At 70.3% G+C, this 110,897-nt stretch carries 101 protein-coding genes (2 of these 101 only partly in view); 55 read left to right on the forward strand and 46 right to left on the reverse strand.

Annotated features, from left to right (window positions below):
• The 3 genes from EOD42_RS11030 to EOD42_RS11040 all read right to left on the reverse strand — a co-directional run.
• A protein-coding gene (locus EOD42_RS11030) for a GNAT family N-acetyltransferase (protein ID WP_127787575.1) crosses the window boundary here: on the reverse strand, window positions 1-458 show its 5' portion. 64 nt of this gene lie to the left of the window's left edge; 458 of the gene's 522 nt are visible here — the first part of the coding sequence; its start codon is at window positions 456-458; the stop codon falls past the left edge of the window.
• A complete protein-coding gene (locus EOD42_RS11035) occupies window positions 455-1,648 on the reverse strand; it encodes an amidase (protein WP_240655120.1) in 1,194 nt (397 codons plus the stop codon). Before EOD42_RS11035 ends, EOD42_RS11030 begins: the two co-directional genes overlap by 4 nt.
• A gap of 84 nt (window positions 1,649-1,732) precedes the next feature.
• Window positions 1,733-3,124 (reverse strand): esterase-like activity of phytase family protein, encoded by a 1,392-nt coding sequence (locus EOD42_RS11040; protein ID WP_127787577.1) that lies wholly within the window; start codon window positions 3,122-3,124, stop codon window positions 1,733-1,735.
• A 205-nt stretch (window positions 3,125-3,329) separates the two neighbouring features.
• On the opposite strand from EOD42_RS11040, the gene EOD42_RS11045 reads away from it, so the two are divergent.
• On the forward strand, window positions 3,330-4,937 hold the full coding sequence (locus EOD42_RS11045) for an ABC transporter substrate-binding protein (protein ID WP_206020319.1): 1,608 nt from the start codon (window positions 3,330-3,332) through the stop codon (window positions 4,935-4,937).
• 110 nt (window positions 4,938-5,047) lie between these two features.
• Here the strand turns inward: EOD42_RS11045 and EOD42_RS11050 are convergent, their stop codons facing one another.
• Together EOD42_RS11050 and EOD42_RS11055 are read right to left on the reverse strand one after the other, a co-directional pair.
• Entirely contained in the window at window positions 5,048-5,968 is a 921-nt protein-coding gene (locus tag EOD42_RS11050) for a tripartite tricarboxylate transporter substrate binding protein (protein ID WP_164867884.1), read from the reverse strand.
• 191 nt (window positions 5,969-6,159) lie between these two features.
• Window positions 6,160-6,828, reverse strand: coding sequence for an alpha/beta hydrolase (locus tag EOD42_RS11055; RefSeq protein ID WP_127787579.1), 669 nt, complete (start codon window positions 6,826-6,828; stop codon window positions 6,160-6,162).
• Window positions 6,829-7,160: 332 nt separating this feature from the next.
• Here EOD42_RS11055 and EOD42_RS11060 point away from each other — a divergent pair, with 332 nt between their 5' ends.
• From EOD42_RS11060 to EOD42_RS11070, 3 genes are read left to right on the forward strand one after another with little or no spacing between them, the layout of a single operon-like run.
• Window positions 7,161-7,685, forward strand: coding sequence for an Rrf2 family transcriptional regulator (locus tag EOD42_RS11060; protein ID WP_206020320.1), 525 nt, complete (start codon window positions 7,161-7,163; stop codon window positions 7,683-7,685).
• A 6-nt stretch (window positions 7,686-7,691) separates the two neighbouring features.
• Window positions 7,692-8,747 (forward strand): cysteine desulfurase family protein, encoded by a 1,056-nt coding sequence (locus tag EOD42_RS11065; protein WP_127787581.1) that lies wholly within the window; start codon window positions 7,692-7,694, stop codon window positions 8,745-8,747.
• A 57-nt stretch (window positions 8,748-8,804) separates the two neighbouring features.
• A complete protein-coding gene (locus tag EOD42_RS11070) occupies window positions 8,805-10,325 on the forward strand; it encodes a tannase/feruloyl esterase family alpha/beta hydrolase (RefSeq protein WP_206020321.1) in 1,521 nt (506 codons plus the stop codon).
• A gap of 7 nt (window positions 10,326-10,332) precedes the next feature.
• On the opposite strand, the gene EOD42_RS11075 is transcribed toward EOD42_RS11070, so the two are convergent.
• Window positions 10,333-12,327, reverse strand: coding sequence for a TonB-dependent receptor (locus EOD42_RS11075; protein WP_127787582.1), 1,995 nt, complete (start codon window positions 12,325-12,327; stop codon window positions 10,333-10,335).
• On the reverse strand, window positions 12,324-12,614 hold the full coding sequence (locus tag EOD42_RS11080; protein ID WP_127787583.1) for a DUF1330 domain-containing protein: 291 nt from the start codon (window positions 12,612-12,614) through the stop codon (window positions 12,324-12,326). Before EOD42_RS11080 ends, EOD42_RS11075 begins: the two co-directional genes overlap by 4 nt.
• 110 nt (window positions 12,615-12,724) lie before the next feature.
• Here EOD42_RS11080 and EOD42_RS11085 point away from each other — a divergent pair, with 110 nt between their 5' ends.
• Window positions 12,725-13,498 carry a GntR family transcriptional regulator gene (locus EOD42_RS11085; RefSeq protein WP_164867885.1) on the forward strand — a complete coding sequence of 258 codons (774 nt, stop codon included), beginning with the start codon at window positions 12,725-12,727 and terminating at the stop codon, window positions 13,496-13,498.
• Here the strand turns inward: EOD42_RS11085 and EOD42_RS11090 are convergent.
• The gene (locus EOD42_RS11090; RefSeq protein WP_127787585.1) at window positions 13,495-14,499 is read right to left on the reverse strand and encodes a DUF2891 domain-containing protein; all 1,005 of its coding nucleotides are present in this window, start codon (window positions 14,497-14,499) and stop codon (window positions 13,495-13,497) included. The genes EOD42_RS11085 and EOD42_RS11090 overlap by 4 nt on opposite strands.
• A gap of 246 nt (window positions 14,500-14,745) precedes the next feature.
• Between EOD42_RS11090 and EOD42_RS11095 the strand changes: the two genes are divergently transcribed.
• The 6 genes from EOD42_RS11095 to EOD42_RS11120 all read left to right on the forward strand — a co-directional run bounded on the left by EOD42_RS11095 (window position 14,746) and on the right by EOD42_RS11120 (window position 21,270).
• A complete protein-coding gene (locus tag EOD42_RS11095; protein WP_127787586.1) occupies window positions 14,746-16,338 on the forward strand; it encodes an ABC transporter substrate-binding protein in 1,593 nt (530 codons plus the stop codon).
• A gap of 10 nt (window positions 16,339-16,348) precedes the next feature.
• Window positions 16,349-17,296 (forward strand): ABC transporter permease, encoded by a 948-nt coding sequence (locus EOD42_RS11100; RefSeq protein WP_127787587.1) that lies wholly within the window; start codon window positions 16,349-16,351, stop codon window positions 17,294-17,296.
• Window positions 17,297-17,306: 10 nt separating this feature from the next.
• Window positions 17,307-18,206, forward strand: a complete 900-nt coding sequence (locus tag EOD42_RS11105; protein ID WP_127787588.1) for an ABC transporter permease — start codon at window positions 17,307-17,309, stop codon at window positions 18,204-18,206.
• Window positions 18,207-18,515: 309 nt separating this feature from the next.
• The gene (locus EOD42_RS11110) at window positions 18,516-19,589 is read left to right on the forward strand and encodes an ABC transporter ATP-binding protein (RefSeq protein ID WP_127787589.1); all 1,074 of its coding nucleotides are present in this window, start codon (window positions 18,516-18,518) and stop codon (window positions 19,587-19,589) included.
• Window positions 19,586-20,566: an ABC transporter ATP-binding protein gene (locus EOD42_RS11115; protein WP_127787590.1), complete on the forward strand. Its 981-nt coding sequence runs from the start codon at window positions 19,586-19,588 to the stop codon at window positions 20,564-20,566. Before EOD42_RS11110 ends, EOD42_RS11115 begins: the two co-directional genes overlap by 4 nt.
• A complete protein-coding gene (locus tag EOD42_RS11120; protein ID WP_164867886.1) occupies window positions 20,566-21,270 on the forward strand; it encodes an isochorismatase family protein in 705 nt (234 codons plus the stop codon). Before EOD42_RS11115 ends, EOD42_RS11120 begins: the two co-directional genes overlap by 1 nt.
• Before the next feature lie 175 nt (window positions 21,271-21,445).
• Here EOD42_RS11120 and EOD42_RS11125 read toward each other — a convergent pair whose 3' ends face one another.
• From EOD42_RS11125 to EOD42_RS11150, 6 genes are all read right to left on the reverse strand, one after another.
• Window positions 21,446-23,059 carry an ABC transporter substrate-binding protein gene (locus EOD42_RS11125; RefSeq protein ID WP_240655122.1) on the reverse strand — a complete coding sequence of 538 codons (1,614 nt, stop codon included), beginning with the start codon at window positions 23,057-23,059 and terminating at the stop codon, window positions 21,446-21,448.
• 109 nt (window positions 23,060-23,168) lie between these two features.
• Window positions 23,169-24,281 (reverse strand): LLM class flavin-dependent oxidoreductase, encoded by a 1,113-nt coding sequence (locus EOD42_RS11130; RefSeq protein ID WP_206020322.1) that lies wholly within the window; start codon window positions 24,279-24,281, stop codon window positions 23,169-23,171.
• The gene (locus tag EOD42_RS11135; RefSeq protein WP_127787593.1) at window positions 24,278-25,663 is read right to left on the reverse strand and encodes an amidase; all 1,386 of its coding nucleotides are present in this window, start codon (window positions 25,661-25,663) and stop codon (window positions 24,278-24,280) included. Before EOD42_RS11135 ends, EOD42_RS11130 begins: the two co-directional genes overlap by 4 nt.
• Window positions 25,660-26,493, reverse strand: coding sequence for a polysaccharide deacetylase family protein (locus EOD42_RS11140; RefSeq protein ID WP_127787594.1), 834 nt, complete (start codon window positions 26,491-26,493; stop codon window positions 25,660-25,662). The genes EOD42_RS11135 and EOD42_RS11140 overlap by 4 nt, the downstream gene beginning before the upstream one ends.
• Complete coding sequence (locus EOD42_RS11145) at window positions 26,490-27,278, reverse strand: SDR family NAD(P)-dependent oxidoreductase (protein WP_240655138.1); 789 nt, start codon at window positions 27,276-27,278, stop codon at window positions 26,490-26,492. Before EOD42_RS11145 ends, EOD42_RS11140 begins: the two co-directional genes overlap by 4 nt.
• A complete protein-coding gene (locus EOD42_RS11150) occupies window positions 27,262-28,020 on the reverse strand; it encodes an SDR family NAD(P)-dependent oxidoreductase (protein WP_127787596.1) in 759 nt (252 codons plus the stop codon). The genes EOD42_RS11145 and EOD42_RS11150 overlap by 17 nt, the downstream gene beginning before the upstream one ends.
• Window positions 28,021-28,131: 111 nt before the next feature.
• Here EOD42_RS11150 and EOD42_RS11155 point away from each other — a divergent pair, with 111 nt between their 5' ends.
• The gene (locus EOD42_RS11155; RefSeq protein ID WP_127787597.1) at window positions 28,132-28,929 is read left to right on the forward strand and encodes an IclR family transcriptional regulator; all 798 of its coding nucleotides are present in this window, start codon (window positions 28,132-28,134) and stop codon (window positions 28,927-28,929) included.
• A gap of 57 nt (window positions 28,930-28,986) precedes the next feature.
• Complete coding sequence (locus EOD42_RS11160) at window positions 28,987-30,324, forward strand: MFS transporter (protein ID WP_127787598.1); 1,338 nt, start codon at window positions 28,987-28,989, stop codon at window positions 30,322-30,324.
• A gap of 8 nt (window positions 30,325-30,332) precedes the next feature.
• Here the strand turns inward: EOD42_RS11160 and EOD42_RS11165 are convergent, their stop codons facing one another.
• A complete protein-coding gene (locus tag EOD42_RS11165) occupies window positions 30,333-31,280 on the reverse strand; it encodes a cupin domain-containing protein (protein ID WP_127787599.1) in 948 nt (315 codons plus the stop codon).
• 73 nt (window positions 31,281-31,353) lie between these two features.
• Here EOD42_RS11165 and EOD42_RS11170 point away from each other — a divergent pair, with 73 nt between their 5' ends.
• From EOD42_RS11170 to EOD42_RS11190, 5 genes are all read left to right on the forward strand, one after another.
• A complete protein-coding gene (locus EOD42_RS11170; RefSeq protein WP_127787600.1) occupies window positions 31,354-32,106 on the forward strand; it encodes an IclR family transcriptional regulator in 753 nt (250 codons plus the stop codon).
• Between the two features lie 43 nt (window positions 32,107-32,149).
• Complete coding sequence (locus EOD42_RS11175) at window positions 32,150-32,836, forward strand: molybdate ABC transporter substrate-binding protein (RefSeq protein ID WP_127787601.1); 687 nt, start codon at window positions 32,150-32,152, stop codon at window positions 32,834-32,836.
• A gap of 115 nt (window positions 32,837-32,951) precedes the next feature.
• Complete coding sequence (locus tag EOD42_RS11180) at window positions 32,952-33,491, forward strand: papain-like cysteine protease family protein (RefSeq protein ID WP_127787602.1); 540 nt, start codon at window positions 32,952-32,954, stop codon at window positions 33,489-33,491.
• Between the two features lie 126 nt (window positions 33,492-33,617).
• Entirely contained in the window at window positions 33,618-35,210 is a 1,593-nt protein-coding gene (locus EOD42_RS11185) for an ABC transporter substrate-binding protein (protein ID WP_127787603.1), read from the forward strand.
• A gap of 76 nt (window positions 35,211-35,286) precedes the next feature.
• The gene (locus EOD42_RS11190; RefSeq protein WP_127787604.1) at window positions 35,287-36,891 is read left to right on the forward strand and encodes a zinc-binding metallopeptidase family protein; all 1,605 of its coding nucleotides are present in this window, start codon (window positions 35,287-35,289) and stop codon (window positions 36,889-36,891) included.
• A gap of 51 nt (window positions 36,892-36,942) precedes the next feature.
• Here the strand turns inward: EOD42_RS11190 and EOD42_RS11195 are convergent, their stop codons facing one another.
• Complete coding sequence (locus tag EOD42_RS11195; protein ID WP_127787605.1) at window positions 36,943-37,383, reverse strand: MarR family winged helix-turn-helix transcriptional regulator; 441 nt, start codon at window positions 37,381-37,383, stop codon at window positions 36,943-36,945.
• A gap of 78 nt (window positions 37,384-37,461) precedes the next feature.
• Here EOD42_RS11195 and panE point away from each other — a divergent pair, with 78 nt between their 5' ends.
• Window positions 37,462-38,388, forward strand: coding sequence for a 2-dehydropantoate 2-reductase (gene panE, locus EOD42_RS11200; protein WP_127787606.1), 927 nt, complete (start codon window positions 37,462-37,464; stop codon window positions 38,386-38,388).
• A 4-nt stretch (window positions 38,389-38,392) separates the two neighbouring features.
• On the opposite strand, the gene EOD42_RS11205 is transcribed toward panE, so the two are convergent.
• Both EOD42_RS11205 and EOD42_RS11210 read right to left on the reverse strand, forming a co-directional pair.
• Window positions 38,393-39,925, reverse strand: a complete 1,533-nt coding sequence (locus tag EOD42_RS11205) for a GGDEF domain-containing protein (RefSeq protein ID WP_164867887.1) — start codon at window positions 39,923-39,925, stop codon at window positions 38,393-38,395.
• A gap of 180 nt (window positions 39,926-40,105) precedes the next feature.
• Window positions 40,106-40,675 (reverse strand): TetR/AcrR family transcriptional regulator, encoded by a 570-nt coding sequence (locus EOD42_RS11210; protein ID WP_127787608.1) that lies wholly within the window; start codon window positions 40,673-40,675, stop codon window positions 40,106-40,108.
• An 88-nt stretch (window positions 40,676-40,763) separates the two neighbouring features.
• Between EOD42_RS11210 and EOD42_RS11215 the strand changes: the two genes are divergently transcribed.
• The gene (locus EOD42_RS11215; protein WP_127787609.1) at window positions 40,764-41,930 is read left to right on the forward strand and encodes an acetyl-CoA C-acyltransferase; all 1,167 of its coding nucleotides are present in this window, start codon (window positions 40,764-40,766) and stop codon (window positions 41,928-41,930) included.
• Complete coding sequence (locus EOD42_RS11220) at window positions 41,931-43,208, forward strand: MFS transporter (RefSeq protein ID WP_127787610.1); 1,278 nt, start codon at window positions 41,931-41,933, stop codon at window positions 43,206-43,208.
• On the opposite strand, the gene EOD42_RS25910 is transcribed toward EOD42_RS11220, so the two are convergent.
• Window positions 43,209-43,979 (reverse strand): hypothetical protein, encoded by a 771-nt coding sequence (locus EOD42_RS25910; protein WP_206020323.1) that lies wholly within the window; start codon window positions 43,977-43,979, stop codon window positions 43,209-43,211.
• Between the two features lie 45 nt (window positions 43,980-44,024).
• On the opposite strand from EOD42_RS25910, the gene dapF reads away from it, so the two are divergent.
• The 3 genes from dapF (at window position 44,025) to ftsY (ending at window position 47,287) form a co-directional block, all read left to right on the forward strand.
• On the forward strand, window positions 44,025-44,852 hold the full coding sequence (gene dapF, locus EOD42_RS11230; RefSeq protein WP_127787611.1) for a diaminopimelate epimerase: 828 nt from the start codon (window positions 44,025-44,027) through the stop codon (window positions 44,850-44,852).
• Window positions 44,845-46,044, forward strand: a complete 1,200-nt coding sequence (locus EOD42_RS11235) for a radical SAM protein (protein ID WP_127787612.1) — start codon at window positions 44,845-44,847, stop codon at window positions 46,042-46,044. The genes dapF and EOD42_RS11235 overlap by 8 nt, the downstream gene beginning before the upstream one ends.
• A 310-nt stretch (window positions 46,045-46,354) precedes the next feature.
• The gene (gene ftsY / locus EOD42_RS11240) at window positions 46,355-47,287 is read left to right on the forward strand and encodes a signal recognition particle-docking protein FtsY (RefSeq protein ID WP_240655139.1); all 933 of its coding nucleotides are present in this window, start codon (window positions 46,355-46,357) and stop codon (window positions 47,285-47,287) included.
• 102 nt (window positions 47,288-47,389) lie between these two features.
• On the opposite strand, the gene EOD42_RS11245 is transcribed toward ftsY, so the two are convergent.
• The 10 genes from EOD42_RS11245 to EOD42_RS11295 all read right to left on the reverse strand — a co-directional run bounded on the left by EOD42_RS11245 (window position 47,390) and on the right by EOD42_RS11295 (window position 56,705).
• Window positions 47,390-48,616, reverse strand: a complete 1,227-nt coding sequence (locus tag EOD42_RS11245) for a formate dehydrogenase subunit gamma (RefSeq protein ID WP_240655124.1) — start codon at window positions 48,614-48,616, stop codon at window positions 47,390-47,392.
• The gene (gene fdh3B, locus EOD42_RS11250) at window positions 48,616-49,212 is read right to left on the reverse strand and encodes a formate dehydrogenase FDH3 subunit beta (protein ID WP_127787613.1); all 597 of its coding nucleotides are present in this window, start codon (window positions 49,210-49,212) and stop codon (window positions 48,616-48,618) included. Before fdh3B ends, EOD42_RS11245 begins: the two co-directional genes overlap by 1 nt.
• A 12-nt stretch (window positions 49,213-49,224) precedes the next feature.
• Complete coding sequence (locus EOD42_RS11255; protein WP_127787614.1) at window positions 49,225-52,170, reverse strand: formate dehydrogenase subunit alpha; 2,946 nt, start codon at window positions 52,168-52,170, stop codon at window positions 49,225-49,227.
• Window positions 52,171-52,182: 12 nt separating this feature from the next.
• A complete protein-coding gene (locus EOD42_RS11260) occupies window positions 52,183-52,404 on the reverse strand; it encodes a twin-arginine translocation signal domain-containing protein (protein ID WP_127787615.1) in 222 nt (73 codons plus the stop codon).
• A 1-nt stretch (window position 52,405) separates the two neighbouring features.
• The gene (locus EOD42_RS11265) at window positions 52,406-53,218 is read right to left on the reverse strand and encodes a molecular chaperone TorD family protein (RefSeq protein ID WP_206020324.1); all 813 of its coding nucleotides are present in this window, start codon (window positions 53,216-53,218) and stop codon (window positions 52,406-52,408) included.
• A 114-nt stretch (window positions 53,219-53,332) separates the two neighbouring features.
• Window positions 53,333-54,004 carry a DUF3306 domain-containing protein gene (locus EOD42_RS26165; RefSeq protein WP_206020325.1) on the reverse strand — a complete coding sequence of 224 codons (672 nt, stop codon included), beginning with the start codon at window positions 54,002-54,004 and terminating at the stop codon, window positions 53,333-53,335.
• Window positions 53,997-54,506 (reverse strand): DUF3305 domain-containing protein, encoded by a 510-nt coding sequence (locus EOD42_RS11280; RefSeq protein WP_127787617.1) that lies wholly within the window; start codon window positions 54,504-54,506, stop codon window positions 53,997-53,999. The genes EOD42_RS26165 and EOD42_RS11280 overlap by 8 nt, the downstream gene beginning before the upstream one ends.
• Window positions 54,503-55,525 (reverse strand): DUF6352 family protein, encoded by a 1,023-nt coding sequence (locus tag EOD42_RS11285; protein WP_127787618.1) that lies wholly within the window; start codon window positions 55,523-55,525, stop codon window positions 54,503-54,505. Before EOD42_RS11285 ends, EOD42_RS11280 begins: the two co-directional genes overlap by 4 nt.
• Entirely contained in the window at window positions 55,522-56,034 is a 513-nt protein-coding gene (locus tag EOD42_RS11290; RefSeq protein WP_127787619.1) for a DUF6505 family protein, read from the reverse strand. The genes EOD42_RS11285 and EOD42_RS11290 overlap by 4 nt, the downstream gene beginning before the upstream one ends.
• Window positions 56,031-56,705 (reverse strand): biotin/lipoate--protein ligase family protein, encoded by a 675-nt coding sequence (locus EOD42_RS11295; RefSeq protein WP_127787620.1) that lies wholly within the window; start codon window positions 56,703-56,705, stop codon window positions 56,031-56,033. The genes EOD42_RS11290 and EOD42_RS11295 overlap by 4 nt, the downstream gene beginning before the upstream one ends.
• A gap of 61 nt (window positions 56,706-56,766) precedes the next feature.
• On the opposite strand from EOD42_RS11295, the gene EOD42_RS11300 reads away from it, so the two are divergent.
• The 3 genes from EOD42_RS11300 to EOD42_RS11310 all read left to right on the forward strand — a co-directional run bounded on the left by EOD42_RS11300 (window position 56,767) and on the right by EOD42_RS11310 (window position 60,807).
• Window positions 56,767-58,767 carry a 4Fe-4S dicluster domain-containing protein gene (locus tag EOD42_RS11300; protein WP_206020326.1) on the forward strand — a complete coding sequence of 667 codons (2,001 nt, stop codon included), beginning with the start codon at window positions 56,767-56,769 and terminating at the stop codon, window positions 58,765-58,767.
• Window positions 58,767-59,801: a S1C family serine protease gene (locus EOD42_RS11305; protein WP_127787621.1), complete on the forward strand. Its 1,035-nt coding sequence runs from the start codon at window positions 58,767-58,769 to the stop codon at window positions 59,799-59,801. Before EOD42_RS11300 ends, EOD42_RS11305 begins: the two co-directional genes overlap by 1 nt.
• Before the next feature lie 76 nt (window positions 59,802-59,877).
• Window positions 59,878-60,807 carry a WcbI family polysaccharide biosynthesis putative acetyltransferase gene (locus EOD42_RS11310; protein WP_127787622.1) on the forward strand — a complete coding sequence of 310 codons (930 nt, stop codon included), beginning with the start codon at window positions 59,878-59,880 and terminating at the stop codon, window positions 60,805-60,807.
• Here the strand turns inward: EOD42_RS11310 and hrpB are convergent.
• From hrpB to EOD42_RS11325, 3 genes are read right to left on the reverse strand one after another with little or no spacing between them, the layout of a single operon-like run.
• Window positions 60,804-63,293 carry an ATP-dependent helicase HrpB gene (hrpB, locus tag EOD42_RS11315; RefSeq protein WP_127787623.1) on the reverse strand — a complete coding sequence of 830 codons (2,490 nt, stop codon included), beginning with the start codon at window positions 63,291-63,293 and terminating at the stop codon, window positions 60,804-60,806. The genes EOD42_RS11310 and hrpB overlap by 4 nt on opposite strands.
• A gap of 18 nt (window positions 63,294-63,311) precedes the next feature.
• Entirely contained in the window at window positions 63,312-63,971 is a 660-nt protein-coding gene (locus tag EOD42_RS11320; protein WP_127787624.1) for a GNAT family N-acetyltransferase, read from the reverse strand.
• Window positions 63,968-64,438 carry a MarR family winged helix-turn-helix transcriptional regulator gene (locus EOD42_RS11325; protein ID WP_127787625.1) on the reverse strand — a complete coding sequence of 157 codons (471 nt, stop codon included), beginning with the start codon at window positions 64,436-64,438 and terminating at the stop codon, window positions 63,968-63,970. Before EOD42_RS11325 ends, EOD42_RS11320 begins: the two co-directional genes overlap by 4 nt.
• A gap of 149 nt (window positions 64,439-64,587) precedes the next feature.
• On the opposite strand from EOD42_RS11325, the gene EOD42_RS11330 reads away from it, so the two are divergent.
• The 4 genes from EOD42_RS11330 to EOD42_RS11345 all read left to right on the forward strand — a co-directional run bounded on the left by EOD42_RS11330 (window position 64,588) and on the right by EOD42_RS11345 (window position 67,436).
• Window positions 64,588-64,902, forward strand: coding sequence for a DMT family transporter (locus EOD42_RS11330; RefSeq protein ID WP_127787626.1), 315 nt, complete (start codon window positions 64,588-64,590; stop codon window positions 64,900-64,902).
• Window positions 64,903-64,923: 21 nt separating this feature from the next.
• On the forward strand, window positions 64,924-65,145 hold the full coding sequence (locus EOD42_RS11335; RefSeq protein WP_127787627.1) for a hypothetical protein: 222 nt from the start codon (window positions 64,924-64,926) through the stop codon (window positions 65,143-65,145).
• 70 nt (window positions 65,146-65,215) lie between these two features.
• Complete coding sequence (locus EOD42_RS11340) at window positions 65,216-65,923, forward strand: SH3 domain-containing protein (RefSeq protein WP_127787628.1); 708 nt, start codon at window positions 65,216-65,218, stop codon at window positions 65,921-65,923.
• Window positions 65,924-65,966: 43 nt separating this feature from the next.
• Window positions 65,967-67,436: an amidase gene (locus EOD42_RS11345; RefSeq protein WP_127787629.1), complete on the forward strand. Its 1,470-nt coding sequence runs from the start codon at window positions 65,967-65,969 to the stop codon at window positions 67,434-67,436.
• On the opposite strand, the gene motA is transcribed toward EOD42_RS11345, so the two are convergent.
• Together motA and EOD42_RS11355 are read right to left on the reverse strand one after the other, a co-directional pair.
• Window positions 67,424-68,290 (reverse strand): flagellar motor stator protein MotA, encoded by an 867-nt coding sequence (motA, locus tag EOD42_RS11350; protein ID WP_127787630.1) that lies wholly within the window; start codon window positions 68,288-68,290, stop codon window positions 67,424-67,426. The two genes, EOD42_RS11345 and motA, sit on opposite strands and share 13 nt — an antisense overlap.
• Complete coding sequence (locus tag EOD42_RS11355) at window positions 68,287-69,336, reverse strand: flagellar motor protein MotB (protein ID WP_127787631.1); 1,050 nt, start codon at window positions 69,334-69,336, stop codon at window positions 68,287-68,289. The genes motA and EOD42_RS11355 overlap by 4 nt, the downstream gene beginning before the upstream one ends.
• 277 nt (window positions 69,337-69,613) lie before the next feature.
• Between EOD42_RS11355 and atpH the strand changes: the two genes are divergently transcribed.
• The 15 genes from atpH to EOD42_RS11430 all read left to right on the forward strand — a co-directional run bounded on the left by atpH (window position 69,614) and on the right by EOD42_RS11430 (window position 88,639).
• On the forward strand, window positions 69,614-70,204 hold the full coding sequence (gene atpH / locus EOD42_RS11360; RefSeq protein ID WP_127787632.1) for an ATP synthase F1 subunit delta: 591 nt from the start codon (window positions 69,614-69,616) through the stop codon (window positions 70,202-70,204).
• A complete protein-coding gene (gene atpA, locus EOD42_RS11365; RefSeq protein WP_127787633.1) occupies window positions 70,204-71,742 on the forward strand; it encodes a F0F1 ATP synthase subunit alpha in 1,539 nt (512 codons plus the stop codon). Before atpH ends, atpA begins: the two co-directional genes overlap by 1 nt.
• Window positions 71,743-71,751: 9 nt before the next feature.
• On the forward strand, window positions 71,752-72,621 hold the full coding sequence (locus EOD42_RS11370; RefSeq protein ID WP_127787634.1) for a F0F1 ATP synthase subunit gamma: 870 nt from the start codon (window positions 71,752-71,754) through the stop codon (window positions 72,619-72,621).
• Window positions 72,622-72,633: 12 nt separating this feature from the next.
• Window positions 72,634-74,064 carry a F0F1 ATP synthase subunit beta gene (gene atpD, locus EOD42_RS11375; RefSeq protein WP_127787635.1) on the forward strand — a complete coding sequence of 477 codons (1,431 nt, stop codon included), beginning with the start codon at window positions 72,634-72,636 and terminating at the stop codon, window positions 74,062-74,064.
• Between the two features lie 4 nt (window positions 74,065-74,068).
• Window positions 74,069-74,482, forward strand: a complete 414-nt coding sequence (gene atpC, locus EOD42_RS11380; protein ID WP_127787636.1) for an ATP synthase F1 subunit epsilon — start codon at window positions 74,069-74,071, stop codon at window positions 74,480-74,482.
• Between the two features lie 98 nt (window positions 74,483-74,580).
• A complete protein-coding gene (locus EOD42_RS11385; protein WP_127787637.1) occupies window positions 74,581-75,417 on the forward strand; it encodes a ferritin-like domain-containing protein in 837 nt (278 codons plus the stop codon).
• Window positions 75,414-76,514, forward strand: a complete 1,101-nt coding sequence (locus EOD42_RS11390) for an endo-1,4-beta-xylanase (protein ID WP_240655125.1) — start codon at window positions 75,414-75,416, stop codon at window positions 76,512-76,514. Before EOD42_RS11385 ends, EOD42_RS11390 begins: the two co-directional genes overlap by 4 nt.
• Window positions 76,515-76,616: 102 nt before the next feature.
• The gene (locus EOD42_RS11395) at window positions 76,617-77,585 is read left to right on the forward strand and encodes a Bug family tripartite tricarboxylate transporter substrate binding protein (RefSeq protein WP_127787639.1); all 969 of its coding nucleotides are present in this window, start codon (window positions 76,617-76,619) and stop codon (window positions 77,583-77,585) included.
• Window positions 77,586-77,683: 98 nt separating this feature from the next.
• Window positions 77,684-79,027 (forward strand): MFS transporter, encoded by a 1,344-nt coding sequence (locus tag EOD42_RS11400; RefSeq protein ID WP_127787640.1) that lies wholly within the window; start codon window positions 77,684-77,686, stop codon window positions 79,025-79,027.
• Between the two features lie 31 nt (window positions 79,028-79,058).
• On the forward strand, window positions 79,059-81,422 hold the full coding sequence (locus tag EOD42_RS11405) for a glycosyltransferase (RefSeq protein ID WP_127787641.1): 2,364 nt from the start codon (window positions 79,059-79,061) through the stop codon (window positions 81,420-81,422).
• 50 nt (window positions 81,423-81,472) lie between these two features.
• Window positions 81,473-82,894, forward strand: coding sequence for an FAD-binding oxidoreductase (locus tag EOD42_RS11410; protein WP_127787642.1), 1,422 nt, complete (start codon window positions 81,473-81,475; stop codon window positions 82,892-82,894).
• A 65-nt stretch (window positions 82,895-82,959) separates the two neighbouring features.
• A complete protein-coding gene (locus tag EOD42_RS11415) occupies window positions 82,960-83,550 on the forward strand; it encodes a trypsin-like peptidase domain-containing protein (protein ID WP_127787643.1) in 591 nt (196 codons plus the stop codon).
• A gap of 278 nt (window positions 83,551-83,828) precedes the next feature.
• Window positions 83,829-84,986: an LPS export ABC transporter permease LptF gene (gene lptF / locus EOD42_RS11420; RefSeq protein WP_127787644.1), complete on the forward strand. Its 1,158-nt coding sequence runs from the start codon at window positions 83,829-83,831 to the stop codon at window positions 84,984-84,986.
• Window positions 84,983-86,107: an LPS export ABC transporter permease LptG gene (gene lptG, locus EOD42_RS11425; protein WP_127787645.1), complete on the forward strand. Its 1,125-nt coding sequence runs from the start codon at window positions 84,983-84,985 to the stop codon at window positions 86,105-86,107. Before lptF ends, lptG begins: the two co-directional genes overlap by 4 nt.
• A gap of 9 nt (window positions 86,108-86,116) precedes the next feature.
• Window positions 86,117-88,639: an LPS-assembly protein LptD gene (locus EOD42_RS11430; RefSeq protein WP_240655126.1), complete on the forward strand. Its 2,523-nt coding sequence runs from the start codon at window positions 86,117-86,119 to the stop codon at window positions 88,637-88,639.
• 45 nt (window positions 88,640-88,684) lie between these two features.
• On the opposite strand, the gene EOD42_RS26505 is transcribed toward EOD42_RS11430, so the two are convergent.
• Window positions 88,685-90,259 carry a hypothetical protein gene (locus EOD42_RS26505; RefSeq protein ID WP_127787646.1) on the reverse strand — a complete coding sequence of 525 codons (1,575 nt, stop codon included), beginning with the start codon at window positions 90,257-90,259 and terminating at the stop codon, window positions 88,685-88,687.
• A gap of 85 nt (window positions 90,260-90,344) precedes the next feature.
• Between EOD42_RS26505 and EOD42_RS11440 the strand changes: the two genes are divergently transcribed.
• The 6 genes from EOD42_RS11440 (at window position 90,345) to EOD42_RS11465 (ending at window position 95,294) form a co-directional block, all read left to right on the forward strand.
• Window positions 90,345-91,040, forward strand: a complete 696-nt coding sequence (locus EOD42_RS11440) for a vWA domain-containing protein (protein ID WP_127787647.1) — start codon at window positions 90,345-90,347, stop codon at window positions 91,038-91,040.
• Window positions 91,040-91,711, forward strand: coding sequence for a J domain-containing protein (locus EOD42_RS11445; RefSeq protein ID WP_127787648.1), 672 nt, complete (start codon window positions 91,040-91,042; stop codon window positions 91,709-91,711). Before EOD42_RS11440 ends, EOD42_RS11445 begins: the two co-directional genes overlap by 1 nt.
• A 61-nt stretch (window positions 91,712-91,772) precedes the next feature.
• Window positions 91,773-92,642, forward strand: a complete 870-nt coding sequence (gene galU, locus EOD42_RS11450; protein ID WP_127787649.1) for a UTP--glucose-1-phosphate uridylyltransferase GalU — start codon at window positions 91,773-91,775, stop codon at window positions 92,640-92,642.
• A gap of 68 nt (window positions 92,643-92,710) precedes the next feature.
• A complete protein-coding gene (gene pgmG / locus EOD42_RS11455; RefSeq protein ID WP_127787650.1) occupies window positions 92,711-94,120 on the forward strand; it encodes a phosphoglucomutase/phosphomannomutase PgmG in 1,410 nt (469 codons plus the stop codon).
• A 110-nt stretch (window positions 94,121-94,230) separates the two neighbouring features.
• Complete coding sequence (locus tag EOD42_RS11460; RefSeq protein ID WP_127787651.1) at window positions 94,231-94,953, forward strand: M35 family metallo-endopeptidase; 723 nt, start codon at window positions 94,231-94,233, stop codon at window positions 94,951-94,953.
• Window positions 94,950-95,294 carry a gamma-glutamylcyclotransferase family protein gene (locus EOD42_RS11465; protein ID WP_164867888.1) on the forward strand — a complete coding sequence of 115 codons (345 nt, stop codon included), beginning with the start codon at window positions 94,950-94,952 and terminating at the stop codon, window positions 95,292-95,294. Before EOD42_RS11460 ends, EOD42_RS11465 begins: the two co-directional genes overlap by 4 nt.
• 24 nt (window positions 95,295-95,318) lie before the next feature.
• Here the strand turns inward: EOD42_RS11465 and EOD42_RS11470 are convergent, their stop codons facing one another.
• From EOD42_RS11470 to EOD42_RS11505, 8 genes are all read right to left on the reverse strand, one after another.
• On the reverse strand, window positions 95,319-96,515 hold the full coding sequence (locus tag EOD42_RS11470) for a hydroxysqualene dehydroxylase (RefSeq protein ID WP_127787653.1): 1,197 nt from the start codon (window positions 96,513-96,515) through the stop codon (window positions 95,319-95,321).
• On the reverse strand, window positions 96,512-98,146 hold the full coding sequence (locus tag EOD42_RS11475; RefSeq protein WP_127787654.1) for a squalene/phytoene synthase family protein: 1,635 nt from the start codon (window positions 98,144-98,146) through the stop codon (window positions 96,512-96,514). The genes EOD42_RS11470 and EOD42_RS11475 overlap by 4 nt, the downstream gene beginning before the upstream one ends.
• Window positions 98,143-99,222 carry a glycosyltransferase family A protein gene (locus tag EOD42_RS11480; protein WP_127787655.1) on the reverse strand — a complete coding sequence of 360 codons (1,080 nt, stop codon included), beginning with the start codon at window positions 99,220-99,222 and terminating at the stop codon, window positions 98,143-98,145. The genes EOD42_RS11475 and EOD42_RS11480 overlap by 4 nt, the downstream gene beginning before the upstream one ends.
• Window positions 99,222-100,007 carry a lysophospholipid acyltransferase family protein gene (locus tag EOD42_RS11485; protein WP_127787656.1) on the reverse strand — a complete coding sequence of 262 codons (786 nt, stop codon included), beginning with the start codon at window positions 100,005-100,007 and terminating at the stop codon, window positions 99,222-99,224. The genes EOD42_RS11480 and EOD42_RS11485 overlap by 1 nt, the downstream gene beginning before the upstream one ends.
• Window positions 100,004-101,575 carry a phytoene desaturase family protein gene (locus tag EOD42_RS11490; protein ID WP_127787657.1) on the reverse strand — a complete coding sequence of 524 codons (1,572 nt, stop codon included), beginning with the start codon at window positions 101,573-101,575 and terminating at the stop codon, window positions 100,004-100,006. The genes EOD42_RS11485 and EOD42_RS11490 overlap by 4 nt, the downstream gene beginning before the upstream one ends.
• A gap of 20 nt (window positions 101,576-101,595) precedes the next feature.
• Window positions 101,596-103,155: a phytoene desaturase family protein gene (gene crtI, locus EOD42_RS11495; RefSeq protein WP_127787658.1), complete on the reverse strand. Its 1,560-nt coding sequence runs from the start codon at window positions 103,153-103,155 to the stop codon at window positions 101,596-101,598.
• A gap of 91 nt (window positions 103,156-103,246) precedes the next feature.
• The gene (locus EOD42_RS11500) at window positions 103,247-104,824 is read right to left on the reverse strand and encodes an acyl-CoA dehydrogenase (RefSeq protein ID WP_164867889.1); all 1,578 of its coding nucleotides are present in this window, start codon (window positions 104,822-104,824) and stop codon (window positions 103,247-103,249) included.
• Between the two features lie 11 nt (window positions 104,825-104,835).
• Window positions 104,836-105,972 (reverse strand): FAD-dependent oxidoreductase, encoded by a 1,137-nt coding sequence (locus tag EOD42_RS11505; RefSeq protein WP_164867890.1) that lies wholly within the window; start codon window positions 105,970-105,972, stop codon window positions 104,836-104,838.
• A 63-nt stretch (window positions 105,973-106,035) separates the two neighbouring features.
• Here EOD42_RS11505 and EOD42_RS25915 point away from each other — a divergent pair, with 63 nt between their 5' ends.
• Both EOD42_RS25915 and EOD42_RS11515 read left to right on the forward strand, forming a co-directional pair.
• The gene (locus EOD42_RS25915; protein ID WP_164867891.1) at window positions 106,036-106,764 is read left to right on the forward strand and encodes a maleate cis-trans isomerase family protein; all 729 of its coding nucleotides are present in this window, start codon (window positions 106,036-106,038) and stop codon (window positions 106,762-106,764) included.
• Between the two features lie 115 nt (window positions 106,765-106,879).
• Entirely contained in the window at window positions 106,880-107,548 is a 669-nt protein-coding gene (locus EOD42_RS11515) for a GntR family transcriptional regulator (protein WP_127787662.1), read from the forward strand.
• Window positions 107,549-107,584: 36 nt separating this feature from the next.
• On the opposite strand, the gene EOD42_RS11520 is transcribed toward EOD42_RS11515, so the two are convergent.
• On the reverse strand, window positions 107,585-109,168 hold the full coding sequence (locus EOD42_RS11520; RefSeq protein ID WP_127787663.1) for an ABC transporter substrate-binding protein: 1,584 nt from the start codon (window positions 109,166-109,168) through the stop codon (window positions 107,585-107,587).
• Between the two features lie 113 nt (window positions 109,169-109,281).
• On the reverse strand, window positions 109,282-109,779 hold the full coding sequence (locus tag EOD42_RS11525) for a DUF2244 domain-containing protein (protein ID WP_127787664.1): 498 nt from the start codon (window positions 109,777-109,779) through the stop codon (window positions 109,282-109,284).
• Window positions 109,780-109,873: 94 nt separating this feature from the next.
• On the opposite strand from EOD42_RS11525, the gene nth reads away from it, so the two are divergent.
• Window positions 109,874-110,521 (forward strand): endonuclease III, encoded by a 648-nt coding sequence (gene nth, locus EOD42_RS11530; RefSeq protein WP_127787803.1) that lies wholly within the window; start codon window positions 109,874-109,876, stop codon window positions 110,519-110,521.
• On the opposite strand, the gene EOD42_RS11535 is transcribed toward nth, so the two are convergent.
• Window positions 110,509-110,897: the 3' portion of a hypothetical protein gene (locus EOD42_RS11535; protein ID WP_127787665.1), read on the reverse strand. 43 nt of this gene lie beyond the right edge of the window; the window shows 389 of its 432 coding nt (coding positions 44-432); its start codon lies beyond the right edge, outside the window; its stop codon occupies window positions 110,509-110,511. The genes nth and EOD42_RS11535 overlap by 13 nt on opposite strands.

Raw genomic sequence — 110,897 nt, forward strand, 5'->3', positions numbered from 1 at the left:
CGGTTGAACTTCATGCCCACCGCGCGCAGCACGCCCACCTGGCGGAAGCCCAGCGACAGGTGCAGGCCGATGGACCCCACATTCTCACTGTCGCCGATCACGGCGATCATCTGCCGGAAGCCCTGGAGGGCGGCGCGCTCCAGCAACGCCGCCACCAGCGCCTTGCCCACGCCCTGGCCGCGCACGTCGTCGCGGACATAGATGCTGTCCTCGGCCGCGAAGCGATAGGCGCTGCGGTCGCGGTACTGGGCGTAATAGCCATAGCCCGCGATGTTGCCGAATTCGTCCTCGGCCACCAGCCAGGCGCTGCCGGCCTGCTGCACCTTGGTCATGCGCCCCGCGAGCTCCGAGGCGGTGGGTGCCTCCTCCTCGAAGGTGCCGGTGCCCTTGGCGACATGATGGGCATAGATGGCGGCGATGGAGGGGATGTCGGACGGGACGGCATCACGGATCTTCACAGGCCAAGCTCCTCGGCGACCTTCACGGCAAGACGCATCAGCATACGGTCCCGCCCGGCGGCCGCCACCAGGGAAAAGCCGACGGGCGCGCCGTTGACCACGGCGGCGGGGATCGAGACCTCCGCCAGCCCGCCCAGGCCCGAGATCGCCGTGGCGCCCATGGTCTGCTCGCGCACGGCGTTCTGCTCCGCCTGGTCGGCCATCAGCCTGGGCGCCGGCACCGGGGATGTGGGATAGGCCAGCACGGCGCCGCCCTGAAGCAGGCTGCGCATCCGGTGCTGGAAGCGGCGGCGGAATACGCGGCCGGCCGCGGCCTTCTCGGCGGGCATGGTGCGTGCGCCTTCGAAGCGTTCACCCACGCCGGGGCCGAACTGCGGCTGTGTGCGGGTGACCCACCCGCCCAGCGTGGCCCAGGCCTCCTCCGCCTGCATGCAGCGGAAATTCTCGTACAGGGTATGCAGGCCTTCGGGCGCCAGCTCCATCCGCATGGCGGTGCCCATGACGCGCTGCGTCGCCTCCAGCGCGGGCAGCATGGCGCGTGCCACGGCCGGGTCGCAGTTGATCCAGACTTCCTCGGGCTTCAGCAGCGGGCCGGCGGGCAGGCAGTCGGGGCCGCCCGGCTCGAAGGGCAGCAGCTGCTCGCCCACCAGCAGCAGGGTGCGCGCATCGGCCGCGAACCAGCCCGGCGTGTCGAAGCTGGGGCCGAGCGCGCAGGTGCCGGCCAGGGTGATGGCACCCCAGCTCGGGCGGATGCCGAACACGCCGCAGTAGCTGGCCGGGATGCGCACGGAACCGCCGGTGTCGCTGCCCATGGCGAAATCGACCAGCCCTGCCGCCACCGCCGCGGCGCTGCCGCAGGAGGAACCGCCGGGAAAACGGTCCGGCGCCTTGGGGTTGGTGGGCGTGCCGTGCCAGACATTCTCGCCCGTCAGCCCATAGGCGAGCTCGACCGTCTTGGTCTTGCCGGCCAGCGTGGCGCCGGCCTCCAGCAGGGTGGTGACGATGGGGGAGGTGCCTGCCGCGACCCCATGGGTGCGGGCCCACTCGGGATGGCCATAGCTGGTGACGTGCCCGGCCACGTCATAAAGATCCTTCACCGCGAAGGTGAGGCCGGCGAGGGGGCCGCTCTCTGCCCCCTTCACCATTGCCCTGGGCCCCGGAATGAAGGGACTCGTGGCGTCGTCGCTCATCTTGTCCATCTCGCTGGGGTCCTCATGCCGATCGTAACGACCGGCATGTTAGACCGAGCGGACAGCTTGGGAAGCCGCCCCGCCTCAGCGGGCGCGAAGAAGTTCCGGCACCGAAAGCAGCAGGAACTCATTGTCGTCCGCGCGGAACACGTGGCGGCCGGCCGAGAAGGGCAGGTTGTTGTCGTTGCCGACGATGATGTGCTCGGCATCGACCATGGCCACGTTCTCGATGGTGAAGAACGGGAAGGTCAGGCGGCCGGCCGGGGCGTTGGCCGGCAGGTCGCCACGCTGGCGGGCCAGGTTCTCGGGGTCCTGGATGTTCATCAGGTCGATGTGGGCGATCTTGCGCACATAGCCCTCGGCATCGGCCGCGCCCAGGTCGATCAGGTAGATGCGCTTGAAGCGGGCGGGGTTCACGAAGCAGGGGTTCTGCTCGCTGGGCTGCTGGCCCTGGGCGCAGGCGCGGCCCGGGTCGCCCTGGCCGTCGTCACGCTCGATGACCAGCGCGCGGCGGTCGTCGATCATGTTGAAGTCGCCGATGGCGGTGGCACCCTGCTCCAGGCGATAGCGCAGGTGGCGGCCGGTCCAGCGGCCGCCCGGCACGTCGAACTCGATCATGCGGATGAAGCGGCCCTCGGCGTCGGCGGTGCCGGGGTTGAACAGGGGCTGTTCCAGCAGCGCCCACAGGCGGTTGCCGTCCGGGGTCTGGGCCATGCCCTCGTAGCCGCCCGAGCGGCGGGCGCGGAAGCGGTTGGTGGCCGCGGGCGTGGCGGGCAGGGCGTGGGCGGGGTTGTCCGGGCCCTGGATGACCTCATCGCCCAGGCGCGTCTCGATCAGGCGGATCACCCGGCCTTCGCGGCTGACATGCACCAGGAAGGGGCCGAACTCCTCACCCAGCATGAAGCTGCCGTCGGCCAGGGGCTGGATGCTCTCCAGGTCCAGGTCGGCGCCCGTCAGGTAGCGGCGCTCGGTGCCCTCGGTGACGATGCGGAAGGGCAGGCGGCGATCCGGGTCGGAGACGAACACCGTCTCCAGCATCTCGATGCGGCCGGTCTGCCAGTCGGGGCGGAAGCGGTGCAGCATCAGCATCGCGTCGGAGGAGTTGCGCGCCGCGCCGAAGCCGTTGTCGGACAGCGACCACCAGGTGCCGGCCGCGCCGCGCACCGGCGCGATGCCCGAGAAGCCCTGGACCGGCTGGCCGATGAAGGGCAGCGACAGGCCGGTGTTGCGGTTGCCATAGGCCGGGCCGGTGTTGCCGGGGATGCTGCCGATCGCGTCGGTGCGCAGGTTGCCCGCACCCGTGAAGCGGCCGGAGACGAGGAAGTCACGCGGGGCGTCGGAGGGCGGCAGGATGAAGGTGGCGGCCGGCAGGATGGCGTGGCCCGCGAGCCGGGCGGGCATCTGCTGGTCGGCGCGGGCGGGACCGGCGGCGGTGATGGCGAGGGCCGCGACGGCGGCGAGCAATGAGGCGCGCATGAGTTGGCTCCGAAATGACTGAGCGCGCATTACCGATCCGTCATGACGACTGCTTGTCGGATCGATGACGGTTCGATGGATCGGGCAACCTGTGCCCGGGGCTTGGGCAGGCGCGGTGCGGCGGGCGCCGATTCCCGGCCTTGGTGCGTTGCGGCCGGGCAGGGCTTCGCGCGAGCCTCCGGACCCGGAAGTGGAGACATACCGGATGAACCGCCGTGACATGCTGATGGGGGGCGCCGCTCTCGCTGCCGCCCCGCTCGCCCAGGCCGCTGCCCAGCCCGCCGCCGCCGCGAATACGCTGCGCGTGGCCATGACCGTGGCCGACATCCCGCTGATCACGGGCCAGCCGAGCCAGGGCGCGGAGGGCAACCGCTTCGGCGGCATCACCGTCTATGATCCGCTGATCTCGTGGGACCTGGCGCATTCCGACCGCGCCGCCGCGCTGAAGCCCGGCCTGGCCGAGGCCTGGTCGGTGGCCGATGACGGCAAGACCTGGACCTTCCGCCTGCGTTCCGGCGTGCGCTTCCATGACGGCAGCCTGTTCGACGCCGAATCGGTCGCCTTCAACCTGGGCAAGCTGCTGGACCGTGACGCGCCGCAGTTCGACCGCATGCAGTCCGCCCAGGGCAGCCTGTACACCAGCAACATCGCCCGCTGGCGGGTGAAGGATGCCTCGACCATCGAGATCGAGACCAAGACGGTGGATGCCGTCTTCCCCTATCTGATGGTGAACGTGTTCATGTCCTCTCCCGCGCGCTGGCGTGAGCTGGGGCAGAACTGGGAACGCGTGGCGACCCAGCCCAGCGGCACCGGCCCCTATGTGGTCGAGCGCGTGGTGGCGCGTGAGAGGCTGGAGGCGCGCCGCTTCGCCGACCATTGGAACGAGGCCCGCCGTGCGAAGCATGAGCGCCTGTCGCTGATCCCGATGCCGGATGCGCTGACGCGCGTGGCGGCCCTGCTGTCCGGCCAGGTCGATTTCGTGGAGGCCCCGCCGCCCGACGCCGTGCCGCGCCTGCGCGCCGCCGGCCATCAGGTGGTGACCAACGCCTATCCGCATATCTGGTGCCACCAGCTGTCCATGCTGCCGGACAGCCCGTTCCGCGACGTGCGGGTGCGCCAGGCCGCGAACCTGGCGATCAACCGCCCGGCCATGGTGCAGATGCTGGGCGGGCTGGCCATCGCCGCCAAGGGCATGGTGAACGAGAACCACCCCTGGTTCGGCGCGCCCAACTTCAAGATCGAATACGATCCGGACAAGGCCAAGCGCCTGCTGGCCGAGGCCGGCTATGGCCCGCGCAACCCGGTGCGGACCAAGTTCATCATCGCGCCCTCGGGCTCCGGCCAGATGCAGCCGCTGCCGATGAACGAGGCGATCCAGCAGGATTTCCGCGCCGTCGGCATCGAGCTGGAGTTCGAGGTGATGGATTGGGAGGCACTGCGCGCCCGCCGCCGTGCCTCGGCCGAGGCGCCGGAGAACCGCGGCATGCACGGCATCAACAATTCCTGGGGTTTCTGGGACCCGGATATCGGCCTGCTGGGCCCGGCCTATGGCCGCGGCCGCGTGGTGGGCGGCTTCAACTGGGGCAACTACCAGGACCCGGTGGCCGACGACCTGTGCGAGGCCGCGCGCCGCACCTTCGACGTGAACGCGCAGAACGCCATCCTGGCGCAGCTGCACAGCCGGCTGGTGGACCAGGCCATGTGGCTGTGGGTGGTGCATGACGTGAACCCGCGCGGGCTGGCGCGGCGGGTGCGGAACTTCACCCAGGCGCAGAGCTGGTACCAGGATCTGACGCCGATAACCTTGTCCTAGCCCTCAAACGCCGGGCGGCGGCGTCCGCCGCCTTGGCTTACGGCGCGCGGCTGGTTCGCCCGGCCGCGCTGCCTGATGGGCGCCGCCGGCCGCTGTGCGGCCGGGAGGGGTCATTCGAGGCGGATGTTGGCGGCGCGGACCAGCTCGGCCCATTTCGCCAGCTCCGTGCCGATCCAGCCCCGGAAATGCTCGGGTGAGCTTTCCGCCGGGTCGCAGCAGACCTCGGCCATGCGGGCGCGCATGTCGGGGCGGCGCAGCGCCTCGCTTACCAGCGTCGCCATGCGGTCCACGATCTCACGCGGGGTGCCGGCAGGGGCCACCAGCCCGTTGATGGTGCCGGCATCCACGCCGTTCAGCCCCAGCTCCGCGAAGGTCGGCACATTGGGCATGGAGGGCGTGCGTTGAGCCCCGGTGATGGCCAGGCCGATCACCTGCCCGGTCTCCATCAGCGGGCGCGCCTGGATATAGGCGATGAAGGCCGAGTTCACCTCGCCGCCCACCACCGCGTTGATCGGCAGCGCGCCGCCGCGATACGACACATGCAGCAGCGGGGTGCCCAGCGCGATGGCCAACTGCTCACCCGCCACATGCACCGCCGTGCCCACCCCGGCGCTGGCATAGGAGAACTGGCCCGGCCGGGCGCGGACATAGGCGCGCAGCTCATCGGCCGTGCGCACCGGGGTGCGCGGGTTGATCATCATCACCAGCGGTGCGGTGGCCACCAGCGCGATGGGCGCGAAATCCCGCTGCGTGTCATAGGGCAGCTGCATCAGCGACGGGTTCACCAGGAAGGCCAGGTCGATCATGCCGATCGTCAGGCCATCCGGCGCGGCGCGGGCCACGGCCTCCGTCCCGATCACGCTGTTGCCGCCGGGGCGGTTCTCCACCACCACCGGCTGGCCCAGCCCTTCGGCCAAATGCGGCGCGACCAGCCGCGACAGCACATCCGTCACGCCGCCGGGCGCGTAGGGCACCAGCAGCCGGACCGTGCCGCGCGCGCGGGTCTGCGCCTCGGCCTGTGGGGACATCATCAGCGCGCATGCGCACGCCAGCAGCGAGGCAACAAGCCTGGCACCCATCCTGAACACCCTCCGTCAGGCCCCCTTTTCGGCGGGGCCATATGCATTGCGTGCCATGAGATCACGGCGGCCGGCGGGGTGACAGGCACAAAAAAACCGCCGGGGCTGCCCCCGGCGGTTTTGTGATCGGCCGTCAGGCCGGATCAGTCGGCGGCGAGCGCCATGCGCGAACCGCCCATGATGGTCTGCACGTGGTCCTGCGCCATGTTGGTCACGTTCTCCACCTGCTCCGGCGTGTAGACATGGCCGGCGCCGGCGATGGTGCGGTAGTCGATGGAGACACCCTTCTGGGTGTTCAGCTTCTCGACCAGCTTGCCGACGGAGCTGACGGGCACCAGCTCGTCATCCTCGCCATGCACCATCAGGCCGCCGCAGGGGCAGGGGGCCAGGAAGCCGAAATCATAGTGGCTGGCGGGCGGCGAGATGCAGATGAAGCCGCCCATTTCCGGCCGGCGCATCAGCAGCTGCATGCCCACATAGGCACCGAAGGAGTAGCCGGCGACCCACAGCATGCTGGCGGCCGGGTTGACGGCCTGCAGGAAGTCCAGCGCGGCGGCGGCGTCGCTGATCTCACCGATGCCGCCGTCGTAGCGGCCCTGGGACTTGCCGACGCCGCGGAAATTGAAGCGCAGGACGGAAAAGCCCATTTCCTGGTAGCGGGTGAACAGGCTGTGGATCACGCGGTTGTTCATCGTCCCGCCATGCAGCGGGTGGGGATGCAACAACAGGGCGACGGGCGCGTTGGGACGTTTAGCGTGGTGATAGCGGCCTTCGAGGCGGCCATCGGGGCCGGCGAACATCACTTCAGGCATCGTACCCTGGCATCCATTTTCTGGGGCGGAGCGAACCGGAACGAAAAGCACCGTCGCGGACCGGAGGGTCGCGTTGCGGAACACTTCTCTCTCTCGGCCCGCTTGCGCCGCATGCGGGTGGGCACCATCCATGCGCCCTCTTGCGGGGGCGGTCATGAGACATCCTGTCCGTCCTCGCGCGATTGACGCGGCGGAAACGTGAACATAGCCTCCGCAAAGCAGAGCGCGGTGGGCCTAGCTGGCAGGATGGCTTTGGCGGTGTCCGTTCCAAAGCTGAGCTTATGATAGTGTGTCTGGCTCGCGTTTTCTAATGGATTCAGCCTAGGTCGCGCATGGCTGGGTTCCGTTCGGCGCATGCCGCTGCTGAATTCTGGAAGGATGGGGTTTTGCGGATCTCTACCCGTGGGCGCTACGCTGTCATGGCTCTGGTCGAACTCGCCTCGCGTGAGGCTGCCGCTCCGGCCCCGCCGGCCGGGCGCCGGAAGCCCCCTGTGTCGCTCGCCGAGATCGCGGCCTCCCGCCTGCTGTCCCTCGCTTATCTGGAGCAGCTGTTCGGCCCGCTGCGCCGTGCCGGCATCGTCACCTCCACCCGTGGTCCGGGCGGGGGCTACCGCCTGGTGAACCCGCCCGAGCAGATCACCATCGCCACCATCATCGACGCGGTGGAGGAGCCCTTCCTGACCCGCGACGAGCCCGCCTCGGAACGACAGGTGGCGGAGGCCGCGGACCGGCTGTGGCAGGAGCTGGACCGCCACGTCCAGCATTTCCTGGAAAGCGTGAGCCTGGCCGATGTGCTGCATGGCAGGGTGGGCATGGCCCGGCTGGCGCGCGGCAGGGAACTTCCCGTCATCTGCTAGGCCGCGATGCTGTACCTTGACGCCAACGCCACCGAATCACCCCGCCCCGCCGCGACGGAGGCCGCGATCGCGGCCATGCGCGCGGCGGGCAACCCTTCCTCCGTGCATGCCGCCGGCCGCGCCGCCCGCCGCATCCTTGAGGACGCGCGTGAGGCCGTGGCCCGCGCCTTCGGCGGCCGCCCGGCCGATACGGTGCTGACGGCCGGCGGCACGGAGGCCGATACGCTGGCCCTGCGCGGGCTTGCCGCCGGGCGCCGCATCCTGGCCGGCGCCACGGAGCACCCGGCCGTGCGCGCCATTCCCCACACCGAAATCCCGGTGCTGCCCGACGGCAGGCTGGATCTGGCGGCGCTTGAGGCCCTGCTGGCCGGGGGCGATCCGGCGCTGGTCGCGGTCATGGCCGCCAATAACGAGACGGGCGTGATCCATCCGCTGGAGGATGCGGCCGCCCTGTGCCGTGCCCATGGGGCACTGCTGCATGTGGACGCGGTGCAGGCGGCCGGGCGCATCGCCATCCCGCCCGTGTGGGACAGCCTGGCGGTTTCCGGCCACAAGCTGGGCGCGCCGATGGGGGCGGGGGCGCTGCTGCTGCGCACAGGGCTGCAGCCCGCGCCCATCATCACCGGCGGCGGCCAGGAGCGCGGCCGGCGCGGCGGCACGGAGCCCTTGCCGGCCATCGCCGGCATGGGGGTGGCGGCGGGGCTGGCCGTGCCCGATGCGCGCATCGGCGCCCTGCGCGACGCCATGGAGGCCGGCCTGCCCGAGGGCGCCCTTGTCGTCGGCCGCGCGGCCCCGCGCCTGCCCAACACCAGCTGCATCGTGCTGCCCGGCATTTCCGCCGAGCGGCAGCTGCTGGTGCTGGACCAGGCGGGCATCTGCGTCTCCTCCGGTTCCGCCTGTTCCTCGGGCAAGGTCGCGCGGTCGCATGTGCTGCTGGCCATGGGGCTGGGCGAGCAGGCCGGCCAGGCCATCCGCGTTTCCCTGCCCTGGGACGCGCCGGAGGACAGCGCCGAGCGCTTCCTCGAGGCCTATCACGCGATGGTGCTGCGGCTGCGTCGATAGAGATTGCCTCCCGTGCCGCATCCTGGCCAGGATGCGGAAAAATGACGGGAGGAACCCATGTTCACCAGGATATTCCTGGCGGCTGCGCTGTGGTGCATGGCCGGCGCCGCGCATGCTCAAAGCACAACCGACTGCGCGGCCCTGGCCGGCATGGCCATCCCCGACACCAACCTGCTCTCGGCCACGCTGGTGCCGGAACGCGACGGGCTGCCCGCGCATTGCCGGGTGCTGGGCTATGTCCGCCCCGCCATCAATTTCGAGATCCGCCTGCCCACCACGGGCTGGAACGGCAAGTTCTACATGGTGGGTTGCGGCGGCTTCTGCGGCCAGGTGCTGTCGGAGCGCCCGAACTTCACCAATGCCATGAACTATGGCCTGCGCCGCGGCTATGCCGCCGCCACCACCGATGCGGGCCATTGGGGCACCGGCAGCACCGATGCACGCTGGGCCTGGAACAACCGGCAGGGTGAGATCGACTGGGGCACCCGCGCCATCCCGGAGGTGACGCGCGTCTCGCGTGCCGTCATCGCCGCCTTCTACACGCGCGGGGCGGAGCGTTCCTATTTCGCCGGCTGTTCCACCGGCGGGCGGCAGGCGCTGATGCAGGCGCAGCGCTTCCCGGATGATTTCGACGGCATCATCGCGGGCTCCCCCGCGCTCGACTACACGGGGCTGGTGGCCACCTTCCTGGCCTGGACCACCCAGGCCAACACGGATGCGCAGGGCCGCCCCATCCTGACCCATGCCCGCGTGCCGCTGATCAGCCGCGCCGTGACCGAGGCCTGCGACGCCACCGATGGGCTGCGCGACGGCATGGTCTCCAACCCGCGCGCCTGCCAGTTCGACCCCGCGACGCTGCAATGCCCGGCAGGTAGCAGCGGGGAGCAATGCCTCAGCCCCGCCGAGGTGGGCGTGCTGCGCGCCTGGTATCGCGGCCCGCGCAACGCGGCGGGCCAGCAGCTGTATCCGGGCGGCATTCCCATGGGGTCCGAGGCGTTCTGGCCCGTGTGGCTGACCGGTTCCGCCACGGCGCCCGCGGTTAACCCGCTGTTTGCGTTGAATTTCCTGCGCTACATGGCCTTCCAGGAGGACCCGGGAGAGAATTACCAGGTCAGCCAGTTCGACATGGAGCGCGACCCGGCCCGGCTGGCCTTCATGGGCGCGCTGTACAACGCCACCTCCACCGATCTGTCGCGCTTCCGCGCCCGCAACGCGCGCCTCATCGTCTATCACGGCTGGGCCGATGCGATCGTTACGCCGGAACGCACGGTGGACTGGTTCGAGGCCGCCACCCGCGCGGCCGGCGGGCGCGAGCAGATGGACCAGTTCGCCCGGCTGTTCATGATCCCGGGCTTCGACCATTGCGGCCTCTCGCCGGCCGGCCCCGGCATCAGCGAGACGGGCTTCGACCCGCTGACCGCGCTGGAGAACTGGGTGGAGCGCGGCCAGCCGCCTGCCTCCATCCCGACGACGCGCCAGGCGGAGCCCCGGTTCAGCCGCCCCGTCTGCCCCTGGCCGCAGCAGGCCCGCCATCAGGGCGGCGATGCGGCGGTGGCGGAAAGCTTCGCCTGCCGGTGAGGGCGCCCTACAGCGGCACCGTTACAGTCAGGCGCAGCGAGAGTGGCTCCGCCGGGTGCAGATGCCGCCCGGCCACACCTCCTGTCGGCTCCCCCGGCAGGCGTGACGTGTAGAAATACTCGATCTGGCTGCCGCGCGCGTTCAGCAGGTTCAGCCCATCCAACTGCGCCCGCACGCCATTGCCGAACGCGTATCCCACCCGCCCGTTCACCAGGGTCGTCGCACGCGACCGGGTGGAATTGTCCTCGACCAGCGGGCGCTCGCCGAAATGGCGCAGCCGGGCACCGGCGAACCAGCCCTGCTCGCGGCCCAGGCGGATACCGGCGGTGGCGATCAGCGCCGGCGCGCCGGGGATGCGGTTGCCCGCCGGGTCGGTGTCGGTGAAACGCGCCTGGGTGGCGGCGATCTCGCCGTCCAGCGCCAGCCAGGGCGTGGGCTGCCATCGCGCGGTGGCCTCGACGCCCAGGCGGCGGCTGGGCCGGCCGGCCTCGGTGGTGCCGGCGTCGCCCACGAACAGGATCTCGGAGCCCAGCGTCAGCAGGAAGCCCGAGAGGGTCAGTTCCAGCCCCTCGGCGGGGCGGCTGCGCAGGCCGATCTCGACACCCCGGGCGCGCACCAGCACGGGCACCCGCGACATCGGGCTGATGCGGTCGCCGGGGGCCACAATGATGGTGGCGCCGCGCAGGTCGTTGCTGTGAAAGCCGGTGCCGGCCTGGGCGAAGAACTCGGTGCGCAGGAACGGACCTAACACCAGCCCCAGCTTCGGGCTCAGCATCGCCTGCTGCGCCGTGCCGGAATTGGCGGCCAGGTCGCTGCGCACGCGCCCGCCGGTCACGTCGCCGCGCAGCCCGGCCGTGAGGCGCAGCCAGGGCAGGGCGGTCAGCGTCGCATCGGCCCAGAGGCCTGCCGTGCCCTCCCGCACCCGGTCCGCCCGCACGGTCGACAGCCAGGCGCGTTCCTGCGTGCGGAACAGCCCCAGCGCGATGTCGTCATAGCGCCCCTGGATTCCCGCCCGCAGCGTCAGCGGCAGGCCGGCCAGCGTCGTCGGCAGGCTGTGCCGCGCATCGAAACCCATGACCCAGCGCCGGTCGGATTGCCGGAACTGGTCCCCGCGCTCCGGGTCGTCCAGCGCATAGGTGAAGTTGTTCCACAGGTTCAGCCGGGAATGGATGGCATAGGCCGAGACGGCGGTGGTGCCCCATTCCCCACTCCGCGCCCAGCGCGCCGACAGCGAGTAGCGCTGCGCATTGCCGCCGTCGCTGGGGTCCAGCGTGCCGTAGCGGCCGATGGCGGCGCGCTCCGGTATCTGGTCGGTCGAGGTCCAGCGCCCGGCATAGGCCATGGCCGTGACGGTCAGCCCGTCATCCTCCGTGCCCCGGCTGTAGCGCAACAGGGCGTTCAGGCGGTGCAGATGCTCGCCGCGCTGCCAGGGGCCCTGGTTGCCCGCGGCCTCGACCATCCCCAGCAGGTTGCCTTCGCCCAGGCGCATGCTGCCGCCCGCCACACCCCGCCAATAGCCGTAACTGCCATAGCTGGCCTGCGCGAAGGGGCGCAGCGTGTCGGCCAGGCCCAGGCGCAGCGCGCCGGCGGTGGCGAAATCCCCGTGCTCGGCCGCGAAGGGGCCCTTGCGCACCGACAGCCCGGCCAGCGCCTCCGGGATCAGGAAGTTCAGGTCGGCATAGCCCTGGCCATGGCCGTGGGTGGGCATGTTCACCGGCATGCCGTCCACGCTGATCGCCAGATCCGTGCCGTGGTCCAGGTTGAAGCCGCGCAGGAAATACTGGTTCGCCTTCCCCTCGCCGCTGTGCTGCGTGACGATCAGGCCGGGGGCTGCCTCCAGCAGCTCCCCTACCCGTGCGACGGGGCGTGCCAGCAATTCGTCCCTCTCCACCTCGCGCTCGGTGGCCGAGAGGGGCGGTGCGGCGACGACGTCCAGCGCCGGCAGCTCCTGCGCCAGCGCCGGCAGGGGCAGCAGCAGTAGCAGCGTGGCGGCCAGCCTCACGCCAGGCCCTGCACCGCGATCAGCCGGGAACGGGCGCTGGCCTGGCGTGCCGCGATCAGCGGGGCGTAGTCAGGTGAGGCGAACAGCGCGCGGATCGCCTCCATGTCCGGGAACTCGATCACGATCATGTCCCGCGAGGCCCAGTCGCCCTCCAGCGTCAGCGGGGCCTTGTCGATGGCGATGGTCCGGCCGCCGAAGCGGCGCACCACCTCCAGCGCCGGGGCGCGATAGGCGGCGAATCCCGCCTCGTCATGGATGTCGATGTCGCCGATCAGATAGGCTGGCATGGTGCTTGTCCTCCCCGCAGCGATCCTGGCCGGGATGGGGCGGCGCGCCAATGGCTTGTGTGCCTGTACGGACGACCTGTATGAAACCCATACAGGGAAAGCCACGCACCATGCCTCAAGACGATACCGGCGCGCCGATCGACGCCGCCAGCCTGCTGGCGGCGCAGCCGCGCTATGCGGCGGTGGCGACCGCCCTTGCCTCCGAGATCCTGGAGGGGCGGCGCCCCGTGGGCACGCTGCTGCCCAGCGAGCAGGAGCTGTGCGCGCAGTTCGGCGTCAGCCGCTCCACCGTGCGCCAGGCGCTGCGGCGGCTCTCCGACCTGGGGCTGGTGGCCAGCGCCCAGGGGGTGGGCACCCGCGTCATCGCCGACCAGCCGCGCGGCAAATATGTGCTGGCCGTGCGCAGCGCGACGGATGTGATGGGCTATGAGGGCCCGGTGCGGCTGGACATCCGGGGGCGCCAGCGCATCGTGGCCGACGCCGCTTTGGCCAACCGGCTGAACTGCCCGGCGGGCACGGCCTTCATCCATGTGCATGGCGTGCGCCGCGGTGCCGATACCGGAGAGGCGATCTCGGTCTGTGATCTCTATATCGCCTCGGCCTTCACCGAGATCGCGATGTCGGACGATCTGGCGGCCACCCCGGCCTATCGGCTGATCGCGCAGCGCCACGGCATTCCGGTGGCCGCCGTGCACCAGGACATGGGCGCCATCTCCCTCGACTCGGCCCAGGCCCAGGCGCTGGGTGTCGCGGCCCATGCGCCAGGCCTGTTCATCCGCCGCCAGTTCCTGGCCCAGGGCGGGCAGCTGCTGGAGGCGACGACGAACATCCACGCCTCCTCCGAGCACTTCATGTATTCGCTGCGTCTGGGCGGGGAAAGCTAGGCCTCATCCAGCGCCAGGGCGGCGAAGCTGGCCAGCCAGTGCTCGCCCATATAGTCGCCGTCCAGATGCGGCAGGGCGGCGGCCAGGTGGCGGGCGGCCGCCTGTTCCATCAGCGCGCGCCGGGCATCCTGGGCGGGCAGGGCCCCGGCCAGCCCCCGGAAGCACCAAGCGCGACTCAATGCCAGCCCGTCCAGATGCGCGATCTTGCCGTCGCTGCGGTCGCTCACCTGGGGCGGGGCGAACAGGTTGGCGGGGCGGGCCTGCGCCAGATGGGGCAGGAAGGCGTCGAACCAGGGCAGGAATTCACGCGAGGGCAGCAGGCGGCGCATCGCCTCCGCCTCGATCAGCGCGGATGACAGGAAATCATCGCCGCTGGGCTCGCCCCAGGCGGGGCAGTCGCGGTCGGCGCCGTACCAGCGCCGCGCGGTGGACCGCAGCAGCGCGAGGAGGGAGGCATCGTCGCTCGCCTCCGCATGGTCGGCGGCCATGCGCAGGCCGAAGGCCGTGTTGAAATGCGTGCCGACCCGCACCGGATAGGTCGCGATCGGCAGGAAGTCCCGGAAGCGCCGGGTGAAGGCGCCGGCGAAGGGTGTCAGCGCGACGGACCAGCGGCGGTCGGGCAGGGCGGCCAGCTCGGTGGCCAGCTTCAGCGCCCAGGCCCAGCCATAGGGCCGCTTGAAGCCGCGGGCCGAGGGGCGCGCCAGATAGGCGCATTCGCCGGCCACTTTCGCGGGGGTGAACTGCCGGTCGAACAGCGCCGCTATCCGCCCGGAAACCGGCAGGCCCGGATGGCGCCGCAGCACCCGCGCCAGCAGCCAGTGGCTGTGCAGACAGGAGTGCCAGTCATAGCTGCCGTAGAAGATGGGGTGCAGCTGCCGTGGCGTGCGGGCGTCCTCGTCACGTTCCAGCGTGTGGTCGGGCTTGTTGGGATATTCGCGCTCGACATGGCCCAGGGCGATGTCCGCGAAGCGCGTGGCGAGGTCGGGTGTGAACTCGGTCATGCCGCATCATGGGCTCATCGGGGCGATCAGACCATGCCGGGGCGGTTTGCACAGTAATTGGACAGCGCGCCGGTATACTTGGCTTAAGTGCCTGAAAGTGAGTGCAAATGCCTGCATTTTGACCTTGCTGCGGCTTTCCCGCCCCGCCTAGCCTTGCCGTAACGCACCGCAACATGGGGCGGTGGGGATGCTGATCACGAGTTCACGTTTGCCGGCGGCCCTCGCGCCGACCGCACGGGAGATGACATGACGACGAGACGCCTTGCCACCCTGGCCGCGGGCTTCGCCCTGCTCGCCACCCTCGCCGCCCCGCCCGCCCGGGCGCAGGAAACCGTGCTGCGCGTCGCCATGACCGCCGGCGACATCCCGCTGACCGCCGGCATCCCCGACCAGGGCTTCGAGGGCTGGCGCTTCGTCGGCTACAATCTGTACGACGCGCTGGTTTCCTGGGATCTGTCGCGCGGCGACGTCGCGGCCGACATCAAGCCCGGCCTGGCCGAGCGTTGGGAGATCGACCCCAACAACAACCGCCGCTGGCTGTTCCATATCCGCCGCGGCGTGAAGTTCCATGATGGCTCGCCGCTGACCGCCGCCGACATCGTGTGGAACTTCCACCGCTTCACGCTGGAAAGCGCGCCGCAGTTCAACGCCCGCCAGTTCGCCTTCGCCCGCGCCTATCTGGGCAATTACGAGAGCATCGAGCAGGTCGACGAATTCACGGTGGCCATCACCACCAAGCAGCCGGACAGCCTGCTGCCCTACAACATGTCGTTCCTGATGATGGTCAGCCCCCGCCGTTCGGCCGAGGTGAACAACGACGCCGACGCCTTCGCCCGCAACCCGTCCGGCACCGGCCCCTATCGCTTCTCCCGCATGGTGCCCGGTGAGCGCCTGGAGCTGGTGCGCAACGCCGAATACTGGGACGAGGCCCGCCGCCCGCGTCACGACCGCCTGGTGCTGCTGCCGATGCCCGAGGCATCGACCCGCACCGCCGCCCTGCTCTCGGGCCAGGTGGACTGGATCGAGGCGCCGGCCCCGGACGCGATCCCCCGCCTGCGTTCGTCGCGCATGCAGATCGTGACCGCGCCCTACCCGCATAACTGGTCCTATCAGCTGAACTTCGTGGACGGGCCCTTCAGCGACGTGCGTGTCCGCCGCGCCGCCAACCACGCGCTGAACCGCGCCGATTTCCGCGAGCTGCTGGGCGGTGTCGCCATCGAGAGCTTCGCGACCCTGCCGCCCTCCACCCCCTATTACGGCAACCCGGTCCGCTACGAGTACGACCCGGCCCGCGCCCGCGCACTGCTGCGCGAAGCCGGCTGCCTGCCCTGCCGCGTGACGCTGGCCATCTCCACCTCGGGCTCCGGCCAGATGCAGCCGCTGCCGATGAATGAGCTGGTGAAGGCGCAGATGGAGGCCGCCGGCTTCCAGGTCACGCTGCAGACCATGGACTGGAACGCGCTGCTGCAGATGGGCCGCGAGGGGCGTGAGCGCCACCAGGGCGTGAACGGCATCAACATCAGCCGATCCCTGCAGGACCCGTTCAACGGCATGTTCCGCTTCGTGTGGTCGCGCCAGGCGGCACCCGCCGGTTCCAACTGGGGCCACTATCGCAGCCCGGAGATGGACGCGCTGATCGACCGCGCGCTCTCCACCTTCGACCCGGCCGCCCGCCTCGCGATCCTGCGCCAGGTGCATGAGAAGATGAGCGAGGACGCCGTGATGCTGTGGGTGGTGCATGACCTGAACCCGCGCGCCATGTCGCCCCGCGTCCGTGGCTTCGTGCAGGCGCAGAGCTGGTTCCAGGACCTGACGCCCATCACGATCGCGCCCCGCTGAGGCAACGCCCATGTTCGGCTACGTCATCCGCCGCCTGATCGCCGCCATCCCCATCGCGCTGGGGGTTTCCATGGTGTGCTTCGCCCTGGTGTTCCTCGCACCGGGCGACCCCGTGCAGACCCTGCTGCCGCCCGATGCGGATGCCGAGACCGTGGCGCGCCTGAAGGCGCTCTACGGCCTCGACCGGCCGATCGTCGTTCAGTATTTCGACTGGCTGTGGCGCGTGGCCGGGGGCGATTTCGGCCGCTCCATCGCGAATGGGCGGCCCGTTATCGAGGAAATCCAGCGCTCGCTGGGCAACACGGTGCTGCTGGCCGGGCTTTCCGTGCTCATCGCCTTCAGCATCGCCTTCGTCCTGGGGGTGATCGCCGGGCGCAAGTCCGGCACCTGGCTCGACCGTCTCGTGACCGGGGTCGCCGTGCTCGGCGTCTCCATCCCCAACTACTGGCTGGCGATCGTGCTGGTCATCATCTTCTCGGTCGAGATGATGATCCTGCCTTCCTCGGGCACGGCGGGCGATACCTTCGACCCCACCAGCTGGGACCATATCCGCTACCTGATCCTGCCGGTCATCACGCTGTCCATGATCCCGGTCGGCATCATCGCGCGCACCACGCGCTCGGCCGTTTCCGAGGTGATGAACCAGGAGTTCGTGGTCACGCTGCGCGCCAACGGCCTGCCGGAATGGCGGGTGCTGAAGCACGCGATCAAGAACGCGCTGCCGCCGGTCCTCGCGGTGATGGGCCTGCAGTTCGGCACGCTGATGGGCGGCTCGATCCTGGTCGAGACGGTCTATGCCTGGCCCGGCAGCGGATACCTGCTCAGCAAGGCGATCCTGACCCGCGACGTGCCGGTGCTGCAGGGCACGATCCTCGTGCTCGCGATGATCTTCGTGGTGACCAACCTCGCCGTGGACCTGTTCCAGTCCACGCTCGACCCGCGCATCCGTCGCGGCTGAAAGGGGCAGCATGTCTTCCGCTGTGAGCGCCACCCCCACCGACCCCACCGAGATGGCGCTGCCCAGGCAGCGCGGCTATTGGGGCACGGTCGGCTACCGGCTGCGCTACGACTACATCACGCTGTTCTTCCTGGCGGTGCTGGTGCTGATCATCCTGTCCGCGGTGTTCGCGCCGTGGCTCGCACCCTTCGACCCCTATCGCGAGAGCATCATCCGCCGGCTGAAGCCGCTGGGCTATATGGACCAGTACTGGCTGGGCACGGATGAGCTGGGCCGCGACATGCTCTCGCGCCTGCTCTATGGCGGGCGCATCACCCTGACCATGGGCATCGTGCCCGTCATCATCGCGACCCTGGTGGGCGGGATGCTCGGCATCGTCGCGGGCTTCGCCGGCGGCGTGGTGAACATGGTCATCATGCGCGTGATGGACGTGTTCTACGCCTTCCCCTCCGTCCTACTGGCGGTCGCCATCTCGGGCGCGATGGGCGGCGGTGCCGTGAACGGCATGATCGCGCTCTCCCTCGTGTTCATCCCGCCGCTGTGCCGCGTGGCCGAAACCGCCACGACCCAGGTGCGCAACCTGGACTTCGTGGACGCCGCCCGCGCCACCGGCGCACCCCTGCGCAAGGTGCTGTGGCACCATGTCATCGGCAATGTGCTGGGGCCGATCCTGATCTATGCCTCCAGCCTGGTGTCGGTGGCGATCATCCTGGCCTCGGGCCTGTCCTTCCTGGGCCTCGGCGTGAAGCCACCCGACCCGGACTGGGGCCTGATGCTGAACGCGCTGCGCCAGTCCATCTACGTCTCACCCCTGGTCTGCGCGATGCCCGGCATCGCCATCCTGATCACCTCGATCAGCATGAACCTGGTCAGCGACGGCCTACGCGCCGCCATGGATGTCAGGGCGTGAGAGAGGGTAGGGCGCAGCGGGGGTTTCACCCCCGGACCCCCACCAAGGGCTCTGCCCTTGGAACCCGCCAAGGGCCGAAGGGCCCTTGTATCCCGGGAGCCGAAAGGTTGCGGAGGGGGCGGCAAGCGGCCGCTGATCCGGCGCGCCTTCGGTGCCCCCTCCGCAACCTTTCGGACAACTCAAGGGGGTCCAGGGGCCACAGGCTCCTGGCGGGGGTGCCGGGGGCAGAGCCCCTGGCTGGGGGTTCGGGGGCGAAGCCCCTGATCCGCCCTACCCACCGTCGTGCCCCCACCCAGACGGAGCAGGCCCATGGCCATGACTGATTTCGCGGTGGCTGTGGACGACGCGCGCGATCGCGGCGGCCCGGCGCAGCCGTTGCTGACCGTGAACGGGCTGAAGAAGCACTTCCCGATCAAGGGCGGCATATTGGGCCGCACCGTGGCGCATGTGCGCGCGGTGGACGGCATTTCCTTCACTGTGCGCAAGGGCGAGACCCTGGGGATCGTGGGTGAATCGGGCTGCGGCAAATCCACTGTCGCCAGGCTGCTGATGCGCCTGATCCGCCCTGATTCCGGCGAGCAGATCTTCGATGGCGACCCGGTGGGCGCGCCCCGCGGCATCACGGTGGCGGAGATGCGCCGCCAGGTGCAGATGGTGTTCCAGGACAGCTCATCCTCGCTGAATCCGCGCATGCCGGTGCAGAACTCCATTGCCTTCGGTCCGATGGCCTTCGGCGAGAAGCAGGCCGATGCGATCGCGATGGCGCGGGAACTGCTGGTGAAGGTGGGGCTCAACCCCGCTTTGTTCGGCGGGCGCTACCCGCATGAACTGTCGGGCGGGCAGAAGCAGCGCATCAACATCGCCCGCGCGCTGGCCATGAAGCCGCGCATGGTGATCCTGGACGAAGCGGTCTCCGCGCTCGACAAATCGGTCGAGGCGCAGGTGCTGAACCTGCTGCAGACGCTGAAGCGCGACCTGAACCTGACCTACATCTTCATCAGCCACGACCTGGGCGTGGTGCGCTGGATCAGTGACCGCGTGATGGTGATGTATCTGGGCGAGGTGGTGGAGATCGGCCCGGCCGATGAGATCTACCGCAACCCCAAGCACCCCTACACGCGGGCCCTGCTGGACAGCAAGCCGGCCATGGACCCCGACCATAGGCGTGAGGAAGCGCCCGTGAGCGGCGACCCGCCGAACCCCATCAACCCGCCCAGCGGCTGCCGTTTCCACACCCGCTGCCCGTTTGCCGAGGCGGTCTGCTCGGCGAAATCCCCCGCGATCGGGATGGTGGAGCCGCATATGCATGTCGCGGCCTGCCACATGCAGGATCTGTCTTCCGGCCACACCAAGGCGGGCATGGTCCTGGAGGGAACGCATTGAGCACCAACCTCGTCGAGGTCGAGGACCTCTCGGTCAATTTCGTCACGCGTGAGAGCAATGTGCGCGCGGTGAACGGCGTTAGCTTCACCATGGCCCCGGGTGAGGTCATGTGCATGCTGGGCGAAAGCGGTTCCGGCAAATCCGTGACCATGCGCGCGCTGATGCGGCTGCTGCCGCCCAAGCGCAGCGTCATCACGGGCAAGATCCGCGTGGCGGGCCAGGATGTGCTGGCCATGGATGAGAAGGCCCTGCGCCGGATGCGCGGCTCCACCGTCTCCATGATCTTCCAGGAGCCGATGACCGCCTTCGATCCCGTCGCGCGCGTGGGTGACCAGATCGCGGAGGTGGTGGCGCTGCATCGCGGCGTTTCCCACAAGGAGGGGCGGCAGCGCGCGCTGGACCTGTTCGACCTGGTGCGCATCCCCTCTGCCCAGCGGCGGCTCGATGCCTATCCGCATGAGCTGTCGGGCGGCCTGCGCCAGCGCGCGATGATCGCGCTGGCGCTGTCCTGCGAGCCCAAGCTGCTGCTGGCCGACGAGCCGACCACCGCGCTCGATGCCACGGTGCAGATCCAGGTGCTGATCCTGCTGCGGCGGTTGCAGCAGGAGCTCGGCATGTCCGTCATCTTCGTCACCCATGACCTGGGCGTGGCGGCCGAGATCGCGGACCGGGTGGCCGTGATGTATGCCGGCCGGGTGGTGGAGACGGGCACGGTGCGCGACGTGCTGCGCAACCCGCAGCATCCCTATACGGCGGGGCTTCTGGCCTCCACCGTGCATGACCAGCCGCGCGACCAGGAGCTGAAGACCATCCCCGGCGCGCCGCCGGACATGCGCCGCCTGCCGCCCGGCTGCAGCTTCGCGCCGCGCTGCCCGAAGATGATCGCGGAATGCAATGCCGGCAGCCCGCCGCCGGTCAGCCCCGCGCCGGGGCGCATCGTGCGCTGCATCCGCACCGACGCGCCGGCCTTCGCGTGATGCGGCACGTCATCGACATCCCACCCGAGATCGTCGCCCGTGTGGTGAAGCGCTGCGGCACGCCGCATCCCTTCGCGACACTGGACCCCGCGCGCACCGCGCTGCTGGTGGTGGACATGCAGTATGGCTACATAAGCCTGGAGGTCGGCCATTCCTGCGTGCCGACCGCCGCCGGCATCGTGCCTGCCATCAACAGCCTGGCCGCCACCCTGCGCGATGCGGGGGGCATGGTGTGCTGGATCCAGAACGCCTCGGATGAGAAATCCCGCATCGAATGGTCGGTGCTGGAGGAACAGGCGAGCCCCGAGCGACGCGCGGCGCGCATCCGCTCCATCTCGCCCGGCACGCCGGGGCATGCCTTCTGGGACGGGCTCGACATCCGCGAGGGTGACGAGATCGTGCCGAAGTTCCGCTATTCCTGCTTCATCCGCGGCGCGTCGGACCTTGAGGACCGGCTGCGCGCGCGGGGCATCGACACGGTGCTGGTGACGGGCACGCTGACCAATGTGTGCTGCGAGAGCACGGCGCGCGACGCGATGATGCTGAACTTCCGCACCATCATGGTCAGCGATGCGAACGCCGCGATGACGGACGCCGAGCACAATGCGTCGCTGATCAACTTCTACCTGTCCTTCGGGGATGTGCAGTCGACGGCGGAGGTCGAGGCGGCGCTGAAGGCAGGGAAGGCGGCGCGGGCGGCTTAGGCCGGGGCTTTGCCCCGGACCCCTTGAGAGCTCATTTTACCATCATGAAAATGGCGCCCCACCTGCGAAGGTAGGGCGCCAAACGATTATCAGGTCCAGGAGATATTATCTCCTGGCGGGGTCGTCAGGGGCAGCGCCCCTGACCGGGGGTCTCCGGGGGCAAAGCCCCCGGTCTTCACCGCGCCGCCCGCTCCAGGTTCCACATCACCGGGAACCCGAAATCGATCACGCCCCGCAGTTCGGCGCGCCACACGGCGGCGGACGCGAACTGGCCCGAGATCGGGAAGTTCGCCTGCTCGATCGACATGCGCTGCAGCTCACCCGCGATTTCGCGCCGGCGTTCGGCATTGGCCTCGCGCTCGAAGCGTTCGATGACGGGCGTCATCGCCTCGTTGCAATAGCCCCAGGGCTGGTTGCCGGTGCAGTTGTAGCCGATGCCCGGGTTGGTCAGCGGGTTGCCCAGGTCGAAGCCGGTGTAGATCACCGGGATCAGGCTCCAGCCGCCCTGGTCCAGCGGGCGGTGCTGGATCCAGCGCGAGGCATGCGAGGACCAGTCGGAGGTCTGCACATCCAGGTTGAAGCCCGCCTGGCGCAGGCGGTCGATCATCACCAGGCCGATCGGGTTGATCAGCGCGGAATCGCCCGGCTGCAGGAACACCACGCGCTCGCCGTTATAGCCGGACTGGCGCAGCAGCTCGCGCGCGCGCTCGATGCTGGTGGTGCGCATCGGCTCGGTGCCGGTCTCGCTGGCATAGAAGGTGCCGCAGACATAGACGGACTGGCAGTCGGGCTGGCTGAATTCCGGGGGCACGCCCTCGGCCGCGATGATGTCCGCGCGTGACATGATCTGCTGCACGGCGCGGCGCACCTGCACATTGTCGAAGGGCGGCTGGCGGTGGTTGATGCTCAGGCCGCCCGCAATCTCGGCACCGCCGCGCGCGCGGCTGAGGACCAGGTTGCGGTTGCGCTGGAAGTTCCGGATGTAGTCGATGGGCGCGTATTCGAGGTAGTCGACCTCACCCGCCTGGATGGCGGCGGCGCGCAGGCCGGGGTCACCCATGTTGATGAACTCGACGCGCTCGGCGCGCGGCACCTTGCCGCCGGCCAGACCGTCCGCGGGCTCATCGCGCGGGCGATAGCGCGGGTTGCGGACGAACACGGTGCGCTCACCCGGAATCCACTGGTCACGCAGGAACAGGAAGGGGCCGGAGCCCACGACTTCCGTCACCGGGGTGGTGGGGGGCGTGTTGGCCGCGATGCGCGCGGGCATGATGAAGGGCACCTGCACGCTGGGCTTGCCCAGCGCCTCCAGCACCAGGCCGAAGGGGCGGGACAGCTGCAGCACGAAGGTCTTGGCATCCACCACGCGCATTTCCTGGGTGGCGGCCATCAGGCGGCGGCCCAGGCTGTCGCGCTGGCCCCAGCGGCGCAGGGAGGCGACGCAGTCCTCGGCCGTCACCGGGGCGCCGTCGCTGAACTCCAGCCCGTCGCGCAGCGTGAAGGTCCAGGTCAGACCGTCATCGCTGGTGCGCCAGTTGTCCAGCATCTGCGGGCGGAAACGGCCCTGGCTGTCCATGGAGACGAGGGTGTCGAACACCATGTAGGCGAAGTTGCGAGTGACGAAGGACGGGCCCGCGATGGGGTCCAGCACCTGAAGGCCCACATTCAGCACCAGGCGGATCGGGCGCTGGGCCTGTTGCGCTTCGGCTGGTGCAACCAGGGCGGTCGCGGCCAGCAGTGCGCCCGCCAGGGCACTGCGCAGCTTGGTGAACGGCAATACCATACGCATCGTCCTTTCCATCCGGTTCAAGGCATGTTCAGACCGGGCGCCGGGCCCGGCCATGCGGAAAATTCAGGCAATCGCGCGCCCGGGCCGCGTGGCGCCCAGGCGCGCGGCACTAGAAGGCGACAGGCGCGCGCAAACCGCGCGCCTCCAGCAGGGGCATGACCTCGGCGAAGCGGTCCAGGCCATCCTCGAAATCCACCCAGGTCAGCAGCACGCCGTCGAGCCCGGCGGCGGAAAGCTGATCGAGGCGGGCCGCGATGTCCTCGGCGGTGCCGACCAGCCCGGATCCGCCCGCCCCGGCCGCGAAGCGGCGCCGCGCGGCGGCCGTCGCCTCGGGGGAGGAAAAGATCTTGGTCTGAGAACCGACACCCGCGATCCAGGCATCCAGGCTCGCGGTATCCTCATGCACCACGGAATAGTGGTGCAGGTATTCCTCGGCCTCCGCCCGCGTCGCGCGCTGCACGCAATAGGCATAGGTCCAGACCTGCACCTCGCGGCCGTAGTCGCGGCGGGCCATCTGCTTGTATTCGGCGATCTGGGTCGCGATCTGCGCCGTGTCCTCGCTGCGCAGGATCAGGAAGCAGACATCGGCGAATTCGCAGGCGAAGCGCTGCCCGCGATCCGACCCCCCGGCATTGATGATGGGCGGCCCTGGCTGCTGCAGCGGCTTGGGCATGGACGACCCGCGCGCCACCTTGAAGAAGCGGCCGTCGAAGTCGAATTCCTCCGGTTCCCGCCACAGGCGCTGGATCACTTCCAGCCATTCCTGCAGATGGTCATAGCGCGCGTCGTGCTCGGCGAGCGGCGCGCCGAACATCTCCAGCTCCGGCTTGTTCCACCCGCCCACCACATTCAGCGCGAAGCGCCCGCCCGAGATGATGTCGATGGTGGCGGACTGCTTGGCCGCCGTGATCGGGTGCAGCGTGGGCGCATGAGAGGTCGCGATGACCGTCATGTTCCGCGTGGCCTGGGCGATGCCGGCGCACCAGGTGAAGGGGTCCAGCACCACCCCGCTGGGGTGGGCCGGCTGGCCCAGGATGTATCCCTTCCAGCGCGCATAGGCCAAGGCGGCCTCGAAGCCGAGCGCGTCGGCCATCTGCGCGGTCTTGACCGAGGCCTCCCAGCTGGGCCGGTAGGCCTCCGGCACCATGGTCTGGGCCGCGCCCTTCCCATTGGTGCCGAAGATGCCGAGCTTCAGCCGGTTGGCGTTCAGCAGCGCGTTCACACCGAGACCGCCGGGATGTTCGCGCGGATCCAGGCGGCGGTGCCGGTCAGCGCCGCATCGCCGTGTTGCTGGCCGATCACCTGCACACCCACCGGCAGCCCGCCCACCGCGAGCAACGGCAGCGTGATGGCGGGCGAGCCCAGCACCGATGTCGCGGCGTTGAAGGAGGGCAGGCCGGTCGTGTGGGTCACGCCCGAATCCTTCAGCCCATTGTCCATGCGCGGGGCAGGGCCCACGGAGGACAGGCTGATCAGCCCATCGGCGAGGCCCGCGATCGCCTCGAAGGCACGCCGGGCTTCCTCACGCAGGTTCAGCGCCAGGCGGTAGTCGTCGATGGTCATGGATTTCGCGAGGTCGAGGCGCGACATCATGCTGTCCGACAGGCCGGAACCGAAACGCTCGATCAGGTTCTCCAGCGTCCAGCGCAGCTCATAGCCGCAGATGTCCCGGCACAGGGCCAGGCTGATGCCGATCGCCTGCTCGAACTTCTCGATCAGCGGGCTGTCCTTGCGGCGCAGGATGGTCACGCCGCTGTCGGAAAGCTTGGCCAGGATCTTCTCGAAGGCACCCATGGTGGTGCTGTCGGTCTGCGCCCAGCCCTCGGATTCCATCACGATCAGGGCGCGCGGCTTGGCGGCGGGGCGCGGGGCCAGCTCACCGAACAGGCCCGGGTGCCCCGGATCGCCGCCCGAGCGCATCGCGATCTCGTAGGTCACGGCCCACATGTCAGCGAGGTCACCGGCATGCACGCCGATATGGCTCTGGCTGAAGCCCAGCCGTTCACCCCGGTGCAGGGCGCCGAAGGTGGGCTTGATGGCGGTATTGGCGCAGAAGCCGGCGGGGCGGATGACGGACCCCACCACCTGGGTGCCGATGGCGGCCGGCACCATCCGCGCGCCGATCACGGCAGCCGAGCCGGACGACGAACCGCCCGGCGTGTGCTCCGCATCGAACGGGTTGGTGGTGGGGCCGGGGTGGGACATGCCGAGCTCGGTCGTGACCGTCTTGCCCAGCACCACCGCACCGGCCTGGCGCAGCGCCAGCACGCAGGCGGTGTCGGCCTTGGTCTGCACGCCCTTGAACAGCGGCGTGCCCTGTTCGGTCGGCATGTCGCGGGTCTGGAACACGTCCTTGATGCCGATCGGCATGCCGTCGATCGAGGACAGCGCGCGGCCGGCCTTGTAGCGGGCGGTGGCGGCGTCGGCGGCGGCGCGCGCGCCTTCCTCGTTCAGCGTCACCCAGGCCTTCACCACCGGCTCACGCGCGGCGATGGTCTCCAGGCAGCGCTCCAGATAGGCGCGCGGGGTGTCGGTGCCGGCGATGAAGCCCGGCACCGCGTCGTGGAAGGTAAGCGGGGCGAAGGTAGCGGGATCGTAGCTCATGCTTCGTGCGCCGCGATCCAGGCCTCGGCGACCTCGGTGCCGGTGGCGAACCACACATCGGGGAAGGTTTTGATGAAGGCGATCATCTCGCGCAGCATCGCGATGCGCGCCGGGCGGCCGGACACCTGCGGGTGCATCACCAGGTTGTACAGCCCGCCCCAGCGGTAGATCTCGCGGAACTCGTCCTGGAACACCGACAGGATGTGGCTGTTGGTGAAGATCGGGCGCGGGTTCTTCACCGAGAACAGCGCGTAGGGCGCGTCATCCGTGGACCAGTGCCAGGGCAGCTCGACGGGGCCCTTGCCACCGCCGGGTGCCGCCATGCGATAGGGCACCACGTCGTCCAGCAGCGAGCTGTCGTACAGGAAATCGTGCTGGCCCAGCAGCTTGATCAGGTTGTCGCTGGTCTCGCCGGCGGGGGAGCGATAGCCCTTGGGCTTCACGCCCAGCACATGCTTCAACGCATGCAGGCCCTTCTCCATCTCCTCGACTTCCTTCTCGGGGAAGTCGGGGTCGACCCATGTGTGCGAGTAGCTGTGATGGGCGATCTCATGGCCCTGCTTCAGGATCATCTCGCAGCGCTGGGTGTGGTTTTCCACCGTCCAGCCGGGGATGAAGAAGGTGGCCTTCTTGTCCAGATCAGCCTCGTGCAGCGTCTCCAGGATCTTGGGCACGCCGACCTTGGCGCCATAGGTGCCCTGGCTGAGCGTGCCGGGCCGGCGCGCATTGGCCGGGTCGCGCGACAGCCACAGCGTCTCGGCGTCGAAATCGAAGGTCAGCATGACGGCGACCTTCGCGCCGCCCGGCCATTTCACACTCTTGTCGATCATCCCATGACCTCTTCATCTGGTTGGCGCGGCGGGTTGCGGGAGGTGATCCACCCCCCATCCACCACGATGACCTGCCCGGCGACGAAGGAGGCATCCTCCGAGGCCAGGAAGGCGGCGACCGACGCGATCTCCTCGGGCTTGCCGGCACGGCGAAGCGGCGTGGGGTCCACGATGGCCTTGATGTAATAGGGCTTCGTCAGGTGGTTCTTCGTCATCGGTGTCTCGATGACGCCGGGGGCGATGGCGTTCACCAGGATGCCATCGGGGCCGACCTCGGCCGCGAGCTGGCGGGTGAAATGCGCCACCCCCGCCTTGGCCACGGCATAGGCGGTGGTGCCCGGATAGCCCGAGAGCCCGAAGGTGGAGCTGATGTTGATGATCCGCCCGCCGGGGCGCGTCATGTGCGGCAGCACGTCGCGCGTCACGCGCAGCACGGCCTTCAGGTTGATGTCGACGAAGCGGTCGATCAGCGCATCGTCGGAATCGGCCAGCGCCTTGGAACCGCCGATGCCCGCATTGTTCACCAGGATGTCGAGGCGCCCGTAAGCCGCCAGCGCCGCCTGGGCGATGGCCGTGCCCGCGCCGGGCTGCCCCACATCGGCGATGAAGCCCTTGGCGCCCAGCGACTGCGCGGTGGCCATGACCTCCTCGATCAGATCCACCAGCAGCACCTGCGCGCCCTCGGCGATCAGCCGGGTGGCGATGGCCGCCCCGATGCCGCGCGCGGCCCCCGTGACGACCGCGACGCGGCCGGCGAAACGTGTGGGATCAGGCAAGACGGCCACCATCGACCGGCAGGTTCACGCCGGTGATGAAGCCGGCCGCGTCGCTCAGCAGGAACAGCACCGCCGCGCCCACTTCCTCGGCCTTGCCGAAGCGGCCGATCGGGTGGCGGGCCAGGAACTCGGCCTCGCGCTTGGCGCGCTCCTCGCCGGCGCCGGCGAAGGTGGCTTCCAGCATCGGCGTCCAGATCGAGCCGGGGCAGACGCTGTTCACGCGGATGCCGTTCGGCGCCTCGCCCTTGGCCAGGCTGCGCACCATGCTGGTCACGGCGGCCTTGCTGGCGGCATAGGCCGGCATCACGGGCTGGGCGATCAGCCCGGCCGTGGAGGCGAAGGTCACGATGGAGCCGCCGCCCGCCGCCTTGATCAGCGGCAGGATATAGCGGATCGACAGCCAGGTGCCCTTCACGTTGATGTCGAACACCCGGTCCCACTGCTCCTCGGAAATATCCAGGAAGCCCAGTGTGGGACCAAGCGTGCCGGCGGCGGTCGCCAGCAGGGTGACGGGGCCGAGCGCGGCGGCGGCCTCGGCCAGGCGCTGCTGGTCGGCGGCGCTGGTCACGTCGCCCGCCACGGTGATGGAGCCGGGGCATTTCGCAGCGGTTTCCGCGAGCCCGGCCTCGTCGCGGTCGAACAGCACGACGCGCGCGCCCTCGGCCGCCAGGCCCTCGGCGGTGACGCGGCCGAGGCCCGAGGCGCCGCCGGTGACGACCGCGATGCGGCCGGTAAAGCGAGGAGAAGTCATCGTCAGTAGGCTCCCTTGCGGGGCTGCCGCAGAGGCCCGCCCCAAAGCAAATAAGTATTGACTAACGATACGATCGAATTGGAAAAGGAGGTTAAAGGGAGCTTCAGCATCATGTCAAAGCCGAATTTCAGCCCCGGCCCGCCCGGTGCCGAGCCGGTTGACCCCAGACTGTTCATTCAGGCCGTGGAACGGGCATTCCGCGTGCTGGAGGCCTTCGGCACGAACCCCCAGCCGATGAGCCTGTCGGAGATCGCGGCCGCGACCGGCACCGACAAATCGGGCGCCCAGCGGCTGTGCTACACGCTGCGCCGCCTGGGATACCTGCGCATGGACCCGATGGGCCGCGGCTTCCTGCCCGGCATCCTGGCGCTCGACCGGTCCTATGACTTCCTGCGCACGCACGAACTGGTGCAGCGCTCCGCCTCTCCGCTGGGCGAATTGCGGCGCACCGCCCAGGAACGCGTGGACCTCAGCCTGTGGGACGACATCCACATCGTCTACGCCATGCGCCTGCAGAGCCGGCGCGAGACCTTCCATGCCACGCTGGTTGGCCGGCGCCTGCCTATCGCGCTGTCCTCCGGCGGGCGGGCGATGATGGCGCTGATGGATGACGCGGTGGTGGAGGACATCCTGGCCCGCTGCGACCGCCGCCCCATGACGCCGCGCACCATCACCGAAATCCCGGCCCTGCGCGCGCTGATCGCGGAGGCGCGGGAATGCGGCTATGCCGTCGCGGTCGAGCAGGCGCTGCTGGGCGAGGTGGTGCTGGCCGCGGCCATCCGCGACCGCCAGGGCCGGCCCATCGGCGCCGTCCACATCGCGGGTTCCCTGTCGGACTGGAGCGTCGAGGATTTCCGCCGCCGCATGGCCCCCATGGCGATGGAGACGGCGCGCTCCCTCAGCGAGTGAGCTTGGCCGGGGCTGCCGCGCGGCGCTAGGCTGCGGCAAACGTCCCGGAAGCCGAGATTGACCGCCCGCGTAAGCCTTTCCGCCCTGCTGGCCGTGCTGGTGCCGGTCTGTTTCGCCACCCTCGACATCTCGCTGACCAACACGGCGCTGCCCAGCATCGCACGCGCCATCGGCGCGGCGGACGCGACCTCCATCTGGGTGGTGAATGCCTATTACCTAGTGGTGGTGGCGGCCCTGCTGCCGATGGCCGCCCTAGGTGAAATCCATGGTCATCGGCGGGTGTTCAGCCTGGGCATCATCGTGTTCGCGATGGGGGCCCTGGCCTGCGGCCTCGCCTGGTCGTTGCCCACGCTGGTCGCGGGGCGCGCGCTGCTGGGGCTGGGGGCCGCCGCGATCTCGGCCGTGACGCCCGCGCTGATCCGCGTGATCTATCCGCCGCAGCATCTGGGCAGGGGCCTGGGCATCTATGCGCTGGTGGTGGGCATTGCCTTCGCGGCGGGGCCCTCCGTCGCGTCCGCGGTGCTGGCGGTGGCGGGCTGGCCCTGGCTGTTCCTCGCGCATGTTCCCATCGCGGCCGTGGTGATGGCGGCCACCTTCCGCCACCTGCCGGAAGCCGAGCGCAGCCCGCGCCGCTTCGATGCCGTCTCGGCCGGGCTGTGTGCGCTGCTGTTCGCGCTGATCCTGCTGGGCCTGTCGGGGCTGGCGCACCGGATGGGCGCCATGCTCGTGCTGTCCGCCTGGGCGGGCGCGGCGCTCAGCGGCTTTCTGCTGCTGCGGCGCGAGGCCGGGCAGTCGGCGCCCATCCTGGCCATGGACCTGTTCCGCCGGCCGCTGTTCCTGCTCTCCTCCATCACCTCCATCTGCTCCTTCGCGGTGCAGGGGGTGGCCTTCGTGGTGCTGCCCTTCTGGCTGCACGGCGTGCTGGGCTTCAGCCAGGGCCAGACGGGGCTGATCATCACGCCCTGGCCGGTGGCGCTGGCCGTCATGGCGCTGATCGCGGCACCCATGGCGGACCGCCACCCGCCGGGGCTGCTGGGCGGGGTGGGGCTGGTGATACTGGGCGCGGCGCTGGCCAGCCTGGCCATGCTGCCCGACGACCCGGCGCCGCTGGACATCGCCTGGCGCCTCGGCCTCAGCGGCATCGGCTTCGGCTTTTTCCAGGCGCCCAACATGAAGGCCATCATGGCCGCCGCCCCCCGTGAACGCAGTGGCGGCGCCAGCGGCATCGTCGCCGTCTCACGCCTGCTGGGGCAGGCGACCGGTGCAGCCCTGGTGGCGCTGTGCCTGTCCCTGGGCCCCGCCGAGGGCGCGCGGCTGGCCATCTGGCTGGCCTGCGGGCTGGCGCTGGGCGCCAGCCTGGTCAGCTTCGCCAGATTGCTGCCGGGGGTGAGGTAGGGGGCCGTTCAGGCCCGGGCGAAGGTCACCGTCTCGGCCCCGGCCTCGCCCACCACGCTCCAGACAGTGGCGGGCAGCGGGCCGTCATTGCGGAACCAATGCGCCTGGCCGGCGGGGGTCTTGAGCAGGTCACGCGGGCCGAGCTCGGTCGTGTAGCTCTGGCCGTTGTCGGTCCAGCCCACGGTCAGCCGGCCTTCCAGCACCAGGAAGGCGTCCTCCACCGCGCGGGTATAGGGCTGCACGCCCACGCCGGTGGGGATTTCCCACATCTCCTTGCGGGCGGTGTCGTTCTCCACCCCGCCCGGCCCGACATAGACCTGGCGGGAGAAGCCGGCGGCGTCCCGGATGCGGGGCTGCTCGTGATGGCGGATGACGTGGCGCGCCATCAGCTGCTGGATGGGGTGGCTGCCGGCGGGGTCGAAGGGCAGGGTCTTGCCCGGTGCGGCGCCGAAGCTGCGGGCCAGCTCCGCATCCGTGCCCAGCTTGGGGTGATACAGGTAGCGCGGCGGCAGCGGCTTGCCGACATCGACGGAGATCGACATCAGCACCGGCTCGATGCCGTCGTTGCGGAAGCCGTGGCCGATGTCGCGCGCGTTCAGGATCATGTCCTTGGGGCCGAGGCGGACTTCCACCACCTCGCCTTCCTGTTCCCAGCCCACGGTCAGCACGCCGTCGATGATGAGGAAGCTCTCCTCGATTTCATGCGCGTGGCAGGCGGCGTATTTGCCGACCGGCTTGTGGATCAGGCTGAGGGTGAAGTGGTCGGGCGGCAGGGTGCCGGGCTCGCCCACCTTGGGGCTGCCGCCGGCGCCGATATAGCGCATCTGGGCGCGGGCCAGGTCGGGGAAGCCGCGGTTGGACGGGAAGGCATCCCAGTCGAAGAACTTCTGGGTGTGCCGCACGGTGTGGCGGCGGAACTCGGCTTCCGTGGCGGAAGCAGGGGCGATGGCGTTCATCGGCGCGTATCCTCGGTAACGGCTGATGCCCGAGCGATAGCGGGGCGTCGTTGGCGGGCGTATAGGGTGTTTCATGGGCAAAACCGACGCCGAGCAGGACCGCTACCTGGTGCCCGGGCTGATGCGCGGGCTGGCCGCCCTGCAGGCCTTCTCGGCGGAGCGCCCGACCATGGGCCTGTCCGAGCTCGCGGCGGCATTGGGCACCACGCGCTCGGCCATGTTCCGCATCGCCTACACGCTGACGGAGCTGGGCTTTCTTCTCCAGGACGGCCGCACCCGCGCCTATTCGCTGGGGCCGGCGGTGCTGAAGCTCGGCTACGGCTACCTGGCCTCGCGCGACCTGCTGGAAATCGCGCTGCCGGTGCTGGAACGCCTGCGCGACGACACCGGCTGGTCCGCGCATCTGGCGGTGCGTGAGGGGCGGGAGGCGCTGTACCTGCTGCGCGTGCCCACGCGGCGGGGCATGGCCAGCATCGTGCATGTCGGCAGCCGGCTGCCGGCGGACGCGACCTCGATGGGGCGGGTGCTGCTGGCGGGGATGGAGCCCGCCGAGCTTGCCGCGCTGTATCGCGACGACCCGCCGAAGGGGGCGAGCCTGGCCACCCTGCAGCGCCGTGCGCGGGCCGATGCGGCGGCGGGCCATGTGCTGCACCGGGGCGAGTTCGAGCAGGGGCTGGCCAGCATCGCCGCACCCCTGCGCGATGTCGCTGGCCGGGTGGTGGCGGCGATCAACCTGTCGGCGCCCGGGCTGGACCCCGCGCCGGTGGTGGCCCGGCTGAAGGCCGCGGCGGCCGAGATCTCCCGTGCCGGCGGATGGACGGGGTAGGGCGCGCGCGCCATGCTGCCCCCGCAAAAGGGGGAGAATATCCATGACGCTCGCGGTGATGAGCACGCTCGGCATCATGGTGCCGCTGCGCGACAGCATCGGGCCGGATTTCGAGGCGGCGACGGGCACGGCGCTCGACATCAGCTTCGACCCCACGGCCGTCATCCTGGGGCGCGTCAATGGCGGGCACCGGGCCGATGTGGTGGTGGCCATGGATACGGCGGTGGACGCGCTGATCGCCGAGGGCGTGCTGCTGGCCGATACCCGCACCGATGTGGCGCGCACCGCGGTCGGCCTGGCCAAGCCCCCCGGCAGCCCCGCCATCGACATCTCGACGCCTGAGGCCTTCATCCGGGCCCTGCTGGACACGCCGCGCCTGGTCATCTCCGAGGCCGGGGCCAGCGGCATCTATTTCCGCGAGCTGATCGAGCGGCTGGGCATCCGTGACGCCATCATGGCCAAGGCGCTGGTCATCCCGAAGGGGCTGACGGCGGAGAAGCTGCTGACCGGCGAGGCGACGCTGGCGGTGCAGCAGATGAGCGAGCTGATGGCCGTGCCCGGCATCGACATGGTGGGCGCCTTCCCGCAGCCGCTGGGCACCTACGCGCCCTTCGTCGCGGCCGTGTTCGCGGGCAGCGCGCAGCCCGAGACGGCGCAGAACTTCATCTCTCACCTGCTGGGCGAGGGGGCGCGGCGCGCCTTCCTGGCGACGGGGGTGGAGCCGGCCTAGCCCAAGGAAAACGCGGGGCAGCCCTTTGCCTCACGCGATCGGATGATGCGCGCCGCCCGGACATCGGCCTAGCTTTCCCACAGAGGCATAAGCCCCTGGAGGATGATGGTTTCCGATGAGCGCCATGGTCACCGTTCCGATGAAGAAGATGACGCCGCTGCCCCAGCGCACGGCGACCACCTGCTGGTACACCTGCCTCGAGATGATGTTCACCTGGAAGGAGCGCGACCCGGGTGAGATCAAGGACCTGCTGGTGAATGCCGGCATCCTGTGGGACGACGCCTGCAAGACCGGCCTCAAGGCCAAGGACTATCAGCGTGCGGCCAAGGCGCTCGGCCTGAAGGCCTGGGGCTCGGGGTCGGGCTGGAGCGGCGCCAACTTCGCTTCCTTCTGCGCCGCAAGCCCGGTGTGGGTGGCCGGCAACTGGAAGGGCTACAACCACAACGTCGTCGTGATCGGCGCGAGCCGCGACCAGGTGAAGTTCATCGACCCCTGGTGGGAGGGCGTGGCCGAGGCATCGATCGAGACCTGGACCGAGAAGCTGTTCTGCCGCGGCACCTCCAAGGAACAGAACGGGGCGGAGCATCACGCCCACTGGATCGGGTCCGTCATGGCCTGGGGCAGCGCGGTGCCCTGGGGCCTTGTGCCCGAGTGAACGGCCTGTGCCCGCAATGCGGGCACAGGTAAGGCCGCAGCGCCGGATTATGCCGCATGTCCTGCTTGTCACCTCGGCGCAACGAGAGCAGCTTCCGCGCGCGTATACGTATACAGGAGCAGTCACATGCAGCGTCGCGGCATTCTTCAGGCGGCGGGTGCGGGCCTTGCCGGCAGCCTCGCCGGCCCCGCCTCCGTCCGGGCTCAATCGGCGACCACGCTGCGTTTCACGCCGCAGCAGGATCTGGTCACGCTCGACCCCGTCACCACCACCAGCTACGCCACGCGCAACCACGGCTACATGGTGTTCGACACCCTGTACGGCATGGACAGCAACTTCCAGCCCGTGCCGCAGATGGTCGAGGGCCACACGGTCGAGAATGACGGCAAGCTGTGGAACCTGACGCTGCGCCCCGGCCTGAAGTTCCATGACGGTGAGCCGGTGCGCGCCCGCGACTGCGTGGCCAGCCTGAACCGCTGGTCCAAGCGCGACCCGTTCGGCGGCCTGCTGATGGCCGCGACCGATGAGCTCTCGGCCCCCGACGACCGCACCATCCGCTTCCGCCTGAAGGCGCCGTTCCCGCTGCTGCCCATGGCGCTCGGCAAGGCCTCCGTGCCGGTCTGCGCCATGATGCCGGAGCGCCTGGCCAACACCGACCCGTTCCGCCAGGTGACCGAGCTCGTCGGAAGCGGGCCCTTCCGCTACAAGGCGGATGAGCGCGTGCCGGGCTCGCTGAACGTCTACACCAAGTTCGAGGGCTATGTGCCCCGTTCCAACGGCACGCCGTCCTGGACGGCCGGGCCCAAGGTGGTGCATTTCGACCGTGTCGAATGGCGCGTGATGCCCGACCCCTCCACCGCGACCAACGCGCTGATCGCCGGTGAGGCCGATTGGCAGGAATACGCCTATCACGACCAGCTGACGCTGCTGCGCCGCGCGCGCAACGTGCGGGTGGCCACCAACGACCCCACGGGCTTCGTGGCGATGATGCAGGTGAACCACCTGCAGGCGCCCTTCAACAACCCCGCGATCCGTCGCGCGCTGTGGGGCGGCATCGACCAGACCAGCACCATGCAGGCCCTCGTCGGCACCTCCGACCCCGGGCTGTTCCATGTGCCGCTGGGCTATTTCTGCCCCGGCACGCCCATGGCCTCGGACGTGGGCCTCGGCGTGCTGACCGGTGCGCGCGACATGGCCAAGGTGAAGCAGGCCGTGATCGACGCCGGCTACAAGGGTGAGCCGGTGCTGCTGATGGTGCCCTCCACCTCGCAGGGCCTGGCCGTGATGGGCACGGTGGCGGAGGACACGCTGAAGCAGGCGGGTTTCAACGTCGAGGTCTATGCCGTCGAGTTCAACACCATGCTGCAGCGGCGCAACCGCAAGGGCCCCGTGGCCGATGGCGGCTGGAGCGCCTATGTCACCAACTGGGCCGGCATGGACTGGCTGAACCCGGCCATGCACATCGCGCTGCGCGGCGCCGGTGAGGCCGGCTACGCCGGCTGGGCCACCATTCCCCGCCTGGAGGAACTGCGCACCGCCTGGTTCAGCGCGCCCGACCAGGCCGCCCAGGCGGCCATCTGCCGCGACATGCAGGAAGTGGGCATGCGCGAGGTGCCCTACTATCCGCTGGGCCAGTACCTGCAGCCGACGGCCTTCCGCAGCAACATCCAGGGCATCCTGCCGGGCTTCGCGACCTTCTGGAACGTGAAGCGCGGCTGATTTCCCGAAAGCCGCCGCCGGGTGCACCGGCGGCGGCTTTCGGCCGATACTGCATTCTCCATCGGGGGAGACACCAATGACTGACACCAACACGGCGCTCCGTGCGACGGCGCTCGACTGGATCGCGGCGAATGAGGCCCGGCTCTCGGCCTTCAACAAGCGCATCTGGGACCACGCCGAACCCGCCTGGCGCGAATACAAATCCGTCCGCGACTATGTGGAGATCCTGACCGCCGAGGGCTTCTCGGTCGAGGAAGGCTCGGGCGAGATGCCCACGGCCTTCTGCGCCACCTGGAAGCAGGGTGACGGCCCGGTCCTGGCCGGTTTTTCCGAATACGACGCGGTGCCCGGCAATTCCCAGCAGGTGGTGCCCTATGAGGCCCCGCGCGAGGGGCTGCACCCCTACACCGCCGGCCATACGGACCCGCACTCGGTGCTGGGCACGGCCTCGCTGACCGCCTTTCTGGCCGCCAAGGCCGCGATGGAAAAGCACGGCACCGCCGGCACGCTGAAGCTGTTCGGTGAGCCTGCCGAGAAGGTCTGCGGCAGCAAGCCCATCCACGCCGCCAAGGGCTATTTCGACGATCTGGACGCCTGCGTGGTCTGGCACCCCTGGCCGCACAACACCGTCACCGGTGAGACCCATTTCGGCGCCTACTGGTCCGCCATCATCACCTTCGAGGCCGACAACCCCGAGGCCTGGATCGACCCCAACCTGGTGCCGATCGAGGGCGCGCACGCCAATGCCCGCTGCCCGGGTGCGACCGACGCGCTGTGCCTGATGTACACGACCACGAAGTACACCAAGGAGGCGATGTTCCCCCACGCCGGGTCCTGGACGCTGAACGAGTACATCCTGGGCGATGCGGGTGCGACCAGCGACAACCTGACGCCGCGCTTCTCCCAGATCCAGTATTCCTGGCGCGCCTCCTCGCTCGGCATCCAGGAGCAGATCTGGCGGGTGCTGGCGCAGAACGCGAAGCATGTGGCGGGCATCACGGGCTGCAAGGCCTATGTCCGCTGGGTGACCAAGACGCGTGTCGGCCTGCCCAACCAGGCGATGACCGACCTGACCTGGAAGAACCTGCAGGCCGTGGGTGCGCCCGTCTATTCCGAGGAGGCGCGGGAGTTCGGCCGGGCGATCCAGAAGAATCTGGGCGTGGACGCGATGGAGGATCCCTTCATCCCCGAGGTCTCGCGTCTGACCGACCCCGTGGATTTCGAGGCGCGCCTGCGTGCCGGCCTGCCGAGCTGGCAGAAGCATCTCAGCGCCGACGACTATGTGGAATATTCCTGGCACGCGCCGACCGTGCGCCTGCTGGCCGCGCGGCCCCGGCTGCGCGCGCCGACCAAGGGCTATTCCTACCCGAACTGGGCCTACAACGCGCTGGGCGGCCACCCCGCGGTGGTGGACCCCGGCATGTTCGTCGCCGCCAAGACCATGGCGCTGACCCTGCTGGACCTGGCGAGCCTGCCGGAGGCACTGGGCGCCGCCCAGGCCGAGTTCAAGGAACGCACCGGCGGCGGCGTGGGCGGTAGCCAGTGGGTGGGCCCGCTGCTGCCGGCCGACTTCGTGCCGCCGGTGGATCTGCGCTGGCCGGAATACGTCACCACCGCCCGTGGCGAGGAATGGACCTTCCCGACGCCGCTGCATGGCACGGGGGCGGGGGAGCTGATTTAAGCAGTCAGGGGATTTGCCCCTGACTGGGGGCCGGGGGCAACGCCCCCGCCTTCACCGCAGAAACGCCTCCGCGAACTCCATGCTCGCGATCTTCGCCAACGCTTCGCGCAATTCCGCCGCCTCGTCCTTCCCGAAGGCTTTCTCGAAGCGCTTCTGCGCCTGCTTCCACAGCACGCGGGACTGCGCCAGCCGTTCCTCGCCGGCCTCGGTCAGTGCCACGCGGCGGCCGCGCCGGTCGGCCGGGTCGGGGGTCACGCGCAGCAGCCCGTCGCGTTCCAGCGGCTTCAGGTTATGCGCCAGCGCCGAGCGGTCCAGCACCAGCGCCGCCGCCAGTTCCCCCATGCCGGGGCTGCCCAGCCGCGACACCGCGATCAGGATGCTGCGCTGGGTGGATTTCAGCCCGACCGGTGCCAGCACCTGGTCATACAGCTGTGACACGCGGCGCGTGGCGCGGCGCAGGGATGTGCCGTTGCAGCGGAGGACGTCTGCCATGATTGACAGGATGGCGATGCGGGCCTTTCATCGCAATAGGGGCATATGCCCATATCAAGACATGACGGAGAGTATCGGATGCGTCTGCTGGTGGTGGGAGCCGGTGCGACCGGCGGATATTTCGGCGGCCGCCTGGCGGAGGCCGGCAAGGACGTCACTTTCCTGCTGCGCCCGAAGCGCGCCGCGCAGGTGCGTGAGAAGGGCCTGACCATCCTGGCCACCACCGGCGAGTTCACCGTGAAGCCGCAGGTCGTCACGGCCGATGCGCTGAAGCCCGAATACGATGCCATCCTGCTGACGGTGAAGGCCTTCGCGCTGGATTCCGCCATGGACGACATGGCCGCCGCCGTGGGTGCCGGCACGACCATCCTGCCCGTGCTGAACGGCATGCGGCATTTCGACACGCTGGCCGCGCGCTTCGGGGCGGAGAAGGTGGCGGGCAGCCTGTGCAAGGTCGCGACCACGCTGGATGCCGAGGGCCGCGTGAAGCAGCTCGGCCCCTTCCAGCAGCTGATCTACGGCGAGCATGACGGCAGCGTCTCCGCCCGCATGCAGGCGCTGGATGCCTTCATGCAGGGCGCCTTCTTCACCGCCACCCTGTCCTCCAACATCCGCCGCGACCTGTGGGAGAAGTGGCTGATGCTGTCCACGCTGGGCTGCGTCACCTGCCTGATGCGCGGCACGATCGGCGAGATCGAGGCCACCCCCGGCGGCGTCGCCTTCGTCAACGCGGTGTATGAGGAGATCCTGGCGATCGCCCGTGCCTCCGGCAGCCCCCCGGGCGAGGCCTATGTCGAGGAGACCCGCGCCATGCTGACCAAGAAGGGCTCGGCCTCGGCGTCCTCCATGTATCGCGACCTGACCGGCGGCCTGCCGATCGAGGCCGACCAGATCGTGGGAGACCTGCTGAAGCGCGCGGGTGAGGCAGGCATCGCCACGCCCATGCTGGCGGCCGTCTACAGCCACCTGCGCGTGTATCAGAACCGCATCGAAGCCAAGGCCTGACGCATCAGGCCTGGCGGCGGGCATTGAGGGCGCCGGTCCGGTACCGGTGCTCCTTCACCGCATAGAGGCGCTGGTCGGCCAGGACGATCGCGGCCTCGATGCTCGGCGTCTCGTCGGGCACGCGCGCGACGCCCAGGCTGCAACCCAGGCTGAGCGGCCCCACCGGCGTCGGCAGGCCGTCGCGCAGGGCGGCGTGCAGCCGGGCGCCCACCTCATGCGCCGTCTCCGCCGCCTGCGGCGCGGGGCCGGCCAGGCACAGCAGGAATTCGTCGCCGCCCAGGCGGACGGCCGCATCCTCCCGCCGCAGATTGCCTTGCAGCCAGGCGCCGATGCCCTGCAGCACCGCATCGCCGGCGGCGTGGCCGTGGCGGTCGTTGATCGGCTTGAAGCCGTCCAGGTCCAGCACGACCACCGCGCAGCCTTCGGCAAGGCGGGGGTTGGTCTCGCACCAGCTCTGGAAGCCCTGGCGGTTCAGCAGCCCGGTCAGCGGGTCACGCTGGGCCTGGTCGCGCAGCTTGGTCAGCCGGGCGGCGATGTTTTCGTCGCCCCCCTCGCCGAGCACCCCGCGCAGCGTGCTGCCCAGGCGCCCGGCATTGCGCCCCGCGAGCCACCCGCCCAGCATCGCCAGCACCAGCACACCCAGCCCGAGCCAGGCGCCGAAGGACCAGAGCGGCTGCAGGACCTCCGCCCGGTCGCGCTGCGCGATTACGGCCCAGCCCAGGTGCTGGCGGTCGGGCGCGCCCTCGGCACGGCCCACGGCCGTCACGGAGGCGGCCTGCCCGGGGATGTCGGTCTCACGCCAGTTGCGCGGGCCGCCCGGCAAGGGCACCGGCCAGGGGCGGCCGCGCTCATTGTCGGGGCCCAGCAGCACCATGCCGTCTGCCGCGACCACATGCAGCGACGGCGGCGGCTGCCAGGGCGCCAGCATCGCCGTCTCACTGGCCACCTGCTGGGCCCAACGCCAGGTCAGGTGGCCGGCGATCACGCCCAGGAGCCGGCCATCGCGGCTGTGCACGGGGGCGGCGGCATCGACGAAATAGGCATTCTCGCCGCCGCCGCGTTCCTGCGGCAGCAGCCGCGCCAGCAGGACGGCGGGGTGGACATCGCCCAGGAAGCTTCCGGCCAGGCCGGGCCGGAACCAGGGCCGCCCCGAGACGTCCACGCCTTCCAGCAGCCCGTCGGTCGCGGCGATCACCCGGCCATCGACCCCGGTGAAACCGATCCAGGAGAAGGTGGGCGAGCGGTCCCGCAGATCCTCCAGCAGGCGCCGCGCGGAGGCGGGTTCCGGCGGCTCGCGCCCGAAGGTCTCGAAGCGGGTGAGCTGGGTGACATCGCGCGCCCAGTCCGTCAGCCCGTTGTCCAGGCGCTGCGCCATGGTCTGGGCATAGACGGCAAGACGCTCTCCGTCGGTGGCGATCAGGCGGTAGCGCTCTGCGCGCAGCAGCAGCAGCGCGCCGGTCAGCCCGACCGCGGCACAGATGGCGGCAACCGCCAGCCCGTGGCGCATACCCGGGCCAAACCATTTCGGTTTACGCATCTGTTCCATCCGACTTGCACAGCCTGTGCGTATGCTTTTACCAAGTCGGATGCCACGTTAATCCCATGAGGGAAAATCTCATTTTTGTCAGCGTGGCGCGATCATTCGTGAAATGCTGCGCGCGCGAAATACTCGCCGCGGCATGATTCTCAATCCCTCGATTATTCTGAATAAAGATACTTATTCCCCGGGGCTCACCATGGCTCTGGTGGCCTCCAGCAGATCATCCGACAGGTCCGGATCCTCCACCGCCCGGGACAGCAGCAGCGCGCCCACCATGGCGGACAGGGTGCCGAGCGCCCTCTGGCGGCGTGCCTGCGGCGTCTCGCCCGTGGCCGCTTCCTCCAGCAGCGCGAGGTAGCCGCGCACGCCCTCGGTGAAGGCCTCCCGCAGGGGGCCGCCGCGCCGGGCTGAATCGGCGGCCAGGGCCGGCAGCATGCAGCCCTTGCCGGGCATGTCGCGGTGGCTGGACGTCAGATAGCGCTGGAGGAGGGCCGCGATGGGCGCCTCGGCGCCCTGCATGGTCGCGCGCCAGCGGTCGTGGGAATGGCGCATGGTCTCGGCCACCGCCTCGGCGGTCAGGGCCTCCTTGGACTCGAACTGGCCGTAGAAGCCGCCATGGGTCAGCCCGGCCTCGCGCATCAGCTCCGCCACACCGATGCCGTCGATGCCGCGCTCACGGAACAGCTCAGCCGCGCGCGTCACCACGCGGCGGCGGTTCTCCTCAGCCTGGGCCTTGCTGACGCGCATGTCGGTGCTCCTGAGCTCTTGACGGTATTTATGATGACTATCATCTAATTGCCAGGGCCGACGGGTGGCCCTGTGCGAAAGGGCCATCATGTCCTCTGTCGATCCCATCGTCATCGCCGCCGCCGCGCGCACGCCGCTCGGCCGCTATCTGGGGGCGCTGTCGCCCCAGCCGGCGCACGCGCTGGGGGCCACGGCCATCCGCGCCGTGCTGTCCCGCGCGGGGCTGGACCCGGCGCTGGTGGATGAGGGGCTGATGGGCAATGTGCTGCCCGCCGGCCAGGGCCAGGCGCCCGCCCGCCAGGCGCTGCGCGGTGCCGGCCTGCCGGATGCGGTGGGCGCCACCACCGTCAACAAGGTGTGCGGCAGCGGCATGAAGGCCACCATGCTGGGCCATGACCTGCTGCGCGCCGGCAGCGCCGATGTGGTGATCGCGGGCGGGATGGAGGCGATGTCCAATGCCCCCTACCTGCTGGCCCGCGCCCGAACCGGCTACCGCGCCGGCCATGACAGGCTGATCGACCACATGATGCTGGACGGGCTGGAGGACGCCTATGAGCCCGGCCGCTCCATGGGCGATTTCGGCGAGGCCGCGGCCGAGGCCTACCAGTTCAGCCGCGAGGACCAGGATGCCTACGCGATCGAGACGCTGACCCGCGCGCGCCGCGCCATCGAGGAAGGCGCCTTCCGTGCCGAGATCGTGCCGGTGGGGGAGGTGGATACCGACGAGCACCCCCTGAAGGTGAAGCCCGAGCGCATTCCCAGCCTCAAGCCCGCCTTCCGGCCGGATGGCACCATCACCGCCGCCAGCGCCTCGGCCAATGCCGATGGGGCGGCGGCGCTGCTGCTGACGCGCCGCTCCACGGCCGAGAAGCTGGGCCTGCCCATGCTGGCCGAGATCCGCGCCCACGCCGCCCACAGCCAGGAACCCGCCTGGTACACCACGGCCCCCATCCCCGCGATCCGCAAGCTGCTGGAGCGCGCGGGCTGGAGCATCGGCGACGTGGACCTGTTCGAGATCAACGAGGCCTTCGCCGTGGTGCCCATGGCGGCCGCCAAGGACCTGTCCATCCCGCGCGACATCCTGAACATCCATGGCGGCGCCTGCGCGCTGGGCCACCCGATCGGCGCCACCGGCGCGCGGATCATTGTCACGCTGCTGCACGCCTTGCAGCGGCACGGGCTGAAGCGCGGCGTCGCCTCCCTCTGCATCGGGGGTGGCGAGGCCACCGCCATCGCCATCGAACGGATCCACTGAATGCTCTCGAACGCGCTTGCCGGCTGGATGGGCCGGCGGAACTGGCACTACGGCTGGGCCGTCGTCGCCGCCACCTTTCTGACCATGCTGGTCACCGCCGGCGCCGTGGGCGCGCCCGGCGTGTTCATCGTGCCGCTGGAACGCGAGTTCGGCTGGCGCACGGCCGACATTTCCTCGGCGCTGGCCATCCGCTTCGCGCTGTTCGGGCTGGTGGCGCCCTTCGCCGCGGCCTTCATCAACCGCTTCGGCGTGCGGCGCATGATGCTGGCGGCGATGAGCGTGGTGGTCTCGGGCCTGCTGCTGTCGCTGCTCATGAACCAGGTGTGGCACCTGGTGCTGCTGTGGGGCGTGGTGGTGGGGCTGGGCACCGGGCTGACGGCCATGGTGCTGGGGGCGACCGTCGCCACACGCTGGTTCAGCCACCGGCGCGGGCTGGTGCTGGGCTTTCTGACCGCGAGTTCCGCCACGGGCCAGCTGTTGTTCCTGCCGCTGCTGGCGCATATGACCGAGAGCCTGGGCTGGCGCGTCTCGCTGGGCTTCGTCTGCGCCATGCTGGTGGCCGCCGTCACGGTGGTGATGCTGGTGATGCGGGAACGCCCGTCTGAGCTGGGCCTGCCGGCCTATGGCGACACGGCCGTGGCACCCCCGCCGCCCGTGGCGCATGGCGGGCTGGGCCAGTTGCTGGCCTCCCCGCTGGTGATCCTGCGTGACGTCTCGGGCAACGCCACCTTCTGGGTGCTGTTCGCCACCTTCTTCATCTGCGGCGCCAGCACCAACGGGTTGATCCAGACCCATTTCATCGCGCTGTGCGGCGATTACGGCATGGCGGCGGTGGCGGGCGCCAGCGTGCTGGCCATGATGGGCATCTTCGACTTCTTCGGCACGGTGGGCTCTGGCTGGCTGTCCGACCGGTACGACAACCGCTGGCTGCTGTTCTGGTATTACGGGCTGCGCGGGCTGTCGCTGCTGGCGCTGCCCTTCAGCGACTTCTCCTTCTACGGCCTGGCGCTGTTCGCGATGTTCTATGGCCTCGATTGGATCGCGACCGTGCCGCCCACGGTGAAGCTGGTGGCCGAGCGGTTCGGCCGAGAGCGCGCCAATGTGGTGTTCGGCTGGATTTTCGCCGGCCACCAGATCGGCGCGGCGAGCGCGGCATTCGGCGGCGGCTTCAGCCGCACCACCTTCGATACCTACCTGCCCGCCTTCTTCGTGGCGGGCGCCCTGTGCCTGGTGGCGGCGGGGCTGGTGGTCAGCCTGCGCCGCACCGCGCGGGCGTGATCAGCGCGTGAGCGTGAGGCCCGGCTGGTTGCGCAGCCATTCCGGCAGGTTCTGCAGCAGCTGGGCCGGGGCCACGCCGGCGGCGGCACCCGGGTCGCCCGGTGCGGCGGGGGCCTCGGCGGCGGGGGCAGGGGCGGCGACCGGGGCCGGCGCATCGCCGGCAGGCGTGGCCGCAGCGGGCGCCTCGGTGGCAGGCGCGGCCGGGGCGGCCAGGGTCTCGGCCACCGGGGCCGGCGGGTCGCGGCGCGGGCCCTGCACGCGGGCGGGCGTGGCAGGGGCGGCGGGCTCCGGCACCGGCACGTTGGTGTAGTCGGCCACGATGCGGGCCTGCGCGCCCTCGATCACCAGCACCCGCGCGCCGACCGGCAGGGGGACGATGTCGCGCTGGGTCACGCTGACCAGCTCATTGTTCGCCTTGCGCACGATGTATTCGATGCCGTCGGCGTTGTTGGCCGCGCGTTCCGCCGCCGTGCCGATCAGCCCGCCCACCAGCGCGCCGCCGACCGCGCCCAGCGCATCCGTCACGCGGTTGCCGCCGGCCGCAGCCCCCAGCACGCCGCCGGCCGCCGCACCCGAGGCGGCGCCCGTGGTGCCGTCCGCCGAGATCCGCACCTGGCGGAAGCCCACGATGGTGCCCTGGCTGACCTTGTTGGCCTGCTGCACCGCCCGCTGGGCGTATTCATTGGCGGAATAGGAGTTCCCGCAACCCGCGAGGCCCCCGATGAGGCCGAACGGCAGCAGGATGATGAGGTTCCGGCATGCGTGCTTCATGCACCCCACATAGCGCGGCCCGCCGCATCATCCTATATGCAGCCTATGCCTACACCCTTCCGCAAGATGCATGGCGCGGGGAATGACTTCGTCATCCTCGATGCCCGCCAGACGCCGCTTCCGATCTCGGAGGCCGGCGCGCGCTGGCTCGCGGACCGCAACCGCGGGGTGGGGGCGGACCAGATCATCCGCCTGGAAAACGCGCCTGACGGTGACGTGTTCATGCGCATCCTGAACCCGGACGGCAGCGAGGCCGGGGCCTGCGGCAACGCGACCCGCTGCGTGGCGCGCATCCTGTTCGAGGAAACCGGCAGCGAAACGGGCGTGATCCAGACCATCTCTGGCCTGCTGCCGGCGCGCGTCTCGGCGCCCGGGCTGATCGAGATCGACATGGGCCCCGCCCGGCTGGGCTGGCAGGAAGTGCCCCTGGCGCATGAGGCCGACACCCTGCACCTGGACCTGTCCGAAGGCGCCGTGAGCGACCCCGCGGCCTGTTCCATGGGCAACCCGCACGCGACCTTCTTCGTGGATGACCCCTGGGCGCTGCCGCTGGACGTGATCGGGCCGCGCCTGGAACATGCCGCCATCTTCCCCGACCGCGCCAATATCGGCTTCGCGCAGATCGTCTCACCCGAGCATATCCGCCTGCGGGTGTGGGAGCGCGGGGCGGGGCTGACGCTGGCCTGCGGGTCGGGTGCCTGCGCCACGCTGGTGAACGCGCATCGGCGTGGGTTGACCGGCCGCCGCGCCGCCGTGGAACTGCCCGGCGGCACGCTGACCATCACCTGGCGCGAGGATGGTCACGTTCTGATGGAAGGCCCCACCGCGCTGTCTTTCATGGGCGAGTTGGATGCCGCCCTCCTTGATGCCTGAGACGCTGGCCCTCGGCTGCCGCCTGAATGGCGCGGAGGCCGAGACCATGGCCACACTGGCCGCCGCCGGCGGGCTACGTGATGCGCTGATCGTCAATACCTGCGCCGTCACGGCGGAAGCGGAGGCCCAGGCGCGCCAGGCCATCCGCCGCGCGGCGCGCGAGGCGCCGGGGCGGCCCATCATCGTCACCGGCTGCGCCGCCACCCTGGCGCCCGATGCCTGGGCCGCGCTGCCCGGCGTGGCGCGGGTGTTGGGAAATGCCGAAAAACTCTCGCCCGCCGCCTGGGGTGCGCCGGACATGCAGGTCGCCCCGGCCGCCACCACCCGCCGTGCCCGCGCCTTCCTGGAGGTGCAGCAGGGCTGCGACCATGAATGCACCTTCTGCGTCATCCGCATCGCGCGCGGGCCGTCGCGCGGGATGGGCCTGGAGGCCGTGCTGGGCGCCGCCCGCCAGGCCGTGGCGCGCGGCCAGCTTGAGGTGGTGCTGACCGGGGTGGATCTGGCGAGCTGGCAGGCCGATGGACAGGACCTGGCCCAGCTGGCGCGCGCCGTGCTGGCCATTCCGGGGCTGGCGCGGCTGCGCCTCTCCTCGCTGGACCCGGCCGCGATCCCTGAGGGCCTGTGGGCGCTGTGGCGGGATGAGGAACGGCTGGCGCCCTTCCTGCATCTGTCGGCCCAGCATGCCGACGGGCTGATGCTGAAGCGGATGCGCCGCCGCCACGGGGCCGGGACAGCCGAGGCGCTGGCCGAACGCGCCCGCGCCACCCGGCCGGACATGGCGATCAGCGCCGACCTGATCGCGGGCTTCCCGACCGAGGACCAGGCGGCCCATGCCGCCAACCTGGCGCTGATCGCGGCGCTGCGGCCGGCGGCGCTGCATGTGTTTCCTTATTCTGCCCGGCCGGGCACGGCGGCGGCGCGCATGCCGGCCCTGCCGGCGGCGGTCGGGCGCGCCCGGGCCGCCGAGCTGCGCGCGGCCGGTGCCGCCAGCGCGGAGGCCTTCGCCGAATCCCGCCTGGGCTCGTTGGAACAGGCGATGTTCGAAACCGCCACCGAGGCGACCACCGCCCATGGCCTGCGCCTGCGCCTGCTGCGCGGCGAAGCCATGCGCGGTGCGATGCACCCGGTGCGCGTCACGGCCCGAGAGGGCGCCACCCTGCTGGCCGAGGAGTTGACCCATGGCGCTGCGTGACCTCTGGAACCGCATGACCGGCAAGAATGAGCCGGCCCCGGTGGCGGAAGCCCCGCGTGAGGTAGCGGTGGATCTGCCGCCTGAGATCGCGGCGGAGGTGTCCGATACGCTGCTGGCGGAACCGCCGGTGGAAGCCCCGCCGGCGCAGCCGGCTGAAGTGCCGCCTCCGGCGCAGCCGGCTGAAGTGCCGCCTCCGGCGCAGCCGGCCGAAGTGCCGCCTCCGGCGCCCGAGCCGGCGCCGCTGCCCCTGCCGCCGTCACCGCCCGCGCCCGAACCCCTGCGCGACCCGCCGCCCCCCGCGCCCGACCCGGTGCCTGAGCAGCCGCGCGGTTTCTTCTCGCGCCTCAAGGCCGGGCTCACGCGCACCACCCGCCAGCTGACCGACAACATCGCCAGCGTCTTCACCAAGCGGAAGCTGGATGAGGCCGCGCTGGAGGAGCTGGAGGAGACGCTGATCATGGCCGATATCGGCGTGTCGGCATCCCAGCGCATCGTGCAGAAGTTCCGCCAGACCCGCTTCGGCAAGGAAGTGACGGCCGAGGAAGTGAAGGCCGCGCTCGCCGAGGAGATCACCGCCATCCTCGCGCCCGTCGCGACCCCCCTGGCCATCGATCCGGCCAGGAAGCCGCATGTGGTGCTGGTGGTGGGCGTGAACGGGGTGGGCAAGACCACCACCATCGCGAAGCTCGGCCAGCAATGGCGGGCCGAGGGCAAGAACGTCATGTTCGCCGCCGGCGACACCTTCCGCGCCGCCGCCGTGGAGCAGCTGCAGATCTGGGGCGAGCGCACCGGCTGCCCGGTGGTGGCCCCGGTCAAGCAGGGCGCCGACGCCGCGGGCCTGGCCTATGACGCGCTGGCCCGCGCGCGCGATGAGAACATGGATGTGCTGCTGATCGACACCGCCGGCCGGCTGCACAACAAATCAGCCCTGATGGAGGAGCTGGCCAAGGTGGTGCGCGTGATCCGTCGTATCGACGAGACCGCGCCCCATTCCGTGCTGCTGGTGCTGGATGCCACCACCGGCCAGAACGCCGTGCAGCAGGCCCGCGTGTTCAAGGAACTGGTGGCCGTGTCCGGCATCGCGGTGACCAAGCTGGACGGCTCGGCCAAGGGCGGTGTGGTGGTGGCGCTGGCGCAGGAATTCGCCATCCCGCTGCACATGGTCGGCGTGGGTGAGAAGGCCGATGACCTGCGGCCGTTCGAGGCACAGGATTTCGCCAGGTCACTGATGGGGCTGGGATAAAGACTGGCGGCCTAAAAAGATTGGCGCCCTGCCGTCTCCGGCAGGGCGCCATTTTTGTTGGATGCCGCTTGGCCCAGGTGGCAGGGGCGAAGCCCCCTGCAATCAATCCGCCCCTGCGGCCTTCGCGCCCTTGGCCACGGTTGCCCGCGCCTTGGCCAGCTCTTCCTCCACCCACAGGGAGTGGTGGTCACGCGCCCAGTTGATGTCCACCTGGCCGCTGCCCATCGCGTCGAAGGCATGCTCCATGCCCAGGCTGCCGATGTAGATATGGGCCAGGATGCCCGCGATCATCAGCACGCTGATCAGCGAATGCGCCATATGGGCCCATTGCTGGCCTTCGATGTTGGTGACCGTGAAGGGGAAGACCAGCAGATAGCCGCTGGCCGCGACCAGGCCGCCGCCGATGACGGTCATCCAGAACACCATCTTCTGGCCGGCGTTGAAGCGGCCGGCGGGCGGATGCCCCTTGCCGACCAGCCCGCCGCCCATCCTGAACCACACGATGTCCAGCTTGTTCGGGATGTTGTCCTTCGCCCACAGCAGCAGCATCACGACGATGCCCAGCGTGAAGGGGAAGGCCAGGAAGTTGTGCGCCAGCTTGCCCCAGGTGCTGAGGGCGGTGAACGCTTCCGGCCCGATGATGGGCAGCAGCAGGTGCCGGCCGAAGGTCAGGTTCAGCCCCGACAGGCCCAGGATGATGAAGCAGCTGGCCACCATCCAGTGGTTCGCGCGCTCCAGGATGTTGAAGCGGGTGATGGTGCGGCCGGAATAGCCGTGCTCCATCCGGATGCGCCCGCGGGTGAAGTAGAACACCGCCAGGATCGCCAGCATGCCCAGCACCGCGATGCCGCCCACCCAGGCGAGCGTCACGTTATGGTACTCGCGCCAGGAACGCCCGGCGGGCTGGATCAGGTTGGCCGCGGTCTGGTTCGGGATGGAGATGCGGCCGCTGATGCGCTCACCGCGCAGGGTGGCCATCAGTTCCAGTTCGGCCGCGTCAGGCTGGCCGCGATCGCCGAAGGGGGCGGGGGCAGGCTGGGCCGGGGCAGGCGTCGGCGCCGCCGCCGCAGGCTGCTGCGGGGCCACCGGCTGCTGGGCCGGGGTGGTGCGGCCGGGCTCGGTCGTGGCGGGCACCTGGCCGGCGCCGGGGGCGCCTCGGCCGGCGCCGGCCTCGGGCACCGGGGCCTGCACCTCGGGCGCGCCGGGGTGCGGGGGCTGCTGCTGCGGGGCCTGGGTGGCCGAAGGGCCGGCAGGCTGGGTCGAGGCAGGCTGGGCGAGAACGGGCGTCGCCGCCAGCATCGCCAACAGGGCGAGGGTAGTACGCATCATCAGGCTCCCAGCGTCTCGCGATAGGCGGTGCGCCAGCCCCAGGCGCCGGAGCCGTAGCCGCGCTTCTGCACGCGCTCGCGGTAGATCGTGGCGATCATGTCGCTGTCGCCGGCCAGCAGCGCCTTGGTGCTGCACATCTCGGCGCAGAGCGGCAGCTTGCCTTCCGCGATGCGGTTGGCGCCGTACTGGGTGTATTCCACCAGCGTGTTGTCGGCCTGCGGGCCGCCCGCGCAATAGGTGCACTTGTCCATCTTGCCGCGGCCGCCGAAGTTGCCGACGCGCGGATACTGCGGCGCGCCGAACGGGCAGGCGTAGAAGCAATAGCCGCAGCCGATGCACAGGTCCTTGTCGTGCAGCACGATGGCGTCGGCCGTCGTGTAGAAGCACGACACCGGGCACACGGCGGCACAGGGCGCATCCGTGCAGTGCATGCACGCCATGGAGATCGAACGCTCACCGGGCTTGCCGTCATTGATGGTGACGACGCGGCGGCGGTTGATGCCCCAGGGCACCTCGTGCTCGTTCTTGCAGGCCGTGACGCAGGCGTTGCACTCGATGCAACGGTCGCTGTCGCAGAGGAATTTCATGCGTGCCATGGTCGTTCCTCCTCAGGCAGCCTGGATCTGGCAGAGCGTGACCTTGGTTTCCTGCATGAAGGTCACCGGGTCATAGCCATAGGTCGTGACGGCGTTCACCGACTCGCCGAGCACGATGGGGTCCGTGCCCTGCGGGTATTTGCCGCGCTGGTCTTCCTGCATGAACCAGCCGGCGAAGTGGAACGGCATCCACGCCACGCCGCGCCCCACGCGCTCCGTCACCATGGCCTTCACCTTGATGAACTTGCCCGCGGGCATTTCGGGGCCGCGCACCAGCACCCAGCCGCCGTCGCGGATGTTGCGGCTGGCGGCATCGGCCGGGTTGATCTCGACGAACATGTCCTGCTGCAGTTCCGCCAGCCAGCGGTTGGAGCGGGTTTCCTCGCCGCCGCCCTCGTATTCGACCAGGCGGCCGGAGGACAGGATGATCGGGTAGTCGCGCGCCACTTCCTTCGAGCGGTTCTGCACCGAAACACCCAGATGCGGCAGGCGGAAGCCGCGCCGGTCGGGCAGGGTCGGGTACTTGTCGATCAGGTCGGTGCGCGGGGTGTAGATCGGCTCGCGGTGAACGGGCACGGGGTCCGGCAGGTTCCAGGCATTGGCGCGGGCCTTGGCGTTGCCATAGGGCAGGCAGCCATGTTCCATCGCCACGCGGATGATGCCGGCCGACAGATCCGTCGCCCAGGAGACATTGCCGCCGCCGGGGCCGCCGATGCCCTCGATCACGGCCTTTTCCTGGGCCGTCAGCTCATCGTACCAGCCCAGGCGCTTCAGCACCGGCACGGTGAATTCGGGGTAGCCGTCCGTGAGTTCCGAACCCTTGGAGTAGCTGCCCTCAGCCAGCAGGGTCTTGCCCTCGCGCTCCACGCCGAAGCGGGCGCGGAAGGTGCCGCCGCCTTCCTTCACGTGGAGCTCGGTGTTGTAGAGCACATGGCTGCCGGGGTGGCGCATCTCGGGCGTGCCCCAGCACGGCCAGGGCAGGCCGTAAAAGTCGCCGCGGATGGCTTCCGGCGCGTCGGGCTTGGCGCGCAGCGTCACCAGGTCGAACTGGTCCTGGTGCTGCATGTGCAGCTTCAGCCGCTCCGGGCTCACGCCCGAGTAGCCGGTGCTGAGCGAGCCGTAGTTGATCTCGCGCAGGATGCTCTCGGCGCTGGGCTCGCCCTCGACGATCTCCATGCGCTTGAACATGTCCGCGGTGAAGCGGATGGTCATGTTCCGGCGCTCGGCCGCCGTGTCCATCGCGCGGCACAGGTCGTACATCACGCGATAGTCGGTGCGGGATTCGAAGATCGGCTTCACCACCCGGCTGCCCCACTGGATGGAGCGGTTGGAGGAGGTGCGGCTGCCGTTCGTCTCGAACTGGGTGGACATCGGCAGCAGGTAGGTGCCGTCGCGCCGGTTGCTGAGTGCCGCGAAGGTGGTCGGGTGCGGGTCGGCCACGACCAGCAGGTCCAGTGCCTCCAGGCCCTTCACCGCTTCGGGCATGCGCGTGACGGTGTTGCCGCCATGGCCGAACACCACCATCGCCTTCAGGCGGTCACGCTGCTGGATCTGGTCCTTCGGCAGGGTGATGGCATCGAAGTAGCGGGTGGTCGGGATGCCGGGCGTGGTCATCATGGCCGGGCTGTCGAAGCGCGAGACCATGCTCTCGTAGGAGACGTTCCACACGCGCGACCAGTGGCGCCACGCCGCCTCATCCAGGCCGTAGTAGCCGGGCAGGGAGGTGACATCGAGGCCGAAGTCGGTCGCGCCCTGCACGTTGCAGTGGCCGCGGAAGATGTTCGCACCCGTGCCCGGCTTGCCGACATTGCCGGTGGCCAGCAGCAGGATGGAGTAGGCGCGCACATTGGCGGTGCCGACCGTCTTCTGGGTGGCACCCATGCACCAGATCAGGGTGGAGGGCTTCTGGGTGGCGAAGATCTCGGCCACCTTGCGCAGCTGCGCGCCGGGCACGCCGGTCACGCGCTCCACTTCCTCGGGGTTCCACTTGGCCACCTCGGCGCGGACATCGTCCATGCCGTAGACGCGCTGTGCGATGAACTGCTTGTCCTCCCAGTTGTTCTGGAAGATGTGCCACAGCATGCCCCAGATGATGGGGATGTCGGTGCCCGGGCGGATGCGCACGTATTCGGTGGCGTGCGCCGCGGTGCGGGTGAAGCGCGGATCGATGACGATCAGGTTCGCGCGGTTGATCTCCTTGCCGGTGAGAACGTGCTGCAACGAGACGGGGTGCGCCTCCGCCGGGTTGCCGCCCATGATGATCATGGTCTTGGCGTTGCGGATGTCGTTGTAGCTGTTCGTCATCGCGCCATAGCCCCAGGTGTTCGCGACACCTGCGACCGTGGTGGAATGGCAGATGCGCGCCTGGTGATCGACGCTGTTGGTGCCCCAGAACGCCGCGAGCTTGCGGTACAGATAGGCACCTTCGTTGCTGAACTTGGCACTGCCCAGCCAGAAGACGGAATCGGGGCCGGAAGCCTGGCGCACGGCCATCAGCTTCTCCGCGATCTCGCTCATCGCGGTGTCCCAGCTGATGCGCTGCCACTGACCGCCGACCAGCTTCATCGGGTACTTGATGCGGCGGTCGCCATGGACCAGCTCACGCACCGAGGCGCCCTTGGCGCAGTGGGTGCCGCGGTTGATCGGGCTGTCCCAGCTGGGCTCCTGGCCGACCCACACGCCGTTCTGCACCTCCGCCGTCACGGTGCAGCCGACCGAGCAATGGGTGCAGACGTTCTTGATGCGCTGCACGGGCTGGGAATGGTCCAGCACGCCGGCGCCGGCGCCGGCCGCTTCGGCCATGCGCGGCTTGAGGCCGGAGAAGGCGGCGAGCCCGGCGCCCGCCACGCCGGCCTGCTTGAGGAAGCCGCGGCGGTCGAGCGCACCGGCCGAAAGCCCCTGATAGGCGGAAGCCAGGCGCTGCTTCGCGGCCTTGCCGTCACTGCGTTTGATGAGCATGGCGCGGGGTCCTCAGTAGCGGTTCGTGCGGTAGAAGGCCTGCACGTCGGCGCTGTTGGCGTTGTAGCGGGCGGCGGTCCGCTGGGCGGCGTTTTCCTTGCGGGCATCGCGCGCCGGCACGCTGTCCGCGCGCTGGGCCAGGGCGCTGTCGGCGACGACCGCCGCCGCCGTGCCTATGCCGAGAACCTTGAGGAAGCCGCGGCGCTCGTCCTTGGGTTTTGCGTTCTCGGTCATGTCAGGATGCTCCCAGCGGCAGGGCGGCTGCCGCGTTCTCGATGTCCAGCAGCGCGCGGCCGAAGCCGCCCACTGCCCGGTAGAAATCGGCTCGCTGGCTGGCCAGCAGGTCGGCGAACAGGCGGCCCGCCCAGGGGCGGATATGCCTGGCGTAGAATTCGTCGGGGCCCATGCCCGGGATCGAGGCGATCTCGCCGCGCAGCAGCCCGGCCATGGTCTCGGCCACGAAGGCGATGTGGTCCTCGGGTTCCGGCACGCCGTCCTGGCGGCGCACGCCGAGGGCCGAGAGCGTCGCGCGCAGCTCTGCCAGCGGGCGCTCATGCAGGAAACCCGTCAGGTAGTAGCTGGCATAGGGCAGGATCTCGCCCCGGCCGACGCCCACGAACAGGTCGAAATATTCGCGCTCGACGGCCTTCGGCGAGACGCGCGCGGCGGCGGCCGACAACTCCGCGATGGCGGTGCCGATGGTGCTGTCATCCCCCGGCAGCCCGGCCACCAGGCGCAGCAGGGCCCGATCGGGCTCGATGGCCGTCAGCGCGCCCAGCAGGGCGAAGGCGCCGGCCCGATTCTCGTTCAGCAGGTCGGCTTCGGGAACGTCCTGCGCGGGCGGGGAGGGCCAGAGGTCCGGGCGCAGGATGTGGCGGGGAATGCCGGTCAGGGCCTCGATCTCGGGCGCGCGCTCGGCCGGGATTCCCTGTTGTTTCCACACGAAAACCGTGCGGCGGGACACGCCGATCTTTGCCTGGAAGGCGTCGATGCCCCCGACCGCCGCTACCGCGGCGTCGGTGCCGACCTGATACAGTTCTGTGCCCACCGGGGATGAGTGCAATATCTTTGCACGCAGGTCAAGAAATGGTGCAGTTTCATTGCACTGCAACACGTCATTGACGTTAATTGAGAATGATTATCAATTTCAAATACTGGCGCGTTACTCGGGCAACGCGCCGCCGTGCCGCCGCCTGGCGGGCGCCGGCCTTTCCGCGGGCGCGGGTGGCGCGGGCGGCGGCGTTTCCACTTCGGGCATGGAAAGCCTGATCGGCTCCAGGGGGGGCTCCTCCTCCTCGGACACCGGTTCCGGCTCGGCAATGACCGGCTCCGGTTCCGGCTCGGGCGGGGCCTCGCCGCGCTCCTTCGCCAGGGCCGCGTCGTATTCCTCCAGCTGGCCCACCGCATGGGCCAGCAGGCGCTTGGCGTCGCCGCCCAGCTCCAGCGCGAAGCCCGGCACCCCGTCGGGGGCGTTGAAATCCCAGGCATAGTCGGCAGGGCCGATGAAGTCGCGGATGGCCGGGTCCAGGCTCCAGGCGCGGCGCATGGCCAGGCGCTTCAGCGCCTCCGGCACGCCCTTCTTCAGAAAGGCCGAGAAATCGCTCTCCGCCGTCAGCGTCTCGATATCGGGCAGGGTGGCGGGGTCGAATTCCGGTTCCGGTTCCGGTTCCGGCGCGGGCACGGGCTCCGGGGCTGCCGCCACGGGTTCAGCCACCGGCTTGGGCACTGATTCCGGCACGGGCTTCGGGGTGGGTTCCGCGACCTCCAGCCCGCGCTTGCGGCGCGACCAGCGGGAAAGGAAGCCGCCTTCCTCGCTCCCTCCTTCCTTACTCATCGTCGAAATCCGTCATCCGCCGGCCCAGCGCCTCCGGGTCCGCCCGGTCGCGCTTGCGCTTGAAGAACTGGCGTTCCTCATGGTGGCGCGCCACGAAGGCGCGGATGGCCTCCAGCAGCGGCGCGGGCATGGGCAGGGATTCCAGGTGGTCGTTGCCGACATCGGCGAACAGATGCGCCTCGCCGGGGTCCACCGTCACGCGCTGCAGCAGCATGCCGGGCTCGCCCTCGCCGGGGCGCAGCACCACCCAGATGCGCGGGTCCGGCGCCTCCGTGTTGTGCTTCAGGTTGTCGGTCTCGGTGCGGAACAGGTCCAGCTCCGCCGTGCCGGCGAAGAAGCGCGTGGTGCCGTCCTGCTCATGCAGCACGGTCCAGGGCGCCATGTCCGGCGGGTCCAGCAGCACGTCGGTCACGGCCCAGACATGATCGACCCAGCGGGTCACGGCGGGGCGGCGTTCCGCCAGCACCCCCACCACGATGCTGGCCAGGGGCGGCACGCTCATTGCACGGATTCCAGCGGAAGGCCCGTGACCAGGTTCTGCGGCTTCATGCGGATCACCTGGGCCCGGTCCATCGCCAATGCCAGGTAGCAGGGCTTGCCGCGCTGCTTTTCCAGCACGCGGGATTCATCGGTGAAGCGCAGCACGCCCAGCCACATAATGCGCGCCAGATCGGCCTGGGGCAGCTTCTTGCCCTCCCACAGCCCGTTGGCGATGCGCGATGCCTCGGCATCCAGCCCCACATGCCAGGACCAGTGGGCGTCCTCGATCACCGCCGCCGGCTCGATGGTCACGCCGATGCCCAGCACATGGCCGATGAAGCGTTCCAGCGCGCGGGCCAGCGCCTTCTGGCCGTCACGCGTCTCAGCGATGTCCAGCGCGAAGTCATGCGCGTCGGAGCGCGCCCAGTACTGGGTGGCATTCGCCTCGGACAGCACGTCCAGCTCCACCTCGCGCGGGGTGGCGCCGGCCTCGGTCAGCAGGCGGCCCAGCGCGCCCAGGTCGCCGTCGGCGGCCTTGGCGTCCACGATCTCCTCATCGGCCAGCAGGGTGGCGCCATGGGTGATGGCCACGCGCTGGCTGCGGAAGAACAGCTCGCCGGCGCGCAGGATGTGCGTGTCCGTCACGCCGTCCAGCGCGGCCCGCGCGACCAGATGCGTCAGCATCTGCAGGAAGATGGGCGGCACGCCCGCGACACCTTCCCGGTAGAAGGCGCACCAGGCGGCCTCGATGCTGGCGTGGCGCTGCACCCGGGCACGAAAGGCCAGGAACACCTGCCAGTTCTCCCGCGCGTCGGCATCCTCCAGGGGGGAGGGATCGGCCTCGGCCAGCGGGTCCGCCATCAGCGCCGCGTGCAGGGCGCGCTCGGCGTCGCAGGCTTCCTCGGGTGGCACCAGCTCCGGCCGGGCCAGGAAGGCGCGCCACAGATCGGGGGTGGCCACCAGCCGTCCGTCGGCGTCGCGGTCGCACAGATGGTGGCCTGAGGCGACCCAGAAGTCGCCGGGCAGCAGGGAGAGGCTCATAGCTTGGTCAGGTCCGGGCGTTCCACGGGTTCGTCCACCTCCTCGATGGCGAACACCGGCAGGCTGTTCAGTGAGGCAGGGCGACGGTGCAGGGTGCGGAAGCGTTCCCGCACCTCGCCCTTTTCCAGCGCGCGTTCCAGGGCCAGCACCGTGCCCGGCGCATGGCCCTGGCACAGGCTTTCGGCGAAGGCGATCTCCTCCTCGGCCGCGGCGCGGGCGGCGGTGGGGTCGGGCGCGCCATAGGCCGAGAGGATATGCGCGGCGAGTGCCGCCACCACCGCCTCGCGGTCCGTGGCCTCCGCCACTTCGACCAGGGTGGACCAGCCAAAGCTGGCCAGCCCCAGGAAACCGGCGCGGAAGGCCTGGCGGCGCTTGCCCTGCAGGGTTTCCTCCGTGTCGTCCCAGAAGCAGAAGCCGCCGGGCACGGCCCATTCCCCCGGCGCGGCGGCGGCCGGGAATATCACGCTGTCGGAAGGATCGAGCCTGAGGGTGCGGGGCAGAAGGGTCACAGCGGGAAGATCTCTCGCACGCCGTCGCGTTCCAGTACCAGCCCGCCGGTGGCGGGGTCGATGCCGCGCTTTTCCCCGGCATGGTCCAGCAGGCGCGCCATCAGGTTGCGGAAGGCGCGATCCGGCCCCCGCGCCTGCCATTCGTCCAGCCCCGAGAGGAAATGCCGCGCCCAGGCATCGGTCACGGCCTCCGCGTCCACATCCTCATAGCCTTCCTCGGAAAGCGCGGTCTCGCCGGGCAGCAGGCCCGATTCATGGCCGGGCGGGAAGGCGAGGCGGCAGGTGAAGCCCACCACCAGCCATTCGGGCACCTCATCCTCGGCCGCCGGGGCGGCGGCCAGGTGCAGCCGGCCCACGGCGCCGCTGTTCAGCACCACCGTGCCGTCCCAGCGCAGCTCCACCGGAAGCTCCGGCGGGCCCAGCACCACCAGCGCATCGGCCAGGGCGTTGGCCGCCACATGGCGGGCGATGCGCGCCTGGCGCAGCGGCATGTCGGGTTCCAGCACCACCGCGGCCTCCACACGGCCGGCGGCGCGCACGAAGCACAGCGTGCCCGCCCCGCGAGAGGGCGCGGGCGCGCCTTCCTCGGGCGCCAGCTCGACGGCGGCGCGCATCGCGTCCTGGCCCTCTCGCAAGGGCACAGGGCGGAAAAGGCTGGGAAGTTGCAGCATGTCTCTGTTCCCCCGGCAGGGCCGCCCCGATATAGGCACCCGGAGCACCGCTGGAAACCGCATGAACCGCATCGCCTTTGTCTGCAGCTGCGAAGACACGATGGAACCCGACCTGGCGCTGATCCGCCGGGGCTGCCCGGGCGTGGAACTGCGCGGGGCGGAACACCTGTGCCGCTCCCAGCTCGACCGGTTCCAGGCGGCGCTGGCGGAAGGGCGGCCCATCACGGTCGCCTGCACCCAGGAGGCACCGACCTTCGAGCAGGAGGGCGAGGAAGCCGACCTCACCTTCGTCAACATCCGCGAGAATGCGGGCTGGGCGCGCCAGGGGCGCGATGCCTCGGCCAAGATGGCGGCGCTGCTGGCCATGGCGCAGGTGCCGATGCCCGCGACGCCGGTGGTGGCGATGGAAAGCCAGGGCGTGTGCCTGGTGCTGGGCCGGGACGAGGTCGCGATCGACGCCGCCCGCCGCCTGGCCGAGACGCTGGACATCACCGTGCTGCTGACCGGGCAGGAGGATGTGCAGCCCGCCTCCTCCACGCCCTTTCCCATCCTGGCGGGGCGGGTGGCCCAGGCCACCGGCTGGCTGGGCGCGTTCGAGCTGGTGGTGAACGGCTATGCGGCCCCCATCCCGTCCTCCCGCGCCGCCTATCGCTGGGGCACGCCCCGCGACGGCGCGCGCAGCCGCTGCGACATCGTGCTGGACCTGACCGGTGGTGCCCCGCTGTTCCACGAGACCCGTGACGGCTATCTGCGCGCGGACCCCGCCAACCCGGCGGCCGTGCTGGAAGTGGTGCTGCGCGCCCAGTCCCTGATCGGCGAATTCGAGAAGCCGCGCTTCGTCACCTTCACCGACAGCCTCTGCGCCCATTCGCGCAACCGCCGCACGGGCTGCAGCCGCTGCCTGGATGTCTGCCCGACCGGCGCCATCACGCCGGGCAAGGACAGCGTGGCCATCTCGGCCGAGATCTGTGCCGGCTGCGGTTCCTGCGCCGCCGTCTGCCCCACGGGTGCCGCCCGCTATGCCCTGCCGCCGGCCGAGGCGCTTGGCCAGCGCATCCGCGCGGGGCTGCAGGCCTATCGCCGCGCCGGCGGCGAGCACCCGGTGCTGCTGCTGCATGCCGAGAAGGGCGAGGCGATGATCGAGGCGCTGGCCCGCCACGGTGACGGCCTGCCGGCCCGCGTCATTCCCGTGCGGGTGAACGAGGCGACGCAGATCGACCTGTCGATCCTGGCCGCCGCCACCGCCTGGGGCGCGGCCGGCCTGCGCGTGCTGATGCCCGCCCGCCGCCCGGAAGGGGCCGAGGGCGTGCTGCGCAACATCGAGACGCTGAATGCCGTGACGGCCGGGCTGGGCCTGGGCGAACGCGCCGCCGCCATCGAGACGGACGACCCCTTCACCCTGGGCGACGCGCTGGCGGGCCTTAGCCTGAAGGCGGTCTGGAAGCCGGATGAGGCCCTGGCGATCGGTGCCCCGCGTGAGGTCGCGCTGCGCAGCCTGCGTGCCCTGCATGGGGCCAGCGGCAGCGCCATCCCCGCACTGCCCCTGCCCGCGCTGGCGGGTTTCGGCGCGGCGCAGGTGAAGGCCGACGGCTGCACCCTGTGCCTGGCCTGCACCATGGTCTGCCCGGTCGGCGCCTTCCGCTCCAACCCCGACGCGCCGGAGCTGTCCTTCCTGGAGGATGCCTGCGTGCAGTGCGGCCTGTGCGCCGCCACCTGCCCGGAGAAGGTCATCACCCTGGAGCCGCGCCTGAACTTCGCGCCCGAGGCGCGGGAGCCGCGCGTGGTGAAGCGCGAGGAGCCCATGCCCTGCCGCCATTGCGGCAAGCCGTTCGGCACCCGCAGCAGCGTGGAGCGCGTGAAGCAGAAGTTGGCCGCCAGCGGTCACTGGATGTTCACCGACCCGAAGCGCCTGGCCGTGCTGGAACTGTGCGAGGACTGCCGCGCCATCGAGGCGACGACCGGCGGGCTGGACCCCTATGCCGGCCCCACCAGGCCCGACACCCGCACGACGGAGGACTACCTCCGCGACGCCCAAAGAGCGAACCAGGAGACGAAGCACTGATGTTGCGCCGCATCGCCCTTGCAGCCCTGCTGCTGGCCAGCACACCCGTTTTCGCCCAGGACCAGCAGGCAGGCTTCCGCGTGGTGAACCGCACCGGCCAGGACGCCACCGGCCTGTTCGCCGTGCGCACCCCGCGCGGCACGGGCGGGGATTGGGGCAATTCCCTGCTGACGCCCGGCCGGCCGCTGCCGAACAATGCGGGCTTCCGCGTCACGCCCAACGACAGCGCGGCCTGCCGCTTCGACCTGCGGCTGGTGCTGGCGGACGGGCGCGAATCGGTGCTGCGCAACCAGGACATCTGCGCCAACCGCACGCTGGAACCGCGTGAGGCCGCGGCCCCCCAGGCGCCCCCGCCGCCCCCCGCGAACGCGCGCCCGGCCGAGCCCAACCGCGGTGCCCAGCGGGTTTCCACCGGCAGCGGCTTCATGGTCGCGGCAGAGCGCGTGATGACCAACGAGCATGTGGTGAACGGCTGCAACCGCATCATCATCCGCACGCCCGAGGGCCGCTGGCTGGCCGCCGTGCCGCCCGCCCGGGTCGATGCGCAGCTCGATCTCGCATTGTTGAACGTGCCCGGGCTGAACGCCCCGGTGCTGCCTTTGCGCAGCGCCCCCAATGTCCGGCGGGGTGAGGGCGTGGTGGCCTACGGCTTCCCGCTGGCGGGTCTTTTGTCATCCGACCCCAAGCTGACGCGCGGGGAGGTGAACGGCCTGGCGGGGCTGGGCGACAACCCCAACCAGATCCAGATCTCGGCAGAGGTGCAGCCCGGCAATTCCGGCGGCCCGCTGCTGGATATGCACGGCAATCTGGTGGGCGTGGTGGTCGCCAAGCTGAACGCCCAGCGGGTGGCCCAGCGCACCGGCGACATCGCCCAGAACGTGAATTTCGCGGTGCGGCTGGAGGCGGTGACGACCTTCCTGCAGCGCGCCCAGATCACGCCGCAACGGGCCGAAAGCAGGGGGGCGGAGATGAGCGCGCCCGATGTCGGGGACGTCGCCCATCGCTCCACCATGTTCATCCGGTGTGAGCGTTAGCCTTGGCCCGGGCCCCGCATTGACCCATGATGCCTGATCGCAGGAAAGAATGACCAGGAATGCGGGGCCGTAGACGATGCTGAAGTGCCTGATCATCAACAACTGTCAGGTACAGACGACCAAGCACGCGCTTTCGCTCCTTTGCCCCAGCATCGCCTTCGACGGTTTCGCGGTCCACACCATCCCGCATGACCGCAAGGAGGAAAGCATCCAGGCCTGCATCGAGCAGGCCCGGCAATCCGACATCGTGATGACGGTCAATCTCAGCAAGGAATTCCTGGGGCTGGAGACACCATTGCTGCGCGAGGCCACGCGCGGCACCCGCTTCGTCACCATCCACAACCTGTATTTCACGGGCTACCACCCGGATCTGACCTATCTGGGCGGGCTCTGGAGCCGGATGCGCGGGCCGCTCGGGGATTATCACAGCCAGCTCGTGTTCTTCGCCTTCGTGGCCGGCGTGTCGGAGCAGGAATGCCTCGCGCTGTTCAACGACCGCACCTTCGCCGCGCTGAAGTATTTCGACCAGTTCGATGCCTCGCTGCAGGAGTTCCGCCGGCGCGAGGAGGCGGTGGATGTGGTCTTCGCCGAGGAAATGGGCCGGCTGGTGCGGGAGCGCATCGGCTTCCTCAGCGTGAACCACCCCAACAACTTCCTCACCTGGGTCTATGCCAACCGCATCCTGGACCATCTGGAGAGCCTGGGCGTGCCGGTGGAGCGGTTTCCGATCGACGACGGCTATCTGTTCAACCACCTGGCCCATGCGCCGATCTGGCCGATCTATCCGGAAATCGCGCGCCATCACGGACTGCCGACGCCCGGCTTCTATGGCTTCAAGCCGCAATCCATGGGCGACACGCCCACGCCGCTGCTGAGCCTGAAGGAATTGATCGCGGGGCAGTACAAGGCGCTGGCCGAGGCCCCGCGTGAGCAGCTGCTGCGGGCGCATCAGCTGCATTTCATGCGTGAGGAATGCCGGGCTGTGTTCGGGAAGTACCTCGTCTAGCGCCTGGGCTTGTCCGGCGGGGGGTGCGCCGTCGCCGGGTTTTCCGGCCAGTCGTGCTTCGGATAGCGCCCGCGCATATCCTTGCGCGCATCCAGCCAGCCGCCCGCCCAGAACCCCGCCAGATCGCCCGTGATGGCGATGGGCCGCCCGGCCGGGCTCAACAGCGAGATATGCAGCGGCACCCGCCCGCCCGCCAGAACCGGCGTGGCCGTCATGCCGTACAGGTGCTGGGCACGGGCCTCCAGGCGCGGCACTTCCTGCGTGTAGTCCAGCCCGGCGCTGCGCCCGGCCAGCAGCGGCAGGCGGGTCGGTAGTTCCTTGTCCAGCGCGCGCCGCTGTTCCTGGCTCAGCGTGCCGGCCAGCAGGCTGTGGGTATCGAGGCCCCGAAGCTCCGACAGCTTCGTCATGCCGCCGAGCCATACCGGCAGCCATTCCCGCGCCGTGGCGATCAGGGTGGGCATGGACAGGTCGGGCCAGGCCTCGCCGTCCAGCGCGCGCATCCGGGCCACGCGGGCCTGCAGCTGCTTCGCGGCCTCGGTCCAGTCCAGGTCGCGCAATTCGCGCTCGGCGGCGGCGCGCGCCAGGGCTTCGGCCAGGGCGGCGGGGTCGGGGTTGGGGCTCTGCTGGTCCTCCAGCACCAGGGGGCCGAACAGGCGGCGGCGCCGGGCGGAGACGCTGCCGGTGCGGGCGTCCAGCATCGCCCCTTCCTCCCAGCGCAGGCGCTCGGGGAAGCGGGCTTCCAGCAAGGCGAGGTCCAGCTGTGCCGCCATGCGGATGCGGGCATCGGTGCCGGCCAGTTCCAGCTCCGCCACCGCCAGCAGGGGCGCCTTGCGCAGCGGGTCGTTGGCGAGGGTCCGCGCGCCGGGGCCGGCGGCGCCGCCATAGGCCTCCAGCCCCGCCAGCCGGAAGGCGCCTTCCATCACGCCGCGCCGGGCGGCGATGCGGTCCGGGAAGCCCGCGGCCAGCAGCGGCCCGGCCTCGCCGCCCGGCAGGGCGCGGCTGTTCAGCCCCAGGCGGCGGCGGTGCTGCTCGGCGGAACGGCGGATGCGCTGGATCGTCGCGCGGTCCGCATTCGGGTGGTCCATGCCATGCAGCAGTTCCAGCCGCTGGGCGATCTCGGCCGGGGCCTCGCGGTCGCGGATCGGGTCCCGCTCCTCCAGCAGGGCGGCCAGGTCGGCCGCGAGCGCGCGCTCGCCTTCGTCCTTCGCGGCCAGCATCATGCGGGCGAAGCGCGGATGGGTGCCCAGGCGCGCCATGCGGCGGCCCATATCCGTGATGCGGCCCTGCGCATCCACCGCATCAAGGGCGCGCAGCACGGCCCGCGCGGCGGCCAGCGTGCCGGCGGGGGGCTGGTCCAGCAGCGGCAGTTCGGCGGCGGTGGTGCCCCAGGCGGCGCAATCCAGCGCGAAGGAGGCGAGCTCCGCCTCCAGCATCTCGGGCTTTTCCTGCTGCAACAGCCCGCGATGCAGCGCCTCGGTCCAGAGGCGATAGGCGACGCCCGGCTCCGTGCGGCCGGCGCGGCCGGCGCGCTGTTCGGCCGCCGCGCGGCTGATGCGCTGGGTGGTCAGGCGCGAGAGGCCGGAGGCAGGGTCCAGCCGGGGCGCGCGGCGGAACCCGCCATCCACCACGATTCGCACGCCGGGCACGGTCAGGCTGGTCTCGGCGATGGAGGTGGCGAGCACCACCTTGCGGCGGGGGCCGGGCGTGAGCGCGCGATCCTGCTCGGCGGGGGGCAATTCGCCATGCAGGGGCAGCACGTCGGCATCCAGCCCGCCCAGCCGCTCGGCGGTGCGGCGGATCTCGCCCCAGCCGGGCAGGAAGGCCAGCACGTCGCCGGGATGGGCGCGCATCGCCTCGCGGATGGTGCCGGCCATGGCCTCGGGCAGTTCGCGGTGGTCCTTGAGTTCGCGCGGGCGGTGGAAGACGTCCACAGGATAGGCGCGGCCCATGCTCTCGATGACCGGCGCGCCCAGCAGGGTGGCGAAGGCCGCGCCGTCGAGCGTGGCGGACATCGCGACCAGCCGCAGTTCAGGGCGCAGGCTGCGTTGCAGGTCCAGGCACAACGCAAGGGCCAGGTCGGTGTCCAGGTGCCGCTCATGCGCCTCGTCGAACAGCACGGCGGCGACGCCATCCAGCCCGGGGTCCGATTGCAGGCGGCGGACGAGCAGGCCCTCGGTCACCACCTCGATGCGCATGCCGGGGCCGGAGATGCGATCCAGCCGGGTCGCCAGGCCCACGCGCTCGCCCAGCTTCTCGCCCAGCAGTTCCGCGATGCGGCGTGCGGCGGCGCGGGCGGCGACGCGCCGGGGCTCCAGCACCAGGATGCGGCCGCCCGCGACCCAGGGCTGGTCCAGCAGCGCGATGGGCACCAGCGTGGTCTTGCCCGCGCCGGGCGGCGCCACCAGCACGGCCGAGGAACCGGCATTCAGCGCGGCGAGCAGGCCGGGGATGGCCTCATGGATCGGCAGATGGGGTTCGGGAAGCATCGCGCCCCCGATATCGCGCTATGTCGGCCGGCGATAGACGCGGCCCTGCATCCGGCGCGCGATGGCGAAGCCCAGCCGCTCATACACGCCGATGGCGCCGGTATTGCCGGCATAGGCGTGCAGGAAGGGGGTTTCGCCCCGCGCCTGGATCAGGGCCGCGACATGGCGCGTCAGCAGCCCTGCCAGCCCCTGGCCGCGATGGTCGGGGTGGGTGCAGACGCCGCTGACCTCGGCATGGCCGGGCAGGCGCAGGCGCTCGCCTGCCATGGCGGCGATGCGCCCGCCCAGCCGGATGCCCCAGAAGCCGCCGAGTTCCAGGCAGCGCGGCCCGATGGGGCCGGGTTTCGTCAGATCGGCAAGCGCCACCATTTCCGCCACCTCGGCGGGGCCTAGGGGTTCGATGCGCGGGTCCGCCGGGGCCGCGACGGGACGGGTCGCGACCATCTGCACGCCCTCGGCGCGGGCTTCCTCCACCAGCCCTGCCGGGCAATCGGGCGGCGCGGTTTCGAACAGCATGATGGCCTCGCCGGGGGCGGGCAGGGCGGCCAGGGCCGCGGCGTCGCCGGCCGCGAAGGGCAGCACGGCGGGATCGAAGCGCCAGGCCCGCGCGTCGCCCTGCGCCAGATGCGCCTGCGGGCCGGTCAGCGCGGCCCAGATGGGGCGGTCGAGCATCATCATGCGTCCCTGATGCGGGCCAGCAGCGGGCGTTCCCGCAGCCCGGCCTCGATGGCGGAAAGCCGGTGCAGCAGCGTGCCCTCACCGGCGCAGAGCGCGGCGACGGCGGCGTCGATGCGCGGCCACAGCGTTGCCTTGGCCTCATCGACCAGGGCCTGGCCCTCGGGCGTCAGGCTCAGCAGCCGCACCCGCTGGTCTGTCTGGCGCGCGACGGCCAGCAGGCCCGCCTCGACCAGCGCATTGGCGGCACGGGTGGCGCCGGGCTGGGCGATGCCCAGTGCCTCGGCCAGGGCGCCCACGGTCAGCGGCCCCAGCCGGTCGATGGCGGCCAGCGGCGGGAAATGCCCGGCCTGGATGCGGATGCCGGCCTCGGCCATCACGCGCTGGGTTTCGGCCTGCAGCAATTCGCCCAGCCGGCGCAGGCGGGTGCCGAGCGCCAGGTGGCCGAGGGAGTGAACGACATCTTCCATATCGAGATATATATCGAGGTATTGTTTGACCTTCAAGCCGCCGCACCCTATCCCGGCCCCGCGAGGCAACGTCCTCCCTGCCCGGTTTCAGGCGAAGCCGGGGCAGCTCAAGCCCGGGACGGCCCGGCCCTTTCGCAAGGAGGGCCGTCATGCCCTGGATTCTGTTGACCGTCGCCGGACTGCTCGAAGTGGTCTGGGCCTTCTCCCTCAAGCAATCCGAAGGTTTCTCCCGGCCATGGCCCAGCCTGGTCACGGTGGTGGCCATGGCCGGCAGCTTCTGGCTGCTGGCGCTGGCCATGCGCGCCCTGCCGCTGGGCACGGCCTATATGGTCTGGACCGGGATCGGGGCGGTGGGGGCCTTCGTGGTGGGCGTGCTGGTGCTGGGTGAACCGGCCACCGCCATGCGCCTGGGGGCGGCATTGTTGATCGTGGCGGGGATAGGCCTGATGAAACTCGCGGCCTGAACCGCGCATTCCGGTTACCAGATGGAACCGGAACACGAAGCCCGGATCGCGGCGGACAACGCAGCCGAGGTCCGCCGCGCCGAACAGAGCCGCCCCCAGCGCCCGGGCTTCTTCGGGCGGCTGATGGAGTGGCTGGAGGGGATCGCCGTCATCGGCGATGCCATCCAGCTGGTCGTGCTGGTGGTGCGCGGCATCTGGATCGCGCTGAAGGCCTTGTTCGCGCTGCTTCGCGTCTTTGACTGACCCCCCGCAAAATTAATGATGCATCGGCAAGAGTCACGAAACGGGCGCCTGAAACCGGCGTTTGCCCGGCATGCGTGCCATCCTCGCCCTCCCCGTCCTCCTCGCCTGCGTGGCCTGCAATGAGCAGGGAACCGCGTCGCGAACCCCCCAACCCTCCGGCAGAGACGAGGCCGCGAAATCGCTCGCGGATGCCTCGCTGCAGCAGCGACTGCGAAGCCAGGGCACGCAGCAGCGCGGGGTGCAGGTGTTCCAGCAGGCCCTGCCGGGCATGGTGGCGGTGTGCGGGCGTTCGACCATGACGAGCGGCACCGGCGCGCCCTATGTGCCCTATGTCGCCGTCGTTTCCTTCGAAGGGGAGGCGCCGCGCGTCACCACCCTCTCGCTGGGCGAGACCGGCCCCGAGGCATCGCGCGTTTTCATGGAAATGACCGATCGCTGCTTCGAGGGCGGCGGCCCGGCCAATGCCCGCGCCATGGCGCGCAGCTATCCCCCCCTGCCCACCGGCGCCATGCCGCAGCGTGAGCCCGAGCAGCAGGCCGAGCCCGCCGCCGAGACGCAGGCCGAGGCACCGCGCGCCAACGGCACGGTCACCATCTCCTCCCGCAGCGGGGCCAACCTGCGCACCGCCGCCCGTGGCGGCGACGTGATCCGCACCCTTCCGGCCTCCAGCACCTATGACCTCATCACCGAGGCGCCGGGCGGCTGGGTGCAGGTGGGTGAGCGCGGGGCGCCGATCGGCTGGGTGCATAACTCCGTGCTGGAGGCGCGGGCGCGCTGAGCCTGGCTTGCCGCGCCGGGCTTTCCGGCGCGACACTCGGGCGATGAGCGACGACCTGATCCGACTTTCCGCCACCGAGGCGGTGTCCCTTCTCAAGCGCGGCGAGGTTTCGCCCCTGGAACTGATCGACGCGGCAGAGGCACGCATTGCCGCCGTCGAACCCGCGCTGAACGCCATGCCCACCCTGTGCCTGGACCGCGCGCGCGACCACGCGAAGCGCCTGATGGCCGGGCAGGGACGTGAGCTTGAGGGGGCGCCGGGCTGGCTGGGCGGCCTGCCCGTCTCCATCAAGGACCTGACGGATGTGGCGGGGGTGCGCACCACCTATGGCTCGCCCATCTTCAAGGATCATGTCCCCAAGGACTCCCACCCTGTCGTGAAGCGCATCGAGGCGCATGGCGGCATCGTGATCGGCAAATCCAACACGCCGGAGTTCGGGGCGGGCGGGTCGACCTTCAACGAGGTGTTCGGGCGCACCCGCAACCCGTGGAATACCTCGCTGACCTGCGGCGGCAGCACGGGCGGCGGCGCGGTCTCCCTCGCGGCCGGCGAGGCCTGGCTGGCCCAGGGCACCGATCATGGCGGCAGCCTGCGCCGGCCCGCGACCTATTGCGGGGTGGTGGGGCTGCGGCCCTCGCCCGGGCGGGTCACGCGGGGCAGCGTGAACAACATGTTCTCGCCGCTGTCCGTGCAGGGGCCGATGGCGCGCAACGTGCCTGACCTGGCGCTGTTCCTGGATGCCATGGCCGGCTGGTGCCCGCTGGACCCGCTGACCTATGACGCGCCCGCCCGTTCCTATGTGGAGGCCGTGGCGGCGGCGAAAGCCGAGCGGCCGAAGCGCATCGCCTTCACCGCCGACTTCAACGGCCAGCTTCCGATGGACCGCGAGACCCGCGAGATATGCACGAAGGCGGTGCGTGCCTTTGAGGCCGCGGGCTGCATCGTGGAGGAATTCGCCCCCGACCTGGGAGAGCTGGGCGAGGCCTTCCTGATCCTGCGCAGTCAGGCCTTCGTGGTGGACCGTGAGTTGCAGCTGCAAACCCATCGCGACCTGATCAAGCCCGACATCATCTGGAACACCGAGCGCGGGCTGAAGGCCACGCCCAGCCAGTTGGCCTGGGCCGACCGGGAGCGCGCGGCCTTCTATCGCCGCATGGCCGCGCTGTTCGCGACCTATGACGTGATCGTCACGCCGGGGGCGGCCACGCCCGCCTTCGACGTGATGCTGCGCAACCCAGAGACCATCGCCGGCGTGAAGCTGGAGAACTACATGGCCGGGTCGATGATCAACGCGGCCTTCACCATGGCGGGCTGCCCGGCGGTGGCCGTGCCCTGCGGCTTCGACCAGTACGGCCGGCCGGTGGGCCTGCAGGTGGTGGCGCCGCCGAAGCGCGATGACCGCGCCCTTCAGGCCGCAGCCCTGTTCGAGCAGGTGAGCGGCCTGGCCAAGACCGTGCCGATCGACCCGAGGGCAGGGACCGTGCCGCCGGCCGAGGCGGCTCAGGCGATCTGAAGCTCCTGCAGGCTGACTTCCAGCTCCTGGAAGCTCGGCATGGAGTGGCTGGGCGCGACCTTGCGCCCGATCTCCACGCTCACCTGCGGGGCGTTGCCCTGCAGATGCGCCACGATCACGGCGCGGATGACCTCATAATACAGGCATTCCTCCTCGATCACGGCTGTCAGCCGGGCGGCGATCGGGCCCATCAGCCCATAGGCCAGCAGCACGCCCAGGAAGGTGCCGACGAGCGCGCCGCCGATCATGCCGCCCAGGATGGTGGGCGGCTGGTCGATGCTGCCCATGGTCTTCACCACGCCCAGCACGGCGGCCACGATGCCCAGCGCCGGCAGGGCGTCCGCGATGTTCTGGATGGCGTGGGCGGCGTGCAGCTCCTCGTGTTTGATCTTCTTCAGCTCCCGCGCCATCACGTCCTCGATCTGGTGCGGGTCGTCGGCATTCATGCCGACCATGCGCAGATAGTCGCAGATCAGCGCGGTCGCGTGATGGTCGGTCTTGATCTTGGGGAACTTGGCGAAGGCGGCGCTTTCCTCGGGCTTCTCGATGTGCGGTTCCAGCGCCATGGCGCCCTTGGTCTGGGCCAGGCGCACGAAATAGAACATCAGCGACAGGATTTCGGTGTAGTCGTGCTTGTGGAAGCGGCAGCCCTTCAGGGTTTTGCCGAAGCCGCCCAGCGTGTGTTTCACGTCATGCATGGAATTGGCCATGATGAAGGCGCCGATGGCGGCGCCGCCGATCATCATGCCTTCCAGCGGCAGGGCGTGCAGGATCAGCCCGAAGCTGCCGCCGGAGATGGCGTAGCCGCCGAAGACGGTGGCCAGCAGGAACAGGAAGCCGCCGATCGTGTTCATCGGGCGGCCCCCGCGCCACGCGGCTGGTCGCTGATGCGCAGCATGGTGATGGCCACGCGCCGGTTGCCGGCGGCCTGCGGCTGGTCAGGCAGGTGCAGCTCCCGGTCGGCGGCCCCCGTCACGGCGCGGAAACGTTGGTCGGCCACCCCGGCCTCCGCCAGCAGGCGGCGGGCGGCGTTGGCGCGTTCGGCCGACAGCTCCCAGTTGGTGCGGCCGTCACCGCGGAAGGGAACCGAATCGGTGTGTCCCGTGATCTGGATGGGGTTGGGCAGCCGGGCTGCCGCCAGCGCCACGGCGCGGATCAGGGCGCGGGTGCGCTCGGTGGGCTGGGCATTGCCCGAGGCGAACATGGGCTGGCCGTCCGCGTCGATCAGCTGAATGCGCAGCCCCTCGGGCGTGATCTCGACCGAGACCTGCTGGGCAAGCTCCGCGGTGGCGGGGTTTTGGCGGATCTCCTCGCGCAGCTGGTCGGCCGCCTGTTCCATCGCCGCCTGTTCACGGCGGGCCAGTTCCGCCCGCAGGGCCATGTCCGTCATGCGGCCGGCATCGGTGTCGCGCTCGGCGCCCTGGGTGCGGGCGGGCGTCTGGCGCGCGCCGCCAGGTCGGCCGGGCTGGTCGGCTGCGACGTTGCGCTGGGCCTGCTCCTCCTCACCGGGCGGGCCCTCGCGGCGGGCGGTGGGCGGCTGCTCCAGCTCGTCCGATTCGTCCTCGATGTCGAGGCGGGTGGGATTGTGCCCGCGCTCGACCCGGATGGCGCCGGCATCGCGCGCCATGGTGCCCACGCTGTTGATGGTGGTGCCGCCGAAGGGCTGGCCCATGCCGGAGGAGCCGGAAGAAAGCGCGTTGCTGGGGGAGAAGTAGTCCGCCAGGCCCCGGCGCTGTTCCTCCGTGGTGGCGTTCAGCAGCCACATCAGCAGGAAGAAGGCCATCATGGCGGTCACGAAGTCGGCATAGGCCACCTTCCATGCGCCGCCATGGTGGCCGCCGCCGCCTTCCTCGATCTTCTTGATGACGATGGTCACGCCATCGCCCTTGTTCCTGGCCATGCTGCCCCTGTCCCGCTTCTGGAACCCGCGCGCGTCCCCACGGCCCCGGCATCGGGGGCGGCAAGGAGCACGAGCGCAGGATGGGGGCGGGCGGTGAACACCCTCCTAACGCGCTGTTGCTGACGCGAAACGGCGCAAGGGTTACAAAATGGCATAATTCTGCGCTGCAACGGCGCGGCGTCGGTTGCGAGTGCCGTTTGCGCATGGTAAGGCCGCCCGGCCGCCGCGACAGAGCCCTCTGCCGCGGCAACCGCACATCAGAAGCCGGGTATCGCCAGTGGTTGACAGCACCGCCGCAGAGACAGCGCCTCACCCGACGGGCCTCGCTGACCGTTACGCCCTGGCGCTGCTCGCGCTGGCTGACGACAAGCGCCAGTCGGATCCGCAGGCGCTGGACCGCATCGCGGCCGATCTTCAGAAGCTCCTGGAACTGTGGCAGCAGGATGCCGCCTTCCGTTCCTTCGTCGCCGACCCCCGTCTGGGTGCCGCCGAGCAGCGCAAGGGCGCCTTCGCCCTGATCCAGCGCCTGGGCCTGGGCACCGAGATCCATAACCTGGTGGGTGTGCTGGCGACCAATCGCCGCCTGTCCCACCTGGCCGAGGTGGCCGTGGCCTTCGGGGCCAAGCTGGCCGAGCGCCGGGGCCAGCAGACGGCCGCCGTCACCACGGCTCATCCGCTGAACGACACGCAGCGCGCGCAGATCGTCGCGCGCCTGACGGAAGCGGGCTATTCCGGTGTGCACCTGAGCGAACAGGTGGACACTTCGATCCTCGGCGGTCTGATCCTGCGGATCGGCTCCCGCCTGTATGACAACTCGATCCGCTCCAAGTTGCAGCGCCTGCAATACGCCATGAAGGGGGCCGCCTGATGGACATTCGTCCCGCCGAAATCTCCGAGATCCTGAAGAGCCAGATCGCGAACTTCGACGCCGAGGCGAACGTCGCCGAAGTCGGCACGGTTCTGACGGTCGGCGACGGCATCGCCCGCGTCTACGGGCTGCAGAACGTGATGGCCGGTGAGCTCGTCGAGTTCCCGGGCGCCGGCGTGAAGGGCATGGCCCTGAACCTCGAGACCGACAATGTCGGTGTCGTGATCTTCGGCGACGACCGCGGCATCCGCGAAGGCGACATGGTGCAGCGCACCGGCGCCATCGTGGACGTGCCCGTCGGCAAGGGCCTGCTGGGCCGCGTGGTCGACGGCCTCGGCAACCCGATCGACGGCAAGGGCCCGATCGAGTACTCCGAGCGTCGCCTGGTCGAGGTGAAGGCCCCGGGCATCATTCCCCGCAAGTCCGTGCATGAGCCCATGCAGACGGGCATCAAGGCCATCGACGCCCTGATCCCCATCGGCCGCGGCCAGCGCGAGCTGGTGATCGGTGACCGCCAGACCGGCAAGACCGCCGTCGTGGTCGACACCATCATCAACCAGAAGACCGTGAACGCGGCCGCGACGGATGAGAGCCAGAAGCTCTACTGCATCTATGTCGCCATCGGCCAGAAGCGCTCCACCGTCGCCCAGCTGGTGAAGCAGCTGGAGGAGAGCGGCGCGCTCGAATACTCCATCATCGTGGCCGCCACCGCTTCCGACCCGGCGCCGATGCAGTTCCTGGCGCCCTACACCGGCTGCGCCATGGGCGAGTACTTCCGCGACAACGGCATGCACGCCGTCATCTTCTACGATGACCTGTCCAAGCAGGCCGTCGCTTACCGCCAGATGTCGCTGCTGCTGCGTCGTCCGCCCGGCCGCGAAGCCTATCCCGGCGACGTGTTCTACCTGCATTCCCGCCTGCTGGAGCGCGCGGCGAAGATGGGCAAGGAAGCGGGCCTGGGTTCGCTGACCGCGCTGCCCGTCATCGAGACGCAGGCCGGCGACGTGTCCGCCTACATTCCGACGAACGTGATCTCGATCACGGACGGTCAGATCTTCCTGGAGACGGAACTGTTCTTCAAGGGCATCCGCCCCGCCGTGAACGTCGGCCTGAGCGTGTCCCGCGTGGGCTCCTCGGCGCAGATCAAGGCGATGAAGCAGGTCGCCGGCAAGATCAAGCTGGAGCTGGCCCAGTACCGTGAGATGGCTGCCTTCGCGCAGTTCTCCTCGGACCTGGACGCCACCACCCAGGCCCTGCTGGCCCGCGGCGCCCGCCTGACGGAGCTGCTGAAGCAGCCCCAGTTCAAGCCGGTCCCCGTCGAGGAGCAGGTGGTTTCCATCTTCGCCGGTACCCGCGGCTACCTGGACAAGCTCCCGGTCTCCAAGGTCGGCGAGTATGAGAACCAGGTTCTGTCCGCCCTCAAGGCGCAGGCGCCCGACATCCTGAACGCGATCCGCGCGGACAAGGAGATCAAGAAGGAGACCGAGCAGAAGCTGGTCGCCTTCCTGGACGGCTTCGCCAAGACCTTCGGCGCGTAAGAGAGCCCCATGCCGAGCCTCAAGAGCCTCAGGCTCCGGATCAACAGCGTCAAATCGACGAAGAAGATCACGGAAGCCATGAAGCTGGTGGCCGCCGCCAAGCTGCGCCGCGCGCAGCAGCAGGCCGAGGCCGCCCGCCCCTATGCCGAGCGCATGGCCCGCATGCTGGGTGCCCTGGGCGCCGCCGTCGCCGGCGAGCCCGAGGCGCCGAAGCTGCTGGTCGGCACCGGCAAGACCGACACCTACCTGCTGGTGGTGGTGTCGGCCGAGCGCGGCCTGTGCGGTCCGTTCAACACGAACGTCAGCCGCTTCGCCCGCAACCGCATCCGTGACCTGGAAGCGGCCGGCAAGACGGTGAAGATCATGTCGGTCGGCCGCAAGGGCGCCGCCTACCTGAAGCGCGAGTTCCGCGACCGCTTCGTGGGTGAGGTGTCCTTCGCCAACCAGAAGCGCATCACCTTCGACGATGCCTCCTCCGTCGCCGCGTCCATCACGACGCAGCTGGAAGATGGCGCCTTCGATGTGTGCGAGCTGATCTACAACCGCTTCGTCAGCGTGATCAGCCAGACGCCGTCCGCCCAGCAGCTGATCCCGGCCGAAGTGCCGGAATCGGGTGCCGCGACCGCGCAGTACGAGTTCGAGCCGTCGGAAGAAGAAATCCTGACCAAGCTGCTGCCGCGTAACCTGGCCATCCAGGTCTATCGCGCGCTGCTGGAATCGGGTGCCGGCTTCTACGGCAGCCAGATGGCCGCGATGGACAGCGCCACGCGCAACGCCGGCCAGATGATCAACAAGCTTACGCTCAATTACAACCGCACCCGCCAGGCCAACATCACCCGCGAGCTGATCGAGATCATCTCCGGTGCCGAGGCGGTTTAAGGAGCTGCACGGATGAAGAACAACGTCGGTAAGGTCACCCAGGTGCTCGGCGCCGTGGTTGACGTGCAGTTCCCGGAAGAACTGCCCAACATCCTGAACGCGCTGCACGTCACCATCGGTGACCGCGTGCTGGTGCTGGAAACCGCCCAGCACCTGGGCGAGCGCACCGTTCGCACCATCGCCATGGACACCACGGACGGTCTGGTCCGCGGCACCGAGGCGGTGGACACGGGCGCCGGCATCTCCGTGCCCGTGGGCAACGCGACGCTCGGCCGCATCCTGAACGTCATCGGCGAGCCGATCGACGAGCGCGGCCCGGTGAACGCCGAGAAGACCTACACCATCCACCGCGACGCGCCGGCCTTCGCCGACCAGTCCACCGCGGCTGAGATCCTGGTGACGGGCATCAAGGTCATCGACCTGCTGGCTCCCTACTCCAAGGGCGGCAAGATCGGCCTGTTCGGCGGCGCCGGCGTCGGCAAGACCGTGACCATTCAGGAACTGATCAACAACATCGCCAAGGGCCACGGCGGCGTGTCCGTCTTCGCCGGCGTCGGTGAGCGTACCCGTGAGGGTAACGACCTGTACCACGAAATGGTGGACGCGGGCGTCATCAAGCTGAACGAGGACGGTTCCACCGACGGTTCCAAGGTGGCGCTGGTGTACGGCCAGATGAACGAGCCGCCGGGTGCGCGCGCCCGCGTGGCCCTGTCCGGCCTGTCGATGGCGGAATACTTCCGCGACGAGCAGGGCCAGGACGTGCTGTTCTTCGTGGACAACATCTTCCGCTTCACCCAGGCCGGCGCGGAAGTGTCCGCTCTGCTGGGCCGCATCCCCTCCGCGGTGGGCTATCAGCCGACCCTGGCGACGGATATGGGCGCCCTGCAGGAGCGCATCACCTCCACCAACAAGGGTTCGATCACCTCGGTGCAGGCCATCTACGTGCCCGCCGACGACCTGACCGACCCCGCGCCCGCGACCTCCTTCGCCCACCTTGACGCGACGACGGTGCTCAGCCGCTCGATCGCCGAGCAGGCGATCTTCCCGGCCGTGGACCCGCTGGACTCCACCAGCCGCGCCATGGACCCGCGCATCGTGGGCGACGCCCACTACAACACCGCGCGCGAAGTCCAGAAGATCCTGCAGACCTACAAGTCCCTGCAGGACATCATCGCCATCCTGGGCATGGATGAGCTGTCGGAAGAGGACAAGCTGATCGTGGCGCGCGCGCGCAAGATCCAGCGCTTCCTCTCCCAGCCCTTCCACGTGGCCGAGGTCTTCACCGGCTCCCCGGGCGTGTTCGTGAAGCTGGAGGACACGATCCGCAGCTTCGCCGCGATCTGCAAGGGCGAGTACGATCACCTGCCCGAGGCTGCCTTCTACATGGTCGGCACCATCGAGGACGCGGTGAAGAAGGCCGAAGCCCTGAAGGCGGCGGCCTGATCACATGGCCGGCACCTTCCTCCTCGAACTCGTGAGCCCTGAGAAGCTCCTTCTCTCCCGCCAGGTTGAGATGGTGGTGATCCCGGCCGCGGAAGGCGAGATGGGCGTGCTGCCGGGCCACGTGCCTGCCATCGTGAGCCTGCGCGGCGGTGCCCTGCGCGTCTATGAAGGCGGCCAGGTGACGGAGACCCTCTTCGTCCCCGCCGGCTTCGCCGAGGTGACGCCTGAGCGCGTGACCGTGCTGGCCGACGAGGCCACCCCGGTTGCCGAGCTCAGCCGCGCCCAGGCCGATGCCGATGTCGCCAAGGCGGAGGCCGCCTATACGGCCGCCGCCGCCGAAAGCCCCGAGAAGCGTGAGGAGGCGATGGATCGCCTGCTCGCGATGCGGGTCAAGAAGGATCTGGCGACGGCGGCCTGAGCGCCCCCGATCACCTGAAACGCAAAGGGGCGGCCGCAAGGCCGCCTTTTTTGTTATCCCGCTTGCATCCGGGGCGCCAAACGGGAAAAACCCCCTCCATGAAGCACTGGCATCTGGATGACGTCGCCTGGGATCGATTCGACCCCAGCCTGGTCGAGCCCGACATCGTTCCCCTGGTGAAGGCCGCGGCCATGGTCGAGCGCAACGGCGACGACTACGCGGAATATCTGAAGAACGTCTTCCGCGACGACCCGGACTTCCGCGATGCCTCCGACCATTGGGCGCTGGAGGAAGTGCAGCACGGCGATGCGCTGGGCCGCTGGGCCAGCCTGGCCGACCCGACCTTCGACTATCCCACCGCCTTCGCCCGCTATCGCGCCGGCTACAAGATCGACGTGAAGGCCGGTGCCTCCATCCGCGGCTCCCGCTCGGGTGAGCTGGTGGCGCGCTGCATCGTGGAGACGGGCACCTCCAGCTACTACACCGCGCTCGCGGATGCGACGAAGGAGCCGGTGCTGCAGCAGGTCTGCCGCCTGATCGCGGCCGATGAGTACCGGCACTTCAAGCTGTTCTACGATCACCTGAAGCGCTATCTGGAACGTGAGAAGCTTTCGCATTGGCAACGGCTTAGGGTCGCCGCCGGACGCGCCACGGAATCCGAGGATGATGAGCTGGCCTTCGCTTTCCACTGCTCGAATGAGCCGGAGGGCACGCCCTATGACCACACGCGCTGCATCACCGGCTACATGGCGCGCGCGATGAAGTTCTATCAGTTCTCCCACCTCGACCGGGGCATGGGCATGATGTTCAAGGCGGTGGGCTTCAGCCCGCGCGGCCGGGCATCGCGGCTGGCCGCCCGTGCCGCCTATCGCCTGGTGAAGTGGCGCCAGGGCAAGTACGAGCGCGCGCTGGAATCCTACAAGGCCGCGGCGTGAGGCGCCGCCACGCGCTCGGCCTGGTGGCCTCGCTGCCGGGTTGCGCCGTGGCACAGACCCAACCCGCCCCGGCCGAGACCCTGCGCTCCATCGCGCGCGCGGCCGGGCGCGGCTTCGGGGCGGCCGTCCGGGCCGACCTGCTGGGCAGCGATGCTGCCTATGCCGCGCTGTTCGCGGCCGAGGCCGAGCTGCTGACCCCCGAATGGGAAGCCAAATGGGTGGCCCTGCAGCCCGAGGAAGGCCGCTTCGACTTTTCCCACCTGAACGCCATCATCACCTTCGCCCAGGCCAACCGGCAGCGCGTGCGCGGCCATGCCCTGCTGTGGCAGGAGGCGATCCCGGATTGGGTGAAGGCGGCCCTGGCCGAGGGGCCGGACCGCGCGCGCGGCGTGATGGAGGCGCATTTCGCCGGCGTGCTCGGCACCACCCGCCAGCACATCCGCGACTGGGATGTGGTGAATGAGCCCATCGCCAACCCGCCGGGCGCGGACGTGCCCCAGGCCGGCGACAACCCCTTGCGTGAAACGCCGTGGTTCAAGGCGCTGGGCCCCAACTACATCGAGATGGCCTTCCGCACGGCCCGCGCGCAGGACGCGACCCTGCGGCTGACGCTGAACGAATACGGCATCGAGGAATCGACCCCCGACGCGGAGGAGAAGCGCCGCCGGCTGCTGGCCCTGCTGCGCCGCCTGCTGGACAAGGGCTGCCCGCTGGATGCGCTGGGCATCCAGGCGCATCTGCAGATGCGCAAGCCCTTCGACCCCGCGCCCTTCGCCCGCTTCCTGGACCAGATCCGCGCCATGGGCCTGGCCATCCTGATCACGGAGCTGGACGTGCGCGAGCCGGACACGCTGGCGGAGGGCATTCCCGCCCGCGATGCCGCCGTGGCCGAACGCGTGAAGCAGTTCCTGGATGTCGCGGTCGCAGGCGGCTGCCGCACCGTCATCACCTGGGGCCTGACCGACCGCAATTCCTGGCTGGGCAATGAGCCGGGCGTGCTGCGCCGGGACGGCGCCACCACCCGTGGCCTGCCCTTCGACGAGGAACTGCGCCGCAAGCCGATGTGGCAGGCGATCGCCGGCGCGCTGCGCGGATAATACGCAGAAATGCCGCCGCGCGGGGCCCCGTCGGCGTGCAGGCATCTTGGAAGCCGCGCGCGGTCGTTCCACCATGCACGCCTCAGACGGAGCCCGATCGCCATGACCCTGACGCGCCGTGCCGCCTTGGCCACGCCCCTCGCGCTGGCCGCCGCCAGCAACGCCCAGGCGCAGGCCTGGCCGGACCGTCCGTTCCGCTGGGTGGTGGGCTATCCGCCCGGTGGCGCCTCGGATGCCTTCGCGCGGCTGATCGCGGGGCTGATGGGCCCCAGGATCGGCCAGAATGTGGTGGTCGAGAACCGCCCCGGCGGCGGCGCCGTGCTGGCCAGCGAGATCGTGGCCCGGGCACCCGCCGACGGCTACACCTGGATGCATGTCGACAACGGCATCCTGACCTACAACCCCGCTCTCTACAGCCGGCTGCCCTATAACCCCGATACCGATTTCACGGGGGTGGGCTTCATCGGCCGCTTCCCGCTCTACATCGTGGTGAAGGCCGACTCGCCCTGGAACAGTTTCGCGGACTACCTGGCGGCCTCGCGCCGGCAGGCCCCGAACTACGGCACGCCCGCCGTCGCCAGCCCGCATCACCTGGCCATGGAGATGGTGAAGCGCCGCACCGGGCTGGAAGCCACGCATGTGCCTTTCCGCGGTGGCCCCGCCGCCATCCAGGAACTGCTTTCGGGCAATATCGAAAGCGTGGTGATCGATTGCGCCACGGGCCTGCCCTATATCCGCGACGGCCGGGTGAAGGCGCTGTGCGTGTTCAACGAGGCCCGCAGCCCCGAGGCCCCGAACGTGCCCACCCTGCGCGAACTGGGCCATGCGGATGCCGTGGCCTATGGCTGGCAGGGCATGTGCGTGGCCAAGGCCACCCCGGCCCCGATCGTGGAGCGCCTGTCGCGTGAGATGATGGCCGTGATCCAGGGCCCCGAGCTGACCAGCCGCTTCACCACGCTGGGCATCGAGTACCGCCCCTGGAGCCCCGCCGAATTCGCGGCCTTCGTCGAGAGCGAGAACCAGGTGTGGCGCCCGCTGATCCGCGACCTGGGCATCCGGCTGGACGGCTGACCCGCGCGCGCGGCATGGGTGGGTGCCCCGGGGGTGCCTGGACCCCCACCCGGCCGCCTCCTATCCTCGCTGCATAGAGGATAGCCAGGGATACCCGCATGAGCGACGCCGCCGCCCAGGACGGCCTGCCGACAGGCCGCCGCCGCGCCGCCGTCGCCTGCCTCTGCGTGGGCCTTTCCATGACCGTGCTGGATGTCGCGATGGTGAACGTCGCGCTGCCCGGCATCGCGCGTGACCTGGACGTCTCCGCCTCCTCAGCCACCTGGGTGGTGAATGCCTTCCAGCTGGTGCTGGTGGGGCTGCTGCTGCCGCTGGCCTCGATGGGTGAGATCCTGGGCTTCCGCCGGGTCTATCAATGGGGTGTCGCGATCTATCTGCTGGGCGCGCTGGGCGCGGCACTGGCGCCCAGCCTGCCGCTGCTGGTCGCCTGCCGCGCCTTCCAGGGCATCGGCTGCGCCGCGATGATGAGCCTGAATGCGGGCCTCATGCGGCACATCTATCCCAGCCGGCTGCTGGGCAGTGCCATCGCCGTCATCGCCATGACGGTGGCGCTGTCATCCGCCGCGGGCCCGACGCTGGGCGCCTTCATCATCTCGTTGGGCGGGTGGCAGGCGCTGTTCCTGCTGGCGGTGCCGATCGGCGCGGGTGTGCTGCTGCTGGGCGCGCGTGCCTTGCCCGAGGTCGCGCCCCAGCCGCGCCGCTTCGACGGTTTCTCGGCGCTGCTGAACCTGCTGGGCTTCGTCAGCCTGTTCCTCGGCCTCGACATGCTGCCGCATATCATGCTGCTGGGCCTGGTGCTGATCGCCTTCGCGGCGGGCTGCCTGTTCCTGCTGGTGCACCGGCTGACGGAGGACCCGACGCCGCTGCTGCCGCTGGACCTGCTGCGCATCCGCCCGGTGCGCCTGGCGATGAGCGCCTCGGCCTGCATGTTCGCGGCCCAGGCCATGCTCTATGTCGCGCTGCCCTTCCACCTGACGGGCGCCGGCCGCACGGTGCGCGAGATCGGGCTCATGGTCTCTCCCTGGCCGCTGGCGGTGGCGATCGCGGCCTCCATCGCGGGCCGGGTGGTGGACCGGATCAACACGGCGCTGCCCTGCATCATCGGTTCCTGCGCGGTCGCGGCGGGGATGATCACCATCGCGCTGCTGCCGCCGGGCGGCGAGAAATGGCCCTTCATGCTGGCCATGTTCTTCAGCGGCCTGGGCTTCGGCGCGTTCCAGACGCCCAACAACCGGACCATCCTGGGCCAGGCGCCGCGCCACCGGGCGGCGAGCGCCGGCGGCATGCAGTCCACCGGCCGGGTGCTGGGCCAGGCCACCGGCACCACCATCGTGGCCATGGTGTTCCATTTCGCCGGCGTGCAGGCGCAGCTGGCCCTGCTGATCGGCGCGCTGGGGGCGGCGATGGCCGCGATGTTCAACACGGTGCGCAGCCGGGCCTGACGGCCACGCAACGTTCATGGCATGCTGAGGCATGCGCATCGCCTATTGCACGATCTGTTCGTCCAACTACCTGGCCTATGCGCGGACGCTGCATGCCTCCCTGCGCGCGGCCGGAGAGGATGCGCCCTTCTTCCTGTTCCTCGCCGATGAGGTCTCAGGCCGCTTCGATGCCTCGTTGCTCGGCTTTCCCTGCATCGAGACGCGCGACCTGCCGATCCCGAACCATTTCGACATGGCCATGCGCTACTCCGTCATGGAGATGAACACGGCGGTGAAGCCCTTCGCGCTCGACTGGCTGATGGAGGAGCAGGGGTTCGACGCGGTGGTCTATCTGGACCCCGACATCCTGGTGCAGCGGCCGCTGGCGCATGTGCATGCCGCGCTGGAACAGGGTGCCGAGATGGTGCTGACGCCGCATCTGCTGGCGCCGCTCGATGACGACTTCCAGCCCGACGACATCGCGATCATGCGCTCGGGCACCTATAATCTCGGCTTCTGTGCCTTTCGCCGCACGCCGGGCGCGCGGGCGCTGCTGGGCTGGTGGGCGCGGCAGCTGGAAACCCGCTGCATCGTGGATCTGAAGGAAGGGCTGTTCGTCGACCAGCGCTTCATGGATATGGCGCCCGGCTTCGTGGCCGGCACCGCCATCCTGCGGCACCCCGGCTACAACCTGGCCTATTGGAACCTGGCCCACCGGCCGGTGACGGAAGGGCAGGGCGGCTATCTCGCCGCCGGGGAACCGCTGCACTTCACCCATTTCAGCGGCGTGGTGCCGGGTGAGCGCGGCATCTTCTCCAAGCACCAGAACCGTTTCGGCGTGGCGGAGTTGGGCGGGCTCACCCCGATTTTCCACGCCTATCACGACGCGCTGCTGGCCCATGCGGAGCTGGGCGGGGTCGAGGTCGCGCGGCTGCCCTATGCCTATGGCGCGCTCGCCAACGGGGTGGCGGTCTCGGGCGCCATGCGGCGGGTCTATGGCGCGCTGCGCCAGGGCGGGGCCACGCCCTATGCGGCCGCCTTCGATGCCGATCTCAGCCCCTGGGTGACGCTGGCGCCCGGCATTGGGGCGCCCGGCATTGGGGCGCCCGGCATCGGGGCGCCCATCACCCGGTTGATGGCCGAGTTCCACGACAAGCGGCCGGACCTGCAGCGGGTGTTCCCGCTGACCACGCCGGAGGGCCGCGAGGGCTATGCCGCCTGGTTCGCCGAGAAGGGATTTCGCGAATCGGGCACCCCCGCCCCGCTGGTCGCGCGCCACGCGGCGCTGGCCCGGCCCCAGCCCGGCCGCGCCGAGCGCCCGCCGGGCCTCGATATCCATGGCTATCTGCGGGCCGAAAGCGGGCTGGGCGCCGCCGTGCGCCGCCAGGTGATGGCCGCCCGCGCGGCCGGCATCCCGGGCGAGGCCTTTTCCCTCCCGGCCGCCCAGTTCGACGACGCGGTGGTGCCGCCTTTTCCCATCGCCACGCAGAACCCGCGCCATGACTGCGCGCTGTTCCACATCAACGCCGACCGCGCCGTGAACCTGCCCAGCGAGGTGGCGCCCGACCGGCTGGCGGGGCGCTACCGCATCGGTTTCTGGGCGTGGGAGCTGTCGCGCCTGCCCGATGCCTGGATGGGCGCCTTCGATCACCTGGATGAGGTCTGGGCACCTTCGGAGTTCTCGGCCCGTGCCTTCGCGCGGCGCACGGCCAAGCCCGTGCGGGTAATGCCGAATGTGGTCGAGATGCCGCCCATCCTGGAGAAGGCCCAGGCCCGCGCGGCGCTGGCCCTGCCGGCCGAGCCCCTGCTGTTCCTGACCGGCTTCGACGCGCATTCCTTCATGGCGCGCAAGAACCCCATGGGGGCGGTGCGCGCCTTCCTGGACGCCTTCCCGCCCGGGCCCGACAGCCCGCAGCTGGTGGTGAAGTGCCTTGGCCGCGGTGATATGCGCGCGCTGCAGGAGCTCGCCGCGCGCGACGCCCGCCTGCACCTGATCGAGCGCGTGCTGACCCCCGCCGAGGTGACGGCCCTTCAGGGCGCGGTGGACGGCTTCATCTCCCTGCATCGCTCCGAGGGGTTCGGCCTGTGGCTGGCCGAATGCATGGCCCAGGGCCTGCCGGTGCTGGCCACCGGCTATTCCGGCAACATGGACTACATGACCCCCGGCAACTCCATGCCCATCCCCTTCGAGCTGGTGCGGGTGGGCCCCGGCGAATACCCGGAAGGTTCCGGCCAGTGGTGGGCCGAGCCCGACCATGATGCCGCCGTGGCGGGGCTACGCGCCCTGGCGAGTGATGCCGCCTTGCGCGCCCGGCTGGGCGAGGCCGCGCGGGAAGCGATCCGCGCCCATTCCTCGGCCGAGGCGGTGGGGGCGCGGATGGCGGCGCGGCTGGCCGAGATCAGGTCCGAGGCTTGACCGGACAGGCATCTCGGACGAAGGGTTTCTGGAGTAGGGAAGCGCCTGGCATGAACGCGATCGACACCTCCATCCTCGACACCCTGACCCGTATCGTGGGCCCGTCGGGCATCCTCGGCGGGGCGGACATGACGCCGTATCTGGTGGATTGGCGGAACCTGTACAGCGACGGCCGGGCGCTGGCGGTGGTGCGGCCGGGCAGCACCCAGGAACTGTCCGATTGCGTGAAGGCCTGTGTCGCTGCCGGCGTGCCCATGGTGCCGCAGGGGGGCAATACCTCGATGGTGGCCGGTGCCACGCCCGATGCCTCGGGCCGCGCCGTCGTCATCTCCACCCAGCGCATGAACCGCATCCGCGAGATCGACACGCTGGACATGACCATGGTGGCCGAGGCCGGCGTGATCCTGAAGACCGCGCAGGATGTGGCGCGCGAGGCCGGGGCGCTGTTCCCGCTCTCGCTGGGTGCCGAGGGCAGCGCCACCATCGGCGGCGTGCTGTCCACGAACGCCGGCGGCAACACCACCGTGCGCTATGGCAATGCGCGTGAGCTGATGCTGGGCCTGGAAGCCGTGATGCCGGACGGCACGATCTGGAACGGCCTGCGCCGCCTGCGCAAGGACAACACCGGCTATGCCCTGCGCCACCTGCTGGTGGGCGCCGAGGGCACGCTGGGCTTCATCACCGCCGCCGCCCTGCGCCTGTTCCCGCTGCCGCGCGAGGAAGCCGTGGCCCTCTGCGCCCTGCGTGACGAGGATGCCGCCCTCTCCCTGTTCCGCCGCTTCCGCGACCGGGACGAAAGCGCGGTGCGCGCCTTCGAATACATGTCGGCCGGCTCCATGCACCTCGTGCTGGACAATGTCCCCGGCGCCACCCTGCCGCTGGCCGAGCGTGCCGGGCACTACGTGCTGGTCGACCTCGCCTCCTCCCGCCCGCAGGCCGGCCTGCGTGAGCTGCTGGAGGAAGTGCTGGCCGAGGCGATGGAGGAGGGCGAGGTGCTCGACGCGGCACTCGCCGAATCCGGCGCCCAGCGCGCCGCCATCTGGCGCCTGCGTGAGGAACACCCGGAGGGCCAGAAGCTGGCCGGCGCCAGCGTCAAGAGCGACGTGTCGGTTCCCGTCTCCAAGGTGCCGGAGATGATCCGGCGCTCCTCCGAGGCGCTGCGCAAGCTGATCCCCGGCAGCCGCCCGGTGCCCTTCGGTCATATCGGCGACGGCAACATCCACATGAACCTGGCCCAGCCGCCGGACATGGATGCCGCGGCCTTCCTGGCCCGCAGCCATGACATCATGGATACGGTGAACGAGGTGGTGCGCGACTATGGCGGCTCCTTCAGCGCCGAGCACGGCATCGGCCGCATCAAGACCGACATGATGGAGGATTGGCGCGGCGGGGCGGAACTGGCCGCCATGCAGGCCATCAAGGCCGCGCTGGACCCCAAGGGCCTGTTCAACCCGGGCAAGGTGCTGCCGTAATCCGCCTGGCTGCCGCCGTCCTGCTGCTGGCGGCGGGCTGCTCGCCGCTGCCCGCGGCCTGGATCGTGCCCGTCACGGCTGAATTCGGCCCTGATGTGCGCGCCCGCGCCACCGCCATCCGCCTGGCCGACGGCCGCCTGCTCTCCGCCAGCCATGTGCTGGATGAGGCCGGCATCGCCGAGGGCTTCTGCCGCCTGGGCCGTCCCGGCCCGCCCCCGCGCCTGACCGCGCTGGCGCTGGCCGATGGCCGCCCTGCCGCCCGCCTGCGCTCCGGCGAGGCGGAGATGGACAGCCGGGATTGCGAGCTGGCCTATCGCGGCGGCACCGACCTGGCGCTGCTGGCCGAGCCCGGCCCGCGCGTCGCCGGCGCGGCCCCCTGCGCCGCCGATACCACCCCCGGCCAGGCCGTGATCGTGGCCACCCGAGCCCGCATGGCCCGCGCCCGCATGGCCGGAGAGGCACGCGAGGCCGACCCGCGCTTCGGCCGCTATGCCGTGCTGCCCATGCGGCTGGAGCCGGGCGAATCCGGCGGCGGGGTGTTCGACGCCGCCACGCGCTGCCTGGCCGGCATCGTCAGCCAGCGGGCGCTGGATGACCCGGGCGCGGCGTGGATCGTGCCGGCGAGCACGATACGTGCGTTTCTGGAGAGGGAGTGAGGGAAGGGGGGCAGGAAGTAATCTTCTTTTTCTGTAGAAAAAGAAGCAAAAAGACTTTTGATTATTTGTATGCTTGATAATATCTGCTTCAAATTATTATCTGGAATCAAAATTATCAAAAGTTTTTTGGTTCTTTTTTACAAAAAAGAACATTATCCCTATGCGTCTCCACCTCCCGCCCCACTCCCGGTCGCCCCGCCCGCCCGCTCACCCTTTGTCGCAGTGAAACCCCCTACCGGGCGATACCGCCCGCTCGCATCTGGCGCTATACAGCGCCCGTGTTCACGCGCATCGACAGCTATGTCCTCCGGCAGCTTCTCATCTCCCTCGGGGCCGTCACCATCGGTCTCGCGGCGCTGGTGTGGCTGACCCAGTCGCTCCGCTTCATCGAGCTGGTGCTCGATCGCGGCCTGTCCTTCTGGGTGTTCCTGGAGCTGACGGGCCTGCTGCTGCCCAGCTTCTTCTCCGTCATCCTGCCCATCACGACCTTCGTGGTGGTGCTGTTCACCTATGTCCGGCTCGGCTCCGACCGGGAACTGGTGGTGATGCGCGCCGCCGGCCTGTCGCAGTGGCAGTTGGCGCGCCCGGCCATGGGGGTCGCGTTGATCGCGACGGTGGTGGGCTTCCTGCTGTCGATCTGGATCGTGCCGGCCAGCCATGCGGCCTTCCGTGACTGGCAGTTCGAGATCCGCAACCAGATGGCCGGGCTGCTGCTGCAGGAGGGCGTGTTCAGCTCGCTCGGCGGCGACCTGACCGTCTATGCCCGCACGCGTGAGGATGACGGCACCCTGCGCGGCATCATGGTGCATGACGCGCGTGAGCGCGGCGCCCCCGTGACCATCCTGGCCGAGGCCGGGCGCATCACCTCGGGCCCGCTCGGCCCCCGCGTCACGCTGCTGAACGGCCAGCGCCAGCAGCTGGAGGTCAGCGCCCATGGCCCGCGCCTCAACGTGCTCTCCTTCTCCGAGAACAGCGTGGACCTGGCGCGTGCCACCCGCGCCGAGGGCGAGCGGTTCCGCAATGCCCAGGAACGCTCGATGTACGAATTGCTGCACCCGGAGCCCGAGGTCTCACTGCGGGACCGCCGGCGCTTCAGGGCGGAAGCGCACCAGCGGCTGAGCAATCCGGTCACCGCCATCTCGCTGGCGCTGCTGGCGCTGGCGGTGGCGCTGACGGGGCAGTTCCAGCGCCATGGCGGCGGCTTGCGGCTGTTCGTCGGCTGCGCGGTGGCGGTGGGCGTGCTGGCCATCGGGCTGGTGGCGGCGAGTGCTGCCGCGCGCACCAACTCGCTGATCTTCCTGATCTGGGTGCATGCCATCCTGCCAGGGGCGATCTCGGTGTGGATCCTGGCCGAGATGCCGGGCGCGCCGGCCTTCCTCCGCGGGCGGCCGCCGGCCCCTCCCGGAACCTCCTTCACGGAGGAGGCCAAGGCATGATCTTCGCCCGTACACTGACCCTCTATGTGGCCCGGCGCTTCCTGGTCTCCACCTTCACCATGCTGCTGTCGCTCACGCTGCTCGTCTCCCTGTTCGACTTCATCGAGCTGCTGCGCCGCGCCGCCACCCGCCAGGATGCGGGCTTCGCGCTGGTGGTCAGCATCGCCGGGCTGCGCCTGCCCTTCATGGGCATGCAGATCCTGCCCTTCGCCATCCTGCTGGGCGGCATCGTCGCCTTCTGGCGGCTGACCCGCAGCTCCGAGCTGATCGTGGCGCGTGCGGCGGGCGTCTCGGCCTGGGGCTTCCTGATGGGGCCCGTGGTCGTGGCGCTGCTGTTCGGCGGGCTGGCCATCACCACTGTCTCGCCCATTTCCTCCGCACTGCTGTCGCGGGCGGAGCGGCTGGAAGCCACCTATCTGCGCGCCGGCGGCGGTGTCACGGCGCTGGCCGGCGGGCGGCTGTGGCTGCGCCAGGCCGATACCGGGCTGGTGCCGGGCGGGGTCGCCATCATCGCCGGCCAGCCGACGCGGCTGCTCAGCGCCGGGCGGGGCCTGGCCTTCACTCTCGAAAATGTGAGCGTGTGGCGCCTGAACGCGCAGGACCAGTTCCTGGCGCGCGTCGAGGCCCCGCGCGCCACGCTGGGCCCCGGCCATTGGGACCTGAGCGAAGCGGTGGTGTTCGGCACGGACCGCCAGGCCTCGCCCGCCGCGGCCATGACGCTGCCGAGCGAGCTGACGCCGGACCGCATCGAAAGCAGCTTCGCCTCGCCGGACACGCTCAGCTTCTGGGCGCTGCCGGGCTTCATCGCGGTGCTGGAACAGGCGGGTTTTTCGGCCCTGCGGCACCGGTTGCAGTTCCAGTCGCTGCTGGCCGTGCCGGTGCTGTCGGTCGCGATGGCGCTGGTGGCGGCGGGCTTCTCCATGCGGCCTTCGCGCATGGGCGGCGTGGCGCGGATGGTGGCGGCCGGTGTGGCGGCCGGCTTCTCGCTGTTCGTGCTGGACCGCATCACGGCCGAATTCGGCGAGTCGGGCGCGCTGCCGGTGTGGCTGGCGGCCTGGGCGCCCTCCATCGCCGGCCTGTTGCTGGCCTTGGGGCTGTTGTTGCACCTAGAGGACGGGTAAACGAGCCTGATGCCGCCTCCGCCCGCCCGCTCGCGACAGAACCCCGACACCCCGGTGCCCACGCCCCGGCAGGCGGAGCCAATCGAATTGCCGCGTTTCGCCAGTCGCCGTGAACGCCGCCGCGCCGCCGCCCTGCTGCGCCGGCTGGGCGGGCACGCTGCGGGCTTCCTGGGGCCGGTCTCGGCGCTGGGCATGCTGCTGGTGGTGGGTGGCCCGCTGGAGGCGCAGACCAGCCGCTCCGCCTATGACAACGGCCTGCCTTCGGGTTTCGGCGGCGACCTGAGCGGTTCCCTGGGCGGCAGCACGCTGCGCCCGCTGGCCACCACCCCGGTCCAGCCCGGCACCCCCGCCGCACCCGCCGCGGGCCCCGTCCGGCAGGACCCCAACGCCCCCGTCACCTTCACGGCCGACGAGGTCGACTACGACCGTGAACGCACCACCGTGACCGCGCGCGGCCGTGTGGAGGCCTGGCAGAACGAGCGCGTGGTCCGCGCCGATGAGTTCACCCACAACCGGGAAACCGGCGTCACGCGCCTGCGCGGCCATGTGCAGCTGCTGGAAGCCGACGGCCAGGTGATGTTCGCCGAGGATGCGGAGCTGGCCGCGGGCTTCCGCGAGGGCGTGTTCACCGATGTGCGCGCCCTGCTGGCCGGCGGCGGCCGCATGGCGGCCAACGGCGCCCGCCGCATCACCGTGCCCGCCGAGGAAGGCAGCGACCGCCGCGAGGACACGCTGACGGACCTCGCCCGCGTCATCTATTCCTCCTGCAAATCCTGCGAGCGGGACCCCATGCGCGCGCCGCTGTGGCAGATGCGCGCCCGCCAGGCGACGCAGGACACGGCGACGCAGCGCATCTCCTATCGCGATGCCGCGCTCGAGATCTCGGGCGTGCCGGTGCTGTATTCGCCCTTCTTCTCGCACCCCGATCCGCAGAACCCCCGCAGCTCGGGCTTCCTGTTCCCGACCATGGGCCTCACGCGCTTCCTGGGCGGCTTCGTGCAGGTTCCCTATTTCTGGGCGATCGACGACCAGCAGGACGCGACGATCTATCCGCTGTTCTCCACCCGGCAGTCGCCCAACCTGGGCCTGGAATACCGCCGCCGCTTCAACACCGGCGAGTTCCAGCTGCAGGGCAGCGCCGGCTATTTCAACGGCACCGACACGCGCGGGCGTGAGGAGTTCTCGGGCCACCTGTATGCGCGCGGCCGCTTCAGCCTGGATGAGAACTGGCGCACCGGCTTCGAGGTGAACCGCGCGACCAGCGAACTGTATCTGCGCACCTATCGCTTCGACTTCCGCCGCGTGCTGACCAGCCAGGCCTTCGTCGAGGGCTTCTGGGGCACCGAGGGCTATGCCCGCATCGACGCCCGCGTCTATCAGGGCCTGCGCACCGGCGACAACTACGACAACCTCCCGGTGGTCGGCCCCAACGCCATCGCGGAATACTACCCGCGCCAGCGCTATTTCGGCGGCCAGCTGTACGGCGATGTCGGCATGCTGGGCATCACCCGTTCCTCCGGCGCCTGGTCGCAGCGCGCCACCGCGCGCATCGGCTGGGACCGGCGCGAGACCGACGCGCTGGGCAGCCAGTGGACCTTCCGCGTGCAGGGCGACGCCCGCGCCTATTACGCTGACAAGCAGGGGCTGGAGCCGATCTATCTGCCGCATGCCAATGGCGGCAACGCCACCGGCAACATGCGCGTCGCGATCGACTGGCGCATGCCGCTGGTGCGCGATGCCGGCAATTGGGGCCAGCAGACCATCGAGCCGCGCGTGCAGATCGTGACGGGCCCCAACACCGGCCGCCAGTCCAACCTGCCGAACGAGGACAGCGTCGATTTCGAGTTCACCGACGCCAACCTGTTCTCGCTGAACCGCTTCACCGGCCGTGACCGGCAGGAAGGCGGCACCCGCGTCGATGCCGCGATCCGCGGCGCCTGGAACTTCCCCAATGGCGGGCAGCTTGAGGGCATCGTCGGCCGGTCCTTCCGCGTGCACCGCGATGCGACCTTCGCGCAGGGCACCGGCCTTGAGCGCAACTGGAGCGACTGGGTGGGCCGGGTCTCCTTCATGCCCACCAGCTGGCTGGACCTGCACGCGCGTGCGCGCGCCGACGGCGAGACGGGCCAGCACCGCTTCAGCGACTACACGGCCAATGTCACGCAGCGGAATGTCGGCCCGCTCGATACGCTCAGCTTCTATGGCGGCTATCTGTACAGCACGCCGCAGTCCTTCCTGACGCCGCTGCGCACCCGCAACGAGGTGCTGGGCGGCGTGACCGCCACACTGCGCCAGACCAACGGCGTGCAATGGCGCGTGAACGCCTCGATCCGCTACGACCTGGAGACGGGGCGGCCCGCCCTGGTGCAGGGCTCGGCCGGGTATGAGGATGAGTGCTTCATCATCGAGGGCCGCTTCGTCCGCCGCTATGCGCGGGATGCAACGACCCTGCAGAACTATGCCGGCGGCACGATGCTGCTGTTCCGCATCGGCTTCAAGACGCTGGGCGAATACGGGTTCCGCGCCCTCTGAGGCGCTGAGAGGCGCCCGGCCTTGCCGCCGGGCGCCCTGTCCACCTTACGGGTTGCTGCCGGACAGGCCGAGCAGCTGCGCCAGGGCGGGCGCCCCCTGCGGCCCCGCCGCCTGCATCTGCTGCATCGGCACCGGCTGGGGCGGATTGGCGATCACCTCGATGGTCCGGGCTTCTCCGCGCACGAAGCGCAGCACCGCCTCGCGCAGGCTGGCCAGGCCCGGCGGCTCCGGCGTGCCCGGCGGCGCGGAGAGTGCCGCCTGGGACATCTGCAGGTGGCGCTGGCGCATCTGGTCCGCCGTGATGCCCGCCCGCTGGGCCTGCTGGCGCAGGATGCGGTCATACATGCCGTCATCGGCCTGGCGCAGGCGGAAGCCCAGCAGGCGCATGCGGCTGGGGTCGTGGTTGCGGGCGGCTTCCGGCGTCCAGCCGTCCAGCCGCAGGGCCAGGGCGGTCGCGCCCAGCTGCTGCACCCCGATCGCAAGGGCCGGGATGTCCACATGCCCGTCCGCCGCGCGATAGGTCGTGTCCATCGTCAGGCTGGCATCGATGCCCGGCAGGTCCAGCATGGTCAGGAAGGGGGCGGTCAGCGGATGCTGGCGCACCCTCAGCCCGCGCAGGCCGATGGAGCCGGTGCCGGACTGGTCGGCCTCGGTCGCGATCTCCACCGACAGGCGCTCCAGCCCGCCGACCGGGGCACCGGTGGCGGACAGCTCCACCCCCTCGACGTTCAGGCTGGCGCGGCCGGCCGGCAGGCCGGGCGGCGAGGCATCGCGCGCGGCGGCATTGAGCCAGGCGGCCAGGTCCAGCCCCTCGCCCGTGAAGCGGGCCATCACGAAGTCGCTGACGGGGCTCGCGGGTATGCCGGCGACGGTCAGCCCCTCAAGCAGGGTCGTGCTGCGGCGCCCGATGCCATAGTCGCGCACCGTCATGCGCGCGATGGAGACGCGGGGCGTGCCCTGCACCTCGAACCCCTCGACCAGCGCGCTGTCCAGGGTGAAGGCGTCGGGCATCGGCCTGTCGGCATGCGCCATGCCGCCCGGACGGTTGGGTGAGGGCGGGATCTGCACATTGGGGCGCGGCGCCTGCGCGCCGGGCTTGCCGGGCAGGCCGGGCTGGCCGGCCAGGGGCGCCTGGGCGCCCGGCATGCCGGGCTTGGGCGCCATGGGCGGTGAGCCGGGCGGTACCAGCTGCCCCTGCGGGCGCGTGACGGGCGGGGGCACGGGGGCCACCGGCGCGGGCGGCGGCACGGCGGGTGCCGAGGCCGGCGTCGGCGTATAGGTCAGCCCCGCCATCTGGAAGCGCGCGACGCGCACCGGCGTGCCGTCCATCGTGCCCTGGACACCCTCGGCCTCGACCCGCGCCGCGCTGTTCTCGGTCAGCCGGTCGAGCAGCAGGGAGGCCATGCTGATCGTCTCGTTGCCGCGCGTCAGCGTCACGCCCGACAGGCGGACCGCGTCGGGCGAGCCCTCGACCGGAGAGGCCGCGTGATAGTTCAGCGTGACCTGGGCGGAGAGCAAGGCCCGCAGCCGCTGTACCGCCGGGTGATCCTGCGCGTAGGCGGGCATGGCGGATACGCACAGAACGAGGGTCAGCGCGGTACGGCGCAAGGGCATCTGCATCGGGGGGCGTCTCCCATGACGTGTTCTTCATCTTCCCATCTGGTTAGCCCTGGCGCATCACTCAAGCAGAGGCCATTTAATGACGATGAGCGAGCTTCCGGCACGGACCGGCAACAACGCCGTCGCGGCCTTCCTGAACCAGGCAAGGGCGGTGTCGGCGCGCCCGGCGCCGATCCCCGCGGGGCGCCTGCTGTTCCTGATGGACGCGACCGCCAGCCGCCAGCCGACATGGGATACCGCGTGCTCACTGATGGCGGGCATGTTCGCGGCGGTGGGCGGTCTGGGCGGGCTGTCGGTGCAACTGGCCTATTTCCGGGGCCATGCCGAATTCGCGGCGACACCCTTCCTGGCCGATGCCGAAGAATTGACCAGGCGCATGGGCGGGGTGCGCTGCCTGGGCGGCCACACGCAGATCCTGCGCGCGCTGACCCATGCGCTGGAGGAGACACGCCGCCTGCGGGTGCATGCCGTGGTGCTGGTGGGCGACGCGCTTGAGGAAGCGCTGGACCCGATCTGCCATCTGGCGGGCCAGCTCGGCATCGCGGGCACGCCTGTCTTTGCCTTCCATGAGGGTGGGGAGCGCGTGAGCGCGGAGGGATTCCGCCAGATCGCGAAGCTCTCGGGCGGGGCCTTCATGCCCTTCGACAGCGGCAGCGCCGGGGCGCTGAGGGACCTGCTGAAGGCCGTGGCGATCTTCGCGGCGAAGGGCAGGGCGGGGCTCGGCGCCCTGCCGGGCGGCACGGCGCGCGGCCTGCTGGCGCAGCTGCCGGGGCCGCGCTGATGCCCTGGCTGCTGGGCGGATTCGCGCTGCTCGCCCTGGGCTGGTTCGGCCTGCGTGCCTTCGTGCAGGCCAGCCCGGCCCAGCTCGGCCGCGCCCTGGTCTGGTTCCTGGCGGTGCTGGGGGCGGCCCTGCTGGGGCTGATGCTGCTGGCCGGCCGCGGCGGCACCGCCTTTTCCGCGCTGATCCTGGTGGGGCCGGCGCTGTGGCGCTGGTTCCAGGGTTGGCGGGCGCGCACCGCCTTCTCCCGCGCGGGCGGGCAGGAAACGGGTGTGGAGACGGCGACGCTGGAGATGCGGCTCGACCTCACGACCGGTGAGATGCGCGGGCGGGTGCGGCGCGGCCGTTTCGCCGGTCGTGACTTGTCGGGTTTGGATGAGGAAGGTCTGCGCGCGCTGCTGGCCGATTGCGAAACGACCGACCCGGAAAGCGTTCCATTGATCGAGGCATGGCTGGATCGAGTGCATCCGGACTGGCGCTCGGGCCCGCCGCTGGACGAGGCACAAGCTTTTGATCTGCTGAACCTTTCCCCCGGCGCGACGGAGGCCGAGATCAAGGCCGCGCACCGCCGCGCCATGCTGCGCGCCCACCCTGACCATGGGGGGGACGAGGCCCTGGCGGCCCGGCTGAATGCGGCGCGGGACCTGCTGCTGCGTCATCGATCCGCACCGTGACAACAAGGGGTTGGCCGTGGCACACCATGGCCACGCCAAGCGCATTGGAGTTGCACGGTCCATGGTGAAGCCGCTCAAGAAAGCCGTCCTGCCGGTCGCCGGTCTCGGCACCCGCTTCCTTCCCGCCACCAAGGCGCTGGCGAAGGAGATGCTGCCGGTCGTCGACCGCCCGCTGATCCAGTACGCGGTGGATGAAGCCCGCGCGGCTGGCATCGAGCAGTTCTGCTTCGTCACCGGCCGCGGCAAGACCGCGATCGTCGAGCATTTCGACGTGGCCTATGAGCTGGAAAAGACGCTCATCGAGCGCGGCAAGAACAAGGAACTGGCCGAGCTGCATGCCCAGGCCCTGCCGCCGGGCGCCATCATCACCACCCGCCAGCAGGTGCCCATGGGCCTCGGCCATGCCATCTGGTGCGCCCGCAGCTTCATCGGCGACGACCCGTTCGCCATCCTGCTGCCGGATGACCTGATGCAGTGCGAGGTGTCCTGCACCAAGCAGCTGGCCGATGCCTATGCCGAGACCGGCGGCAACGTGGTCGCCATCGAGGAAGTGCCGATGGAGCGCGTGAACAAGTACGGCGTGCTGGACATCGAGAAGGACATGGGCCGCTTGGTTTCCGTGAAGGGCCTCGTGGAGAAGCCGCCGATCGACCAGGCGCCCTCCAACCTGACCATCATCGGCCGCTATGTGCTGATGCCCGAGGTGATCGGCCACCTCTCCAAGATGGAGAAGGGCGCCGGCGGCGAGGTGCAGCTGACCGACAGCATGGCCAAGCTGATCGGCACCCAGCCCTTCCATGGCGTCCGCTATGAGGGCAAGCGCTTCGACTGCGGCGACAAGATGGGCTTCCTGGAGGCGCAGATCGCCTTCGCCCTGAAGCGCCCGGAACTGGCCGAGGGCATGCGCGGCATCCTGGGCAAGTACAGCTGAACCACATCTGCGACGCGGCGGGGCAGCGCCCCGCCGCATCTTTCTGCCAGAGCATCGGGAGACCCTGAATGGGCGGCTTCACCTACAGCTTCCACCCCACCAGCCTGCGCGAATACGACATCCGCGGCATCATCGGGGAAACCCTGGGGGCTGATGACGCCTTCGCCATCGGCCGCTGCTTCGGCACGGTCGTGGCCCGGGCCGGCGGTTCCTCCGTCGCGGTCGGCTATGACGGGCGCCTGTCCTCTCCGATGCTGGAAGAGGCGCTGGTCAACGGGCTGATGGCCTGCGGGCTGAAGGTGTTCCGCATCGGCTGCGGCCCCACCCCCATGCTGTATTTCGCGGCCTATCACCTGAAGGCCGACGGCGCCGTGATGGTGACCGGCAGCCACAACCCGCCCAACTACAACGGCTTCAAGTCGATGATCGGCAAGAAGCCCTTCTTCGGCAAGGACATCCAGATGCTGGGCGCCATGGCGGCGGCCGGCGACGTGGTGCCCGAAGCCAAGGGCAGCTTCGAGAAGGTCGATGTCTCCTCCGACTACGTCGCGCGCATGCTGCAGGACTACGACGGTGAGCGCGGCCTGAAGGTCGTGTGGGATCCGGGCAATGGTTCGGGCGGCGTCATCACGGAGCGCCTGGCGGCGACGCTGCCCGGCACGCATGTGGTGATCAACGCCGAGATCGACGGCAACTTCCCGAACCACCACCCCGACCCGACGGTGCTGAAGAACCTGGCGCAGATCATCGCCAAGGTGAAGGAAACCGGTTCCGACCTCGGCATCGCCTTCGACGGCGACGCCGACCGCATCGGCGTGGTCGACGGCGAGGGCAACATGCTGTTCGGCGACCAGCTGCTGGTGGTGCTGGCGCGCGATGTGCTGAAGAACCATCCGGGTGCGACCATCATCGCCGACGTGAAGGCCAGCCAGGTGCTGTTCGACGAGGTGGCGAAGGCCGGCGGCACGCCGCTGATGTGGAAGACCGGCCACAGCCTGATCAAGCAGAAGATGGCCGAGACCGGCAGCCCGCTGGCGGGCGAGATGTCGGGCCACACCTTCTTCGCCGACAAGTGGTACGGCTTCGACGACGCGCTGTATTCGGCGGTGCGCCTGCTCGGCATCCTGGGCCGCAGCAGCGAGAGCCTGGCCGACATGCGCGAGGCCCTGCCCCAGGTGCTGAACACGCCCGAGCTGCGCTTCGACTGCTCCGAGGACCGCAAGTTCGAGGTGGTGAAGGAAGTCGCCGCCCGCCTGGCCGCCGAGGGTGCGGAGGTGCAGGCCGTGGACGGCGTGCGCGTGCTGACCGCCGACGGCTGGTGGCTGCTGCGTGCCTCCAACACCCAGGCGGTGCTGGTGGCGCGTGCCGAGGCCCGCACCGAGGAAGGCCTGGAGCGGCTGAAGGCCAGCCTGGCCGCCCAGGTCGTGGCCTCCGGCCTCAAGGCGCCTGATTTCTCGGGTGAAAACGCCGGGCACTGAACCCTGGCCGCGCCCGCGCGTTCGTGAAGCGCGCGGGTGCGTCAGCTTGCCCTGTGCCGCATGCTTGCCATGATCGGCTGCTGCGATCGGGACAGGCATGGAGGAAGCTCATGGTTGCTCGCTGGGTGATGGGTGTGGCGCTGGGCGCGGTGGTGGCCACCGGCGCCGTCGCGCAGGGCTATAAGCCGGGGATCGGGCCTTCGCCCGGCTATCAGCAGCCTCCGGGCTATGCCCCGCCGCCGAACTCGGGCGTGGTACCCTTTCCGGGCAAGCCGCCGCCGGGCGGCGTGCCGTATGGCGGCCAGCCCGGTGGGCCGGGGCCGGAGCAGCAGGCCGGCGTCTGCACGCCGCAGGAACGCGAGCTGATCGAGAATTCCTTCCGTGAGGCGCACCGCATCACGGCCGAGTCGCTGCGCCAGCTGGAGCAGAACCCGGAACTGCCGCAGTTCCGCCGCTTCTTCGGCACTGCCCCGCATGAGCAGGTGCGCAACACCCTGCGCCTGACGGCCGATTGGCTGCGGGAGCGCCGGCCGGCCAGCATCGCCTGCAACCACCCGAACAACTGCCCGCAGGGGCGCTTCGCCTATGCCAGCACGCAGACCACGGCGATGGGCTTCTGCACCCTGTTCTTCAACGGGCAGGATACGGGCTTCGACAGCCGCGCGGGTGTGATCATCCATGAGGTGACGCATGTGGCGGCCCGCACGCGCGACATCGTCTATTCCCCGCGCAACGCCATGGCGCTGGCCAAGTCCAACCCGGCCGACGCCGCGGTGAACGCCGACAACTACGAGTATTTCATCGAAGCCGTCCGGGATAATTGGAACCAGTGATCTTCCTGTACGGCACGCTGCTGCGGCCCGATGTGCTGGACCGGGAATCGGGCCGTGCCGGGCTGTGGCGCGGCCTGCGCCCTGCCATGCTGCACGGCTATGCGCGGGTGTTCCTGCGCGGCACGCCCTTCCCGACGCTGATGCGCCGCAAGGGGGCTGCCGTGGGCGGAGCGCTGCTGCGGGCCGATGGCGAGACGCTGGCGCGGCTGAACGAGTATGAGGGGCCGCCCTATCGGCTGGTGCCCGTCACGGTCGAGACCGAGCGCGGCCCGGTGCGGGCCAGGGCCTGGATGGCGCCCGCATGGCGGGCCGACCGGCGCGTGTGGGTGGGAATGCCCTGAGGCTGTTCTTCGTTTCCTGACGAATCAGCCCAGTGCCTTCGCCGCCGCCTGCCCGGACCGCACGGCGGCATCGATGGTCGCCGGCAGATCGGGCCAGCTCCAATCCCCGGCCAGCGCCAGGTTAGGCAGCGGCAGCCGCGCGGGCGCCAGCGGCTTGCCCACCAGGTGCCGCGGCGTGGCGCGGCGTTCCTTCACCACCCGGCACTCCGGCGTGCGGATCGGCCATTCGCCCGGAATGCCGAAGGCCGCCACCGCGCGCAGGATCTCTCCCCAGGCGCGCGGGGCCAGGGTGTCCACATCCTCGCGCGCCTCCGCGTCGCCGGCCGAGACGGTGACGGACACGCCCGAAGGCCGCACCAGCACCCATTGGCACATGGCGCCCAGGAAGCCGATGAAGCGGACGGGGCCGCCACCAGTACGGGCGAAATGCAGGTTCACGATCGGCGCATGGGCCTCCGGCACGTCCAGCCCCGGCAGCAGGCGCGCGGATTCCCAAGGGGGCGTGGCCAGCACGGCAGCCTCGGTCGGGATGCGCTCACCCACATCCAGCGCGACGAGCCTGCCATCCGTGATCTCCAGCCCGCGCAGGCGGGAATTGAAGCGGACCTCGCCGCCCAGCTTCCGGATGGCCGAAAGGGCAGGCTGCACCAGGTCGGGGCCCAGGCCGCGTTCGGCCACGAACAGCCGCGTGGCGCCGGGCCCGCCCAGCCGCCGCAGCACCTGGGCCAGCCGGGCGGTGGAGGCCTCGGTGGAGGGGGTGTTCAGGGTCGCGACCACCAGCGGGTCGATGAAGCCGCGATGGAAATCTGGGTGGGCGGCCATGGCCTCGGCCACCGGGCGGTCACGGCCGAAACTCATGCCGGCCGTGGCGGCCAGCGCGCCGAGGGAAAGGCCGGGCGGGCGCCGGTCCGCCCGCAGCCAGCCGAAAGGCGAGAGCGAGATGAGCCGCGCCTGCCCGTCCGCGCAATCCAGCACGGGCAGGCCGTCCGGCTCGGGCTCCACCCAGCGTTCCCGCACGCCGAGCTTCTCCAGCAGCCCCAGCGCGGCGGTATTGGCGCCGACCAGGGCGTGGGTGCCGTTGTCGGTGCCGTCCGCCAGGGCGCGGGCGCGGCCGCCCGCGCCGGCGGTCGATTCATGCAGCACGACCGGGCGCCCGGCTTCCAGCAGCGCCAGCGCGGCCGAGAGCCCCGCGACGCCCGCCCCGATCACATGGACGGTCATCGGCCCCAGCCCAGCGCCATCCGCGCCATGGTCAGCTTCTCGCGCTTGGTCAGGCGGGGGCGGGGGCGCGCGCCTTCCCAGCCGCGCGCCAGCAGCCGCTGGAACAGGCGGCCATAGCCCCACATCATGACGCGGGCGGGCAGCAGGGCCTCGGCGTCATAGCGGCCCATCTCGGCGGCGGCGGTGGCGAAGCCGGCCTCGGCATCGCGTGCAAGCCGGGCGCAGATGGCGGCGAAGCGGGGGTGGGCCACCATCTCCTTCGCGGGCCCGTCCGGGATGCCCTCGGCCGCGAGCAGGGAGAGCGGGATATAGACCCGCTCGCGCTCCGCATCCTCATCCACGTCGCGCAGGATGTTGGTCAGCTGGAAGGTGTGGCCGAGGTCCAGGCCCCAGCCCTCGGCGTTGGTGGCGCCGAAGATGCGCACGGCCATGGCGCCCACGCTGCCCGCCACGCGGCGGCAATACAGCGCCAGCTCGCCCTCATCGGCGATGCGCACGCGGTCGCCTGCATCGGTTTCCATGCCGGCGATCATCGCCTCGCATTCCTCACGCGGGATGGCGAAGGCCTGGCAGGCGAAGGCCAGCTCACGCGACAGCACGCAGTCGGGGCGGTCCAGCTTGGCGCGCCAGTCGGCCAGGAAGCGGCGCTTCTCGGCCTCGGGCATCTCGCCATCCGCGATGTCGTCCACCGCGCGGCAGAAGGCATAGACGCCCCACAGCGCGCGGCGGCGCTCACCCGACAGCGCCTTCATGCCGCGCGCGAAGGAGGAACCGGCGCGCGCCACCCGCCCCGCGACCAGCGAGGCATCGGTGGCCGGCATGAAGGGCGCCCCCAGCAGGGCGCGGGCGAAATCCAGCTTGCCCAGCGCCACGCGCCCCAGCACGGGGTCGGCCGCGCGCAGCCTGGCCAGCAGGCGGCGCGCCAGGTCGATCGTCACCTTGGACTGCATGGCCAGCCGGCGGGAGGCGACGAGGCGCGGCAGGGCGTGGGCGCGGTCCAGCTCCTCCTCCACCCGGTCCAGCGCCGCGTCCAGAATGGCGCGGCGCATCGGATTGGCGGGGTCGAAGAAGGCGGCCTCGCCGCCCGCGATCGCCATCCAGCTCTCGGGCATGTAGATGCGCGAGAGGCGGTCGCGGTCGGGCACCAGGTCCTGCAGGTGGTTCAGGATCTGCAGCGCGGTGCACAGCCCGTCGGAGGCCGCGATGGCCTCGGGCGCCGTGGTGCCGTGCAGGCGCAGCAGCATGCGGCCCACCGGGCTGGCGCTGCGGGCGCAGTAATGTTCCAGCGCCGCCCAATCGGCATAGCGGGCCTGGACGGAATCCTGGCGGAAGGCCTCCAGCATCAGGGCGGCTTCCTCGGTGCCCACGCCCGCGCGGTGCATGCCCGCGGCCTCACGCAGGGTGGTCGCGGGGTCCGCGAGCGCCGCGCCCATGGCATCCAGCCGCCGCAGCTTTTCCTCGGGCGGCAGGTCGGGGCTGTCGGCGATGTCGTCGGCCACGCGGACGAAGCGGTAGAAGGCCATGACCTTCCCGCGCACCGCCGGCGCCAGCATCAGCGAGGCGGTGGGGAAGTTTTCCGTGTCATGGTCCCGGGTGGGCGTTTCTGACACCGCGAGCGAGTCTGCCGTCATTCCGCCGTTGTGACGGGATATTCGCGACCTTTCCAGCCCGCCCGGCGGCCCATCAGCGCACGAATCAGCGCCTGCCACTGGATCGCCAGCGCGACGAGCACGGAAAACGGGTGCAGCGCCACCGTCCAGAGCGGTTCCCGCGCCCTGGCGGCGATGGCGGCGCGGATGGCGAAGCCCAGCGCCAGCGCCGCGACGGCGCGCGGATCGGGCAGCAGCGCCCAGGGCAGCAGGTGCCCGCCGGCCAGCAGCAGGGTCCAGACCGGAAGGCCGGCCGGTGTCGCCATCCCCTCATGCGCGTTCTTGGCGAAGCCGGCCCAGGCCTCCGCGAAGCCGCGATACATGCGGCAGGAAGCCAGCGGCGCGCCGTCCACCACCTCCGTCCGATGGCCGCGCGCGCGCAGCAGCCGCGCCAGCGCCAGGCCGTCATGCAGCACGGCGCGGATGGCGCCATGGCCGCCTACGGCGCGATAGGATGCGGCATCGAGCATCAGCAACTGCCCGCAGGCGGCCGCGAAGCCCGGCCGGCGCATCCGCCCGCGCCCGCCGAAGGGCAGGTAGCCCAGCATCAGGACATTGATGAAGGGCACGGTCAGGGCCTCACCCCAGCTGCCGATGCGCTGGCGCGGCACGCCGCTGACCAGGGCCAGGCGCCGTTCCGCCGCATGGGCCGCCAGGGTGGCGGCGGCGTCTGGCGCCAGCCGCACATCGGCATCGACGAACAGCAGCCAGTCGCCGCGCGCGGCCTCGGCCAGGCGCGCGCAGGCATGCACCTTGCCGGTCCAGCCCGCCGGCAGCGCGGGGGCGCGCAGCAGCCGTACCTGCGGATGGCGCGCCACGATCCCTGCGGTGCCGTCGGTGCTGGCGTCGTCCATCACCAGGATCTCGATATCCACGTTCCGGCTTCCGGCGGCGGCGGCCAGGCAATCGCCGATATGGGCGGCCTCGTTGCGGGCAGGGATCAGGATGGAGACGAGCGTGCCGCGCCGCGCCGTACCACGGGCGCGGGGCTGGAACCACAGGTTGGCCGCCCCCAGCAGGGCCGGCAGCAGCGCAAGCCCCAGCGCCAGCCAGCCCATCAGCGCCGCCCGTGGCGCGGGTCGTGCTTCTCGCCCCGCAGCAGCGCCCGCAGATACTGCCACCCGCCATAGACCCCGCCCATGCCCGCACGGCCTTGCAGCAGCGTGTCGAAGCGGGCCGGATCGCGGCTGATGGCGTCGTTCGCCAGCCGGTCCATCGTCTCGGCCAGGGCGGCGCTCATCAGCCGCGCCCGGCTGTCCCGGTCATGGGTCAGCAGGGCCGATGCCTCGATGGGCGGGCCGAAGGCCGCCAGGGCCTCGGGGTGTGCCTCGCTCCAGAACGGGTATTCCATGGCCAGCGGCAGGAACACCGCATCGGGCGCGATCTCGGCCAGGCGGATCACGCCGGGGGCGAGGGGAAGCGGCCGCTCGCGCGGGTCCGCGAAGCGGCCGGGGGCGTTGATCCAGAGCATGTTCCAGGGATCGGCCAGGATGGTTTCCGCGGCGCGCAGGAATTGCGCGGCGCCGCGCGGGCTGTGCTGTTCCACCCCGAACACGCCGATGCGCCGCATGAAGCCGTAGCGGCCCAGCGCCGCCGCATCCATCGGCGAGAAGCAGGGCCGCCCCGGCATCAGGCGCCGGTGCAGCAGCATGAACATCACCCCGTCCCACCAGCCGGCATGGCTGGCCAGAACCACCAGGGGGCGGCCCTCGGGCACCTGCGGCATGCCCCATTGAGCCAGCCGCAGCGCCGTCATGGACTGCGTGAAGCGGCGGGTGAAGGCGATCTCGAAGAAGCGCACCATCTTCGGGGAGCGCAGCGCGAGAGGACAGCCGGGTGTCATCCCAGCGCCGTCTCGCGGCTGCCGGCGATGCGCGCGGCCTCATCCATGCCGCGCCCGCCCAGGTCCTGGTCCAGCGCATCGGCGGCGATCCAGCCGCTCATCATCACCATCGGCATGCCGGGGCCGGGGTGGGCCGCGCCGCCGCACAGGTACAGGCCCCGGATATCGCGTGAGCGGTTGCCGGGCTTGAAGGCGCCGGTGAAGGTGCCGTGGCTGGCGAGGCCATAGATGGCACCGTTCAGCACCTTGTAGCGCTCATGGATGTCCTGCGGCGTCAGATGCGCCTCGGCGATGATGCGGTCCTCGATGTCGGTCAGCCCCGCCGTGCGCTTCAGCTTGTCCAGGATCACCTGGCGATAGGCCGGCAGCATGCGCTTCCAGTCATGGTGCGGGCGCAGCCAGGGGGTGTGGACCAGCACATACAGCGCCTCCGCACCCTCGGGCGCGGCGGTGGGGTCGCTGAAGCTGGTGGCGGCCAGATAGGCGGTCGGGTCCGGCGCCGGCTCGCCGCGCTTGTAGATGGCGTCGAACTCCTCCTCCGGATCGCGGGAGAAGACGAAGTCATGGTGCGCCAGATGCTCGTACCGCTTGTTCAGCGCCAGATAGAGCACCACGCCGCTGCATGCCGCCTCGAAGCCCTTATGGGCATAGGCATCGCCCACGCGGCCGCCCACCAGCTCCGTATAGGTGCGGATCGAATCCATGTTGGAGATGACGGCATCGCAGGCGATGCGCTCGCCATCGGCCAGCAGCACACCGCGCACCACGCCGTCACGGATGTCGAGGCCCGTGACCTCCGCATTGGTGCGCAGCTCGGCGCCCAGCTCGCCGGCCAGCTTCGCCAGCCCCTCGGCCACGGCGCGGGTGCCGCCCTTGGGGTACCAGACGCCCTCCGCCGACTGCATGTCCCCGATCGCGCACAGCACGGCGGGCGCGGCATAGGGGTTGCTGCCGACATACTGCATGTAGTGGTCCAGCATCTGCGCCAGGTTGGCATCCGGCACATGCTTGCGGATGACGCCCGCCGCCGACTGGCCCATGCGCAGGGCCATGACATCCTTCAGCACCTCGGGCTTGAAGTTGTCGGCCACGTTCATGGTGTCGGCGATGCCCTCGACCGGGCGCCAGAAGAAGAACTTCTCCGAGACGTCGTGCAGGTGGCGGGCCACCTTCTGGAAGCGCTGGTAGCCCTCGCCCAGCTTGCGGCCGGGGGCGACGCGCTCGATCTCGGCCAGCATGGCATCCAGCTCGCCCATCAGGTCGGCGCGGGTGCCGTCCTCGAAGAAGCAGCGCCATTGCGGCTCCAGCTTCAGGATGGGCACATGCTGGTCCAGCGCGCGGCCGGCCTCGGCGAAGATGCGGCGCAGGACGCGGGGCACCGTCAGGATGGTGGGGCCCATGTCGAAGCGGAAATTGCCCATGGGCGTCGGCAGGTCCAGCACCGCCGCCTTGCCGCCCAGCCAGGGGTTCCTCTCCAGCAGCGTGACCCGATGGCCGCGCGCGCGCGCCACCGCCGCCGCCGACAGGCCACCCAGGCCCGAACCGATCACCACCACATGCGAGGCCATGCCTGATCCTTGGTCTAGAACTAGAATGCCACCGTCAGGCCCTGCGCGGCCTCGGTGATGCCCAGATCCCGCAGCAACAGCTTGCTCGTGATCCGCGCGCCCTCGTAGATCACGGGCAGGCCGCTGCCGGGATGGGTGCCGCCGCCCACCAGATACAGCCCCTCGCAATCCTGGAAGCGGTTGCCGGGGCGGCGGTGCAGCATCTGCCCGAAATCATGCGCTAGGTTGAAGGTGGCGCCATGCCCCACGGCGAACTCATCCTGCCAATCCCGGGGCGTCACCACGCGCTCATACCGGATGCGGCGGCGCAGGTCGGGAATGCCGAGGCCCTCCAGCCGGTCCAGCACCGTCTCCCGGAAGGCGGGCAGGTCGCGCTGCCAGTCGGTGCCGCCCAGCAGGTTCGGCACCGGCGCCAGCGCATACAGCGCGCTGTGGCCGGGCGGCGCCATGCCGGGGTCGGTGGCGCCCGGGTGATGCAGGTACAGGCTGGGCGTGTCCGGTATCTCGCCGCGTTCGATCTGCGCCAGGTTCGCGGTGTATTCGCGCGACATCAGCACATTGTGGTGCGCGAGGCCGGGGCATTCGCCCTCGATGCCCAGGTACAGCATGAAGGTGGAGCAGGAATAGCGCGCCGCCTTGATGCGGGCATCGGGCCAGCGGCGGCGCCGGGCCTCGGGCACCAGCCGCGGCATGGCATGGGCGAAATCGGCGTTCATCACCACCGCGTCGGCCGCGATGTGCCTGCCCCCCGCCACCACCCCGTCGGCGCGGCCGCCGGAGAAGCTCACGCGCTCCACAGGGCAGCCCAGATGGATGCGCGCGCCGAGCCTTTCCGCCACCCGCGCCATGGCGCGCGACACGCCGCCCAGCCCGCCCGCGACGTGGAACACCCCGTGCTCGTATTCCAGGAAGGACAGGATGGTGAACAGCGAGGGGCAGCGGAACGGGCTCATCCCCAGGTATTTGGCCTGGAAGGAGAAGGCGAGGCGGATGCGCGGGTCGTGGAAATAGCGCCTCAGATCGGCTTCCACGCTCAGATGCGGGCGCAGATGCGGCAGCGCCTTCAGCATCGGCAGGGCGAACAGGTCCGACGGCGAGAGGATCGCGTTTTCCAGGATGGGCCGGAAGGCCGCCAGCTTGGCGCGGTTTTCCGCCATGAACCGCGCGAAGCCCGCGGCATCCCCAGGCGCGATGCGCGCGATGGCCGCGTGCATCGCCGCCGCGTCCGGCGTCGCGTCCAGCACCTGCGGCGCGCCGTCGGTCTCGAAGATCAGCCGGTATTGCGGGTCGAGGCGGCGCATCTCCACCTCGCGGTCCAGATCCGCGCCGCATTGGGCGAAGATCTCGCGGATGATGCGCGGATACAGGAAGAAGGTGGGGCCGAGGTCGAAGCGATAGCCGCCCGGCGCCTCCATGGTGCGGGTGCGCCCGCCCACCACCGCGTCCTTCTCATGGACCGAGACCTTCAGCCCGCGTGCGGCCAGCAGCATCGCCGCCGCCAGCCCGCCGGGCCCTGCGCCGATGATCGCCACATGGGCGGGCGGCCGTAGCAGGGCAGGGGCGGCGAGCGGGGCGTTCATCTCGATCCCTCGAATGGACGATGCGGGAGATTCCCGCAACGTCAGATGACATTTTGGAAAGAAAAATCCAGAGCTGAAAGGTCGGGAAAACTCAGGCGGCCATCAGGGCCAGCAGCGCCTCCGTCTCCTTCAGCTGTGCCAGCGCGGCGCCGGCCCGCGGCAGCAGCCGCCGCAGATAGAATTCGCACAGCGGGGCGTAGCCTGCCTCCAGCGCGGCCGCGCGGGCCAGCATCCATCCGCCCAGCACCCAGCCCGCGGCCTCCAGATAGGCGCTGGCACCGGCGGCGGCCTCGTCCGGCGTGGCGGTCAACAGGGCGCGGGTGGCCTCGGTGAAGGGCACCAGCGCCGCGTCCAGCAGGGGGTGCGCGCCCTGGGCCGAGGCCAGCAGGGCCAGCATCGCCGCACCCTGGTCGGCCCGCAGCTTGCGGTGCACCAGGTCCAGCGCCTGGATGCCGTTCGTGCCCTCATAGATGGGCGCGATGCGGGCATCCCGCAGCACCTGGGCGGCGCCGGCATCCTCGACGAAGCCCATGCCGCCATGCACCTGCACGCCCAGGCTCGCGACCTCCACGCCGCGATCGGTGGACCAGGCCTTCACGATGGGCGTCAGCAGCGCCAGGCGGGTCGCATCGCCGGCCGCCGCCTCCATCGCCAGCAGCCGCATGGCCAGCGTGATGGAGCGCATCTCCGCCAGCATGCGGGCCACATCGGGGTGGCGGGCGATGGGCTGGCCGCCCTGCTCGCGCATCTGGGCATAGGCCTCCGCCAGCGCCAGCGCCTTCGCGCCCTGGCCCACCCCCTGGATGCCCACCGAGACGCGGGCGTTGTTCATCATGGCGAACATGGCCGGCAGGCCGCGATGGGGCTCGCCCACCAGCTCGGCCTCCGCGCCCTCGAACAGCATCACGCAGGTGGGGCTGGCATGGATGCCCATCTTGCGTTCCAGCCCGCCGCAGCGGACGCCGTTCATCGTGCCGTCGGGCTTCACGCGCCGGGCTGCGAACAGGGAAATCCCGCGTGAGCCCTCGGGCGCGCCGGGCAGGCGCGCCAGCACCAGGTGCAGGGAGTTCTCCGTCAGGTCCTGGTCGCCATAGGTGATGAAGATCTTCTGGCCATGCAGCGCGTACAGCCCCTCGCCCAGCGGCTCCGCGCGGGTGCGGATGGTGGACAGGTCGCTGCCCGATTGCGGCTCGGTCAGGCACATGGTGCCGGTCCATTCGCCGCTGGTCAGGTGTGGCAGCCAGGCGTCCTTCTGGGCATGGGTGGCGTGCTTCTCGATGGCCTCGATGGCGCCGGCGGTCAGCACCGGGCACAGGCCGAAGGCCATGTCGGCGGCGCTCACCATCTCCACGATCGCGCACCACAGCACGAAGGGCAGGCCCTGGCCGCCATGTTCCTCGGGCGCGGGCAGGGACTGCCAGCCGCCGTCGCGCCAGGCCTGATAGGCCGCGTGATAGGGCTCGGCACAGCGCACCTTGCCGTTTTCCAGCCGCGCGCCCTCATGGTCGGCCTTCTGGGCGTTGGGGGCCAGCACCTCGGCGCAGAGCGTCTCGCATTCGGTCAGGATGGCGGCGATGCTGTCCGCGTCCAGCGCGCCGCCGCTGCGGGCCGGCAGGTCCACCAGCCGGTTGAGCGCGAAGATCAGATCCTGGGCCTGGGTGGTGGTCATGTGTGTCTCCCTCAGTCGGCGCGAAGCAGTCCCGGCGCGGCGCTCTCTCGGCCCGCTGCCCATCCGGGCAGATAGGGCATCAGCGCCGTGTCGCCCAGCGCATTCGCCACCGCCTCACCCAGCACCGGGCCGAACTTGAAGCCGTGGCCGGAGAAGCCCGAGAGCACCAGCGTGCCGGGGGCCACGGTCTCGGCCAGGAATTCCTCGGCGGGTTCCACATCGTAGTAGCAGGCCCGCGCGCCGAGGCGGCGGTAGCGGTCCAGCCCCGGAATGCGCCGGGCGGCGAGTGCCAGGATCGTCTCCGCCTCCTGCGAGGACGCGTTGCGGTCGTCCTCGGCATCCCCGGTCAGGGAGAAGCTGTGGTCGCCCACCTTGATGGGCGTGCCGCGCACGGGCGGCACCATGTAGAAGCCGCCCTCATGCGCGAGGTCGAGCAGCATGGGCGCGCGGGCCCAGGCCTCGGCCAGCTCGGCGGGCGCTTCCAGCCGCACGATGATCTGGCGGGAGGCGGTGACGCGCCCCTTCAGCCCCGGCAGCAGCCGCGGCGCCCAGGGGCCGGCGCAGACGATCACCTTGTCGGCCGTCAGCGCCGTGCCGTCGGCCAGCGTCAGGCGGCGCTCACGCACATCGGTCACGGTGGCGCGGATGAACTCCACGCCCCGGCGGGCCAGGTGATCCGCCAGCCCGGCCACGATGGGTTCCGCCAGCAGCACCCCGCCGCGCGGCGCGAAGAAGGCCTCGGCCACGCCCTGGCCGGTGAAGAAGGGGAAGCGCCCGGCCACCTGGTCCGGGGTCAGCTCATCCATCGCCAGGCCATGGCCGCGCATGGCCTCGCGGCTGGCGGGCAGCCAGGCGCCGCCGCCCTCGTCGAGGGCCAGCACACCGGTTTCCTCGTAATGCGCCTCACCCAGATCGGCCCAGACGCGGTCCCAGGCGGCATAGGCGTCGTCCACCATCCGCATGTAGCCCTGCTGGGCGCCATAGGCGTGGCGGATCAGCCGGTGATGGTCCACCGAGGCGCCGGCCGGGTTGGGGGGTGTCGCCTGGTCCACCACGCGCACCGTCCAGCCGCGCCGCTGCAGCGCCCAGGCGGTGGAAAGGCCGATGATGCCGGCGCCGAGCACCAGCGCGTAACCGCGTTGTTCCATGCTCCCATACTGCACCCGCACAAGCCCCTGGCGGAAGGGCGGTGGGCTGGGCACGATGCGCGGATGCTGATGCACGAAAGCCCGGTGGCGATCGCCACCATCACCCCCTCCGGCAACACGGTGGTGGAGCGCACGACGATCGCGATGCTGCGCGACCTGCCTGGGGTGGCGCCGCTGTTCAGCCGCCTGCCGGTGCACGGCACGACGGACCTGTTCCCGGACAGCTATGACGAGGCGGGGATGGGCGACGCCGCGCGCCTGCTGTCCCATGCCAAGCCCGCCGCGATCATCTGGAACGGCAGCAAGGGCGGCGCCATCGGCCTGCATCATGACGAGGCGCTGGCGATCAGCCTGCGGCTGGGCACCGGCATCCCGGCCGATACCTCGGGGCTGATGCTGCGGCGGATGATGCAGAAGCACGGCTTTCGCCGCATCGGGCTCGTCACGCCCTATACGGCCGCCTATCAGGCGCGGCTGCATGCCGGCTTCGCGGCCGAGGGCTGGGAAGTGGCGGGCGAGAGCATGCTGGGCATGACCGACAACCTCTCCTACGCCTCGGTGCCCTTCGCGCGCATCGCGGAACAGGCGCGGGAGGTGGCGGCGGGCAAGCCCGACCTGCTGCTGGCCTGGTGCACCAATTACGCCGCGGCCCCGGTGGCGGCGCAGATCGAGGCCGAGACCGGCATCCCGTTCTGGGATGCGACGGCGCTGGGCGTGCTGGCGGGGTTGGAGGCAGCTGGCGTGGCGGAGCGCCCGGGGGCCGCCTGGGGCAGCCTGATGGCCGGCATCTGAGGCGCCGGTCCCCCCTGCTGCGGCGCGGTGCGAATCCGTGATACCGTATACTTGAACGCTATATCTATACGGGTATAACGCACCGCACGCCCCACCGGATCTGAAAGCGCCCCCGATGTCCCTGCCGCTGAACCTTCCCACGATCCGCGGCAGCGACAACCTCCCGGACCAGCTCTACGCGATCCTGTCGCGTGCGATCATCGAGGGGCGTTTCCGCCCTGGCGACCGCATCCAGCCCGACGAGATCGCGGCGCATTTCGAGGTAAGCAAGATCCCGGTGCGTGAGGCGCTGCGCTCGCTGGAGGCGAATGGCTGGATCAACATCCGCCCGCGCCGGGGGGTGTATGTGCAGGAGCACACGGCCGAGGAGCTGAGCAACCTGTACGAGACGCGCTTCATCATGGAACCGCGCCTGGCGCGGCTGGCGGCGGAGCGCCGGACGCCGGCGCATCTGGCCAAGATCCGTGCCAGCATGAAGCAGAGCCTGGAGGCGCTGAAGCGCGAGAGCTCGATGGATCTGGCGGCGAGCAACCAGGCGTTCCACGCGGCCTGCGCGGAGGCCGCGGGCAATGCCTATGCGGCCAAGATCATCGGTGACATCGAGGTGCGGCTGCAGTGGTACTACTCGCATGTGCCGATGGAGCGCACGCGGCAGACGCTGAAGGAACACGAGATGATCCTGCAGGCCATCGAGGCGGGCGACGGCCAGGCGGCCGAGGAAGCCACCGTGCTGCACCTGGAGGCCACGCGGAAAACCGCCTTGTCCAGGCTCAGCAACGGCTGAGGCAAGGGGCGCGCCCCTTGCCCCTGTCCTGGCGTGTTACGCCGGGCGCACGCCCCAGAACTTGCTGAAGCCCGGCTGCACGTCGCGCAGGCCGCGCCAGGCCGAGGCCTGCTTGTACTGGCCGAGCGGGTAATAGGTGCACTCGTCCATGCAGGCCAGCTGGATGTCGCGGCAGATCGCCTGGCGCGTCGGCAGGTCCGGCGCGTCCATCCAGGCATTGTACAGCTCCTCAAGCCGCGGGTTGTTGTTCCAGCCGGGATACCCGGCCTCACCCCGCCCGCGGATGCTGATATGCACGGCCGGGCTCACCCAGTCCGTGCCGGTCCAGGTGGTGATGAAGCAGCTCCAGCCGCCGCGATCCACCGGGCCGCGGTTGGTGCGCCGCTGCAGCATGCTGCCCCAGTCGGTCACCAGGTAATCCACGTTCATGCCGATGCGCTTCAGCGAATCGGCCACCACATCGCCCTGCAGCTTCATGGTCAGGTAGTCGGAGGCGACCATCATCACCACGCGCTCACCCTTGTAGCCGGCGGCGATCAGCTCCTGCTTCAGCGCCTCGTAGTCGCGCGGGCCCTTCAGCGGCTCCAGCCCCACCTCGGTCGCCATGGGCGTGCCGGGGCAGAAGAAGCCCAGCGGCGTGTGGTACATGCTGCGGTCGTCGCCCACGATGGCCTGCATGCAGGCGGTCTGGTCGATGGCCTTCATCACCACCTTGCGGATGGCGGGGTTGTCGAAGGGCGGCTGCAGGAAGTTGGGGCGCAGCATGCCGAGCGTGCCCACCTCATCCTGCACGCGCATCGTGATGCCACGCGCGCGGCGCACCATGGGCGACAGGTCGTGGGAGACATATTCCCACCAGTCCTGCTCGTTGTTGATCAACGCGCCGGCGGCGGTCGAGGCATCGGGGATGGTGGACCACACCACGCGGTCGAAATGCACCACCTTGGGCCCGGCGGTGCCGATGGCGGGGCCATCGGCGCGCGGCACATAGCGGTCGAATTTCTGGTAGACGTTGCGCGCGCCCTGCAGCCGCTCATTCGCGATGTAGCGGAAGGGGCCGCTGCCGATGATCTCGGTGACCTGGGTGTTGGGGTCGGTATTGGCCAGGCGCTCCGGCATGATGGCGGGCATCATGGCGACGAACTTGCCCAGCGCATCCGGCAGCAGGGGGAAGGGGCGCTTCATCTTGAAGCGGATGGTGCGGTCGTCCACCGCGCTCAGCTCATCCGTGCTGCGCATCAGCGCGCCGCCGAAGGCATCGCGCACCGCCCATCGCTTGAGGCTGGCCACGCAATCCTTCGCGCGCACCGGCTCGCCGTCATGGAACCACAGGTTCTCGCGCAGCTTCAGGTCCCACTGCTTGCCGTCGCTGCTGGTAGTGAAGCCTTCCAGCATCTGGGGCTTCGCGTTGTAGTTCTCGTCCAGCCCGAACAGCGTGTCGTAGACCATGTAGGCATGGTTGCGGCTGATATTGGCCGTGGAGAAATGCGGATCGAGGAAGGTCAGGTCGATCTGGGCGATGAAGCGCAGGGTGCGGTTGCCCTGGGCCAGGGCGGGTGCGGCGGCGGCGCTGCCCAGTGCCGCGGCACCGGTGGCCTTGAACATGCTGCGGCGATCCATGTCGCTGCTCCTCATTCCGTGACCGGGGCAGGATGACACGCAGGTAAGGTGGCCGCGAGGCGAGAAATCTCACCCAGTCTCGCGATGCAGCATGGAATTGCCCGCCTTCTGGGCTAACGCAGCTGCGGGTTGTCGAAGCGCGGGTCGCGATAGCGCCCGAGCGCCGCATTCAGCGCCTCGGCCAGGTCGCGCTTGTCCTCCCCGCCCAGGAAGCGGCCGATCTCGAGCCGGCGGCGGCGTTCCTGGATGAACAGCCGCGGGCTCGGCCCGGCCTCCAGCCGCACCCGGGCCCAATAGGGGGCGAAGGCTGCCTCCGTCACGCGGCCATGGGCATCGGTGTGCCGCACGCACAGGCTGGCCTCGGTCAGGGCGATGCGTTCCTGGGCGCGGGCGGCGTGGCGGCGGTGCAGGGCGAACAGCATCACCACCAGCCCCGCCTCCATCCCCATGAAGCCGATGACCGGCCAGGCACCGATGATGGTGAACAGCAGCGTCGAGATGCCGATGCCCGCGCCGAGCAGCCCCAGCACCAGCCGCTGGCCCTGTCGGTTCAGGCTCTGCGGCGGCGAGGTGACGGCTTCAAACAGCAGGGATGGCGCGCTATCGGACATCGTTCCCTGAAAGATGCGTCACAGAATGCCGCGCGCAACCCCGAAAAAGCCGCCCCTGCACGGCACCGCCGAAGCGCCCCGCCGGGCACGCGCCATGAGCCGCGAACAGGTGGGCCATTTCGTCCGCGCGCTGGCCCAGGCCAACCCGGCGCCCGAGACCGAGCTGCTCTATACCGACAGTTTCTCGCTGCTCGTCGCGGTGGTGATGTCGGCGCAGACCACGGATGCGGCGGTGAACAAGGTGACGCCCGGCCTGTTCCGGGCCGCGCCCACGCCCGCCGCCATGGCCGCGCTGGGTGCGGAGGGCATCGGGAAGTACATCCGCACCATCGGGCTGTGGCAGGCCAAGGCGAAGAACGTGGCGGCCCTGGCCGCCCAGCTGGTCGAGAAGCACGACAGCCAGGTGCCCGAGGACCGCGAGGCGCTGGAAGCCCTGCCGGGCGTGGGCCGCAAGACCGCGAACGTGGTGCTGAACGTGGCCTTCGGGCAGTCCACCATGGCGGTGGACACGCACATCTTCCGCATCGGCAACCGCACGGGGCTGGCACCGGGCAAGAACGTGCGGGAAGTGGAGGACGGGCTGATCCGCCGCATCCCGCCTGAACTGCTGCGGGATGCGCATCATTGGCTGATCCTGCACGGGCGATACGTGTGCAAGGCGCGCCGCCCGGAATGCTGGCGCTGCACCGCGAATACCTGGTGCAACTACAAGGACAAGGAAGCCCTACCTCACCAGATGTAGCGCGGGCCGAAGCCCACCCCGACACCCCACCAGCCGCCATAGACGGGCGCCGGCTGCACCACCACGGGCGGCGCGTAGCCATAGCCGTAGCCATAGGCGGTGGGCCGCTGCTGGATCTGGTGGCCGGCCGCCGTCATGCACTGGGCATAGGCGATGTCGTAGTTGCGCTGCATGGCATAGGGGCTCTGCGCCGGGGGCGGCGCCACCGGGTTGATCTGCGTGCCGGGCGCGGGCGCCGAGGCCGAGATCGCGGCCGAGGCGGTGCCCCGGCAGCCGATGTCCTCACGCTGGAAGCGTGCGAGGTCGCTGCCTGACTGGGGCAGGGCGACGATGCTGGGCCCGCTTGGCGGCGGCGGAGCGGCACAGGCTGCGGGAA

Source organism: Rhodovarius crocodyli, from assembly GCF_004005855.1.
GTDB classification, from domain to species: Bacteria; Pseudomonadota; Alphaproteobacteria; order Acetobacterales; family Acetobacteraceae; genus Rhodovarius; species Rhodovarius crocodyli.

What these genes read in the sequence shown, in the direction of transcription:
- EOD42_RS11035 (WP_240655120.1), bottom strand. Translation starts at nt 1,648, where the DNA reads ATGAGCGACGACGCCACGAGTCCCTTCATTCCGGGGCCCAGGGCAATG.
- EOD42_RS11040 (WP_127787577.1), bottom strand. Translation starts at nt 3,124, where the DNA reads ATGCGCGCCTCATTGCTCGCCGCCGTCGCGGCCCTCGCCATCACCGCC.
- EOD42_RS11045 (WP_206020319.1), top strand. Translation starts at nt 3,330, where the DNA reads ATGAACCGCCGTGACATGCTGATGGGGGGCGCCGCTCTCGCTGCCGCC.
- EOD42_RS11050 (WP_164867884.1), bottom strand. Translation starts at nt 5,968, where the DNA reads ATGATGTCCCCACAGGCCGAGGCGCAGACCCGCGCGCGCGGCACGGTC.
- EOD42_RS11055 (WP_127787579.1), bottom strand. Translation starts at nt 6,828, where the DNA reads ATGCCTGAAGTGATGTTCGCCGGCCCCGATGGCCGCCTCGAAGGCCGC.
- EOD42_RS11060 (WP_206020320.1), top strand. Translation starts at nt 7,161, where the DNA reads ATGGCTGGGTTCCGTTCGGCGCATGCCGCTGCTGAATTCTGGAAGGAT.
- EOD42_RS11065 (WP_127787581.1), top strand. Translation starts at nt 7,692, where the DNA reads ATGCTGTACCTTGACGCCAACGCCACCGAATCACCCCGCCCCGCCGCG.
- EOD42_RS11070 (WP_206020321.1), top strand. Translation starts at nt 8,805, where the DNA reads ATGTTCACCAGGATATTCCTGGCGGCTGCGCTGTGGTGCATGGCCGGC.
- EOD42_RS11080 (WP_127787583.1), bottom strand. Translation starts at nt 12,614, where the DNA reads ATGCCAGCCTATCTGATCGGCGACATCGACATCCATGACGAGGCGGGA.
- EOD42_RS11085 (WP_164867885.1), top strand. Translation starts at nt 12,725, where the DNA reads ATGCCTCAAGACGATACCGGCGCGCCGATCGACGCCGCCAGCCTGCTG.
- EOD42_RS11090 (WP_127787585.1), bottom strand. Translation starts at nt 14,499, where the DNA reads ATGACCGAGTTCACACCCGACCTCGCCACGCGCTTCGCGGACATCGCC.
- EOD42_RS11095 (WP_127787586.1), top strand. Translation starts at nt 14,746, where the DNA reads ATGACGACGAGACGCCTTGCCACCCTGGCCGCGGGCTTCGCCCTGCTC.
- EOD42_RS11100 (WP_127787587.1), top strand. Translation starts at nt 16,349, where the DNA reads ATGTTCGGCTACGTCATCCGCCGCCTGATCGCCGCCATCCCCATCGCG.
- EOD42_RS11105 (WP_127787588.1), top strand. Translation starts at nt 17,307, where the DNA reads ATGTCTTCCGCTGTGAGCGCCACCCCCACCGACCCCACCGAGATGGCG.
- EOD42_RS11110 (WP_127787589.1), top strand. Translation starts at nt 18,516, where the DNA reads ATGGCCATGACTGATTTCGCGGTGGCTGTGGACGACGCGCGCGATCGC.
- EOD42_RS11120 (WP_164867886.1), top strand. Translation starts at nt 20,566, where the DNA reads ATGCGGCACGTCATCGACATCCCACCCGAGATCGTCGCCCGTGTGGTG.
- EOD42_RS11125 (WP_240655122.1), bottom strand. Translation starts at nt 23,059, where the DNA reads ATGCGTATGGTATTGCCGTTCACCAAGCTGCGCAGTGCCCTGGCGGGC.
- EOD42_RS11135 (WP_127787593.1), bottom strand. Translation starts at nt 25,663, where the DNA reads ATGAGCTACGATCCCGCTACCTTCGCCCCGCTTACCTTCCACGACGCG.
- EOD42_RS11140 (WP_127787594.1), bottom strand. Translation starts at nt 26,493, where the DNA reads ATGATCGACAAGAGTGTGAAATGGCCGGGCGGCGCGAAGGTCGCCGTC.
- EOD42_RS11150 (WP_127787596.1), bottom strand. Translation starts at nt 28,020, where the DNA reads ATGACTTCTCCTCGCTTTACCGGCCGCATCGCGGTCGTCACCGGCGGC.
- EOD42_RS11155 (WP_127787597.1), top strand. Translation starts at nt 28,132, where the DNA reads ATGTCAAAGCCGAATTTCAGCCCCGGCCCGCCCGGTGCCGAGCCGGTT.
- EOD42_RS11165 (WP_127787599.1), bottom strand. Translation starts at nt 31,280, where the DNA reads ATGAACGCCATCGCCCCTGCTTCCGCCACGGAAGCCGAGTTCCGCCGC.
- EOD42_RS11170 (WP_127787600.1), top strand. Translation starts at nt 31,354, where the DNA reads ATGGGCAAAACCGACGCCGAGCAGGACCGCTACCTGGTGCCCGGGCTG.
- EOD42_RS11175 (WP_127787601.1), top strand. Translation starts at nt 32,150, where the DNA reads ATGACGCTCGCGGTGATGAGCACGCTCGGCATCATGGTGCCGCTGCGC.
- EOD42_RS11180 (WP_127787602.1), top strand. Translation starts at nt 32,952, where the DNA reads ATGAGCGCCATGGTCACCGTTCCGATGAAGAAGATGACGCCGCTGCCC.
- EOD42_RS11185 (WP_127787603.1), top strand. Translation starts at nt 33,618, where the DNA reads ATGCAGCGTCGCGGCATTCTTCAGGCGGCGGGTGCGGGCCTTGCCGGC.
- EOD42_RS11190 (WP_127787604.1), top strand. Translation starts at nt 35,287, where the DNA reads ATGACTGACACCAACACGGCGCTCCGTGCGACGGCGCTCGACTGGATC.
- EOD42_RS11195 (WP_127787605.1), bottom strand. Translation starts at nt 37,383, where the DNA reads ATGGCAGACGTCCTCCGCTGCAACGGCACATCCCTGCGCCGCGCCACG.
- panE (WP_127787606.1), top strand. Translation starts at nt 37,462, where the DNA reads ATGCGTCTGCTGGTGGTGGGAGCCGGTGCGACCGGCGGATATTTCGGC.
- EOD42_RS11205 (WP_164867887.1), bottom strand. Translation starts at nt 39,925, where the DNA reads ATGCGTAAACCGAAATGGTTTGGCCCGGGTATGCGCCACGGGCTGGCG.
- EOD42_RS11210 (WP_127787608.1), bottom strand. Translation starts at nt 40,675, where the DNA reads ATGCGCGTCAGCAAGGCCCAGGCTGAGGAGAACCGCCGCCGCGTGGTG.
- EOD42_RS11215 (WP_127787609.1), top strand. Translation starts at nt 40,764, where the DNA reads ATGTCCTCTGTCGATCCCATCGTCATCGCCGCCGCCGCGCGCACGCCG.
- EOD42_RS11220 (WP_127787610.1), top strand. Translation starts at nt 41,931, where the DNA reads ATGCTCTCGAACGCGCTTGCCGGCTGGATGGGCCGGCGGAACTGGCAC.
- EOD42_RS25910 (WP_206020323.1), bottom strand. Translation starts at nt 43,979, where the DNA reads ATGAAGCACGCATGCCGGAACCTCATCATCCTGCTGCCGTTCGGCCTC.
- dapF (WP_127787611.1), top strand. Translation starts at nt 44,025, where the DNA reads ATGCCTACACCCTTCCGCAAGATGCATGGCGCGGGGAATGACTTCGTC.
- EOD42_RS11235 (WP_127787612.1), top strand. Translation starts at nt 44,845, where the DNA reads ATGCCTGAGACGCTGGCCCTCGGCTGCCGCCTGAATGGCGCGGAGGCC.
- EOD42_RS11245 (WP_240655124.1), bottom strand. Translation starts at nt 48,616, where the DNA reads ATGATGCGTACTACCCTCGCCCTGTTGGCGATGCTGGCGGCGACGCCC.
- fdh3B (WP_127787613.1), bottom strand. Translation starts at nt 49,212, where the DNA reads ATGGCACGCATGAAATTCCTCTGCGACAGCGACCGTTGCATCGAGTGC.
- EOD42_RS11255 (WP_127787614.1), bottom strand. Translation starts at nt 52,170, where the DNA reads ATGCTCATCAAACGCAGTGACGGCAAGGCCGCGAAGCAGCGCCTGGCT.
- EOD42_RS11260 (WP_127787615.1), bottom strand. Translation starts at nt 52,404, where the DNA reads ATGACCGAGAACGCAAAACCCAAGGACGAGCGCCGCGGCTTCCTCAAG.
- EOD42_RS26165 (WP_206020325.1), bottom strand. Translation starts at nt 54,004, where the DNA reads ATGAGTAAGGAAGGAGGGAGCGAGGAAGGCGGCTTCCTTTCCCGCTGG.
- EOD42_RS11280 (WP_127787617.1), bottom strand. Translation starts at nt 54,506, where the DNA reads ATGAGCGTGCCGCCCCTGGCCAGCATCGTGGTGGGGGTGCTGGCGGAA.
- EOD42_RS11285 (WP_127787618.1), bottom strand. Translation starts at nt 55,525, where the DNA reads ATGAGCCTCTCCCTGCTGCCCGGCGACTTCTGGGTCGCCTCAGGCCAC.
- EOD42_RS11295 (WP_127787620.1), bottom strand. Translation starts at nt 56,705, where the DNA reads ATGCTGCAACTTCCCAGCCTTTTCCGCCCTGTGCCCTTGCGAGAGGGC.
- EOD42_RS11300 (WP_206020326.1), top strand. Translation starts at nt 56,767, where the DNA reads ATGAACCGCATCGCCTTTGTCTGCAGCTGCGAAGACACGATGGAACCC.
- EOD42_RS11305 (WP_127787621.1), top strand. Translation starts at nt 58,767, where the DNA reads ATGTTGCGCCGCATCGCCCTTGCAGCCCTGCTGCTGGCCAGCACACCC.
- EOD42_RS11310 (WP_127787622.1), top strand. Translation starts at nt 59,878, where the DNA reads ATGCTGAAGTGCCTGATCATCAACAACTGTCAGGTACAGACGACCAAG.
- hrpB (WP_127787623.1), bottom strand. Translation starts at nt 63,293, where the DNA reads ATGCTTCCCGAACCCCATCTGCCGATCCATGAGGCCATCCCCGGCCTG.
- EOD42_RS11320 (WP_127787624.1), bottom strand. Translation starts at nt 63,971, where the DNA reads ATGATGATGCTCGACCGCCCCATCTGGGCCGCGCTGACCGGCCCGCAG.
- EOD42_RS11325 (WP_127787625.1), bottom strand. Translation starts at nt 64,438, where the DNA reads ATGGAAGATGTCGTTCACTCCCTCGGCCACCTGGCGCTCGGCACCCGC.
- EOD42_RS11330 (WP_127787626.1), top strand. Translation starts at nt 64,588, where the DNA reads ATGCCCTGGATTCTGTTGACCGTCGCCGGACTGCTCGAAGTGGTCTGG.
- EOD42_RS11335 (WP_127787627.1), top strand. Translation starts at nt 64,924, where the DNA reads ATGGAACCGGAACACGAAGCCCGGATCGCGGCGGACAACGCAGCCGAG.
- EOD42_RS11340 (WP_127787628.1), top strand. Translation starts at nt 65,216, where the DNA reads ATGCGTGCCATCCTCGCCCTCCCCGTCCTCCTCGCCTGCGTGGCCTGC.
- EOD42_RS11345 (WP_127787629.1), top strand. Translation starts at nt 65,967, where the DNA reads ATGAGCGACGACCTGATCCGACTTTCCGCCACCGAGGCGGTGTCCCTT.
- motA (WP_127787630.1), bottom strand. Translation starts at nt 68,290, where the DNA reads ATGAACACGATCGGCGGCTTCCTGTTCCTGCTGGCCACCGTCTTCGGC.
- EOD42_RS11355 (WP_127787631.1), bottom strand. Translation starts at nt 69,336, where the DNA reads ATGGCCAGGAACAAGGGCGATGGCGTGACCATCGTCATCAAGAAGATC.
- atpA (WP_127787633.1), top strand. Translation starts at nt 70,204, where the DNA reads ATGGACATTCGTCCCGCCGAAATCTCCGAGATCCTGAAGAGCCAGATC.
- EOD42_RS11370 (WP_127787634.1), top strand. Translation starts at nt 71,752, where the DNA reads ATGCCGAGCCTCAAGAGCCTCAGGCTCCGGATCAACAGCGTCAAATCG.
- atpD (WP_127787635.1), top strand. Translation starts at nt 72,634, where the DNA reads ATGAAGAACAACGTCGGTAAGGTCACCCAGGTGCTCGGCGCCGTGGTT.
- atpC (WP_127787636.1), top strand. Translation starts at nt 74,069, where the DNA reads ATGGCCGGCACCTTCCTCCTCGAACTCGTGAGCCCTGAGAAGCTCCTT.
- EOD42_RS11385 (WP_127787637.1), top strand. Translation starts at nt 74,581, where the DNA reads ATGAAGCACTGGCATCTGGATGACGTCGCCTGGGATCGATTCGACCCC.
- EOD42_RS11395 (WP_127787639.1), top strand. Translation starts at nt 76,617, where the DNA reads ATGACCCTGACGCGCCGTGCCGCCTTGGCCACGCCCCTCGCGCTGGCC.
- EOD42_RS11400 (WP_127787640.1), top strand. Translation starts at nt 77,684, where the DNA reads ATGAGCGACGCCGCCGCCCAGGACGGCCTGCCGACAGGCCGCCGCCGC.
- EOD42_RS11405 (WP_127787641.1), top strand. Translation starts at nt 79,059, where the DNA reads ATGCGCATCGCCTATTGCACGATCTGTTCGTCCAACTACCTGGCCTAT.
- EOD42_RS11410 (WP_127787642.1), top strand. Translation starts at nt 81,473, where the DNA reads ATGAACGCGATCGACACCTCCATCCTCGACACCCTGACCCGTATCGTG.
- lptG (WP_127787645.1), top strand. Translation starts at nt 84,983, where the DNA reads ATGATCTTCGCCCGTACACTGACCCTCTATGTGGCCCGGCGCTTCCTG.
- EOD42_RS11430 (WP_240655126.1), top strand. Translation starts at nt 86,117, where the DNA reads ATGCCGCCTCCGCCCGCCCGCTCGCGACAGAACCCCGACACCCCGGTG.
- EOD42_RS26505 (WP_127787646.1), bottom strand. Translation starts at nt 90,259, where the DNA reads ATGCAGATGCCCTTGCGCCGTACCGCGCTGACCCTCGTTCTGTGCGTA.
- EOD42_RS11440 (WP_127787647.1), top strand. Translation starts at nt 90,345, where the DNA reads ATGAGCGAGCTTCCGGCACGGACCGGCAACAACGCCGTCGCGGCCTTC.
- EOD42_RS11445 (WP_127787648.1), top strand. Translation starts at nt 91,040, where the DNA reads ATGCCCTGGCTGCTGGGCGGATTCGCGCTGCTCGCCCTGGGCTGGTTC.
- galU (WP_127787649.1), top strand. Translation starts at nt 91,773, where the DNA reads ATGGTGAAGCCGCTCAAGAAAGCCGTCCTGCCGGTCGCCGGTCTCGGC.
- pgmG (WP_127787650.1), top strand. Translation starts at nt 92,711, where the DNA reads ATGGGCGGCTTCACCTACAGCTTCCACCCCACCAGCCTGCGCGAATAC.
- EOD42_RS11460 (WP_127787651.1), top strand. Translation starts at nt 94,231, where the DNA reads ATGGTTGCTCGCTGGGTGATGGGTGTGGCGCTGGGCGCGGTGGTGGCC.
- EOD42_RS11470 (WP_127787653.1), bottom strand. Translation starts at nt 96,515, where the DNA reads ATGACCGTCCATGTGATCGGGGCGGGCGTCGCGGGGCTCTCGGCCGCG.
- EOD42_RS11475 (WP_127787654.1), bottom strand. Translation starts at nt 98,146, where the DNA reads ATGACGGCAGACTCGCTCGCGGTGTCAGAAACGCCCACCCGGGACCAT.
- EOD42_RS11480 (WP_127787655.1), bottom strand. Translation starts at nt 99,222, where the DNA reads ATGGGCTGGCTGGCGCTGGGGCTTGCGCTGCTGCCGGCCCTGCTGGGG.
- EOD42_RS11485 (WP_127787656.1), bottom strand. Translation starts at nt 100,007, where the DNA reads ATGACACCCGGCTGTCCTCTCGCGCTGCGCTCCCCGAAGATGGTGCGC.
- EOD42_RS11490 (WP_127787657.1), bottom strand. Translation starts at nt 101,575, where the DNA reads ATGGCCTCGCATGTGGTGGTGATCGGTTCGGGCCTGGGTGGCCTGTCG.
- crtI (WP_127787658.1), bottom strand. Translation starts at nt 103,155, where the DNA reads ATGAACGCCCCGCTCGCCGCCCCTGCCCTGCTACGGCCGCCCGCCCAT.
- EOD42_RS11500 (WP_164867889.1), bottom strand. Translation starts at nt 104,824, where the DNA reads ATGACCACCACCCAGGCCCAGGATCTGATCTTCGCGCTCAACCGGCTG.
- EOD42_RS11505 (WP_164867890.1), bottom strand. Translation starts at nt 105,972, where the DNA reads ATGGAACAACGCGGTTACGCGCTGGTGCTCGGCGCCGGCATCATCGGC.
- EOD42_RS25915 (WP_164867891.1), top strand. Translation starts at nt 106,036, where the DNA reads ATGCTGATGCACGAAAGCCCGGTGGCGATCGCCACCATCACCCCCTCC.
- EOD42_RS11515 (WP_127787662.1), top strand. Translation starts at nt 106,880, where the DNA reads ATGTCCCTGCCGCTGAACCTTCCCACGATCCGCGGCAGCGACAACCTC.
- EOD42_RS11520 (WP_127787663.1), bottom strand. Translation starts at nt 109,168, where the DNA reads ATGGATCGCCGCAGCATGTTCAAGGCCACCGGTGCCGCGGCACTGGGC.
- EOD42_RS11525 (WP_127787664.1), bottom strand. Translation starts at nt 109,779, where the DNA reads ATGTCCGATAGCGCGCCATCCCTGCTGTTTGAAGCCGTCACCTCGCCG.
- nth (WP_127787803.1), top strand. Translation starts at nt 109,874, where the DNA reads ATGAGCCGCGAACAGGTGGGCCATTTCGTCCGCGCGCTGGCCCAGGCC.